The sequence below is a fragment of the Arthrobacter sp. D1-29 genome (assembly GCF_054130585.1).
On the sequence record NZ_CP096383.1, the window covers coordinates 3,148,005 to 3,263,347 of the forward strand.

101 protein-coding genes, 3 tRNA genes, 1 other RNA gene, 1 pseudogene and 1 riboswitch (2 of these 107 cut by a window edge) are annotated in these 115,343 nt (G+C 63.4%); of the genes and pseudogenes, 36 read left to right on the forward strand and 70 right to left on the reverse strand.

The window, feature by feature from the left end; translation table 11 throughout:
- Window positions 1-62 carry the 3' end of a mechanosensitive ion channel family protein gene (locus tag M1E17_RS14200; RefSeq protein ID WP_457962652.1) on the forward strand. Its footprint begins 622 nt before the window's first position, so the window shows 62 of its 684 coding nt (coding positions 623-684); its start codon lies off the left edge, out of view; it ends in the stop codon at window positions 60-62.
- 4 nt (window positions 63-66) lie between these two features.
- Window positions 67-519, forward strand: a complete 453-nt coding sequence (locus M1E17_RS14205; RefSeq protein ID WP_457962653.1) for a globin — start codon at window positions 67-69, stop codon at window positions 517-519.
- Between the two features lie 53 nt (window positions 520-572).
- On the opposite strand, the gene M1E17_RS14210 is transcribed toward M1E17_RS14205, so the two are convergent.
- Complete coding sequence (locus M1E17_RS14210; RefSeq protein ID WP_457962654.1) at window positions 573-1,247, reverse strand: hypothetical protein; 675 nt, start codon at window positions 1,245-1,247, stop codon at window positions 573-575.
- A gap of 63 nt (window positions 1,248-1,310) precedes the next feature.
- Here M1E17_RS14210 and M1E17_RS14215 point away from each other — a divergent pair, with 63 nt between their 5' ends.
- Entirely contained in the window at window positions 1,311-2,291 is a 981-nt protein-coding gene (locus tag M1E17_RS14215) for an acyl-CoA thioesterase (protein WP_267275390.1), read from the forward strand.
- A gap of 88 nt (window positions 2,292-2,379) precedes the next feature.
- On the opposite strand, the gene ettA is transcribed toward M1E17_RS14215, so the two are convergent.
- The 3 genes from ettA to M1E17_RS14230 form a co-directional block, all read right to left on the reverse strand.
- A complete protein-coding gene (gene ettA, locus M1E17_RS14220) occupies window positions 2,380-4,062 on the reverse strand; it encodes an energy-dependent translational throttle protein EttA (protein ID WP_457962655.1) in 1,683 nt (560 codons plus the stop codon).
- Between the two features lie 46 nt (window positions 4,063-4,108).
- Complete coding sequence (locus tag M1E17_RS14225; RefSeq protein ID WP_457962656.1) at window positions 4,109-4,723, reverse strand: DUF6993 domain-containing protein; 615 nt, start codon at window positions 4,721-4,723, stop codon at window positions 4,109-4,111.
- Window positions 4,724-4,820: 97 nt separating this feature from the next.
- Window positions 4,821-5,390: a single-stranded DNA-binding protein gene (locus M1E17_RS14230; protein ID WP_457962657.1), complete on the reverse strand. Its 570-nt coding sequence runs from the start codon at window positions 5,388-5,390 to the stop codon at window positions 4,821-4,823.
- Between the two features lie 216 nt (window positions 5,391-5,606).
- Here M1E17_RS14230 and M1E17_RS14235 point away from each other — a divergent pair.
- Window positions 5,607-5,679: transfer RNA gene (locus M1E17_RS14235), tRNA-Arg, on the forward strand.
- Between the two features lie 465 nt (window positions 5,680-6,144).
- On the opposite strand, the gene M1E17_RS14240 is transcribed toward M1E17_RS14235, so the two are convergent.
- The gene (locus M1E17_RS14240; protein WP_457962658.1) at window positions 6,145-7,371 is read right to left on the reverse strand and encodes an ROK family protein; all 1,227 of its coding nucleotides are present in this window, start codon (window positions 7,369-7,371) and stop codon (window positions 6,145-6,147) included.
- Between the two features lie 270 nt (window positions 7,372-7,641).
- Between M1E17_RS14240 and xylA the strand changes: the two genes are divergently transcribed.
- The gene (xylA, locus tag M1E17_RS14245; RefSeq protein WP_457962659.1) at window positions 7,642-8,829 is read left to right on the forward strand and encodes a xylose isomerase; all 1,188 of its coding nucleotides are present in this window, start codon (window positions 7,642-7,644) and stop codon (window positions 8,827-8,829) included.
- 89 nt (window positions 8,830-8,918) lie between these two features.
- A complete protein-coding gene (locus M1E17_RS14250; RefSeq protein ID WP_457962660.1) occupies window positions 8,919-10,340 on the forward strand; it encodes a xylulokinase in 1,422 nt (473 codons plus the stop codon).
- A gap of 116 nt (window positions 10,341-10,456) precedes the next feature.
- Here the strand turns inward: M1E17_RS14250 and M1E17_RS14255 are convergent, their stop codons facing one another.
- From M1E17_RS14255 to M1E17_RS14265, 3 genes are read right to left on the reverse strand one after another with little or no spacing between them, the layout of a single operon-like run.
- Entirely contained in the window at window positions 10,457-11,314 is an 858-nt protein-coding gene (locus M1E17_RS14255) for a sugar phosphate isomerase/epimerase family protein (RefSeq protein ID WP_457962661.1), read from the reverse strand.
- Window positions 11,311-12,525, reverse strand: a complete 1,215-nt coding sequence (locus M1E17_RS14260; RefSeq protein ID WP_457962662.1) for a dihydrodipicolinate synthase family protein — start codon at window positions 12,523-12,525, stop codon at window positions 11,311-11,313. The genes M1E17_RS14255 and M1E17_RS14260 overlap by 4 nt, the downstream gene beginning before the upstream one ends.
- Complete coding sequence (locus M1E17_RS14265; protein WP_457962663.1) at window positions 12,525-13,694, reverse strand: Gfo/Idh/MocA family protein; 1,170 nt, start codon at window positions 13,692-13,694, stop codon at window positions 12,525-12,527. Before M1E17_RS14265 ends, M1E17_RS14260 begins: the two co-directional genes overlap by 1 nt.
- Before the next feature lie 201 nt (window positions 13,695-13,895).
- Here M1E17_RS14265 and M1E17_RS14270 point away from each other — a divergent pair, with 201 nt between their 5' ends.
- Complete coding sequence (locus M1E17_RS14270; RefSeq protein WP_457962664.1) at window positions 13,896-14,990, forward strand: LacI family DNA-binding transcriptional regulator; 1,095 nt, start codon at window positions 13,896-13,898, stop codon at window positions 14,988-14,990.
- A 2-nt stretch (window positions 14,991-14,992) separates the two neighbouring features.
- Window positions 14,993-15,751, forward strand: a complete 759-nt coding sequence (locus tag M1E17_RS14275) for an alpha/beta hydrolase (RefSeq protein WP_457962665.1) — start codon at window positions 14,993-14,995, stop codon at window positions 15,749-15,751.
- Here M1E17_RS14275 and M1E17_RS14280 read toward each other — a convergent pair.
- A complete protein-coding gene (locus tag M1E17_RS14280; protein WP_457962666.1) occupies window positions 15,727-16,521 on the reverse strand; it encodes a sugar phosphate isomerase/epimerase family protein in 795 nt (264 codons plus the stop codon). The genes M1E17_RS14275 and M1E17_RS14280 overlap by 25 nt on opposite strands.
- 139 nt (window positions 16,522-16,660) lie before the next feature.
- On the opposite strand from M1E17_RS14280, the gene M1E17_RS14285 reads away from it, so the two are divergent.
- Window positions 16,661-17,338 (forward strand): GNAT family N-acetyltransferase, encoded by a 678-nt coding sequence (locus M1E17_RS14285; RefSeq protein ID WP_457962667.1) that lies wholly within the window; start codon window positions 16,661-16,663, stop codon window positions 17,336-17,338.
- A gap of 75 nt (window positions 17,339-17,413) precedes the next feature.
- Here M1E17_RS14285 and M1E17_RS14290 read toward each other — a convergent pair whose 3' ends face one another.
- Both M1E17_RS14290 and M1E17_RS14295 read right to left on the reverse strand, forming a co-directional pair.
- Window positions 17,414-18,316: an aldose 1-epimerase family protein gene (locus M1E17_RS14290; protein WP_457962668.1), complete on the reverse strand. Its 903-nt coding sequence runs from the start codon at window positions 18,314-18,316 to the stop codon at window positions 17,414-17,416.
- 97 nt (window positions 18,317-18,413) lie between these two features.
- Window positions 18,414-18,858, reverse strand: a pseudogene (locus tag M1E17_RS14295) (M24 family metallopeptidase).
- 204 nt (window positions 18,859-19,062) lie between these two features.
- Between M1E17_RS14295 and M1E17_RS14300 the strand changes: the two are divergent.
- Entirely contained in the window at window positions 19,063-19,770 is a 708-nt protein-coding gene (locus tag M1E17_RS14300) for a DNA alkylation repair protein (RefSeq protein ID WP_457967762.1), read from the forward strand.
- 60 nt (window positions 19,771-19,830) lie between these two features.
- On the opposite strand, the gene mptB is transcribed toward M1E17_RS14300, so the two are convergent.
- Complete coding sequence (gene mptB / locus M1E17_RS14305; RefSeq protein WP_457962669.1) at window positions 19,831-21,387, reverse strand: polyprenol phosphomannose-dependent alpha 1,6 mannosyltransferase MptB; 1,557 nt, start codon at window positions 21,385-21,387, stop codon at window positions 19,831-19,833.
- A gap of 195 nt (window positions 21,388-21,582) precedes the next feature.
- Between mptB and orn the strand changes: the two genes are divergently transcribed.
- From orn to def, 3 genes are all read left to right on the forward strand, one after another.
- A complete protein-coding gene (gene orn, locus M1E17_RS14310) occupies window positions 21,583-22,251 on the forward strand; it encodes an oligoribonuclease (RefSeq protein WP_457967764.1) in 669 nt (222 codons plus the stop codon).
- A 129-nt stretch (window positions 22,252-22,380) separates the two neighbouring features.
- A tRNA-His gene (locus M1E17_RS14315) sits at window positions 22,381-22,453 on the forward strand.
- A 113-nt stretch (window positions 22,454-22,566) separates the two neighbouring features.
- Window positions 22,567-23,139, forward strand: a complete 573-nt coding sequence (def, locus tag M1E17_RS14320; RefSeq protein WP_457962670.1) for a peptide deformylase — start codon at window positions 22,567-22,569, stop codon at window positions 23,137-23,139.
- A gap of 65 nt (window positions 23,140-23,204) precedes the next feature.
- Here the strand turns inward: def and M1E17_RS14325 are convergent, their stop codons facing one another.
- The gene (locus M1E17_RS14325) at window positions 23,205-26,591 is read right to left on the reverse strand and encodes an nSTAND1 domain-containing NTPase (RefSeq protein ID WP_457962671.1); all 3,387 of its coding nucleotides are present in this window, start codon (window positions 26,589-26,591) and stop codon (window positions 23,205-23,207) included.
- 153 nt (window positions 26,592-26,744) lie between these two features.
- Between M1E17_RS14325 and M1E17_RS14330 the strand changes: the two genes are divergently transcribed.
- Complete coding sequence (locus M1E17_RS14330; protein ID WP_457962672.1) at window positions 26,745-27,521, forward strand: hypothetical protein; 777 nt, start codon at window positions 26,745-26,747, stop codon at window positions 27,519-27,521.
- 292 nt (window positions 27,522-27,813) lie between these two features.
- Here M1E17_RS14330 and M1E17_RS14335 read toward each other — a convergent pair whose 3' ends face one another.
- From M1E17_RS14335 to rnpB, 4 genes are all read right to left on the reverse strand, one after another.
- On the reverse strand, window positions 27,814-28,614 hold the full coding sequence (locus M1E17_RS14335) for an HNH endonuclease family protein (RefSeq protein WP_457962673.1): 801 nt from the start codon (window positions 28,612-28,614) through the stop codon (window positions 27,814-27,816).
- A gap of 151 nt (window positions 28,615-28,765) precedes the next feature.
- The gene (locus M1E17_RS14340; RefSeq protein WP_457962674.1) at window positions 28,766-28,975 is read right to left on the reverse strand and encodes a hypothetical protein; all 210 of its coding nucleotides are present in this window, start codon (window positions 28,973-28,975) and stop codon (window positions 28,766-28,768) included.
- A gap of 80 nt (window positions 28,976-29,055) precedes the next feature.
- On the reverse strand, window positions 29,056-30,498 hold the full coding sequence (locus M1E17_RS14345) for a glyceraldehyde-3-phosphate dehydrogenase (protein WP_457967765.1): 1,443 nt from the start codon (window positions 30,496-30,498) through the stop codon (window positions 29,056-29,058).
- Window positions 30,499-30,848: 350 nt separating this feature from the next.
- Window positions 30,849-31,238, reverse strand: an RNA gene (gene rnpB, locus M1E17_RS14350) — RNase P RNA component class A.
- A gap of 99 nt (window positions 31,239-31,337) precedes the next feature.
- Between rnpB and M1E17_RS14355 the strand changes: the two genes are divergently transcribed.
- Window positions 31,338-32,102: a YaaA family protein gene (locus tag M1E17_RS14355; RefSeq protein ID WP_457962675.1), complete on the forward strand. Its 765-nt coding sequence runs from the start codon at window positions 31,338-31,340 to the stop codon at window positions 32,100-32,102.
- A 65-nt stretch (window positions 32,103-32,167) separates the two neighbouring features.
- Here the strand turns inward: M1E17_RS14355 and M1E17_RS14360 are convergent, their stop codons facing one another.
- A complete protein-coding gene (locus M1E17_RS14360; protein ID WP_457962676.1) occupies window positions 32,168-32,905 on the reverse strand; it encodes a zinc ribbon domain-containing protein in 738 nt (245 codons plus the stop codon).
- 61 nt (window positions 32,906-32,966) lie between these two features.
- On the reverse strand, window positions 32,967-33,896 hold the full coding sequence (locus M1E17_RS14365) for a Nif3-like dinuclear metal center hexameric protein (protein ID WP_457962677.1): 930 nt from the start codon (window positions 33,894-33,896) through the stop codon (window positions 32,967-32,969).
- A 99-nt stretch (window positions 33,897-33,995) separates the two neighbouring features.
- On the opposite strand from M1E17_RS14365, the gene msrA reads away from it, so the two are divergent.
- The 3 genes from msrA (at window position 33,996) to epsC (ending at window position 36,144) form a co-directional block, all read left to right on the forward strand.
- Window positions 33,996-34,520, forward strand: coding sequence for a peptide-methionine (S)-S-oxide reductase MsrA (gene msrA / locus M1E17_RS14370; protein WP_457962678.1), 525 nt, complete (start codon window positions 33,996-33,998; stop codon window positions 34,518-34,520).
- A 64-nt stretch (window positions 34,521-34,584) separates the two neighbouring features.
- Window positions 34,585-35,520, forward strand: a complete 936-nt coding sequence (gene cysK / locus M1E17_RS14375; RefSeq protein WP_457962679.1) for a cysteine synthase A — start codon at window positions 34,585-34,587, stop codon at window positions 35,518-35,520.
- A gap of 39 nt (window positions 35,521-35,559) precedes the next feature.
- Window positions 35,560-36,144 (forward strand): serine O-acetyltransferase EpsC, encoded by a 585-nt coding sequence (gene epsC / locus M1E17_RS14380; RefSeq protein WP_267275414.1) that lies wholly within the window; start codon window positions 35,560-35,562, stop codon window positions 36,142-36,144.
- A gap of 2 nt (window positions 36,145-36,146) precedes the next feature.
- On the opposite strand, the gene M1E17_RS14385 is transcribed toward epsC, so the two are convergent.
- Window positions 36,147-36,980: an oxidoreductase gene (locus tag M1E17_RS14385; protein WP_457962680.1), complete on the reverse strand. Its 834-nt coding sequence runs from the start codon at window positions 36,978-36,980 to the stop codon at window positions 36,147-36,149.
- Between the two features lie 125 nt (window positions 36,981-37,105).
- The gene (gndA, locus tag M1E17_RS14390) at window positions 37,106-38,542 is read right to left on the reverse strand and encodes an NADP-dependent phosphogluconate dehydrogenase (protein ID WP_267275416.1); all 1,437 of its coding nucleotides are present in this window, start codon (window positions 38,540-38,542) and stop codon (window positions 37,106-37,108) included.
- Between the two features lie 238 nt (window positions 38,543-38,780).
- On the opposite strand from gndA, the gene M1E17_RS14395 reads away from it, so the two are divergent.
- Window positions 38,781-39,512: a FadR/GntR family transcriptional regulator gene (locus M1E17_RS14395; RefSeq protein WP_457962681.1), complete on the forward strand. Its 732-nt coding sequence runs from the start codon at window positions 38,781-38,783 to the stop codon at window positions 39,510-39,512.
- A 50-nt stretch (window positions 39,513-39,562) separates the two neighbouring features.
- Window positions 39,563-40,615, forward strand: a complete 1,053-nt coding sequence (locus tag M1E17_RS14400; protein ID WP_457962682.1) for a D-2-hydroxyacid dehydrogenase — start codon at window positions 39,563-39,565, stop codon at window positions 40,613-40,615.
- A gap of 270 nt (window positions 40,616-40,885) precedes the next feature.
- Here the strand turns inward: M1E17_RS14400 and M1E17_RS14405 are convergent, their stop codons facing one another.
- The 7 genes from M1E17_RS14405 to M1E17_RS14435 form a co-directional block, all read right to left on the reverse strand.
- Window positions 40,886-42,235: an MFS transporter gene (locus M1E17_RS14405; protein WP_457962683.1), complete on the reverse strand. Its 1,350-nt coding sequence runs from the start codon at window positions 42,233-42,235 to the stop codon at window positions 40,886-40,888.
- A 157-nt stretch (window positions 42,236-42,392) separates the two neighbouring features.
- On the reverse strand, window positions 42,393-43,190 hold the full coding sequence (locus M1E17_RS14410; protein WP_457962684.1) for an IclR family transcriptional regulator: 798 nt from the start codon (window positions 43,188-43,190) through the stop codon (window positions 42,393-42,395).
- 333 nt (window positions 43,191-43,523) lie between these two features.
- Complete coding sequence (locus M1E17_RS14415; protein ID WP_457962685.1) at window positions 43,524-43,811, reverse strand: hypothetical protein; 288 nt, start codon at window positions 43,809-43,811, stop codon at window positions 43,524-43,526.
- Between the two features lie 136 nt (window positions 43,812-43,947).
- A tRNA-Val gene (locus M1E17_RS14420) sits at window positions 43,948-44,023 on the reverse strand.
- Window positions 44,024-44,139: 116 nt separating this feature from the next.
- Window positions 44,140-45,060 (reverse strand): NAD-dependent protein deacetylase, encoded by a 921-nt coding sequence (locus M1E17_RS14425; RefSeq protein ID WP_457962686.1) that lies wholly within the window; start codon window positions 45,058-45,060, stop codon window positions 44,140-44,142.
- 6 nt (window positions 45,061-45,066) lie between these two features.
- Window positions 45,067-45,570 (reverse strand): peroxiredoxin, encoded by a 504-nt coding sequence (locus M1E17_RS14430; RefSeq protein ID WP_457962687.1) that lies wholly within the window; start codon window positions 45,568-45,570, stop codon window positions 45,067-45,069.
- Window positions 45,567-45,986, reverse strand: a complete 420-nt coding sequence (locus tag M1E17_RS14435) for a DUF3052 domain-containing protein (protein WP_457962688.1) — start codon at window positions 45,984-45,986, stop codon at window positions 45,567-45,569. The genes M1E17_RS14430 and M1E17_RS14435 overlap by 4 nt, the downstream gene beginning before the upstream one ends.
- Before the next feature lie 398 nt (window positions 45,987-46,384).
- On the opposite strand from M1E17_RS14435, the gene aceE reads away from it, so the two are divergent.
- The 6 genes from aceE (at window position 46,385) to M1E17_RS14465 (ending at window position 54,376) form a co-directional block, all read left to right on the forward strand.
- Window positions 46,385-49,153: a pyruvate dehydrogenase (acetyl-transferring), homodimeric type gene (gene aceE / locus M1E17_RS14440; protein ID WP_457962689.1), complete on the forward strand. Its 2,769-nt coding sequence runs from the start codon at window positions 46,385-46,387 to the stop codon at window positions 49,151-49,153.
- A gap of 172 nt (window positions 49,154-49,325) precedes the next feature.
- A complete protein-coding gene (locus M1E17_RS14445) occupies window positions 49,326-50,570 on the forward strand; it encodes a PucR family transcriptional regulator (protein WP_457962690.1) in 1,245 nt (414 codons plus the stop codon).
- An 88-nt stretch (window positions 50,571-50,658) separates the two neighbouring features.
- Window positions 50,659-51,588, forward strand: a complete 930-nt coding sequence (locus tag M1E17_RS14450; RefSeq protein ID WP_457962691.1) for an ACP S-malonyltransferase — start codon at window positions 50,659-50,661, stop codon at window positions 51,586-51,588.
- Window positions 51,585-52,646: a beta-ketoacyl-ACP synthase III gene (locus M1E17_RS14455; protein WP_457962692.1), complete on the forward strand. Its 1,062-nt coding sequence runs from the start codon at window positions 51,585-51,587 to the stop codon at window positions 52,644-52,646. Before M1E17_RS14450 ends, M1E17_RS14455 begins: the two co-directional genes overlap by 4 nt.
- A gap of 85 nt (window positions 52,647-52,731) precedes the next feature.
- Entirely contained in the window at window positions 52,732-52,977 is a 246-nt protein-coding gene (locus M1E17_RS14460; RefSeq protein WP_056335424.1) for an acyl carrier protein, read from the forward strand.
- Between the two features lie 163 nt (window positions 52,978-53,140).
- A complete protein-coding gene (locus M1E17_RS14465; protein WP_457962693.1) occupies window positions 53,141-54,376 on the forward strand; it encodes a beta-ketoacyl-[acyl-carrier-protein] synthase family protein in 1,236 nt (411 codons plus the stop codon).
- Window positions 54,377-54,544: 168 nt separating this feature from the next.
- Here M1E17_RS14465 and M1E17_RS14470 read toward each other — a convergent pair whose 3' ends face one another.
- From M1E17_RS14470 to M1E17_RS14555, 18 genes are all read right to left on the reverse strand, one after another.
- On the reverse strand, window positions 54,545-55,048 hold the full coding sequence (locus tag M1E17_RS14470) for a DUF3145 domain-containing protein (RefSeq protein WP_267275429.1): 504 nt from the start codon (window positions 55,046-55,048) through the stop codon (window positions 54,545-54,547).
- Between the two features lie 318 nt (window positions 55,049-55,366).
- The gene (locus tag M1E17_RS14475; protein WP_457962694.1) at window positions 55,367-56,293 is read right to left on the reverse strand and encodes a tyrosine recombinase XerC; all 927 of its coding nucleotides are present in this window, start codon (window positions 56,291-56,293) and stop codon (window positions 55,367-55,369) included.
- Between the two features lie 51 nt (window positions 56,294-56,344).
- Complete coding sequence (dprA, locus tag M1E17_RS14480; protein WP_457962695.1) at window positions 56,345-57,529, reverse strand: DNA-processing protein DprA; 1,185 nt, start codon at window positions 57,527-57,529, stop codon at window positions 56,345-56,347.
- A 12-nt stretch (window positions 57,530-57,541) separates the two neighbouring features.
- Window positions 57,542-59,086: a YifB family Mg chelatase-like AAA ATPase gene (locus M1E17_RS14485; protein ID WP_457962696.1), complete on the reverse strand. Its 1,545-nt coding sequence runs from the start codon at window positions 59,084-59,086 to the stop codon at window positions 57,542-57,544.
- Window positions 59,087-59,443 carry a YraN family protein gene (locus tag M1E17_RS14490; RefSeq protein ID WP_457962697.1) on the reverse strand — a complete coding sequence of 119 codons (357 nt, stop codon included), beginning with the start codon at window positions 59,441-59,443 and terminating at the stop codon, window positions 59,087-59,089.
- 130 nt (window positions 59,444-59,573) lie between these two features.
- The gene (locus M1E17_RS14495) at window positions 59,574-59,900 is read right to left on the reverse strand and encodes a DUF2469 domain-containing protein (RefSeq protein ID WP_267275434.1); all 327 of its coding nucleotides are present in this window, start codon (window positions 59,898-59,900) and stop codon (window positions 59,574-59,576) included.
- 54 nt (window positions 59,901-59,954) lie between these two features.
- Window positions 59,955-60,701, reverse strand: coding sequence for a ribonuclease HII (locus M1E17_RS14500; RefSeq protein ID WP_457962698.1), 747 nt, complete (start codon window positions 60,699-60,701; stop codon window positions 59,955-59,957).
- 2 nt (window positions 60,702-60,703) lie between these two features.
- A complete protein-coding gene (gene lepB / locus M1E17_RS14505) occupies window positions 60,704-61,540 on the reverse strand; it encodes a signal peptidase I (protein ID WP_457962699.1) in 837 nt (278 codons plus the stop codon).
- Entirely contained in the window at window positions 61,541-62,218 is a 678-nt protein-coding gene (lepB, locus tag M1E17_RS14510; protein ID WP_457962700.1) for a signal peptidase I, read from the reverse strand.
- An 80-nt stretch (window positions 62,219-62,298) separates the two neighbouring features.
- Window positions 62,299-62,658 carry a 50S ribosomal protein L19 gene (gene rplS, locus M1E17_RS14515; protein ID WP_267275438.1) on the reverse strand — a complete coding sequence of 120 codons (360 nt, stop codon included), beginning with the start codon at window positions 62,656-62,658 and terminating at the stop codon, window positions 62,299-62,301.
- A 255-nt stretch (window positions 62,659-62,913) separates the two neighbouring features.
- Window positions 62,914-63,717, reverse strand: a complete 804-nt coding sequence (gene trmD, locus M1E17_RS14520; RefSeq protein ID WP_457962701.1) for a tRNA (guanosine(37)-N1)-methyltransferase TrmD — start codon at window positions 63,715-63,717, stop codon at window positions 62,914-62,916.
- The gene (gene rimM / locus M1E17_RS14525; RefSeq protein ID WP_457962702.1) at window positions 63,718-64,263 is read right to left on the reverse strand and encodes a ribosome maturation factor RimM; all 546 of its coding nucleotides are present in this window, start codon (window positions 64,261-64,263) and stop codon (window positions 63,718-63,720) included.
- Between the two features lie 177 nt (window positions 64,264-64,440).
- Window positions 64,441-64,683, reverse strand: coding sequence for an RNA-binding protein (locus tag M1E17_RS14530; RefSeq protein ID WP_267275441.1), 243 nt, complete (start codon window positions 64,681-64,683; stop codon window positions 64,441-64,443).
- Window position 64,684: 1 nt separating this feature from the next.
- Window positions 64,685-65,098, reverse strand: a complete 414-nt coding sequence (gene rpsP, locus M1E17_RS14535; RefSeq protein WP_267275442.1) for a 30S ribosomal protein S16 — start codon at window positions 65,096-65,098, stop codon at window positions 64,685-64,687.
- 213 nt (window positions 65,099-65,311) lie between these two features.
- Entirely contained in the window at window positions 65,312-65,761 is a 450-nt protein-coding gene (locus tag M1E17_RS14540; RefSeq protein ID WP_457967767.1) for a hypothetical protein, read from the reverse strand.
- A gap of 126 nt (window positions 65,762-65,887) precedes the next feature.
- Window positions 65,888-66,763: a VOC family protein gene (locus tag M1E17_RS14545; protein WP_457962703.1), complete on the reverse strand. Its 876-nt coding sequence runs from the start codon at window positions 66,761-66,763 to the stop codon at window positions 65,888-65,890.
- Between the two features lie 111 nt (window positions 66,764-66,874).
- Window positions 66,875-67,957: an amidohydrolase family protein gene (locus tag M1E17_RS14550; protein ID WP_457962704.1), complete on the reverse strand. Its 1,083-nt coding sequence runs from the start codon at window positions 67,955-67,957 to the stop codon at window positions 66,875-66,877.
- A 3-nt stretch (window positions 67,958-67,960) separates the two neighbouring features.
- On the reverse strand, window positions 67,961-68,461 hold the full coding sequence (locus M1E17_RS14555) for a GNAT family N-acetyltransferase (RefSeq protein WP_457962705.1): 501 nt from the start codon (window positions 68,459-68,461) through the stop codon (window positions 67,961-67,963).
- A gap of 60 nt (window positions 68,462-68,521) precedes the next feature.
- Window positions 68,522-68,629: riboswitch (TPP riboswitch) on the forward strand.
- Between M1E17_RS14555 and thiC the strand changes: the two genes are divergently transcribed.
- Window positions 68,625-70,496, forward strand: coding sequence for a phosphomethylpyrimidine synthase ThiC (gene thiC / locus M1E17_RS14560; RefSeq protein ID WP_457962706.1), 1,872 nt, complete (start codon window positions 68,625-68,627; stop codon window positions 70,494-70,496). (Overlaps the previous riboswitch by 5 nt.)
- A gap of 96 nt (window positions 70,497-70,592) precedes the next feature.
- Here thiC and M1E17_RS14565 read toward each other — a convergent pair whose 3' ends face one another.
- Both M1E17_RS14565 and ffh read right to left on the reverse strand, forming a co-directional pair.
- Complete coding sequence (locus M1E17_RS14565; RefSeq protein WP_457962707.1) at window positions 70,593-71,327, reverse strand: alpha/beta hydrolase; 735 nt, start codon at window positions 71,325-71,327, stop codon at window positions 70,593-70,595.
- A gap of 128 nt (window positions 71,328-71,455) precedes the next feature.
- Window positions 71,456-73,036 (reverse strand): signal recognition particle protein, encoded by a 1,581-nt coding sequence (ffh, locus tag M1E17_RS14570; RefSeq protein ID WP_457962708.1) that lies wholly within the window; start codon window positions 73,034-73,036, stop codon window positions 71,456-71,458.
- A gap of 84 nt (window positions 73,037-73,120) precedes the next feature.
- On the opposite strand from ffh, the gene M1E17_RS14575 reads away from it, so the two are divergent.
- The gene (locus M1E17_RS14575) at window positions 73,121-74,527 is read left to right on the forward strand and encodes a glucose-6-phosphate dehydrogenase (RefSeq protein WP_457962709.1); all 1,407 of its coding nucleotides are present in this window, start codon (window positions 73,121-73,123) and stop codon (window positions 74,525-74,527) included.
- A 119-nt stretch (window positions 74,528-74,646) separates the two neighbouring features.
- Here the strand turns inward: M1E17_RS14575 and M1E17_RS14580 are convergent, their stop codons facing one another.
- Together M1E17_RS14580 and M1E17_RS14585 are read right to left on the reverse strand one after the other, a co-directional pair.
- On the reverse strand, window positions 74,647-74,985 hold the full coding sequence (locus tag M1E17_RS14580) for a P-II family nitrogen regulator (protein WP_267275449.1): 339 nt from the start codon (window positions 74,983-74,985) through the stop codon (window positions 74,647-74,649).
- Window positions 74,982-76,346: an ammonium transporter gene (locus tag M1E17_RS14585; RefSeq protein WP_457962710.1), complete on the reverse strand. Its 1,365-nt coding sequence runs from the start codon at window positions 76,344-76,346 to the stop codon at window positions 74,982-74,984. Before M1E17_RS14585 ends, M1E17_RS14580 begins: the two co-directional genes overlap by 4 nt.
- 225 nt (window positions 76,347-76,571) lie before the next feature.
- Between M1E17_RS14585 and M1E17_RS14590 the strand changes: the two genes are divergently transcribed.
- Complete coding sequence (locus M1E17_RS14590) at window positions 76,572-77,810, forward strand: MFS transporter (RefSeq protein WP_457962711.1); 1,239 nt, start codon at window positions 76,572-76,574, stop codon at window positions 77,808-77,810.
- 3 nt (window positions 77,811-77,813) lie between these two features.
- On the opposite strand, the gene ftsY is transcribed toward M1E17_RS14590, so the two are convergent.
- The 9 genes from ftsY to coaD form a co-directional block, all read right to left on the reverse strand.
- Window positions 77,814-79,022 carry a signal recognition particle-docking protein FtsY gene (gene ftsY / locus M1E17_RS14595; protein ID WP_457962712.1) on the reverse strand — a complete coding sequence of 403 codons (1,209 nt, stop codon included), beginning with the start codon at window positions 79,020-79,022 and terminating at the stop codon, window positions 77,814-77,816.
- Between the two features lie 92 nt (window positions 79,023-79,114).
- Window positions 79,115-82,735, reverse strand: a complete 3,621-nt coding sequence (gene smc / locus M1E17_RS14600) for a chromosome segregation protein SMC (protein ID WP_457962713.1) — start codon at window positions 82,733-82,735, stop codon at window positions 79,115-79,117.
- 144 nt (window positions 82,736-82,879) lie between these two features.
- Complete coding sequence (locus M1E17_RS14605) at window positions 82,880-83,968, reverse strand: hypothetical protein (protein WP_457962714.1); 1,089 nt, start codon at window positions 83,966-83,968, stop codon at window positions 82,880-82,882.
- Window positions 83,965-85,293 (reverse strand): MFS transporter, encoded by a 1,329-nt coding sequence (locus M1E17_RS14610; RefSeq protein WP_457962715.1) that lies wholly within the window; start codon window positions 85,291-85,293, stop codon window positions 83,965-83,967. The genes M1E17_RS14605 and M1E17_RS14610 overlap by 4 nt, the downstream gene beginning before the upstream one ends.
- Before the next feature lie 159 nt (window positions 85,294-85,452).
- Window positions 85,453-86,442 carry a bifunctional DNA-formamidopyrimidine glycosylase/DNA-(apurinic or apyrimidinic site) lyase gene (gene mutM / locus M1E17_RS14615; RefSeq protein ID WP_457962716.1) on the reverse strand — a complete coding sequence of 330 codons (990 nt, stop codon included), beginning with the start codon at window positions 86,440-86,442 and terminating at the stop codon, window positions 85,453-85,455.
- A gap of 8 nt (window positions 86,443-86,450) precedes the next feature.
- Window positions 86,451-87,188 (reverse strand): ribonuclease III, encoded by a 738-nt coding sequence (gene rnc, locus M1E17_RS14620; RefSeq protein ID WP_457967769.1) that lies wholly within the window; start codon window positions 87,186-87,188, stop codon window positions 86,451-86,453.
- A gap of 21 nt (window positions 87,189-87,209) precedes the next feature.
- Window positions 87,210-87,413: a 50S ribosomal protein L32 gene (gene rpmF, locus M1E17_RS14625; protein WP_003806041.1), complete on the reverse strand. Its 204-nt coding sequence runs from the start codon at window positions 87,411-87,413 to the stop codon at window positions 87,210-87,212.
- Window positions 87,414-87,449: 36 nt separating this feature from the next.
- Window positions 87,450-87,974 carry a YceD family protein gene (locus tag M1E17_RS14630; protein WP_457962717.1) on the reverse strand — a complete coding sequence of 175 codons (525 nt, stop codon included), beginning with the start codon at window positions 87,972-87,974 and terminating at the stop codon, window positions 87,450-87,452.
- 124 nt (window positions 87,975-88,098) lie between these two features.
- Window positions 88,099-88,599, reverse strand: coding sequence for a pantetheine-phosphate adenylyltransferase (gene coaD, locus M1E17_RS14635; RefSeq protein WP_267275458.1), 501 nt, complete (start codon window positions 88,597-88,599; stop codon window positions 88,099-88,101).
- Window positions 88,600-88,642: 43 nt separating this feature from the next.
- Here coaD and M1E17_RS14640 point away from each other — a divergent pair, with 43 nt between their 5' ends.
- Together M1E17_RS14640 and M1E17_RS14645 are read left to right on the forward strand one after the other, a co-directional pair.
- Window positions 88,643-89,872: an aminotransferase class I/II-fold pyridoxal phosphate-dependent enzyme gene (locus tag M1E17_RS14640; protein ID WP_457962718.1), complete on the forward strand. Its 1,230-nt coding sequence runs from the start codon at window positions 88,643-88,645 to the stop codon at window positions 89,870-89,872.
- 11 nt (window positions 89,873-89,883) lie between these two features.
- On the forward strand, window positions 89,884-90,666 hold the full coding sequence (locus M1E17_RS14645) for a spermidine synthase (protein WP_457962719.1): 783 nt from the start codon (window positions 89,884-89,886) through the stop codon (window positions 90,664-90,666).
- A gap of 29 nt (window positions 90,667-90,695) precedes the next feature.
- Here the strand turns inward: M1E17_RS14645 and rsmD are convergent, their stop codons facing one another.
- From rsmD to thiL, 4 genes are all read right to left on the reverse strand, one after another.
- Window positions 90,696-91,325 carry a 16S rRNA (guanine(966)-N(2))-methyltransferase RsmD gene (gene rsmD / locus M1E17_RS14650; RefSeq protein ID WP_457962720.1) on the reverse strand — a complete coding sequence of 210 codons (630 nt, stop codon included), beginning with the start codon at window positions 91,323-91,325 and terminating at the stop codon, window positions 90,696-90,698.
- Window positions 91,326-91,400: 75 nt separating this feature from the next.
- A complete protein-coding gene (locus M1E17_RS14655) occupies window positions 91,401-93,680 on the reverse strand; it encodes an ATP-dependent DNA helicase RecG (protein WP_457962721.1) in 2,280 nt (759 codons plus the stop codon).
- On the reverse strand, window positions 93,670-94,710 hold the full coding sequence (locus M1E17_RS14660; RefSeq protein WP_457967770.1) for a DAK2 domain-containing protein: 1,041 nt from the start codon (window positions 94,708-94,710) through the stop codon (window positions 93,670-93,672). Before M1E17_RS14660 ends, M1E17_RS14655 begins: the two co-directional genes overlap by 11 nt.
- Window positions 94,711-94,732: 22 nt before the next feature.
- On the reverse strand, window positions 94,733-95,761 hold the full coding sequence (gene thiL / locus M1E17_RS14665; RefSeq protein ID WP_457962722.1) for a thiamine-phosphate kinase: 1,029 nt from the start codon (window positions 95,759-95,761) through the stop codon (window positions 94,733-94,735).
- Between the two features lie 61 nt (window positions 95,762-95,822).
- Between thiL and M1E17_RS14670 the strand changes: the two genes are divergently transcribed.
- From M1E17_RS14670 to M1E17_RS14685, 4 genes are all read left to right on the forward strand, one after another.
- Window positions 95,823-96,386: a YdcF family protein gene (locus M1E17_RS14670; protein ID WP_457962723.1), complete on the forward strand. Its 564-nt coding sequence runs from the start codon at window positions 95,823-95,825 to the stop codon at window positions 96,384-96,386.
- Window positions 96,387-96,486: 100 nt separating this feature from the next.
- Window positions 96,487-96,762: a hypothetical protein gene (locus tag M1E17_RS14675; protein WP_457962724.1), complete on the forward strand. Its 276-nt coding sequence runs from the start codon at window positions 96,487-96,489 to the stop codon at window positions 96,760-96,762.
- A gap of 130 nt (window positions 96,763-96,892) precedes the next feature.
- The gene (wecB, locus tag M1E17_RS14680; RefSeq protein WP_457962725.1) at window positions 96,893-98,035 is read left to right on the forward strand and encodes a non-hydrolyzing UDP-N-acetylglucosamine 2-epimerase; all 1,143 of its coding nucleotides are present in this window, start codon (window positions 96,893-96,895) and stop codon (window positions 98,033-98,035) included.
- A gap of 74 nt (window positions 98,036-98,109) precedes the next feature.
- Window positions 98,110-100,782 carry a heparinase II/III domain-containing protein gene (locus M1E17_RS14685; RefSeq protein WP_457962726.1) on the forward strand — a complete coding sequence of 891 codons (2,673 nt, stop codon included), beginning with the start codon at window positions 98,110-98,112 and terminating at the stop codon, window positions 100,780-100,782.
- Window positions 100,783-100,791: 9 nt separating this feature from the next.
- On the opposite strand, the gene M1E17_RS14690 is transcribed toward M1E17_RS14685, so the two are convergent.
- A complete protein-coding gene (locus M1E17_RS14690) occupies window positions 100,792-102,939 on the reverse strand; it encodes a heparinase II/III domain-containing protein (protein WP_457962727.1) in 2,148 nt (715 codons plus the stop codon).
- A 431-nt stretch (window positions 102,940-103,370) separates the two neighbouring features.
- Here M1E17_RS14690 and M1E17_RS14695 point away from each other — a divergent pair, with 431 nt between their 5' ends.
- On the forward strand, window positions 103,371-104,372 hold the full coding sequence (locus M1E17_RS14695) for a serine O-acetyltransferase (protein WP_457962728.1): 1,002 nt from the start codon (window positions 103,371-103,373) through the stop codon (window positions 104,370-104,372).
- A gap of 53 nt (window positions 104,373-104,425) precedes the next feature.
- Here the strand turns inward: M1E17_RS14695 and M1E17_RS14700 are convergent, their stop codons facing one another.
- The 6 genes in view from M1E17_RS14700 to M1E17_RS14725 are tightly spaced (at most 53 nt apart) and all read right to left on the reverse strand, a layout consistent with a single transcriptional unit that may run on beyond the window.
- A complete protein-coding gene (locus M1E17_RS14700; protein ID WP_457962729.1) occupies window positions 104,426-108,862 on the reverse strand; it encodes a glycosyltransferase in 4,437 nt (1,478 codons plus the stop codon).
- Between the two features lie 33 nt (window positions 108,863-108,895).
- Window positions 108,896-110,143: a UDP-N-acetyl-D-mannosamine dehydrogenase gene (gene wecC, locus M1E17_RS14705; protein WP_457962730.1), complete on the reverse strand. Its 1,248-nt coding sequence runs from the start codon at window positions 110,141-110,143 to the stop codon at window positions 108,896-108,898.
- A gap of 12 nt (window positions 110,144-110,155) precedes the next feature.
- Window positions 110,156-112,015: a glycosyltransferase family protein gene (locus M1E17_RS14710; protein ID WP_457962731.1), complete on the reverse strand. Its 1,860-nt coding sequence runs from the start codon at window positions 112,013-112,015 to the stop codon at window positions 110,156-110,158.
- A gap of 53 nt (window positions 112,016-112,068) precedes the next feature.
- Window positions 112,069-112,959, reverse strand: coding sequence for an ABC transporter ATP-binding protein (locus M1E17_RS14715; protein WP_457962732.1), 891 nt, complete (start codon window positions 112,957-112,959; stop codon window positions 112,069-112,071).
- Window positions 112,943-113,839 (reverse strand): ABC transporter permease, encoded by an 897-nt coding sequence (locus tag M1E17_RS14720; RefSeq protein WP_457962733.1) that lies wholly within the window; start codon window positions 113,837-113,839, stop codon window positions 112,943-112,945. Before M1E17_RS14720 ends, M1E17_RS14715 begins: the two co-directional genes overlap by 17 nt.
- Window positions 113,836-115,343, reverse strand: the 3' portion of a protein-coding gene (locus tag M1E17_RS14725) for a glycosyltransferase family 4 protein (RefSeq protein WP_457962734.1). It continues 235 nt past the right edge of the window; the window shows 1,508 of its 1,743 coding nt (coding positions 236-1,743); its start codon lies off the right edge, out of view — the gene reads right to left on this strand; it ends in the stop codon at window positions 113,836-113,838. The genes M1E17_RS14720 and M1E17_RS14725 overlap by 4 nt, the downstream gene beginning before the upstream one ends.

Here is a 115,343-nt window from a genome sequence, read left to right on the forward strand (position 1 = left end):
CTGACGAGGCTGGGGCCGTGCACACCGCCGACAAAAAGTCTGAACAAAAGGCCGGAGAATAGCTACATGACCACACCTGCCGAACCGCAACAGCCGCGCCAGCTGATGCAGAACGATCCGTTCAGCCAGCCCGGGTACACGGACAACTTCTACAATGCCGTGGGCGGCCACGAGACATTCGTACGGCTCATCGACGTTTTCTACGACGGCGTGGCAACGGATCCGTTGCTGCGGCCCATGTATCCGGAAGCGGACCTGGCCCCCGCAAAACGGCGGTTCCTCATGTTCCTGGAGCAGTACTGGGGCGGCCCCACCACGTACGGCGAGGAACGCGGCCACCCGCGACTGCGGATGCGCCACATGCCGTTCCAGGTCACACCGGAGGCCAAGGACCGCTGGCTGTTCCACATGCGGGCTGCCGTTGATGCACTTGAACTGCCCCCGCTGTATGAAACAACACTCTGGGACTACATGGAACGCGCCGCGCTGTCCATGGTCAACAGCGCATCGGGGGCCTGAGGCTCCGGTTTCAGGCTCGCCAGGTCAGGTTCCCGGAGGTCAGACTTCGGGGCTTAGGCTCCGGAGGTCAGGACAAGGCCGTTGCCGGTCCGCACCAGGACATGCCCGCGTGTTCCCGTCAGGCGGTACCAGCGGCCCGCCCGGTACAGCTTCTGGTCCCCGTCCGCGAGGAACCCCAGGGTCAGCGCGGCGAAGGCAGCTCCCGCCGGCACTCCCGATCCATCGAGGACCCTGCCCCAAACCGCTGCCCGCGCGTTATTGACGATTAAGGCCCCGGGTTTATCCGGCACAATCCCGGCCACCTCGGTGATGCCCGCTTCGGCGGCCCGCCGCAGATCGGCATCGGGAACGGAAGTGACCAGCTCCCAGCCCGTCCTGGGCGCGCTGACTCCCGTCCAGGATTCGCTGACGGTGGACGGCGGAACCGGAAGTTCGACGTCGGCTTCCCCCGCCCGGGCCAGCCGGTCCAGGACCGCAGAAAGCGGAACGGTGACATCCACTGCGGACCGTTCCGCCAGTCCCATGGTGCGCAGGCCCAGGATGGTGGGGGTGGCTTCACCCAGCAACCGTGGCCTCAGCACACACACGTAGGCGGCCAGTACCGAACCCGCCGCCTGGAGCCGGATGGCGCCGTCGTCGATTGCTTTGGCACGCGTGGCGAAGGTGCGCAGGTCCGCGAGATCGCGCGGATCTGAGAACCGGAAGGACTGGGTAAGGAGATCAGACACACTAAGAACACTACCGTCTGCACCTCAGTTGAGCGCGTCCGGGGTGGCGTCTAGAGTCGAACCATGACTGAAGCCGAAGCCGGATTGCTGGCGCCGCCCAGCGGCGACCCCACCTCATCGCTCATCAAACTCCTGGATCTTGGCCAGCTTGAGGGCGCCCGGACGGACGAGGACATCTTTCTGGGACCGTCACAGCAGCAGCCCCATCAGCGGGTGTTCGGCGGCCAAGTGCTGGCGCAGTCCCTCATCGCCTCGATGCGGACGGTGGATGCTGACCGGTTTGTGCATTCCATGCACGGGTACTTCCTCCGGCCCGGGGATGCCAATCAGCCCATCACGTTCGGCGTCCAGCGGCTGCGCGACGGCCGTTCCTTCTCGGCACGCCGCGTCCACGCCTACCAGGACGGCGTGCCCATCCTGTCCATGATTGCTTCCTTCCAGGGCGAGGATGAAGGCATCGAGCACGAATCCACCATGCCCAAGGGCATCCCGGACCCCGAGTCGCTTCCCAGCACCGCAGACCTGCTGGGCAAGTTCGATCATCCGGTGGCACGGCACTGGTCCTACGAACGGCCGTTTGATATCCGGCATGTCGACCCGCCCCTTTACGTCTCCGCAAAGGGCAAAAAGGACGCACGGAACGCCGTCTGGATGAAAACCTTTGGCCCCATGCCCGACAATCCCAACCTCCACCGGGCGGCCCTGGCGTACGCGAGCGATTACACCATCCTGGAATCCATCCTGCGCCGGCACGGACTGAGCTGGATTACGCCGGGCATGAACGTGGCAAGCCTGGATCATGCCATGTGGTGGCACCGTCCGGCACGAGTGGACGAGTGGCTGCTCTACGTGCAGGAGTCCCCCAGCGCCCAGGGAGCCCGCGGCCTGGCAACCGGCAAAATCTTCAACCGGGACGGGCTGCATGTGGCGTCGGTGGCCCAGGAGGGGATGGTCCGGGTCCCCACGGATCTGAAGAACAAGGTGGTAGGTGCCTTCCAGTCCAAGGTTCTTGAACACCAGATCCGAAAAGCCGAGCGCGACTGAGGGTCTGTCATCCCTTTGTGACAGGCAAGAATCCTGACAGGCAAGAAGCCGGCACCCTTGGTGGGTGCCGGCTTCTTTGTCTGCTGAATCAGTCGCGGGTCAGGCGGCGGTGCGTGACGCGGTGAGGCTTGGCCGCATCGGGTCCAAGGCGCTCTACCTTGTTTTCTTCGTAGGATTCGAAGTTGCCCTCAAACCAGTACCACTTGGACGGGTTTTCGTCGTCGCCTTCGTAGGCGAGGATGTGGGTTGCCACCCGGTCCAGGAACCACCGGTCGTGCGAGACCACCACGGCGCAGCCGGGGAATTCAAGCAGCGCGTTCTCCAGGCTGCTGAGGGTCTCGACGTCGAGGTCGTTGGTCGGTTCGTCAAGTAGCAGCAGGTTACCGCCCTGCTTAAGGGTCAATGCCAGGTTCAGCCTGTTGCGCTCACCACCGGAAAGCACGCCTGCCTTTTTCTGCTGGTCCGGACCCTTGAAGCCGAAGGCGGCAACGTAGGCGCGGGACGGCATTTCGACGTGGCCTACCTGGATGTAGTCCAGGCCGTCCGAGACGACCTCCCACAGCGACTTGTTCGGGTCGATGCCGCCACGGTTCTGGTCGGCATAGGAGATCTTGACGGAGTCGCCAATCTTCAGCTCGCCGCCGTCGAGCGGTTCCAGCCCCACGATGGTCTTGAACAGCGTGGACTTGCCCACACCGTTGGGCCCGATAACACCCACGATGCCGTTCCGCGGAAGGCTGAAGGACAGCCCGTCGATCAGGATCCTGTCGTCGAAGCCCTTCTGCAGATTTTTCGCTTCCAGGACGAGCCCGCCCAGGCGCGGTCCCGGCGGAATCTGGATCTCTTCGAAATCAAGCTTGCGGGTGCGGTCCGCTTCGGCAGCCATTTCCTCATAGCGGGCAAGGCGGGCTTTGGACTTGGTCTGGCGGCCCTTGGCGTTGGAGCGGACCCATTCCAGTTCCTCGGTGAGGCGTTTGGCCTGCTTGGCGTCCTTTTTGCCCTGGATTTCCAGGCGCGCCCGCTTCTTCTCCAGGTAGGTGGAGTAGTTGCCCTCATAGGGGTACAGGTGGCCGCGGTCCACCTCGGCAATCCATTCCGCCACGTGGTCAAGGAAGTACCGGTCGTGGGTAACGGCCAGGACTGCACCCGCGTAGCTGGAAAGGTGCTGCTCCAGCCACAACACGCTTTCGGCGTCAAGGTGGTTGGTGGGCTCATCCAGCAGGAGCAGGTCAGGCTTCTGCAAAAGGAGCTTGCAGAGCGCCACTCGGCGGCGCTCACCGCCTGAAAGCATGGTGACATCGGCATCGGCCGGCGGGCACCTGAGGGCGTCCATGGCCTGCTCCAGCTGGGAGTCCAGGTCCCAGGCATCAGCGGCGTCAATGGCCTCCTGCAGGTGTCCCATTTCTTCAAGCAGTGTGTCGTAGTCAGCGTCCGGGCTGGCCATTTCCTCGGAGATCTCGTTGAAGCGCTGGATCTTGCCGTAGATCTCGCCAACGCCTTCCTGGACGTTGCCCAGGACCGTCTTTTCCTCGTTCAGCGGCGGCTCCTGAAGCAGGATCCCCACTGAGTAGCCGGGGCTGAGCCGGGCTTCGCCGTTGGAGGGGGTGTCCAGTCCGGCCATGATTTTGAGGATGGTGGACTTACCGGCACCATTCGGGCCAACAACACCAATTTTGGCGCCGGGGAAGAAGGACATGCTTACGTCGTCAAGAATAAGTTTTTCGCCAACAGCCTTACGGGCCTTGGTCATTGTGTAGATAAATTCCGCCATGGTTCCAAATCTAGTGGGTTGGCGGGTATATCTCACATTCGGGACCTCAGACGGCTGAGCCCACAAAGCACTTGCCGGTGGACAGGACGGGAAGAACGGTCACTGCTACGCCACCGTCACGAATCTGGCCCACAACACAGTCACTCCCCTGCAGAACAGCGGCTTCTACAGCGTCAGCTTCCAACCCTGTTGGCGTGCTGCTTTCGGACACTTCCAGAGCAGCTGCCGCGATGCCGGCACCGGTCAGGGCCTCCGTCACCTGGGCACTAGCCGGCTTCGGCGTCCCGGCAGCGAGCCGGCTCAGCACATCAGTGACGGTCTGCCTGAGCGCGGCGGTGGCAGGATCCTCCGCCGAAGCGCGTCCCCCTGCTGCGGCGGAGGATCCTGCTGCGGCACCGCCGGGACTTGCAGCCTCGGAAGGGGATGATGACGGAGTTGCTGGTGACGCGGCCTGCGTTGTTGTCGCGGCAGGCGCGCCCGGCTTGTCACCGCCGGACTGGGCACCGCCTGTGCAGGCCGACAGCGACACCGCAACCGCCAATGACACCGCAACAAGGACGCATCCTGCCCATACGCTGCTGAAGGAGGATGTGGGGACTTGGCGAACTGCCAACAGGACACCGACGTGATTCTTTTTGCGGTGTTCCGTGGCGCGCTTCATGCGGCCATTCTGCCACGCGTTGAGGATACGGATGGCCAGGACCATGCCGCTGCGCGTGTACCCCCGCGTGTCAGCGAGGCAGCAGGCAGCTCCCTGGCTAGGCAGTTGCGTCCGCGAGTTCCCCCGTTTCCGGATCGACCGGGATGAGCTCTCCGTTGGTGTCCTCCAGGTAGATCGCTGTGGATCCGTCGCCGTCCGGGTCCTCCCCGGCCTCGCCATTGCCGGCGTCGCGGGCATCCTCCGAATCTGCGGGGAACGCGCCCACGGACTGGGCTTCTGCACCCTGTTCCGAAACCAAGTACGGGCCTTTGGACGCTGTGCGGATGTAGTTTGCTGAGCCCCACATCAAATCGTGGCCTACGGATTCCGCGTCAATTTCGGTGGCATAGTAAACCCGCCCCTCCTTCTCCCAGCTCCGGAGCTTCAAACGTCCCACAACGATCACGCGCTGGCCCTTCTTGATGCTGCAGCCCATGTTTCCCGCGAGCTGGCGGTAGCCCTGAACCGTGAACCAGTTGGTGTTGCCATCGACCCAGGCGCCCGAAGCGCGGTCGTAGTGCCGGTCCGTGGATCCAAGGCGGAAGGAAGCCGTGCCGACGCCGCCTGGGGTTGTGGAGCTTTTGATTTCCGTGGCGACGAAGCCACGGACCGTAATGTTGTCACTCATCTTCGTGTCCTGTCTCGAATGGTCTTGCCTTAGCGGCACAACCAGCTTTGCGCGGCCAGCGGGAGGCCGGGAGGGACGGACTGCCGTATGTGCATAAAGGGCCAGGAAAGGGCCCTGTTGAGGACAAGTGCAGACGGGCAGGGATGATGACACCGCCCGCCCGCCGGGCAATGTAAACTTCTTTTTGCGCCGGACTTCAGGCCCGGTTGCCAACGTGCCCCAGTAGCTCAGGGGATAGAGCAGCGGCCTTCTAATCCGCCGGTCGGGGGTTCGATTCCCTCCTGGGGCACACAGAAAAGCGGCTCTGGCATGGGGAATTACGTGTCAGAGCCGCTTTTGTTTTCGGAATTTACCTCCCCCGCCGGCGCGGAGCACAGGTCGCAGCGGCCGACAAACTGATGCGGGCAATCCATGGGTTCTGATTCATCGCCCGTAGGCACGGTGACATGCATGTCATCCCTCCCGCTTCGGAAGTGGCCCCGCGTCCCGGAGCCTTGTGGACAGGTAACGCGATGATGGCGCCGGCGGTGACCGAAGTGAGGGACGCTAGCCCTTAATCCCGCCGGCAGCACCAGTTAACCGATTATTCCGACAGGATGCACGAGTAGCCAGTACTCGAGTTTTTGGCGCATGACCACGGGTCTCAAACGACACGTTGATGTCCCGGGCTGACCTCCTGCACCCTCAGCAACGCAAAGCAGCCCCTCGATGGTGTGGTTCGCCTCGCCCAGCTTCCCTGCACGTGGCCCGCAGACTATGCCTGGAGCCTGTGCGGGGCCTCAACGAGGGACCGCACCACGCTGCCGGCGGTCCCGAGGAGTGCACCGGCCTCCCCCACGGCGGACAGGCTGATCTGTTCAGGCGGAACTTTTCCGGGGGCATAAGTGGTGAGGCTTGCCGCGAGCGCAGGCCGGAGCCAGTCGGCCAGGAGGGCAAAGTGGCCGCCAAGCACCACCGATGAAATGTTGAGCAGCCTTGCCGTGGAGGCGATCGCCACCCCAAGGTAGTGCCCGGCACGGGATACTGCCGTGACTGCCGCCGGGTCATCCCTGCTGAGCGCTGCCAGCAGCCGAGCCACACTCTCGGATCTTGAGAGTGCGGCCTGCCCCCAAGCGCCATCGGGCTGCTGAACCGGTCCGGGATCCGTGATGTCCGCGCCTATGCCGGCGGCCGCAAAAATTGCGTCCTGGCCGGCAATGGTTTCCAGGCATCCAGTTCCGCCGCAGGAGCAGACAGAACCTTCCGGATGGACAACCACGTGTCCGAGTTCGCCTGAATGGCCGTCCGGCCCAGTGAAAAGCTCCGAACCGATCACCAAACCTCCACCGACGCCCACTTCGCCTGAGACAAAGACAAAGTCAGTGCCGGCGGCTGACCGGTACCTGAGCTCGGCAAGGGCCGCTGCATTGGCCTCATTAAAGAGCCGGGTGCCCAAGGGCGCCCCGGGAAGAAGAGATCCAAGGTCCAGGACCTCGGAGTCCCAGCCGAGGTTGGGTGCCATGATCACTGTCCCGGTCCTGTCGTCAACAAGGCCCGGAACTGCCAGCCCCCCGCCCAGCACTGTGATGCCCTGGGCCACTGCCGCCTCCCGAAGTTCCGCGGCCAGCCCGGCCAGCGCGGCCACTACAGCACCGGCGGGAATGTTCCGGTTGTCCCGCTCACGGGTTTCATGCGCCAGCAGGGTGCCCGAAAGATCCACCACGCCGGCTGCGATGTAGTCAACGTTGATCTCCATACCCATCACGGCCCGCGCCGGATTCAGTTCCACTCCCACGCCCGGACGCCCGCGCTCACCCTGGGGGTTCAGCCCGATTTCCCGGACGATACCGGCATCCAGCAGATCCAGGACCAGGCTGGACACCGAGGCCTTGGTGAGCCCGGTGGCAGCGGCTATCTGCGCCCGTGTGAGATGGCTTCCGGAGGTAGAATGGGCAATCCGTCCCAAGACCAGGGCCAGGTTGCTTCTGCGGACGTCACTCATGCTGCCCGGACCTCCGACGTCCAGCCCTCCAGCCAATTGCCCGCGGGACGCCGCCGTCGAAGGCGCCGCCATTGAAGACCCGGTTGAAGCCGCAATTGAAGATGCCATTGAATCCGCCAAACCAGCCTCCTCGCGTGAAGTGGGCCTCTCCAGCATGCCCGTTCCTATTGACCTTAGCTCATTCCCGCTTATATAGTTCAAGCGATAAACTAACTCGCGGATTTCGGTTCTGCCCGGTACTCCCGCTCACCCACGACGCAAGGACGCATCATGACAGCTTTGCCCACACCCGAAGACAAATTCACTTTCGGCCTCTGGACTGTTGGCTGGACCGGCGCTGACCCCTTTGGCGTGGCAACCCGCCAGGCCCTGGATCCCGTAGAGGCCGTCCACAAGCTCAGCGAGCTGGGCGCCTATGGAATCACGTTCCACGACAACGACCTGGTCCCCTTCGACGCCACCGCCTCGGAGAGCGAACTGATCCTGAAGAACTTCCGCGCCGCCCTCACGGAGACCGGCCTCAAGGTCCCGATGGTCACCACCAACCTGTTCAGCCACCCCGTCTTCAAGGACGGCGGATTCACCTCCAATGACCGTTCCATCCGCCGCTTTGCCCTCAGCAAGGTGTTGCGCAACATCGACTCGGCCGCAGAATTCGGCGCCGAAACGTTTGTTATGTGGGGCGGCCGGGAAGGCAGCGAATACGACGGCTCCAAGGACCTCTCAGCCGCCCTGGACCGGATGAAGGAAGGCGTGGACACAGCCGCGGCCTACATCAAGGAAAAGGGCTACAACCTCCGCATCGCCCTGGAACCCAAACCGAACGAGCCCCGCGGCGACATCTTCCTCCCCACCGTCGGGCACGGCCTGGCCTTCATCGCCCAGCTCGAACACGGCGACATTGTGGGCCTGAACCCGGAAACGGGGCATGAGCAGATGGCCGGGCTGAACTTCACCCACGGCATCGCCCAGGCCCTGTGGGCGGGCAAGCTTTTCCACATCGACCTCAACGGCCAGCGCGGTATCAAGTACGACCAGGACCTCGTCTTCGGCCACGGCGACCTCACCAGCGCCTTCTTCACCGTGGACCTGCTCGAAAACGGCTTCCCCAACGGCGGACCGAAGTACAACGGCCCCCGCCACTTCGACTACAAGCCCTCACGCACTGACGGCTACGACGGCGTCTGGGAATCAGCCAAATCCAACATGTCCATGTACCTGCTGCTCAAGGAAAGGGCCCTCGCCTTCCGCGCCGACCCCCAGGTCCAGGAAGCACTCGCCGCCTCAGGCGTCTTCGAACTCGGCGAATCCACCCTGGCCGCCGGCGAATCCACGGCGGACCTCCTGGCGGACAGCAGCGCTTTCGAGGACTTCAACGCCGATAAGGCCGCCGAACGTTCCTTTGCCTTTGTGCGGCTGAACCAGCTGGCCATCGAGCACCTGCTTAACGCCCGCTGAGCCAGCCAAGGCCAAACCAAGAATAGGCGTACCACCACTCTCCGCCGCCGGGTCCCGGGCCCGGCGGCGGACTTCAGAAAAGGTTCCCCATGGCACTCATAGCCGGCATCGACAGCTCCACCCAGTCCTGCAAGGTGGTGATCCGGGATGCGGACACCGGCCTCCTGGTCCGGCAGGGAAGGGCGGCCCACCCTGATGGCACCGAAGTCCATCCGGACGCCTGGTGGGACGCGCTGCAGCAGGCCATCGGCCAGGCCGGCGGGCTGTCCGACGTTGCCGCCGTGTCCGTGGGCGGCCAGCAGCATGGCATGGTGTGCCTGGACCGGGACGGCACCGTCATCAGGCCCGCACTGCTATGGAATGACATCCGCTCTGCCCAGGCCGCAGTGGACATCATCACCGAAGCGGGCAAGGGAGACCCCGCTGCCGGGGCAAGGCACTGGGTTGAAGCCACAGGCACCGTCCCGGTGGCTTCACTGACGCTGACCAAGCTGCGCTGGCTGGCGGAGAACGAGCCCGGAAACGCCGCCCTGGTGGCCGCCGTCTGCCTCCCCCATGACTGGCTCTCCTGGCGTCTGGCCGGGTTCGGGCCAGGAAGCGGTGAGGCAGGACTGGCCGCTCTTCGCACCGACCGCTCCGACGCTTCGGGTACCGGATACTACTCCGCTGCTGCGGGCGAGTACCTCACAGACGTCCTCGAAAAGGCGCTGGGCCACGTTCCCCGGCTTCCCGCCGTCGTTGGCCCGCTGGACATCGCCGGGAAGACGCCGGCAGGCGCGCTCATCGGTCCCGGCGCCGGGGACAACGCCGCCGCTGCCCTGGGTGTTGGCGCCGGAGTGGGTGACGTGGTGCTGTCCCTCGGCACCTCCGGGACAGTATTTGCCGTCTCCTCAACCCCGTCGGCTGATGCCTCCGGGCTGGTGGCAGGTTTCGCCGACGCCACGGGCAACTACCTGCCGCTGGCGTGCACCCTGAACGCAACGCGGATCTTCGATGCCACCGCTGCCCTGCTGGATGTCACCCTGGATGAGTTCAATGCCCTGGCACTGGCGGCCACCCCGGGAGCGGGAGGGCTCACCCTCGTTCCCTACTTCGACGGCGAGCGCACGCCGAACCTGCCCAACGCCACGGGATCGCTGCATGGCCTGACGCGTGAAAACTTTACGCCGGAGAACTTGGCCCGTGCCGCCGTCGAGGGTGTGGTCTGCTCCCTCGCCGATGGGCTTGCGGCACTGCAGGCACAAGGAGTCCAGGCCCGGCGCATCATCCTGATCGGCGGCGGGGCACAGTCGCCGGCCGTCCAGCAGGCTGCCAGCCAGCTGCTGGGCTTGCCAGGCATTGTTCCGGCACCGGGAGAATATGTTGCCGACGGCGCCGCACGCCAGGCCGCTGCTGTGCTCACCGGGGCTTTCCCCGGCTGGGGAACTAAAGCGGTGGAATTCAGCGCCCAGGCTTCCGACGGCGGCATCCTGGCCAGGTATCGCAGGCACGCCGGCGCTTACCTGGCCTAGCTGCCACGGCAGACAGCAGACAGAAGGACCTGCCCCGCCATGCGGTGCAGGTCCTTCTGGTGGTGGGGCGCGGGCCCCGGCCGTGACGTTAGCAGGGGCCCGCGGTCTGGATCAGGTCAGGCGTACGGCAGCACCAGGTCTGCGTACCGCTGCTTGATGGTCTGCAGGACGCTGTCGCCGTCAGCATCCCAGATCTCCTGATTAAAGATTTCAACTTCAATATCGCCGGTGTACCCGGCATCGCGCACCCAGGTGCCAATTGTCGCGAAGTCGATGACGCCGTCGCCCATGAAGCCCCTGGACAGCAGCGGGTCCGCGGCGATGGGCATGTTGAAGTCGCAGACCTGATAGGAGGCCAGCCGGTTTTCCCGGCCGGCGCGTTCTATCTGCGCCTTCAGTTCCGGGTCCCACCAGACGTGGAAGGTGTCGACGGCGACGCCAACATGCTTGGCGTCATACGGCGCGGCAAGGTCCAGGGCCTGCCCCAGGGTGGAGATCAGGGCACGGTCCGCGGCGTACATGGGATGCAGCGGCTCCAGGACCAGGCGGACGCCGTTCCCTGCCGCGAAGGGCACCAGGTCAGCGAGGCGGTCGGCCACACGCTGCCGGGCGGCGACCACATCCTTCTCCCCTGGCGCGAGCCCGCCAACCACCAGGAACAGTTCCTGCGTGTCCAGCGCAACAGCCTCGAGGACGGCGGCACGGTTGTCCGCCAGCGCCGCGGCCTGGCCTTCCGCGTCGGCAGCGGTCAGGAAGCCGCCGCGGCATAGGGAAGAAACCCGCAGGCCGGCATCCTTGATGAGCTTGGCTGCCTTGTCCAGGCCTGCCTCCTCGACGCGGTCCCGCCACGGACCGATGGCGGGCAGTCCGGCGCGGACGCACCCCTCCACCGCTTCAGCGAGCGTCCACTTCTTGGTGGTGGCGGTATTGAGGGAGAGGCGTGCAAAAGGGGACGGTTCTGGGTTCGCTGTCATACGCCTACTCCGTTGATCCGCAGGTAATCGGACATCCTGAAGGCTGCGAGTGCCGGATCCTTCAGCAGCCCGGCCTGATCGGCCAATTCGAAGGTTTTGGCCAGGTGGCATACGGAACGCCCGGAGTGCAGGCCGCCCACCATCTGGAAGCCCGGCTGCTTGCCGTTGAGCCAGGACATAAAGGCGATGCCTGTTTTGTAGTAGAAAGTGGGCGCACTGAAGATGTGCTTGCCCAGTTCCCGCGTGGAATCCAGGATGGCGCGGCCCTTGGCGGCGTCACCGGCGTCGTAGGCCTGCAGTGCCACCGAGGCTGCCGGGTAGATGGCCGCAAAGATGCCCAGCAGGGCGTCTGAGTGGTGGCTGCCGTCGCCATCGATCAGTTCCGGGTAGTTGAAGTCGTCGCCTGTGTAGAGGCGGACGCCTTCGGGAAGGGCCGCGCGGAGCGCCACTTCGTGGCTGGCATCGAGAAGGGAGACCTTGACGCCGTCCACCTTGTCCGCATTGTCACGGATAAGGCCCAGGAAGGTTTCGGTGGCAGCAGCGACGTCGCCGTTCCCCCAGTAGCCGGCCAGGGCGGGATCGAACATGGTGCCCAGCCAGTGCAGGATAACGGGCTGCTCCACTTCCTGAAGCAGCGTGGAATAGACACTGAGGTAGTCTTCCGGGCCCGATGCGACCTTCGCCAAAGCCCGCGACGCCATCAGGATGACCTTCGGCCCCGCCTCCGTCACTACTTCGATCTGCTCGCGGTAGGCGTCCAGAACCGCTTTCAGGCCGGCTTCACCGGCAGGCAGCGATGCGATGTCCAGCTGATCCGTGCCCGCGCCGCAGGAAACGAGGTCACGCACGGTCTTGCCGGCCGTGGCGGCGTTCCCGGCCGAAACCACTGCTGCGGCTTCGACACCTGTCCGCTTGATGAGCTGCTGGGTGGCTGGCCAGTCCAGGCCCATCCCGCGCTGGGCGGTGTCCATGGCATCGGCCACACCCAGCCCGTAGGACCAGAGTTCATGCCGATATGCCATGGTGGCATCCCAGTCGAGGCGTGCCGGCGCACCCGGGGTGTTGTCCGCCAGGACTTCGGGAATCACATGCGCGGCGGCGTAGGCACGGCGCGAGGTGAGCGGGACCATGGGCCGTGCCCAGGACGTACCGCCCTGAAGCCGGTACTCCCGGGTTCCGCCGTCGTGGGAGGGAAGAATGAGTGAGGTCATCAGAGCGTGATCTCCGGGATGTCGATGGTGCGGCGTTCGTCGTTGGACTGCAGGCCGAGCTCGGCGAGCTGGACGCCGCGGGCGGCTGAGAGGAGGCCAAAGCGGTGTTCGCGGCCTGCCACAACGTCGCGGAGGAACTCTTCCCACTGCAGCTTGAAACCGTTGTCCAGCTCAGCATTGGCCGGGACTTCCTGCCACTGGTCGCGGAAGGATTCCGTGACGGGCAGGTCCGGATTCCAGACCGGCTTGGGCGTGTGGGCACGCTGCTGGGCCACACACTTGTTCAGGCCTGCAACGGCGGAGCCATGGGTGCCGTCGATCTGGAATTCCACAAGTTCGTCCCGGTAGACGCGAACGGCCCAAGAGGAGTTGATCTGGCCGATGACGTCGTCGCCGCCCGGGGTTTCCAGTTCGAAGATGCCGTAGGAGGCGTCGTCGGCGGTGGCCTTGTATTCCTTGCCGGCTTCGTCCCAGCGGGCCGGGATGTGCGTGGCGGTCTTGGCGTTGACGCTCTTGACCTTGCCGATAATGCCCTCGAGGACGTAGTTCCAGTGGCAGAACATGTCAGTGGTCATTCCGCCGCCGTCTTCCTTGCGGTAGTTCCAGGACGGGCGCTGGGCGGCCTGGATGTCGCCTTCAAAGACCCAGTACCCGAACTCACCGCGGATGGAGAGGATGCGGCCGAAGAAGCCTTCATCCACCAGGCGGCGGAGCTTGACCAGGCCCGGGAGGTACAGCTTGTCGTGGACAACGCCGGCCGTGACGCCGGTTTCCTTGCCGATGCGGGCCAATTCGATGGCTTCCTCAAGGGTTTCCGCCGTGGGCTTCTCGGTGAAGATGTGCTTGCCGGCCAGCATGGCCTTCTTGAGGGTGGCTGCCCGGAGGCTGGTCATGGAGGCATCGAACACGATGTCAACGGTGGGATCGTTGATGACAGCATCAAGGTCGGTACTCCACTCGGACACCTTGTGCTTTTCGGCAAGCTCGCGGATCTTGGCTTCGTTCCGGCCCACCAGAATGGGTTCGATCTGAACCCTGGTGCCGTCCTCCAGGGTGAAGCCTCCGGCGTCGCGGATGGGAAGGATGGAACGCAGCAGGTGCTGCCGGTAACCCATCCGTCCGGTGATGCCGTTCATGGCGATGCGGATCGTCTTTGTTTCGAAGCCCATGTGTCCTCCACGGTGAGTGAGCAGTAGTTACTCAAGCTGATCTGGGAAAGCGCATTCCCACTAGTTCTATGATGCACCTGGCGCAGCTGAATTGGCAAGCGCTTTCCGAAAGGTTCCTGAAACTGCCATAATGTGGTCAGCGTGAATCGCGCATCTATGGTGCGTCTACAGGACCATAACCAAGCAGGAACAGGAGTTGCCGTGGCTGCAAGTACCCTCACCGAGGTGGCCCGGCTTGCGGGCGTCTCGCCCGCCACGGCCTCCCGTGTTCTCAACGGCTCGGCACGGAAGCCGGGCAAAGACATCGCGGACCGGGTCCGGCAGGCGGCGGATTCGCTTGGCTACATTCCCAATGCCCAGGCGCAGGGCCTGGCAAAGTCAAGCTCAGGCCTGATCGGGCTCATTGTCCATGACATCGCCGATCCTTATTTTGCCGCGATTGCCCGCGGCGTGCAGGAAGCGGCGCGTGAGCAGCGAAAGATGGTGCTGCTGGCCAGCACTGAAGGCGCTCCCGCGGGTGAGAAGGAGGCGGTGGCGGCCTTCGCGGCCCGCCGGGCCGATTCCATCGTGATCGCGGGTTCGCGCTCGGCCCGGCCCGAGGACAGTGAGGGCAACGCCGAACTGGCCGCGGAACTGGACCGATACTGCCGCAACGGAGGCAGGGTGGCAGTGGTAGGCCACGCCGTGGTGGGCGCCACAGCAACCGACGGCTACCACGTGGTTCCGGTGCCGAATGAGGAACTGGCCGCCAACCTTGCCGTTGAGCTCGCCGCCTCGCAGGAAGACCACTTTGTCATCATCGGCGGCCCGGAAGGCCTTTTCACCTCCGATGACCGGGTACGCGGGTTTCAGCGAGGGCTTGCACAGGCAGGAAGGCCGGCCGCCGAAGTCCTGCGGACCGCCTTCAACCGTTCCGGGGGCTATGAAGCAGGCCTTGCACTGGCCGCCCGCATCAAGGCTGCACGGGACGGCAGCGGCACCGATCCCGGCAGCAGCCGGATGTGTATTTTCGCCGTGAACGATGTCATGGCCATCGGGGCCGCCGCGGCGCTGCGTTCCGAAGGCCTCCGCATTCCCCGCGACGCCACCATCGCCGGCTTTGACGACATCGAGACCCTGCGGGACTTCCGTCCTGCCCTTTCCACCGTGCACCTCCCCCTCGAGGAGATCGGGAGACTCGCCGCCCGCAGTGCCGCCGGCGCCCGCGCAGGCTCCGGCGCCGGAAAGGACGACGACGACGCGTGGTCCATCTCGGGCCATGTCACGCTTCGGCGCAGTACTGAAACGGCCGCCTAAGGATGCTTCCAGGTTCCCTGACGGCAGCGTGCGCCGCGGGCAGTTCCGGCAGTGGTGATGCCAGGCCCGCCATGCTCATCCTCCCCGGAGGAGGCTATGCGGGCCAGGCCGGCCATGAGGCGGAGCCTGTGGCGGAGTGGCTGGCATCCCTGGGAATCCATGCGTACGTGCTGCGGTACCGGGTGGCACCGCACCGTCATCCGGCGCCCTTGGAGGACGCCAAGGAGGCACTCCTCCAGATCCGCGAGGGGAGCCACGGGCTTGCGGTGGACAGCGCCCGGGTGGGCGTGCTGGGCTTTTCCGCCGGCGGCCATCTTGCCGCGACACTGTCGACGGCGGCGGCCACGGGAGATTCCACGCTGGATGTTCCGGGAGCCATACCCGACCTGACGGTACTTTGCTACCCGGTCATCTCGTACACAGATGCTGTCCATCAAGGCTCGGTGGACAACCTTCTCGGCGACTCTCCGTCGGCGGAACTGCTGGAGGCTGTCTCTGCAGACCGCCAGGTCACCTCCTCCACTCCCCCGGCCTTTCTGTGGCACACGGCGGATGACGCCGCCGTGCCGGCTCACCACAGCCTGGCCTACGCCACGGCACTGGTCCGGGCCGGCGTTCCGGCGGAGCTCCACGTCTTCCCGCACGGGCGCCATGGGCTGGGGCTTTCCCCTGATGACCGGGGGCCGGACCAGTGGACTTCCCTGTGCGCAAGCTGGCTGACGCGGTGGGGCTGGACTCAGTCCTCGCCCAACGTGATGTGATTCAGGAAATCGGCGTCACGGCCCACGTTCGCCGGAAGGTCCTCCGCAACGAACTCGAGCATCATGTCACAAGGCCGTCCGGCTTCGCGCAGGATGTCGGCCACTGACTGCCAGAGCTGTTTTCGGCCGCTGAGCGGCAGCCGTTCCTGCTGGGGCCACCAGGAGAAGCAGTGCACTCCCGAGACGTACGGGAGGACTGTGTGCAGGGAGGCCAGCGCCGCCTGGTCTGAGAGTCCGACGGCGGGCTGCCAATAAGTCCGCACGTTGTCCCGGTCCACCTGCTTCACCAGCTGCAGTGCGGTGCCCGGGGTGTCGGTGAGGGTTCCGCCATGGTATTCAAAAGCGATGTCCAGACCTCGTTCACCGGCAAGGTCCGCTACCCGCCGGGCGTCCTGGACCACCTGATCCCACACGTCCGCGCCGGCGTCGGCCGAACCCTGCCCACCCGCCCAGACCCTGATCCTGGGGGCACCGAGACTGACGGCGAGATCGGCGGGAAGGGAGAAATCGCCGAAGCTGCCCACGCGGTAGTACGAACCCAGCGACAAAACTTCCAGCCCGGCCGCCGCAGTTGCCTCCCGCGCCTCGGCCGCGGATCCTGCATCACGAATGTGGACATCCGTACCCCACTCGATGCCGGCCAGGCCGGCATCCGCGGCAGTTTCCACCACTTCCCGGATACTGCTCTGGCGCAGGGTCACGGAACATATCCCGGGGGTGAGGCGGGACCTGTTCCAGTCCGCCAGTCCGGTGTGCTCTTCAGGAGTCATCGACGTTCTTTCCGTTGCAGCAGGCCCCGGCCGGAGGAAGCGGGAGGGGAGGGATCGCAGTCCACATTATCGGGAACGCGCTTGCCAAGTAAACCGTGCCCCCAGGGATTAACTGCACTGCAGGGATTAACCTGTAGGCATGAAAAATCAGCCAGCCGGACCACTGGCCACCACCGCGGCTGAGTGGGAAAGCGTGGAGCGGCTCTTCGGAACGCGCGGAGAGCCGTCCCGCTGCTGGTGCCGGTACTTCACGCTGACAGGCCCGGAATACTCGGCACTTGATCCGGCCGCCCGCAAGGCACAGTTGAAGGAGAGGTTCGACGCTGGCACCCCTGCACCAGGTGTCCTTGCCTACCGTGACGGGGAACCTGTGGGCTGGTGCGCGGTGGAACCCCGCGAATGCTACCCACGAGTCCTCAACTCGCAGTTGCTGCGGCGGGCGCACGCCGCGGCGGGCGACACCGGCGCGGACGCCGACGAAGCCACCGACGAACCCGTCACCGGCGAACAGGCCGCCGGAGGCGGGGCAGCAGCCGGGGGCCGGGTGTCCATCTGGGCCGTCACCTGCTTTGTGGTGGATCCCCGGCACCGCCGCAGCGGTGTGGCCGCCGCCCTGCTGGAGGCCGCCGTCGAGCACGCCAGGACTAACGGTGCCCGCATTCTGGAGGGCTACCCCGTGGATCCCTCGCTGAGGCCAAAGGCGGGAGCCTCGGATTTGTACCACGGAACCCTGAACCTGTTCCTGGCGGCCGGGTTCAAGGCTGTCAGCAGGGCTGTCCCGGGCCGGGCAGTGGTACGCCTCCAGCTGGATCGTTGACCATCCGCAGGAACTGCGGTTGGTCCCCGGTTGGCCCGTCGGTGGCGCCTCGGTTTGCAGCCCGCAGGCCCGGCGTTAGCTGAGCGTCCGGATGGTCCAGCTGGCTTCGTGGGATTCGCCAGGCTGAAGGTGGATGACGTCGGTGCCCGAGTTGAAGGCGTCCGGCGGGCACGTCATCGGTTCAACGGCGAGGCCCAGCCTGTCCTTGCCGGACGGCTTGTCTGCGGTGTGCACCTGCACCCACGGCCATTTCCGGTCCCATTCCAGCTCCACTCCGGTTCCCGCCGGATCAAGCAGGCGGACGGCAGCGCGTTCCTGGTTGTCCCAGCTGATGCCGGTGAAGGCGTGGTCGATCTTTACTGCGCCAAGGCGCCGTGCGGTCCGGAAATCGAACTCGTGTCCTTCCACGGCCTTGATGCCTACCGGGAGGAGCCTGTCCGGCGTTACTTCCATGAATTCCTGCGCCGGCAGCTCCAGGGTCCATTCATCCAGCGGGGAGGAACCGGCCAGCAGGTAAGGGTGCGGACAAACACCGTAGGGTGCAGGAGCCAGTCCCGCGTTGAGTGTGTGGACGGTGCAACGAAGTCCGTCGTCGGAGAGCCGGTAGGTGACGGTGACCTCCAGGCCGGTGGGGTAGGCATCACTGGCGTCCACCGTGCAGCCGAGCGTGACCGAACTGGTGTCCTTCTGCCGGAGCTCCCAAGGCGCTCCGGGGACCAGGCCGTGGAGGGCCGATCCACGTTCCGGCTCATTGAGTTCTGCCTGGAAGCGCTGCCCGGCGTAGCTGTAGGAGCCATCAGCGAGGCGGTTGGGCCAGGGCGCGCAGACGACGCCGCGATAGTCCGGGATTGCCCCTTCCGGCCCGAAGGTGACCACCAGGTGGCGCCCTTCATGGCTGAGCTCTCGGAGCGCCCCGCCGCGGGTGGTGATGATGGCCGAATACGGCCCGAATGAAATGCTGTGTTCCGTATCCTGCATGGTGTGGATCCTCTGCGTTCCAGCGAGTTGTTAGCGCTAACTAGAATAGCGCAATCAGACCCTGCCGCGGGATATTTTCGGGACAACGCCGGAAGCGCTACGGGCGAGTCAGGACCACCGGGCCCCCGGCCGTAATGGCAACAGTGTGTTCACTGTGGGCCGCCCTGCGGCCGTTGGCTGAGCGCAGGGTCCATTCGTCGTCGTCGTGGTAATAATCGTCCTTGCCGCCCAGGATGAGCATGGGCTCAATGGCTATGACCAGGCCTTCGGTCAGTTTGACTGTTGGGGATACCGTGCACCACTGCATCATTGACGCTCGTGCAGATAACGCCTGGGAACGGGACGGACGCCCAGCGCGGGTGATAGCCCAGGAACGCGGGCTTCGCCCCGGCCTTGGCGATGGTTTCCGCAGCCAGCCCATCCAGGTCAACAAGTGACACGCCGACCCCGGCGGCCTCCCGGACCGCCGCAAGGGCGTTCGCGACAACGCGCCCCGCCTCACGCATCAGGGCGATCTGCTCCGGGGTTTTGATCATGGACATGGGGAAACCTCCGGTGTTGGCGGCGCGGGCCGCGGCGTTTGCCTTCCCCCACTCTAGGCTGCAGTACTCCGGGCCTACTGTGCCGGCGAGCGGCAAGGGACCCGCAACACCCGGTAACCACTCTGGCCACGGCCGGTTGTGCAGCATCCCGGTCCGTAGGGTGCTCTTGGGCCTGAGCTGCCCGCTGGCTAGAGTTGCCGCATGATGAGCACAGCGATTAACGGGAGGCTGCTGGCCACGATCCGCAAGTCACTGGTGGAGCACGCTGATCCTGTACGCGCGGCTGGAGTGCAGGCGTATATGAAGTCCGCTGTTCCGTCCTTGGGCGTCAGGGTCCCCGATGTCAGGCGGCTGACGGCGGCAGCTGCTGCCGACTGCCCTTTCGACTCCGCGGAGCAACTGCGCTCCACCGTGCTGGAACTTTGGCGCAACGCTGCCTGGCGCGAGGAGCGCTATGCGGCGATCGACCTTACGGGCCTCCGCATCGCGGCCGGAGATCCCCTGATGCTGCCTGTCTATGAGGAAATCATCCGCAGCGGCGCCTGGTGGGACTTCGTTGACGGGGTGGCCCAGCGGATCTGTGACCTGCTGCAGGCGCACCGGCCGACGATGACCGAGGTGCTGCGGAGCTGGAGCAGGGACGGGGATTTCTGGATCAGGCGGGCTTCCATCACTGCCCAGCTGAAGGCCAAGGCCGCCACCGACATCGAACTGCTGCGTGACGTCATCGAGGCGAACCTGGCGGATCCGGAGTTCTTCGTCCGGAAGGCCATTGGCTGGTCGCTGCGGGAGTATGCCAAGACCAATCCGGAGTGGGTCAGGTCCTTTGTGGCTGAACACAGCACGGAGCTCAGCCCGTTGTCCCGCCGGGAAGCGTTGCGGAACCTGGAGCCTGCCGTCCAGCCCAAGTAAGTAGCGCGAACTGTCGTTTTGGAGCCTCAATACGACAGTTAGCGCTACCCAGTTGGGCCGTCAGATGATGGGGCGCGTGGTAACGGGCTGATCCGACTTGCTGAACAGGTGCTTGGTGCGCGGGTCAAGGAAAATCAGGTACAGCGCGAACATCAGCGCGATGATAGCTGCTGCGTTCCGCGCCAGCGTCAGGGCAAGACCCAGGTCCTCTGTCTGCAGGTACGGGAAGACTTCAAGCTGGTCCGAGATGGCATAGACCATAAAGAAGGAAACGATGAAGTAGAGGGCTTTGACCTGCCAGTCATCGCGAATGCCCGTGACTGCAAACAGCGGAATGAGCCACACGACATACCAGGACTGGATCATGGGTGCCAGCAGCACGATCGCCGCGAAAGCCAGGGTCAGCCGCCGCATCAGGCGGTCGTGGTCACCCTTGAAAATCTGCCAGGCGACGATGCCCACGGCAAGCACCTTGCCGGCGTCGTATACCCATTTGGCGAGTCCCCAGCCGTCCAGGCTGAACGCATTGGCAATGGACGCGACCACCAGCCCCATCAGGCCCACGGGGGCGTACCAGATCCAGACGCTCCCCGGCGCCGAGAGTCCATTAATCCAGCCGAATCCAAAGCCGTTCACACGGCTCATCGCGAAAAGCAGCGCCAGTGACAACCCGGCCGTAAGTCCCCAGTAAAGGAACTTTCGGGGCCAACTGGCCCCCTTGCCTGCCCAGAGGAGGCCAATGAATGGCAGGAAAACGATCGTGATCGGTTTGACCGAGATGGACAGGGTGACCAGGACAATGCCAAAGACCACCCTCCTCGTGGCGCAGTAGTAAAGGCCGGCGAGGGCAAGGCCAATCATTAGTGCGTCGTTGTGGACGCTGGCGATGAAGTTGGTAAGGAACAGCGGATTTGCTGCGGTGAGCCAGAGGGCCCGGTGCGGGTTGACGCCGTGAAGGTCCGCCAGCTTGGGAACATAAATGATGCACAGCACAATGCCGACCAGCGCAGCCAGCCTGAAGAGCATAATGCTGGCTTCGGGGTGCACATTGGTGGACCAGACAACGAACTGCTCGATCCAGAGGAACAGCTGCCCGTACGGCACGGGGGCTTCGGTCCACATCTTGTCCGCACCCAGCTGGAAATAGTTGGACAGGGCCGAGACGCCGTTCTCGTACGGGTTGAAGCCTTCCACCATCAGGCGGCCCTGGCCGATGTACGCGTACACGTCCCGGCTGAACAGCGGGACGGTGAACATCATCGGCAGGCCCCAGGCCACCACAGCCTGGAGTGTTGCCCGGCGGGCTTGGAGTCCCCAGACCCTGACGCGCTGTCCTAAGCGGAGCCAGGCGCGGACCAGAAGCATGCCGCCGATGGCCAGGAGCACTATCGAGAGGGCAACCCCGACGGCCTCGGTGCGCATCCAGATAAACAGAGGCATTCGGCGCAGCTCAGAGACCGGCGCGAGCCACCCGACCCCCAGTGAGCCGATCATCATGAAGACCGAACCGATAAAACCGGCAATGAGCGGCGACAGGGCGTTGTCCACCTCGTCCGCAGCCGTCCCGGGGATCGTGGTGACGTCCATCTCCTCTGTCGCAGGCACGGGCGCCGTCATCTCAGGATCGTCCAATCTCTTGCGTTGCTCGCTTCCGCCCGGCGGGCCACGCAGACCGGCCAAGGCTCAGTTCAGCGGTGGGCTGGCCACCGCCGTGTACCCGAAATCCTAACATCGGACGGCCCTCACGGGGCGAAACGGTAGGCTGGTTCGGTGCCTATATCTAACGAACGCATCGTCTGGATCGACTGCGAAATGACCGGCTTGGACATCAAGAACGACGCCTTGATCGAGGTGGCGGCCCTGGTGACTGACTCCGAACTCAACGTCCTGGGTGAAGGAGTGGACGTGGTGATCAAGCCCGACGATGCCGCGCTGGCCCAGATGAACGACTTCGTCCGGGACATGCACACCCGCTCTGGGCTCCTGAAGGAACTGCCGTACGGCAAGACCATGGCCGAGGCCGAAGCAGCCGTGCTGGAATACATCGAAAAGTGGGTACCGGATCCCCGCAAGGCGCCGCTGGGCGGCAATTCGGTGGGAACGGACAGGGTCTTCCTCTCTCGTGACATGCCCGCGGTGGTGGAGCACCTGCACTACCGCGTGATCGATGTGAGCACCATTAAGGAGCTCTCCCGCCGCTGGTTCGCCAGGGCCTATTTCCAGTCGCCGGCCAAAAAGGGTGGCCACCGGGCGCTCGGTGACATCAAGGATTCGATCGACGAGCTGCGCTACTACCGGGAGGCAGTTTTTGTGCCTGCACCGGGTCCGGACAGCGCAACCGCCCAGCAGATTTCCAAGCGTATCGCCGCCGGCGGCGAGGCGGCCGCTCCTGTTCAAACCGCGGATGATCGCGTTGTTACAGCAGGTGAAGCAGCAGCTGAAGCCGCGTCCGGGAACATTGCAGGACTACCCGAAAGGTAATCTGCGGCACGTTTGTGGGATTTTTTGGCAAAAACCACAAAAGTGGCAAAACCTGCCCCGGCGAGCAGGTAAGCTATTTGAGTTGCCTTTCCAGAGAGCCGGTTAGCCGGAAGATCTGAACGGCACATGGTGGGCTTAGCTCAGTTGGCAGAGCGCCTGGTTGTGGTCCAGGAGGTCGCGGGTTCAACCCCCGTAGCTCACCCTTACGGAGCGGCAGCAGTAGCCGTTCGCTTGGAGGCCGTACCGGATATCCGGTACGGCCTTCTTTTTGCACAAATGCCGGCGTCACGCCGCGAGCCTGGAGGACCGCCTGACATGACAGTTCTGCCAATCACCATTTGGGGGGAACCGGTGCTGCACCGCCGGGCCGCCGAAGTGGAAGAGTTCGACGACGATCTCCGGACCCTGATTGCCGACATGTTTGAAACCAACGACGCCGCAAACGGCGTCGGCCTCGCAGCACCGCAGGTCGGAGTGGGCAAGAGGATTTTCGTGTACAAATTCGCGAACGATGACGGCGCTCCCCCCACCGGTGTCCTGGTCAACCCCGTCCTGACCCTGTCAAAAATCTCCGGCGCCCTCCCCGATCCCGACGAAGAGGAAGAGGGCTGCCTGTCATTTCCGGGCGGCCAGTACCCCCTTAAGCGCGCAGAATGGGCCCGCGTGAAGGGCTTTGACGAACACGGGAAACCTGTCGAATTCGAAGCGACGGGCTGGTTCGCTCGTGTAATCCAGCACGAATACGACCATCTGGACGGCAAGCTCTACGTCGACCGGCTTCTGGCCCGGTATCAGCGGAAGGCCCACAAACAGGCCAAGAAAAGCGGCTGGGGGGTTCCGGGGCTCACCTGGATGCCCGGAGTGGATCCGGACCCGTTCGGCCACTAGGACTGAGTCCTTCCACTGCACTGGGCCCGGCCACTGCTACTGTGCGGCACCGCGACTGAGTGCGGCTAATCGCGGCATGCCGGGGAGTACGGCCGTGCTCCCAACAGATCCCCCCACTCCTGCTCCGTCAACACTCGTCCGGCGATCCGGCAGGCACGGTCCTCCCATGCCGCCGGCTCGGCGACAACCACCTGCGTGCTCCCATCGGACTGTTCGAGCACGAGGGTACGCTCATCGTTCTCCCCTACGAACGGAACCGATCCGGAGAACGGATCGTTGCGAAACTTCGCCGACCAGTCGCCGAGGTCCCACGTGATGATAGCGCCGTCTGCTCCGGCCGTCACCAGCTCACCGGTCGACCGGAACTCGACTGCGGTGACCGAGCCGTCGTGATTGCGGAGAGTCTCCGCGATATCGCCAGTCTCGGTGTTCACCACCACGACGCGGTTACCAGAGGCGACGGCGAAATGATGGCCGTCAGGACTGAAGTCGGCCACCGATGGAAACACCGACAACGGGACCGTCATAGGCGCAGCGGTTCCGGAAGAGTCGACCATCCGGACCGCGAGCAGGCCGTCCCGAACCAGGATCCGATGGCCATCCGGGCTGACGGCCAGGAGCCCGTTGCCGGCTATCCGATCGATCTCGGTGCCCGATGAGGTGTCAAACACTACGGTCGGTCCGAGCCGGCTGGCGTACAGCCGCGAGCCGTCCTGGGCAAATTTTACTGCGCCGAACTGTCCACCCCACTCGGATGCACCGCCGGGATCAGAACCGCTCGCGTTCAAATCCAGCAGCATCGGGTCGCCCCCGCCCCGCCAAAGGGCGACGCTCCCGGACGGTTCGAACCAGAGTGTCGTCGCCAGTGCAGCAAACAAGGATCCGTCGGGCGAGTATTCAACGTCTGCCGCCGCCCCAGCCAGGCCCTGGTAGGTCTCCAAGCCGGAGCGACCCCCATTAGCCAGATCGAGCGTTCCCGTTCGTCCGCGAACACAGGGGAGGGCCTCGCAGAGTCCCAATGCCTGGCTGAATGCAACGGTGCCCGAGACAGGGTCGACGGCGGTTGCCGCCATCATTCCTCCGGTGGGTGAGTAATCGCCGAGCTGGGAGCGATTGGCGAGATCGAATAGCCGTAGATCGTCGTCACTGTCGATCACTGATGCTCGGGTTCCGTTCTTTTCGAGCGACATGCTCGCGGGCGTCACTCCGTCTTCCTGGATGCGGGTGATGCTCGTGATCCGGGGTGCCCGCGCGAACACCCGCACGAGGTTAGTACGTGTTTCGGTGCTGTCCCAGATCTGGATGGCCTCCACCGCGAGCAGCAGCGCTCGGTCGAAGTCCGGATCCTCCAGCGCGGTCGCGGCAACGCGCCGTGCCTCTGCGACCGTTGCACGCTCGCCGGCGAGATTTGCCTGGAACCCTGCCACAAGACTCGCTGTGATAGCAACGATCGCGAGACCGGCTGCGCCGGCCGACACCCAGGACAGTCGGCGCACCATGCTGCGCTCCTTACTGAGCTGTCTCTGGGTGGCCGCCAGTCCTGCGGTTTCAGCCGCTGCGCAGGCTTCGAGGAACTCCCGCTCAACCACTGTGAGCGCGGGATTGGCCGCGTCCCGCCACTGCTGAGCCGCCGTTTGACGGCCGCCGCGATAGAGCTCGCTGTTTGGGCGTCCCATCGCATCCCAGGCGGTGGCTGCGGAACCAAGATGCCGCATGATCCGTTGACCCTCGATATCATCGGCGAGCCACTCCTTCAACCGTGGCCATTCCCGTGCAACCGCTTCGTGGGATAGCTGAACCGTTTCCTTGTCGGTCGTGAGCAGGCGGGCATCGACCAGTCGATCGACGATCTTGGCATGGTCCTCGTCGATTGCGATCCGCGTGCGCTCGATCTGACGGGAAATCACCACACCGCCTGCAGATGCTTCGACGAGACGGAGAAGGATGTCGCGCAGCAGCTGCTTGCCCTCCCCTGAGAGCTCGGCGAAGACCTCTTCCGCGGTCTTCGCGACAGCACCGTCGATCTCACCGGATGCCCGATACCCGTCTACGGTCATGACGCGGCCCTCGCGGCGTGACCACACCTGGTGCAGGGCGTGGGACAACAGTGGAAGGTTTCGCCCATCGGCGTCGCGGACCAGGATCTCGACGAGGCCTGGTTCCAGGATGAGTCCAGCCTGCTGTGCAGGCTTCTCGATCACGGCACGGAGTCCGTCGAAGCCGAACGCGGTGAGCATGAGCATGTGCGATTGGATGATCCCGGCGAAGCCTTTGTGTTCAGCCAGGTCTCCGAGACGGTCCGCGCGGATGGTGACGACGAGCATCCCGCGGAAAACCTCTCGCGACAGAGCGTCGAAGAACTTCATGATCTCGGCGGGGTCGTCCGCGGCGAACGCCTGTTCGCATTGGTCGACGATGAGCAGCGAATCCCCGGGGCGTCGAACTACGTCTCGAAGGGCTTCGAGAGGACGCTCGCCGGGCGTTACTATGACGACCTGCGTGCCGCGTGCGGTGAACTGGGCGCCTATCCCGGCCCTAACGAATGAGGACTTGCCGACGCCCGATGCGCCCGCGATGAGGAGCACGCCGTGTTCTTCAAGCGCGCGCAGTGCTCCGCTCAGCTCCTGCTCGCGACCGAAGTACCGCTCGGCATCCGCCACGCCCGCGGGAGGCAGGCCAAAGTACGGACACTCGGAGCTCCCGGTCTGGAATACCTGGTCGGACAGTAACGAGGGATCCTGCCGGAGAATGGCCTGCTCCAGCTCAGCGAGCTCTGTGCACGGATCCAGTCCAAGATCGGCAACAAGGAGTCCCCGCGCCCTGCGCACGGTGGCTATCGCCTCGGCTTGCCGGCCCTGGCGGTACTGCGCCACGCTCAGCATGACCCATCGCCGCTCGCGCAACGGAGCTTCGGCTACGCGGGTGCGCGCCAAGGCGGCGACCTCCTGAACCTCGCCGGCTCGCAGCCGTGCATCGAGGAGCAACTCCTCGGCCGCGAGGCGGATCTCCTCAAGACGGCCGGACGCGATCTGAGCAGGCCCCCAGTCGATGAGTTCGACGAACGCCTCACCCCTCCACAGCGCGAGGGCCTCCGAATATGAGTGTGCGGCACGTTCCGGCTCACCAAGCTTCAGCTGTTGGGTACCCCGGCTGACGAGCCGCTCGAACTGGTCGGCGTCGACCTCGATGTGGTCCGCGGACAGCCGATACCCGAACGGGGTTGTTTCGATGCGTGCAGGCCCGATGAGCCGGCGCAAGCGCATGATGCAGCCCGGAATCACCTTCGACCACGAGGCCGGCAGATCATCGCCCCAGAGCGCCTCGGCGAGGGATTCGACCGACAGTGAAGCGCCCAAGCGGACCGTGAGCGCACCCAACACCACACGATCGCGCGGTGCCAAGGGAATCCGATCCTCATCGAGCGTCAGCGCTCCAAGAACGCGTACCTCCATGAGGCCACCTTCCGCCCTGACCCCCCATCCGTCAAGACGGCTGATATCGGGCCGATACCGGGATGGTGAGCGCCGGTATCCTGCTGATACCGGCGCCCTGTTCACTGATAAGGCAAGCAGCACACGCTGCATAGATCCAACGAAGGAACTGACATGTGGACACCGGACCAGCGCTCGCCCACGGCTCACGCATCGCGCTCGTGGATGGCGGGTATAACCGTCGCAATGCTGGCATGTTTCGGGCTCTCGGGGTGCACCCCCACCGAAACACCATCCCCTCCACCCACGTCGGAGGCCAGCGACATCCCGCCGTTCCCGGAGAGCGGCGACATCGACGCCGGCGCATACCTCGTCACCGGCTATACGGTGCCTTTCGAGATCACCGTCCCAGACGGCTGGGAGACAGCCGACTGCGATAGCCTGGCCAAGGACGACCCGGATCACCCGGATGAAGGGGCGGTCGTCCTGATTTTTTGGCCCGCGGACTATGTGCCGACGGACGCATGCGCGTGGCGGGGCGCGCTCGTCGAGGTCGGCCCGTCGGCTGAGGCCTTCGTCGACGCGATGACGGCGCAGACGTCAACGGCGAGCACCCCTCCGGTCGAGGTCGTGGTGGGCGATTACTCCGGCTTCGAGTTCGAGCACTCCGTCGAGGGCGACGTGGACATCACAGCCTGTGACGGCGGCAAGTTTTGCGTCCGCTCAGAAATGTCGCACGAATGCACCCGCTGGTACTCGAGCGCCGCTGAGCGCGAAACCTACCGGGTGGTCGACTTGAACGGCGAACGCGCTGTGATTGCGATAACCCAATTCCACGAATCGATCAATCCGGAGCTGACGAGAGAGGCACGCGCCATCTTCGACTCAATTGCGTTCGGAACCGACCACACGGCAGATACACAGGGCTCGCCAAGCCCCGACCGCGGCTAGCATTTCATCGAACTCGACGGCGGCCGCAAGCTTTGAACTCGTCACCGCCGATTCCGATGCAAGGGGCTCGCACCGGTAGAGGAATCGACTGACTTTGTGGCTGCCAGCCAAAGAGTGAAGCTCTCGGAGGCGTACCTGCTCACTGTGGGCGTGTGTCTGCTCGAAAAGGGTGCGCCTCCACAGGGAAGACTTGCCGGTAAAAGTGGGCCAGATCAGCTCTCGAGGCCAGAGGTGGTGGCACACACATGTTCTCGCGGATACGCCGATCCTCACCAACGTCTGCGGGTAATACCTAGTGTGAGGGGCGGATGGTGGCCTGGCCGGGACAGGAGCCCAGGACCTGTTTCATCGCCTCTTTCTCCGCCTGCGTCACCCAAAGACCGTAGGCGGCCTTGACCGAAATCTGCCGGGCAACGTAGTGGCAGCGGAAGGCCTTGTTCTTCGGCAGCCATGTGGCCGCGTCCCCTGCGCCCTTTTCCTGGTTGGCGGGCCCGTCAGCGGCTATGAGGTTCAGGGGATCGTTGGCGAGGCTCTGGCGCTGCTGCATTGTCAGTTGCTGCGCGCCCTTCTGCCAGGCATCCGCGAGTGCAACAACATGGTCGATCTGGACTTCCTTGCTGGACTCCGGTCCCCGCCGGAAGTCGGCCATTTTCCCCGTGTAGGGCTCATGGAAGGAGCCGGCGGCCACCCTGCACTTTGATCCTTCGGTAAAGCCCACGGACACCAGGTCCCTGCGAAGGATGTCATTGCGCGTATCGCAGCCGTTCCGGTCCACATCCAGCCAGGCCTGTCCGAACGCTTCCCGTTCGTAATTGTTCTGGGCCGCCCGCCCCTTGACGGGCAAAGCTTCCAAGGCGGCAACCGCGGGGCCGGACGGTACCAGGTGGACCGGAGCTACGGGCTTCATCCAGCTGGGGTCGAAAACCGGGGCTTCGCTGGGACCTGCAATGGCCGGTTCGGTGGCTGCGAACTGCCCCGCGGTGAAAAACCAGACGCCCGCGGCGACTGCCGAAACAGCCAGGACCAGCAGCAGCGCCCACGCCTGCCGGGAGCGGCGGCGGGCACGGCGATAGGCAGACCAGCTGACTGTCATGGGCGGGCCGCCCCTCCGGAGATGCAGGGCACCAGAAGAGCCTAGGACACCCCACTGACACCGGGCCTGTTATCCACAGTGTGGAGGGAAGGTACCCGGCGAGTGTGGAGGGAGGGTACCCGGCGCGGCGGCCCTCTTATTGTTCCCGGATCTATTGTTCCCGGATCACCCGCCGGAGATCTTCCTCGGCCAACTGCAGGAGATTTTCCAGCTGGCGCACGCGGTCCTCGCCGATATCGCCCGCACTGTAGGCTGCGCGGGCCTGTTCAAGGAGCCGGGCGGCTTCCTTGTGGTTTGCCTTTGCCACGTCCAGGGCGTGCTCGAGCGTGGTCTCGTGCTGAAGGGTTGCGTCGTTGTCCATGCCACCAGTCTGGTCCCGTTTCCCGGCTGATTCCAGTGAACCAGCCGGGAAAATGTGGGGAACCGCCGGCGTTCGCAGGGCTAGACGGCGATAGCGGCCAGGGCTGCTGCAGTTTCCTTGGCGGGGAAGGCCGGCGGGTTGACCCCTGCCATCTCTTCCATGACTCGGACTACCTGGCAGCTGTAGCCGAACTCGTTGTCGTACCAGACGTAAAGGACCAGGTTTTTGTCGTTGGAGATCGTGGCCAGGCCATCAACGATGCCGGCGCGGCGGGAACCAACGAAGTCTGTCGAGACCACCTCGGGGGAATCGATGTAGTCGATCTGCTTGCGCAGCTCCGAGTGCAGCGACATCTCCCGAAGGTAGTCGTTGATTTCGTCCTTGGTGGTGCCCTTTTCCAGGCTGAGGTTCAGGATCGCCAGGGAGACGTCCGGCGTGGGGACCCGGATGGAGCTGCCGGTGAGCTTGCCCAGGAGTTCGGGCAGGGCCTTGGCCACTGCTTTGGCGGCACCGGTTTCCGTGATGACCATGTTCAGGGCGGCGGAGCGGCCGCGGCGGTCACCCTTGTGGAAGTTGTCGATCAGGTTCTGGTCATTCGTGAAGGAGTGGACGGTCTCCACGTGGCCGTGGATCACACCGAACTTGTCGTTGATGGCCTTCAGGACCGGGGTGATGGCGTTGGTGGTGCAGGAGGCTGCGGAGACGATCGTGTCCGAGTCCTGGATGGTGCCGTGGTTGATGCCGTGAACGATGTTCTTCAGATCGCCCTTGCCCGGAGCCGTGAGGAGGACGCGGGCCACTCCCTTGCTCTGCAGGTGCTGGGACAGGCCCTCGGCGTCACGCCAGCGTCCCGTGTTGTCCACCACCAGGGCGTCCTTGATGCCGTAGGCCGTGTAATCGATCGTGGCAGGGTTGTCCGAGTAGATGACCTGTACCTGGACACCGTTGGCGGTAATGGTGTTGGCGTCCTCGTCCACGCGGATGGTTCCTTCAAAGGAGCCGTGCACAGAGTCGCGGCGCAGCAGGCTGGCGCGCTTGGAGAGGTCCTTGTCCGAACCGCGGCGGACCACGATGGCACGCAGGCGCAGGCCGTGCCCGCCGCCTGCCTTTTCGATCAGGAGGCGCGCCAGCAGGCGGCCGATGCGGCCGAAACCGTACAGGACGACGTCGGTGCTGGTGCGGTCGTCGCCGCCGCGCTTGCCAACGATCTCCGCCAGCTCAGCGCGGAGGAATTCCTCCAGCGTGGCGCCGTTGGCCTCTGCCTTGAACTTCTGGTTGAGGCGGGCGATGTCAATGGCAGCAGCGCCGAGCTCAAGCTCAGCGAGGGTGTTGAGCAGCGGCGCGGTTTCCTCCAGCAGCAGCTCATCCTTGCTCATGCGGCGGGCGAAGCGGTGCGCCTTGAGGATGTTCATGGTGGACTTGTTGATCAGGCTGCGGCCGTGGATGCTGGTCACCACGTTATTCTCGCGGTACAGCCGGCCGATCACCGGAATCATGGCCTCAGCGAGGGCCTCCCGGCCCATCCATGTATCAAGACAAGAATCTGACGTCTGGCTCACAGAACTACCTTCCTCGGTTCAGCCGCATACGTCCTCGTAGGCGGTTGTCGCCACCTGATGATGTCCAGGGGCACCGGCACCGGCGGGATTCGGTCCACCCCTGGTGCCTGGGTCGTGTGCAAAGAAAAACCGCCGGCTGCGAACGCAACTCCGGCGGAGAACTTCTACGTCCGTGTTCCATTCTAGATTGGCGCGGGATGCTCTGAACGGCTTATGTCGCGTGAAATCTCTCACACGGGGTTCATGCAGGCTTGGCGGGAGGTGGCCGGCAGGCCGAAAACCGTGCCGTAAAAGCAGGCCGGAAGCGAATTAGGTGGATGGGCTGACCGATACGCCGGGTTCTGTGCTCCCGTGCCGTTGCCAGCGCGGGAGTAGCGGCCATCCATCTACGAACGCCGTTGCCGGCGCCCTCCAGCGGCCTACCCGGGCACTCGGGCGAGCAGCCCTCGAACGTGCCCTGTATGGCCTTGCTCCGGGTGGGGTTTACCTAGCCTTCCCGGTCGCCCGGGAAGCTGGTGGTCTCTTACACCACCGTTTCACCCTTACCTGCCCTCCCCCGCCCAAAGGCGGGGAATGCAGGCGGTCTGTTCTCTGTGGCACTAGCCTGCGGGTTACCCCGAGTGGGCGTTACCCACCACCCTGCTCTGCGGAGCCCGGACGTTCCTCGAGCCACTTGCGTGACGCGCGGCCGCCTGGTCAACCCATCCGACATCCATTCTACGTTGCAACATCGAACCCCCCGGACGCAGGGCCGGGCCGGGACATCATGCAGTTCCCGCCCCGGCCGCCGGTAAGATCGTACGGTGCTGATTCTGCTTCCCCCCTCTGAAGGCAAGACCCCCGCGGCAGCCGGATCCGCCGTCGACTGGCCTTCCCTGAGCTTTCCTGCACTCAACAGTTACCGGGCGAAAGTCCTGGAAGCACTGGGAACGGTAAGCGCGCACGAGGACGCGCTCGCGCTGCTGGGCGTGGGTGCTTCGTTAAAGAACGATGTCGACCGCAACACCCGGCTGCACGCTGAACCGGCGGCGCCCGCCCACCAGATCTATTCCGGGGTCCTTTATGACGCCCTGGGTTACCGGAGCCTGACGCCCGTGCAGCGCCGCAAGGCGGATGAATCAGTCCTGGTGGTTTCCGCCCTCTGGGGGGCCATCCGTTTTGCCGACCGGGTGCCCGCCTACCGGCTGTCCATGGGAACGTCACTGCCCGACGTCGGACGCCTCGCCACTTTCTGGAAGCCGCAGCTTGCGGAGGCCCTCAAGCCGCTGACCGCGGGGCAACTGCTGGTGGACTGCCGCTCCAGCACCTATGCCGCTGCCTGGACGCCGCCGCCGGCCCAGACCGTGGCGGTCAACGTCTTTACTGAGGTTAATGGCGTGCGGAAAGTGGTGAGCCACTTCGCGAAACATACCCGCGGCGAGCTCGCCCGGCACCTCCTGGCAAGGCGTGGCAGCGCGCCGCAGACCCCGGCACAGCTGCTGAACGCGGCCAGCGAGAAGTGGGATGCCGAACTGGTGGAGGGATCAGCCAGGAAACCGCACGCCCTGAACATCATCCTGCCCAACTAGGTCGCGCTAAGTGTCGTTATGAGGGCTCAAAACGACACTTAGCGCTACTTAATTGGGGACGCGGGTCAGTTCCATTCGGCGGAGCGGACCAGGATGCAGCCGGAGTCGGGGCAGAAGACAATGTCATCCTCCGCCGCTGCCTTGATTTCCGCGAGGTCGCCGGGGCTCAGCTTCATCCCGGATGCCTCCGAGGTTCCGTGGAACAGGCGGGCGGCGCCCACGCCGCGCTTGGCCAGGGTCTTTTCGTACACCGCCAGCATTCCGGCGTCCAGGCCGGCGGCGAACTCGGCACGTTTGCCGCGGAGAACGGTGGCTTCGGCTTCCACCTCGGCCAGTTCCTGGTCCAGTTCGGCCCGGATGGCCCCGAACGAACCCTGGATGTTGTCCACGATCAGCTGCTGGGCCGCCTGCTTGGCGCGGAGGGAATCAAGGCGTTCCATCACTTCCAGTTCGAGGTCCTCGAGGTCGGAGCGCCGCTTGTTGAGCGAGACAAGGTCCTTCTGCAGCGCCACCAGGTCCTTGGACAGCCCGGTGCCGCTGTTGAGCCGGGCCTCGTCGCGTTCAATGCGGGACGCCACCTGTTCGACGTCGGCCTCTGCCCGCTTGAGCTCGGCTTCGGCGTCGTGGACGGCCATCTTTGCTGCGCCCAGTTCGCCGTTGGCTACTGAAAGCGCAGACTGCAGGTCCTCGATCCGCGGATCGGACTCAAGGGCACGGCGACGGTTGGACAAGGACTTGAGTCTGGCATCCAGGCCCTGCAGTTCGAGCAACTTCAACTGTTCTGCCGGTGCTGCCTTAGCCACTAGTACCTCCGCTTGATCCCATCCGGCCGGAACCGGGCACCCTGCGGGCGCTTTAAAGACTCTAGTCCCCGCCCGGAGTCAGAATGAAGTCCCAGGGGTCGCTGTTGGTGGTGCTTACCTGGATCTCCACGTCGTGGCCCTGGTCTGCCAGCACGTTGCCCAGCGCAGAGGCGGCTGCAGGCAACCACAGCCATTCGCTGGCGAAGTGCGAGACGTCGATAAGGTATGGCCGGTCGTTCACGGCTGCTTCCCTGGCTTCGGACGCAGGGTGGTGCCGCAGGTCCGCGGTGACGTAGACGTCCGCGTTGCTCGCGCGCACCTGGCTGAACAGCGAGTCTCCCGCCCCGCCGCATACCGCGACGCGGCGGACAAGGCCGTCTTTGTCGCCGGACACCCGCACTCCCCCGGCTACAGAAGGAAGGATGCCAAACACGCGCGCGGCGAAGTCCCCCAGAGTCATGACATCGGCAAGCACTCCCACCCGCCCGATTCCTTCTTCCGGCAACCCATTGGCGGCTGACGTCAGCGGGGCCACGTCCTCCAATCCAAGAGCGTCCGCCAGCACATCCGAGACACCTCCGACGGCGGAATCACCGTTGGTGTGGACGGTCAGGAGGGCGGTTCCAGTCTCAATGAGGCGATGGATGGCTTTGCCTTTGGCTGTGGTGGCCGCCACCGACGTGACTCCCCTGAGCAGCAGCGGATGGTGGGTGATGAGCAATTCAGCGCCCCACTCCACGGCTTCCTCGATGACCTCCAGGGTGGGGTCAACGGCGAACATCACCCGGGAGACGGGGGCGGAGGGATGCCCGGCTACGAGCCCCACTTCATCCCAGTCCTCCGCGAGCGACTCCGGCCAAAGCTCCTCCACCGCCAAGAGCAGCTGGCCCAGGGTGGGGGCCTCGGTCGTGTCTTCGGCAGAAGCATCCCCGGCCGGGGCATCGGTGTTGCGCTTCCCAGCGTCTGCAACACCGGTGTTTACAGGTTCCATAGACTCAGTTTTACCCCATCCGGCCCCCTGCCCAGCACGCGTCACAGTCTCGTAAGGTGGAGGGGGAATCATCCGGCGCCTCCAACCATTGAAGAGGTCATGAAAACTTTTGTACTTGGCGGGGGCTGCTTCTGGTGCCTCGACGCCGTTTACCAGAAAACCAAGGGCGTCAGTTCGGTGGTGTCAGGCTACACCGGCGGCCATGACCCGCACCCGGACTACTACTCCGTCTGCAACGGAACCACCGGACATGCCGAAGTGGTGGCCGTCACCTTTGACGAAACCGTCATTCCCGCCGAAGTCATCCTGGACATGTTCTTTGCGCTGCACGATCCCACCACGCTCAACCGCCAGGGATACGACGTCGGTACGCAGTACCGCTCGTCCATGTTCTACGAGACCACTGAGGAGAAGATCCTCTTCGAGGAAGCGATTGAACGGAACCAGGCGCTGTGGTCCAATCCGATCGTGACGGAGGTCAGCCGGCTCCCCCGCTTCCACGTAGCGGAGGATTTCCATCAGGACTACTACGGCAAGCACCCCGAGCAGGGCTACTGCCAGGTGATCATCAATCCCAAGCTCGCCAAGGCGAGGAAATATTACTCTGCGTGGCTTAATGCTTAGCAGCGCTTGGGTCCCCTCGTTAGGCTGACCTCAGTATTCACTCTTCAGAGATAGGCATATTTACATGGCACGGATCTATGACGATGTAACGCAGCTTGTTGGCGGCACCCCCCTGGTCCGCCTGAACCGGCTGACCGAAGGGCTGGACGCCACCGTCGCCGTCAAGCTTGAGTTCTACAACCCTGCCAACAGCGTCAAGGACCGCATCGGCGTGGCCATCATTGACGCCGCCGAAAAGTCAGGCGCACTCAAGCCGGGCGGCACCATCGTGGAGGGCACGTCCGGCAACACCGGCATCGCCCTGGCCATGGTGGGCGCGGCCCGCGGCTACAAGGTCATCCTGACCATGCCTGAGACCATGTCCACCGAACGCCGCGTTATGCTGCGCGCTTTTGGCGCCGAGATTGTCCTCACCCCTGGCTCCGAGGGCATGCGGGGCGCCGTGGAGAAGGCCCAGGAAATCGTGGCCAACACGGAGAACTCCATTTGGGCCCAGCAGTTCGCCAATGAGGCCAACCCCCGGATCCACCGCGAAACCACCGCGGAGGAAGTCTGGAAGGACACGGACGGCAAGGTGGACATCTTTGTCTCCGGTGTGGGCACCGGCGGCACCATCACCGGCGTCGGACAGTTCCTGAAGGAGCGCAACCCGGACGTCCAGATTGTGGCTGTGGAACCCAAGGACTCCCCCATCCTGAACGGCGGCGCCCCGGGCCCGCACAAGATCCAGGGCCTGGGCGCCAACTTCATCCCCGAGCTGCTGGACACCAACATTTACGACGAGGTCCTGGACGCCACCCTGGAAGACTCCGTGGCAGTCGCCCGTGACCTGGGTATCCGCGAAGGCATCCTCGGCGGCATCTCCTCAGGCGCCATCGTCTGGGGCGCACTGGAACTGGCAAAGCGCCCGGAGAACGCGGGCAAGCTGATTGTGGCGATCGTTTGCGATTTCGGTGAGCGTTACATCTCCACCGTGCTCTATGACGACATCCGCGGCTGATCAGCCCGCCTTCCGCCCGTTTCCTGTAGAAAGAACTTTGTGGGCTTTATTGCAAGACTAAAAGAAGACCTCGACGCCGCCCGGTCCCATGACCCGGCGGCTCGAGGTTCTTTTGAGAACTTTTTCGCTTACTCCGGCCTGCATGCCATCTGGATCCACCGGCTGACGCATCGCCTCTGGCAAAATCCCGGCCTGCGGTTCCCCGCCCGCCTGGTTTCCCAGCTGGGCCGCTTTTTGACGGGTATCGAGATCCACCCGGGAGCCACCATCGGGCGGCGCTTTTTTATCGACCACGGCATGGGTGTCGTCATCGGAGAAACCGCCGAAATTGGCGAAGACGTCATGATTTATCACGGCGTGACCCTGGGTGGACGTTCCCTTGCCAAGGTCAAGAGGCATCCTACGATCGAGGACCGCGTGACCATTGGTGCGGGTGCCAAGATCCTGGGTCCCATCACCATCGGCCGGGACAGCGCCGTGGGGGCCAACGCCGTTGTGGTGAAGGACGCCCCGCCCGAATCGATTGTTACCGGCGTTCCTGCCAAGTGGCGCCACCGGGACGCGCAGCGGGAGACCAAGCCCGCCGTGGACCCGGCTGAATACGAGATCGAATACCATCTCTGACGCTAGCCCGCCACCCGTTTCAGCACTGCCATAACCAGCGCATCGTAAAGCCGGTCCGGCAGGAGCCGCCTGAGGCCAAGAATGGTGCTGGCACCCCTGCCCACCGGATAACGCGTCCGCGGCCGGCTGGATTCCGCGGCACGCACCACCGCCTCCGCGATCACGTCCGGCGGCGTTGATGTGCCCGGCCTGTCGGTCGAGGCCAGGACGGCGGCCATGCGCCGGGCCTGGGCGCCGTAAGGTCCATCCGCGCTGGTGGCGAGCAGGCCTTCAGCGGAAATCCTTCCCCATTCTGTCTGGGTACTGGCCGGCTCGATGATGGACACCGTGATGCCGTGGGGCTTCAGTTCGAGCCGCAGGGCATCGCTCATCCCTTCGACTGCAAACTTGGTGGCGTGGTACCAGGAGCCAAGGGGTTCATAGAATTTACCGCCGATGGATGAGACGTTGATGATCCTTCCCCGTCCTGCTTTGCGCATGGCGGGCAGGACCAGCTGGGTCATCCTGGCGAGTCCAAAGACGTTGACGTCGAACTGGCGGCGGCCTTCGGCCAGGTCAACTTCTTCCAGCGCCCCGAAGGAGCCGTAGCCGGCATTATTAACGAGGACGTCGATGCGGCCCCGTTCTTCCAGGACCCGGCCGACGGCGGCCCTCATGGAATGCTCGTCCGTCACGTCGAGGGGAAGGACGTGGACGCCGATCGCCGTGAGCGGTTCCATCCGGTCCACCCGGCGCGCCCCGGCGTAGACCACAAATCCGCGGCTGTTGAGCTTCTTTGCCGCTTCGAACCCGATGCCGGCGGATGCTCCGGTGATGAACGCTACTGGGCCTGGCATGCTGGACTCCCTCGATGGACTGACACTACGCTGACCGGGAACACAAACGGCCGGCAGCTCCCAGAATATCTGTGAGGTGCCGGCCGCCGGTGGTGCAGCCCGATGCTAAAGGAAGCGTCCTGACGTTAGTGCGTGTCCACGGCTTCGATCTCGGACTTGTCCTCGCCCCACAGGGTGTGGAACGTGCCCTCGGCGTCAACACGGCCGTAGGTGTGGGCTCCGAAGAGGTCCCGCTGACCCTGGATCAGGGCGGCGGCGACGCGCTTGCGGCGCAGGCCGTCGTAGTACGCGAGCGAGGAGGAGAACACCGGCACCGGGATGCCCAGCTGCACTGCGGTGGCCACCACGCGGCGCCAGGCCGGCAGTGCCTCGGCAATGGCCTTGGTGAAGGCTGGCGCAAACAGCAGGTTAGCGGGCTTTTCGGCAGCGGCGTATGCCTTGGTGATGTCCTTAAGCAGTTCAGCGCGGATGATGCAGCCTGCGCGCCAAAGGGAGGCGATCTCGTCCAGCTTGAGGTCCCAGCCGTACTCCTTGGCAGAGGACGTCAGCATGTCCATGCCCTGGGCGTAGGAGACAAGCTTGGAGGCGTACAGTGCCTGGCGAACGTCTTCAACGAAGGTTTCCGGAACCTCGACGTTGATTTCCTCGCCGGCCAGCAGCTCCTGTCCGAGCCTGCGCTGTTCAGCCTGGGAAGAGAGGCCTCGGGCGAAAACGGACTCCGCGATCCCGGAGACCGGGGAACCGAGCTCCAGGGCTGAGATGACCGTCCAGCGTCCGGTACCCTTCTGGCCGGCGGCGTCAACTACGACGTCGACGAAGGGCTTGCCGGTCTTGGCGTCAACGTGGCCCAGGACCTCGGCGGAGATCTCGATCAGGAAGGAGGACAGGTCGCCCTTGTTCCACTCGGTGAAGATCTTGGCCTGTTCGGCCGGCTCGATGCCGGCGCCTGAGCGCAGGAGGTCGAATGCCTCACCGATGACCTGCATGTCGGCGTATTCGATGCCGTTGTGGACCATCTTGACGAAGTGGCCGGCGCCATCGGTGCCCACCCAGGCACAGCAGGGCTCGCCGTCCACCTTGGCGGCGATCTTTTCGAGCAGCGGGCCGAGTGCGTCGTAGGACTCCTTGGAGCCGCCGGGCATGATGGACGGTCCGTTCAGGGCGCCTTCTTCGCCACCGGAAACTCCGACGCCCACGAAGTGCAGGTCCTTCTTGGCCAGTGCTGCTTCGCGGCGACGGGTGTCCTCATAGTGCGAGTTGCCTGCGTCGATAATGATGTCGCCTGCTTCAAGGAGGGGCTCAAGCTGCTCAATCACGGAGTCAACCGGCTTGCCGGCCTTGACCATGATCAGCACGCGGCGGGGCTTCTCCAGGGAATTAACCAGTTCCTCAAGGGTTTCGGTCCGGACGAAGTCGCCGTCCGTGCCGTGCTTCTCGAGCAGTGCATCAGTCTTCTCTACCGACCTGTTGTGCAGGGCGACGGTGAAGCCGTTCCGGGCCAGGTTGCGGGCCAGGTTGGCCCCCATCACCGCAAGGCCGGTGACACCGATGTGTGCTGACATCAAAAACTCCAATTCATTTCCGTGCAATGGGATGTGCAGTTGGCCCCGCGTTGGCGGCGGAGCGGCAGTTACGAACCAAGGGATCCGAATAAAGCATATATATTCGGAGCCTTCCAGAAAAGCGGCGCCCACTTTATGGAACGCCAGTGCCAGCCAGTGTAGGCCGCCGGCCGGAACAAAAGCCCCCGCTTGCACATGCGTGAGGCTCGGGGCCCGGAGGCGCACTAGGCTTATCTTCATGTCAAGCAGCCTCCACCACCGTGCCATCGAGAACCTTGGCACCCGGATCGTCGCCGGTGACCTTCCCACCGGACACGTGATGCTGGCGGAACAGCTTGAAGACGAACTGAAGGTTTCCCGCTCGGTCATCCGCGAGGCAGTGCGCGTGCTGCAGTCCCTGGGGCTGGTTGAAACCACCAAACGCGTGGGCATCAGGGTCCTGCCGTCAAGCAGTTGGAACCCCTTTGATGCGCAGGTGATCCGCTGGCGGCTCTCGAGTGACGCAAGGGGAGCCCAGCTGCGTTCACTGGCCGAGCTCCGCTCCGCCGTCGAACCGGCTGCCGCTGAGCTGGCCGCCCTCAATGCGCCGGAGCGCCTCCGCCGGGAGCTGGTGGACATTGCCCATGACATGCGCGACGCCGGCCTCGCCGGGGATGTGCCACGCTTCCTGGAACTCGACATCGCCTTCCACTCGGTCCTCCTGTCCGGATCAGGCAACGAGATGTTTGCCAACCTGATGGGACAGGTGGCCGAGACGCTGACCGGCCGGACAGTCCATGGCCTCATGCCGGATCATCCACACGAGGCGGCGCTGCAATGGCACGTTGATCTGGCGGAGGCGGTGGCCGCCGGGGACGCCGCTGCGGCCAGGGAAGCCTCGGAGCGGATAATGCGACGGACCATGACAAGGATGTCGGGAACCTGGACAGACCAGCCCCGGGTGTTCATCCCGGTTCGTCGCCCCACTTAACGTAAACAAATGTGTTCAGTATTCTTGCCGCTATTCAGTATGATGAACACATGACGCTTACGACAACCGTCGCAGTCGCCGTCCCGCTCGAAGCAGAGCTGGTGGACCGCATCCGCGCCGTAGACCCTTCCATTACTGTTCTCTACGATTCGGAGCTCCTGCCCCCGGAACGCTTTCCGGCAGACCACTCCGGGGATCCCGACTTCAAGCGCACTCCTGAGCAGGAGGAACGCTACTGGGCCATGCTCAACCAGGCCCAGGTGCTGTATGGGCTGCCCAACGAAAGCCCTGCCGGCCTGGCACGGATTGCCCGTGAGAACCCGCAGCTGCAGTGGGTCCACGCCATGGCCGCCGGTGCCGGCGGCGCCGTCAAGGCCTCCGGCCTGGACCAGGAAACCCTGCAGAAGTTCAAGGTGACCACATCGGCCGGCGTCCATGCCCTGCCCCTTGCTGAGTTTGCCGCGCTGGGAATCCTCAATGGCTTCAAGCGCAGCGCGGAGCTGGCCCAGGATCAGTCCGCAAAAGTATGGCCGGAGCTGCGCACCCCCACGCGGCTGGTGAATGGTTCCACCCTGGTGGTGACAGGCCTCGGCGAAATCGGCCTTGAAACGGCGCGGATTGCCCGTGTACTGGGCATGAAGGTCAGCGGCACCAAACGCAGCGTGGAAGCGATCGAGGGAATTGAGCAGGTTGCCGGCAATGATGGCCTCGCCGGGCTGCTTTCCTCTGCCGACGCTGTAGTTAATACGCTGCCCGGCACGGAATTTACGGAAGGCCTCTTTAATCGGGAGGTCTTTGCTGCCATGAAGCCCGGGACGGTCTTTGTCAACGTCGGCCGCGGCACAGTGGTGGACGAAAGCGCCCTGCTGGAAGCGCTGGACAACGGCCAGGTCTCCTACGCGTGCCTGGACGTTTTCGCCATAGAGCCCCTCCCCCAGGACAGCCCGCTGTGGAACCACCCCAGGGTCATGGTCTCTCCCCACACCTCTGCCCTCAGCGCAGCCGAGAACCGCCTGATCGCAGAACGCTTCTGCGGCAACCTGAGGATTTTCCTCGACGGCGGGGACCTTCCCCACCTCGTGGATACTGTTCACTTCTACTAGCAGCCTGCGCCCCACTGGGACAGAGCGCTATAGAGCCCCTGGGCACAGAGCCCCGGCCAGGTTTCCGGAAACAGGAACCCTGGCCGGGGCTTTTGCTGTGCCCACCTTTTCTTTGCCGAGTAATCTGTGCCCCAAGGACCTGTGCTCCAAAGGACCTGTGCTGCAAAGGACCTGTGCCCCAAAGGGACCAGGCAGGCAACCAGCGGCAGTGCAGACACAAAGGCGGCCTCCCGGGATCCCGGGAGGCCGCCTTCAGGGAGGGAGCTGCGGCTATCGTGCATCCTCCACGAGGACAAGGTCGCGGCCATTGGTCTCTGGAGTAAAGAACGTGGTGGCGAAGGAAATCGACGCCAGGACCAGGGAGTACAGCGCCGGCACCAGCCACGAGTGGTTGGTGGCAGCCAGCAGGGCCACACCGATCATCGGCGCGAAGCCGCCGGCGAGAACAGCCGAGAGTTCGCGGCTCAGGGCCACGCCGGTGAACCGGTGCTGCGAGCCAAAGAGTTCAGGCAAGAGGGCACACTGCGGGCCGAGCATTGACTGCACGCCGAGTGCGATACCCACCACCATAACGGCCCACACCAGGGTGACGTTGCCCAGCGTGACCAGGTAGAACGCCGGGAGTGCAATGACGGCCTGGAAAAGTGCGCCATAGCGGTAGACAGGGACCCTGCCAAACCGGTCGGAAAGTGCACCGAACGTGACAACCATGACGGCTGCGCAGCCGGCGGCAATCAGGAGGCCCGTGGGGCCAATGAACTTGTCGCCCGGAAAGATGCCGGCCGGCAGGCTGATAAAGGAGACCAGGAGCGCGGAGTAGATCGAGGAGTTTCCGTTCTCGCCCATCCGCAGGCCGATGCCGATGAGCACGTTCTTCTTGGAGTGCTTCCAGATCTGGCCGACCGGGTTTTTGACCACGGCCTTATGCTTCTCCAGCTCCTGGAAGACGGGAGTCTCCTTGAGCCGGAGCCGGATAAAGACGGCGATGACGATCAGGATGACGCTGGCCAGGAAGGGCACCCGCCAGAGCCAGCCCTGCAGGACTTCCTTGTCGGCAAGTGCCATCAGGGCGAAGGTCCCGGCCCCGAGCAGGGTTCCGAGCTGGATGCCGACAAAAGGCAGGGCAGCAAAGAAACCACGACGGCGGCGCGGGGCCACCTCGGAGATCAGGGTGGTGGCGCCTGCCTGCTCGGCGCCGGCGCCCAGCCCCTGGAGGATGCGCAAGGCGACCAGCAGTACGGCGCCGAGCATCCCTGCCTGCTCAAAGGTGGGCAGGAGGCCGATGGCGCAACTTGCCATTCCCATGAGGCCGATGGTGAGGATCAGCACCATCTTCCGGCCGAAGCGGTCTCCGATGTAGCCGAACACCACACCACCGAACGGCCTGGCGGCAAAGCCCACACCGTAGGTGGCGAAGGACGCAATAACGGCACCGCTTTCACCCAGGGGCGAAAAGAAAAGCGGACCAAAGATGAGAGCGGACGCCAGGCCATAGATATAGAAGTCGTAGTACTCAAGCGCGGAGCCTACCGAGCTGGCAAGAGTTGCCCTTCGCAGCTGCTCCGGTTCGACGACGGCGCCGTCCAGGTCAGGCTGCGGTGATTTAGTACGAGTTGTCACAAAGAACTCCCTCAAACACTCCCAGGCCCCCGTTGGCCTGGTGGGATAGCAACGACACCTGTTGGGTGGATCACTATGTTGAACAGAGTACAGCAAGTTGAACACGGTGCAAGGAAAATCTTTGCAGTCCCCGCTTGTTACACGGCGAAGGGCAGCGTCAGCCCATGGGATTGCCCAGCGACCGGGCCAGTTCCTTGAGCTCCTTGACCATGCTGGCGCCCTGCTCGTCGGAGTAGGTTGCCTTGAGCGCAGTGACTGAGAGCCCAAGGCTTGGTCCGTGCGCCCCGTGGGTGGGCACGGCTACTGCCAAACACACCACGCCCGTCGTGGATTCCTCGTCCTCAAACGCGTAGCCCTGTTCGCGGATAGTCTGCAGCTCCGCTTTGAGTTCTGCACCTGTGCGCAGCGACTTGGGCGTCAGCACCGGCAGTTCGGCATCGTCAGGAAACAGCGCATCAATATCGTGCTCATGGAGGCGCGCGATCAGGACCTTGCCCACGGCACAGAGCGAGACCGGCATTTTGTCCCCGATGTTGGACGTCAGCCGAACGGCCGGATGGCCCTCATACCGCGCCAGGTAGATCACGTTGGTTCCGTCAAGCATGGCTATCCTGACTGTCTCTCCAGAGAGAGTGGGAGCCTGTTCACAATATCGGTAGAACTCCTGCACCTCATCGAGCCTGCTGAGATAGGCAGCGCCGAGCTCCACAAGCTTGCGGCCCAGCGTGAAGTCCGCTCCCTGGCGGTTGATCAGGCGGGCCTCTTCCAGCGCCAGGAGAAGATTTGACGTCGATGATTTAGGGATCCCCAGCTCCCTGGCAAGATCACTCAGCGTCAGGCTCCCGCTGGGAGACGCCGCAAGGGCCTCCAGCACGGCCGCGGCACGTGTGACAGCCGGCGCGGGTGAGGCGCTGCCCAATCCCTCGGAGGTGCGGGTGGTACGGGAATCGGCCATGATTCTCCTTAATCGGCATCATTGCGGGAGGCGCTTGTTCATTCAGCTGAACAATAACCATCCTAATGGCTTAGGTGACGTTCCGCTCCGGGATCAAGCGGGAAACCGGCGCAACATCGGCGCAACATCACCGACATGATCAGAAGAAGTTTTTTGTTTCCCGAAGTTCACGGTATATTCATTTCAGACCCTCCACCGCGGCATCCCCCAATAGTCGCGGTGGAGGGTTTTCCAATGCCCGGATGACCAGCCGGAGGGAACCCGGGCAGGTCCGGATAATCTGGCAGTGCCGGAGAATCTGGCAGTGCCGGAGAATCTGGCAGTGCCGGAGAATCAGGCGGCATCAGCAATGGATTCCCTCAGCATCCAGCCACCGCCCAGGCCGTCCCGTTCGAGCAGCATGGTGGTCAGGGCCGAATTCTCATTGCTTCCCAGCCGAACCTGTAACTGCAGAACCTCCACGTCCATCCGGCTGAGCCCCCTGGGCATGCGGCGCTGGCCCTCCCACCAGCTGACCCGTTCAAACCATCTGACCGGTTCGGCACCAACTGTCCACTCCCTGCCGCCGGCAACCACCGCCGTCGGCTTCCCCTTCACGTTTTTTAAGAGCACATGTTCCATGGGGAAAGAGTAGGGGCAGCCACCGACAGCCAGAGTTGCGGGCCCATAGGGGACGCCGGATAAGGCCGTACGGTCCATGCGGGACGAAAAAACCCCGCCGCTCCAGGCCAAAAACCTGGAACCGCGGGGTTTCGTTTGGTGGGTCCTACCGGGATCGAACCGATGACATCCACGGTGTAAACGTGGCGCTCTACCAGCTGAGCTAAAGACCCAAAAGAGTTGCTTTACGCGCCTGCGCGCTTCAACCAACGAACATAGACTCTACCTGACCTTCGTGGCCAAAAGCCAATCGGTGGCCGGTTGGGCAGGGTTTACAGCGGGGCAGGGTTTACAGCGGGGGCAGCTCGGCCGCAAGCCACGTCAGTGATTCGCTGACCCCGGCAACAAGTTTGATCGTGGCCAACTCATCCCCACGGGTTGGCCCCCGGTTGATAATGACCACCGGCTTCCCGCTCTTGGACGCGTGCCGGACGAACCTCAGTCCACTCATCACGGAGAGGGAAGATCCTGCCACCAAGAGGGCGCCGGCCTCGTCCACCATGGAGTAGGACCGCTCCACCCGTTCCTTGGGGACGTTCTCGCCGAAATACACAAAATCCGGTTTTAGGGTTCCGCCGCAGGCCAGGCAGACAGCTACCACAAAGCTGCTGATCAGGGCCTGGTCGTCCATCGTGGCGTCTGCATCGGGAGCCATCTCGACGAGGCCGGATTCGGTGGCCTTTTCCAGGAAGCCCGGGTTGAGCTCCTCCAACACCGCGGCCAGGAGGCGCCGCGAATACTTGCGCCCGCAGTCCAGGCACACCACCTGGTCATAGCGCCCATGCAGGTCCACGACGTTGAAGCTGCCGGCATCCTCGTGCAGCCTGTCCACATTCTGTGTAATCAAACCGGTGAGCAGTCCCCGCCGCTCCATTTCTGCAGCTGCATGGTGCCCCTGGTTGGGATCTGCATGCCGCAGGTGGGACCAGCCGATGTGGTTCCGCGCCCAATAACGCTGCCGATTGGCGGCGTCGCGGATGAACTCCTGGTAAGTCATGGGTGACCGCACCGGCGCGCCGGGGCCGCGGTAGTCCGGGATCCCCGAATCTGTACTCAGGCCCGCACCGGTCAGGAGCGCCAGCCGCCTTCCCGCCAGAAGTTCGCGGATACTGCCAAGGACCCGGACGTCTTCTGATGAGAGAGCCGTGGGCTGCAGGACCGGCATACTGGCGAAGCCTGTCAGGCCGATCCCGCGCCGCTGCTGATCCATGGGAAATCAGGCCTGGGCCAGGCCCGCCAAAGCTTCCCGGTACTCAGCCAGCTCACGGGCCTGGCCGCGTGGATTAACCACGACGTACCGGATGATTCCGGCAGGGTCGATGATGAAAGTCCCCCGCCGCGCCATTCCGCTCTGCTGGTCGAAGACGCCATAGGCATCGGCCACGGCCCCGTGCGGCCAAAAGTCTGCCAGCAGGTCGAAGCCGTATCCTTCCTTCTCCGCATAAGCCCTCAGACTGAACTTACTGTCCACCGAGATGGCGAGGACTATGGCATTGCTGTCCTCGAACGAGGCAAGGTTGTCCCGGATTTCACACAGTTCACCCGTGCAAATGCCGGAGAACGCGAAGGGGTAGAAAACCAGCACCACGTTTTTCCCACGGAACGATGACAGCCTGACAGGCTCACCGAACTGGTTGGGAAGCTCAAAGTCAGGCGCGGCCGCACCGATCGCAGGGACGGCCTCGGGGCCGGCATCCGTCCCGGCAAGGGATGCTGTCACTTGTTCTTCCGGAGCACCAACCGCGTTGCGCTCCAATCCTTGGAGACACCCGCCGACGTGGTGACGTGAAGACCGGCCGTAGGGGCTGCGTCCTGGATGTCCGCCGGCGACACGTAGCCTGGCCGTCCGGACTTTGGCGTGAGGACCCAGATGACGCCGCCCTCTCGCAGGGTGGTCAGGGGTTCCACGAGCGTATCCACGAGGTCGCCGTCGTCGGCCCGCCACCACAGGATGGCGGCGTCTACGACGTCGTGGTCGTCCTCATCAAGGAGTTCGGATCCCGTGAGGTCCTCAATATCGTCACGTAAGTCGAAATCGACGTCATCGTCGTAACCGAACTCCTGAATCAGATCCCCATTTTTGAAACCCAATTTTTCCGCCACATTTACCGAAGTGGCGGCGTCGGCCTCGCTCACGTGTTCCTCCAATGCCTAATACCTGCAGTGCGCATAGTGATGTCCATTACTCCAAGCCAACACCCTTTGTGCCTGCGCTTCAAGCTGCCCGCCCCGCGATCCGCCATATTCTGCGTCACATCCGGAACTGGCAACCCGCATCGCAGCGGCTTTTCGTCACACAACCAGTATGACGGCGAAATACAACAGGGGCGCCAAGGACGCGGCTACGCATCGCCCGGCGGTCAGAGTTAGAGTGACTCATGACGACTATGCCTGCGGGGCGACCGCCCTGGAACTTCAGGCAGACATAGACGTGATAGGACCCTGCCCGGCGCACATGACCGGGCTGTTGTAACCGATACGTCGCACACGTCGCATTTACGCCGGACAGCCACCCTGCCCGGCCTGAGGCGCCGATGCATGCGCGCAAAGAGAGGTTGGACGTGGCTGCAGGAGAAGATACCTCCCATATCCTCAGTGGGTTGACTAACCAGCTGCCTGATCGTGATCCGGAAGAGACCGCCGAATGGGTTGAGTCCCTGGATTCACTGATCAGGGAACAGGGCACCGAGCGTGCCCAATACATCATGCGGAGCCTGTTGCAGCGCGCCGGCGCGCAGAGCGTCGGGGTGCCGATGGTGACCACCACGGACTACGTGAACACCATCCCGGTGGATCAGGAAGCCGAATTCCCGGGCAATGAGGAGTTCGAGCGCCGCTACCGGGCATACATGCGCTGGAACGCGGCCGTGATGGTGCACCGGTCCCAGCGCCCGAACATCGGAGTGGGCGGGCACATCTCCACCTACGCCGGCGCCGCCACACTGTATGAAGTGGGCTTCAACCACTTCTTCCGTGGCAAGGACCACCCCGGCGGCGGCGACCAGGTCTTCTTCCAGGGCCACGCCTCCCCCGGCATGTACGCCCGTGCCTTTATGGAAGGACGCCTGTCCGAGGAGGACCTGGACGGGTTCCGGCAGGAAAAGTCCCGGGAGGGCCATGCCCTGTCCTCCTACCCGCACCCGCGGCTGATGCCGCACTTCTGGGAATTCCCCACTGTGTCCATGGGCATCGGTCCCATGAACGCCATTTACCAGGCCCAGTCCAACCGGTACCTGCATAACCGGGGCCTGAAAGATACCTCGGACCAGCAAGTCTGGGCCTTCCTGGGCGACGGCGAGATGGACGAGCCCGAATCCCGCGGCCTGCTGCAGCTCGCCGCGAACGAAAACCTCGACAACCTCAACTTCGTGATCAACTGCAACCTCCAGCGCCTTGATGGCCCGGTCCGCGGCAACGGCAAGATCATGCAGGAACTGGAGGCGTTCTTCCGCGGCGCGGGCTGGAACGTCATCAAGGTGGTCTGGGGCCGGGAGTGGGATGACCTGCTCACCAAGGACACCGACGGCTCGCTCGTGAAGATCATGAACGAAACGCCCGACGGCGACTACCAGACGTTTAAGGCCGAATCGGGCGGGTTCGTCCGCGAGCACTTCTTCGGCCGGACTCCGCGGACCAAGGACATGGTCGCAGACCTGACGGACGACCAGATCTGGAACCTCAAGCGGGGTGGCCACGATTACCGCAAGGTCTACGCGGCGTACAAGGCAGCCACCGAGTTCAAGGGCAAGCCAACCGTGATCCTGGCCAAAACGGTCAAGGGCTACGGGCTCGGTCCCCACTTCGAGGGCCGCAACGCCACGCACCAGATGAAGAAACTTACGCTGGATGACCTGAAGAAGTTCCGCGACCACCTGCGGATCCCTGTCACCGACGAGCAGCTGGAGAAGGATCCGTACCAGCCGCCGTACTACCACCCGGGTACTGATGCGCCGGAGATCCAGTACATGATGGAACGCCGCGCAGCCCTCGGCGGGGCCGTGCCGGAACGCCGTTCCAAGCACGCCGAGATCGCGTTGCCGGACGCGAGCACGTACGAGGTGGCCAAGCGCGGTTCCGGCAAGCAGCAGGCCGCCACCACCATGGCATTCGTCCGGCTGCTCAAGGACCTGATGCGGGACAAGAACTTCGGCAAGCACATCGCGCCGATCATTCCCGATGAAGCCCGGACCTTCGGCATGGACGCGTTCTTCCCCACGGCCAAGATCTACAACCCCAAGGGCCAGAACTACCTGTCCGTGGACCGGGACCTTGTCCTGGCGTACAAGGAATCCGCGCAGGGACAGCTCATCCACCCGGGCATCAACGAAGCCGGGGCTGTGGCAGCATTCACCGCCGCAGGCACAGCGTACGCAACCCATGGCGTACCGCTGGTTCCGGTGTACGTGTTCTATTCCATGTTCGGCTTCCAGCGCACCGGTGATGCCTTCTGGGCAGCCGCGGACCAGATGACCCGTGGCTTCATCATCGGCGCCACCGCAGGACGGACCACCCTCACCGGTGAAGGACTGCAGCACGCCGACGGGCACTCCCCGCTGCTTGCGTCAACGAACCCGGCCGTGGTCACCTACGACCCCGCGTACGGGTACGAAATGGGCCACATCATCCGCGACGGCATCGAACGGATGTACGGACCGGACTCGACGGACCGGAACCTGATGTATTACATCACCGTCTACAACGAGCCCATCAGCCAGCCCGCCGAACCTGACGAGCTGGACGTTGAAGGTGTCCTGAAGGGCATCTACCTGCTGGCACCGGCAAAGATCGACGGCCCGCGGACCCAGATCCTGGCTTCCGGCGTCTCCGTCCCTTGGGCTATCGAGGCCCAGCGGCTCCTCGCCGACGACTGGGGCGTCTCAGCCGACGTCTGGTCCGTCACGTCCTGGAACGAACTGCGCCGCGACGCCATGGCTGCAGAGGAAGAGGCCTTCCTCAACCCCGGACAGCCCGGACGCGTTCCGTTCGTCACCCAGCAGCTGGCCGGCGCCACCGGACCCATCGTGGCGGTTTCGGACTACATGAAGGCCATTCCGGACCAGATCCGCCAGTTCCTGCCGAACGAGTTCGCTTCGCTCGGTGCCGACGGGTTCGGGTTCTCCGATACCCGCGCCGCAGCGCGACGCTTCTTCAAGAACGACATCCACTCCATCGTGGTCCGTTCCCTCGAGATGCTCGCACGCCGTGGCGAGGTGGACGCCCAGGCTCCGATCAAGGCCATCGAAAAGTACCGGCTGCACAATGTGAATGCCGGTTCCACCGGCAACGCCGGCGGCGAGTCGTAACGACGGTCCCGGCCACGACTCCCTGATCCAAAGCAACGACGGCGGCCCTTCCGAAAGGCGGGGCCGCCGTCGTCGTTTCTTCCGCCCGTCCATCAAGTGACGCCCCCGTAAAGTCCTGTTGTAGCCTTTGCACAAAATGGAGCTTGTACAGCAGGCACCGTATGCTCGAAGAATGCCAGAGCCAACCACCCCGTCTGCGAAGCGCAAGCCGTCCTCGCGCAGCATGACACCGGAGAAATCCGAAACCCTGAAAAAGCTGCGGGCGAGTGTGGGCCAACTGTCCACCACCACCCTGCGCCAGCTGGAAAAATCACTGCCGTGGTACAGCCGGCTGAGCTCCGACGAACGCTCTGCGCTGGGCATGGTGGCTCAGAACGGCATCGCTGCCTTCGTCACCTGGTATGAGCGCCCCAGCTCGCCGTCGTGGATCCTGACAGATGTCTTCGGCACTGCTCCCACAGAGCTGACCCGGTCCATTAGCCTGCAGAAAGCCCTCCAGCTGATCCGCATTGTCGTCGAGGTGGTTGAGGACCAGGTTCCTGTCATCGCCCCTGAGGCCGACCAGCCTTCGCTCCGGGAGGCTGTACTGCGCTACTCCCGGGAAGTGGCCTTCGCCGCAGCCGATGTCTACGCGAGGGCTGCAGAATCCCGTGGGTCATGGGACACGAGGCTTGAAGCACTGATCGTCGACGCCATCCTCCGCGGGGAGAACACCGACGCGCTGCGCTCCAGGATCGCCGCCCTTGGCTGGAAAGCCCAGGAACGGTTCACCGTTATGGTGGGAAATTCGCCGTCGGAGCCCAGCGCGAGCTACGTCAGCGAGCTGCGGCGCACCGCCGGGCGTTATGCCGAGGACGCCTTGGTGGGGATTCAGGGTGACCGCTTGATCCTGATCCTCGGCGGCGTGCAGGACCGTGAAACTGCCTACCTGAAGCTCAGCGAGATGTTCGCCCCCGGTCCCGTCGTCTACGGCCCGGAGGCAGGCTCGCTACTGGAAGCCAGTGGGTCAGCCCAGTCCGCTTTTGCCGGGCTGACAGCTGCCCGGGCCTGGCCGTCGGCTCCCCGGCCGGTGGCAGCGGACGACCTTCTGCCCGAACGCGTTATCTCCGGCGACGAAGCTGCCCGCCGTTCCCTGGTTAAGAACATTTACCGCCCGCTTGTGGCGGCCTCGAACGGGCTCGTTGAAACGCTCGGCACCTACCTTGAGCTGGGGCATTCCCTCGAGGCAACTGCGCGCGAACTCTTCGTCCATGCCAACACCGTCAGGTACCGCCTGAAGCGCGTCTGTGACGTCACCGGCTGGGATCCGCTCCTTCCCCGCGAGGCGTTTGTGCTGCAGGCAGCGCTGGTTGTGGGCCGGCTTTCGGCACCCCCGAAAGCTCCCGTGGAGCGTCATCCGGCGCGGAATCAGAGCTGACTCGTTGTAGACTTCCTACAACCTGACCCCCTGAGCTTGGTGCAGAGAAACACCGCTGGATCACACAGTCATTTGGAAAGCTGGATACGTGCTTGCAATAGTCTGCCCTGGACAGGGCTCACAGACCCCCGGATTTCTGGCCCCTTGGCTGGAACTTCCTTCGGTAGCAGGCCAGTTGGCCTCCCTCAGCGAGATCGCAGGCATCGACCTGACGGCTCATGGGACCACCTCTGACGAGGAAACCATCAAGGACACCGCGGTGGCGCAGCCCCTGATTGTCGCGGCAGGCCTGGTTGCTGCCAGCTCGCTGTTCGACGTCGAGCTCAGCTCGCTGCCCGTAATCCTGGCCGGCCACTCTGTCGGTGAGATCACGGCTTCCGCACTTGCGGGGGTACTTACCGAGCAGGAAGCCATGACCTTTGTTCGTGAGCGTGCCAACAGCATGGCCGCCGCCGCTGCTGTGACGCCCACCGGCATGAGTGCTGTGGTGGGCGGGGACCCGGCGGAGGTCCTCGCGGCAATCGAGGCCTCCGGGGCCACCCCGGCCAATGTCAACGGTGCTGGGCAGACCGTCGCCGCGGGAACCTTTGAGCAGCTTCAGTCCCTGGCTGACAACCCGCCGGCGAAAGCCCGCGTCATTCCGCTCAAGGTGGCCGGAGCCTTCCACACCAGCCACATGTCCCCCGCCGTCAGCGCGCTGGAAGCCCTCAAGCCGGAGCTCAAGCCGCAGAAACCGCAGGTTCCCCTGCTCTCCAACTTTGACGGCCGCGAAGTCACCGACGGCGACGCCGCCGTGGACAGCCTGATCGCCCAGGTATCCCGCCCCGTCCGCTGGGACCTGTGCATGGAATCATTGGTGGAGCGCGGCGTCACGGGTGTCATTGAACTGGCCCCCGCCGGAACCCTGGCCGGCCTTGCCAAGCGAGGGATGCCTGGCGTCAAAACAGTCGCCGTCAAAACCCCGGACGACCTCTCTGCCGCCCTGGCACTCTTCGCAGAATTGGAGGGAAAGGCATGAGCGTTCCCACACTGAAACAGGCCCCGGTCAACGAGAACACCCGGGTCCTTGGAATTGGTGCCTACCGCCCGGACATCATCGTCACCAACGACGACGTATGCCAGTGGATCGATTCCTCCGATGAGTGGATCCGCCAGCGCACCGGCATTGTCACGCGGCACCGTGCGGCAGCCGACGTCAGCGTCATCGACATGGCAGAAGGCGCCGCGCGTGAGGCCCTGCAGCACGCCGGCATAGAGGCGTCCCAGCTGGGCGCGGTGATCGTGTCCACTGTTACGCACCCGTACGCCACGCCGTCGGCCGCCGCGAGCCTGGCCGACCGCCTGGGTGCCACCCCGGCGCCCGCCTTCGATATCTCGGCGGCATGCGCAGGGTACTGCTACGGAATCGCACAGGGCGATGCGCTGGTCCGTTCCGGGGCGGCCAACTACGTCCTGGTGGTGGGAGCCGAAAAGCTCTCCGACGTGATCGACAACCATGAGCGGACCATTTCGTTCCTGCTCGGCGACGGAGCCGGCGCAGTAGTGATCGGCCCCTCTGACACTCCCGGCATCGGTCCCTCCGTTTGGGGCTCTGACGGCAGCAAGTGGGATGCGATCGGCATGACACGCTCCATGCTGGACGTCCGCGACCTCAGCGCCTCCGCCCGCCAGGCGGACGAATCCGACGACCTCGCGATCATTTCCGCCGCGCAGGACCTCTGGCCCACGCTCCGCCAGGACGGGCAGACCGTCTTCCGCTGGGCAGTATGGGAAATGGCGAAAGTGGCCCAGCAGGCCCTGGACGCCGCCGGAATCAGGTCTGAGGACCTGGTGGCCTTCATCCCCCACCAGGCCAACATGCGCATCATCGACGAAATGGTGAAAAAGCTTCAGTTGCCCGAAACGGTCACCGTTGCCCGCGACATTGCTGACGCCGGAAACACCTCGGCCGCCTCCATCCCCCTGGCCACCCACCGCCTGCTCCAGGAGAACCCCGAGCTCAGCGGCGGACTTGCGCTCCAAATCGGCTTCGGCGCCGGTCTGGTCTTCGGCGCCCAGGTCATCGTCCTCCCCTAGGAAAGAACGCCCCACACAGGCCGCACCCGCGGTTTGCACCGTTTCCGGCAGCCCCTGCCGGCAATAACAAGAAAAGGAGCCATCAATGGCTAGCAACGAAGAGATCCTGGCCGGCTTGGCTGAAATCGTCAACGAAGAGACCGGCCTGGCCCCTGAGGCTGTGGAGCTGGACAAGTCCTTCACCGAGGACCTGGACATCGACTCCATCTCGATGATGACCATTGTGGTCAACGCTGAAGAGAAGTTCGGCGTGCGCATTCCGGACGAAGAGGTCAAGAACCTCAAGACCGTCGGTGACGCCGTGAGCTTCATCTCCGGCGCACAGGCCTAGCCACGGCTTCAGCCGATTTTCGGCTGGCTGGATTGCCGGTCCGGAGTTTCACGCGGACCGGCAATCCACCGTATTCATTCCGGCACTCAGCTGCCGCATACCTTTACGCGGGACCCCGCCGGAGAAACCGGACACGGCCTGCCCACCGACAGAGAGTGATCCCATGACACGCAAAGTAGTCATTACCGGTCTGGGTGCCACCACGCCCATCGGCGGCGACGTACCCACAATGTGGAAGAACGCGCTGAAAGGGGTCTCAGGTGCCCGCACCCTGGAGGACGACTGGGTTTCCAAGTATGAACTTCCTGTCCACTTTGCCGCGCGCTGCAGCACTCCTGCCCTGGAGGTCCTGAGCCGCGTCGAAGCGAAACGGATGGATCCTTCCACGCAGTTCGGCGTGATCGCCTCCCGCGAGGCGTGGGCGGACTCGGGCATCACCGAAGTGGACCACGACCGCCTGGCGGTGGCCTTCGCCACCGGCATCGGCGGCGTCTGGACGCTCCTGGATGCCTGGGACACCCTGAAGGAAAAGGGACCCCGCCGCGTCCTGCCCATGACCGTGCCCATGCTGATGCCTAATGGCGTCGCCGCGGCCGTCAGCCTGGACCTGGGCGCCCGCGCCGGAGCCCACACCCCTGTATCGGCCTGCGCCTCCGGCACCGAAGCCCTGCACCTTGGCCTGGACCTGATCCGTTCCGGCAAGGCCGATGTAGTCATGTGTGGAGGCGCCGAGGCAGCAATCCACCCCATGCCACTGGCAGCATTCTCATCCATGCAGGCACTCTCCCGCCGCAACGACGAGCCCGAGCGCGCCTCCCGTCCCTACGATCTTGGCCGCGACGGCTTTGTCATGGGCGAAGGCGCCGGTGCCCTGGTCCTCGAAGCCGAGGAGCATGCCCTCGCCCGCGGTGCGCGCATCTACGGCGAGCTGGCCGGCACGTCCGTCACGGCGGACGCTTACCACATCACCGCCCCGGACCCCGAGGGCCTGGGTGCCACCCGCGCCCTTAAGGCAGCTATGTTCGACGGCCGGATCCAGGCCGAAGACGTGGTCCACGTTAATGCCCACGCCACGTCCACTCCCGTGGGTGACAAGCCGGAGTACACCGCCCTGCGCGCTGCCCTCGGCAACCACATCGACCGCGTGGCGGTCTCCGCCACCAAATCGCAGATGGGGCACCTCCTGGGCGCATCCGGCGCCGTGGAGGCCGTGCTCACGGTGCTGGCTGTTTACGAACGCAAGGCGCCGGTAACCATCAACCTGGAAAACCAGGACCCGGAGATCCCTCTCGACGTCGTCACCTCTGCCCGTGACCTGCCCGCGGGCAGCATTGTGGCACTGAGCAACTCCTTCGGCTTCGGCGGGCACAACGCCGTGATCGCGGTACGCAGCGTTTAGCACCGACACCAAAAGAATCGACACCAAAAGAGGGGCCTCGTCCGCTGCGCAGTGCGCAGCTGACGGGGCCCCTCTTTTTGCTATGGAGTATTTTCGCTGTCGGGTAACAGGGCAGATCCGCGCGGGCAGAGGAACGTGACTTACGACGGCGATGATTTCAGACGGCGGTCAGCCCACCTGGTGCAGCCAGCGGACAGGAGCACCCTCGGCTGCGTGGCGGAAGGGTTCGAGCTCTTCGTCCCACGCCTCACCGAGCGCGAGGGAGAGCTCATGGTAAACGGCTGACGGGTCGCCTGCGCCGGACTCGTAGGCGTAACGGATCCTGTCCTCGGAGACCATGATGTTGCCGTGCACGTCAGTCACAGCGTGGAAGATACCCAACTCGGGAGTATGGGACCAGCGGCCGCCGTCCACCCCCTGGCTTGGTTCCTCGGTGACCTCATAGCGGAGGTGGGCCCAACCGCGGAGGGCCGAGGCAAGCTGCGCTCCCGTTCCGGGCGTTCCCGTCCAGGAGAGCTCGGCGCGGAACATTCCGGGCGCAGCGGGCTGAGGGGTCCACTCAAGGTCCGTCCGCTTATCCACGACGGATCCGATGGCCCACTCGACATGCGGGCACAGTGCAGTAGGGGCCGAGTGAACGAACAGCACACCGCGGGTCATTGCAACAGACATTCCATCCTCCATAGCTGTAGGTACGTCTTCCCCAACGACCTCTGCCTGGATGAAACTCCTGTGCCGTAGCCCTCACGGCGGCGGTATTCCCTGCCTGACTATTAAGTTTTCCGCCTGAGTGTTAAGCAGTGTCCGCCACTGACGGTGATGCCTGAAGCAAGCGAGCTTCAAGCGACACTTGAAAGTTGCCGGACGTGACTCTTATTGTGCCGTACGCCGCCTAATTACGCCAGTGCAATTCGCCACACTGGCTTGTGGCCGGATTTTTTTCAACCAAAAATGCCGCGAATTTATGCTCCTGCGTGGTAGGTCCCCCATTTACGCCCTTGGGTGTGCCTGCTGGTAACTCTTCCTCAGCCTGTCCACGGAGACGTGGGTGTAGATCTGCGTGGTGGCGAGGCTGCTGTGCCCCAGGATCTCCTGGACGGCGCGGAGATCCGCACCCCCGTCCAGCAGGTGCGTGGCGGCCGTGTGCCGCAGGGCGTGAGGCCCGGTGGCCGAGGTGTCCCCCAGCGCTTCAAAGAGCTCCTTCACGACTGCCCTGACCTGGCGCTGGTCCACCCTGTTGCCGCGTGATCCGAGGAAGAGCGCCGGCCCGCTGTGCGGCTTGGCCAGCACGGGCCTGCCCCTGCGGAGCCAGTCGTCGACGGCCACTGCGGCAGGGACGCCGTACGGGACTGTCCGTTCCTTGTTGCCTTTGCCGATCACCCGCAGCGTGCGGCGGTCCGGGTTGAGATCATCCACGTCCATGCCGGCGAGCTCCCCCACCCGAAGCCCGGTGGCATACAGGAGCTCCACCATGGCCCGGTTGCGGACAGCCAGGGGCGAACCGCCGGACGCGGCTTCCTCCAGGTTGCCCAGCAGCCTCCCCAGCTGTTGGGACTGCAGCACCCCGGGCAGGGACTTTCCGGTTTTCGGAGCCCTGAGGCGCAGCGCCGGATCTGTTTCCATCAGCTCTTCCCGCATGGCCCAGGTAGTGAAGGACCTGGCCGTGGCCGATCTCCGGGCCAGGGTGGACCGGGACATCCCGGCCTGGCTCTGGACTCCCAGCCACCGCCTGAGTGTTCCCAGTTCGAGGCCGGGGAGGTCGGTCACGCCTTCGGACGCGGCATACTGGAGCAGGCTTCGGAGATCCGAGAGGTAAGCCCGAAGGGTGTGGGCGGACCTGGCGCGCTCTCCCGCCAGATACCTGGCAAAATCATCAATTGCCTGCTCGAGCGCGGGGGGCAGTTCCTGAGTCTCCACCTTCCTACTTTCCCAGTCTTTGGCGCCAAACCAGGGTACGGACACAGGAAATTAGCCTGATTCCTTGGCCCGTTTCCAGCCTCCCCTCTCCGACAATGCAAGCCCCAGCAGGCCGAGGCGGCCAAGCCCTGCCCGCACGGAGTCCTGGCTGAGTCCGGCCACCGCACTGAGTTTGTCCACCGAACTGGTGGATCTCAGGGGAAGGGCATCCAGGAGGATGAGGTCCTCCAAGGTCAGTCCATCGTGGACGGCCGCTTGGCCTGCCCTGGGCTCAATAAGTGATTCACCGCTGGGTGCAGCCAGTTCGGCGATCTCGGCGGCGTCCGTGACACAGACTGCGCCTCCATCCCGGAGCAGCCTGTGGCACCCCGCCGAGTTGGCACTGTGCACGGACCCAGGGACAGCACCCACCGCTCGGCCCAGGGTTTCGGCATGATGGGCGGTGTTGAGTGCACCTGAACGCCAGCGCGCCTCCACCACCACGGTGACGGCTGCCATGGCGGCGATAAGCCTGTTCCGCTGCAGGAAGCGGTAACGGGTTGGTGCCGACCCCGGCGGCACCTCGGCTATGACGGCGCCCTGGTTGCAGACCGCACGCAGGAGGTCCTCGTTGCCGGACGGATAGAAGCGGTCCACGCCGCCTGCCATAACAGCGATGGTGGGCAACGGCCCTGCACCGCCGGCCAGGGCTGCCCTGTGGGCGTGGGCATCAATACCGTAGGCACCGCCGGAGACCACCGTGAAGCCGCGCTGAGCCAGCGAATAGGCGAGGTCTCCTGTCACGGAGGCACCGTAGCTGGTACTGTCCCGGGAACCCACCAGAGCCACACATTGTGCTGCGGCGGGCAACGGCTGCTCCAGGCCCCGCCACCACAGGCACAGAGGCTCGTGGATGCCAAGATCGGCAAGCTGGGCAGGCCACAGTGGGTCCGAGGGGATGATCAGCCGGCCACCCAGGCGTGCCATGGTGGCAAGGTCCCGTTCGGGTGCCAGATCGGGGATGCGCGGCGCCCACCGTTTGAGCGCTGCAGCCATGCCTCCCCAGCCGGGGCCGCCACCGTTGTCCGCCAGCAGCCCCGTAATTTCCTGTTCCAAGGCCGGCCCTGCCTTCAGCTGGCCTGTCGCGATCTTCAGCGAATCGGTGGCTCCAGCAGCCCGCACCAGCGCGAGGCCGGCCGCGTCCTGGGGCTCCATAAGCCTCGACAGCGCTGCGCGGGCGATCCGTTCGTTGTCCATGAGTCTCTTTCTTCACGCGGCTGCCGAGGCAGCCTGCCGGAGGCCCAGTGCCTGGCCGATGTCGTTGGTGTCGGGTTTGTCGCGGTGTGCCAGGTCGGCCAAGGTCCACGCCAGCCGCAGCACCCTGTCGTAGCCCCGGGCCGTCAGGACTCCCCGCTCCAGTGAGTGGTCCAGAATCCGAGTGGACGCGGCCGGGAGGCGGAGTCCGCCGCGAAGGATCCGCCCGGGAACCTGGGAATTCGTTTCCAGTCCGAGGCCTTGCAGCCTGTCGGCCTGGCGGCGGCGGGCGTCATCCACCCGCTGCGCCACGGAAGCCGTATCCTCTTCACAGCCTGCCTGGCCGAAGTCGGCCAGCGAAACCCGCTCCACCTGCAACTGGATATCCACCCGGTCCAGGAGCGGGCCGGACATCCGGGCGAGGTAGCGCCGCCGCATCATGGGAGTGCAGATGCAGTCCAGTCCTTTCCCGGAGGCCTTCCCGCAGGGACACGGGTTGGCGGCGAGAACCAGTTGGAACCGCGCCGGATAGGCCGCCGTGCCGGCTGACCGGTGAATCACCAGTTCCCCGCTCTCCAGGGGCTGGCGGAGGGCATCCAGCACCCGGCGTTCATATTCCGGCGCCTCGTCCAGGAACAGCACGCCGCGGTGTGCCCGGGACGCCGCGCCCGGACGCGGCAGCCCTGAGCCGCCGCCGATGATGGCGGCTGCTGTGGCCGAGTGATGGGGGTTTTCAAAAGGCGGCCGCCGCAGGAGCTGGACGGCCGAGGACGGCAGGCCACAGAGCGAGTGGATGGCCGTGACCTCCATGGCCTCGTTGTCGGCCAAGTCCGGGAGCAGGCCGGGCAGCCTTTCCGCCAGCATGGTCTTGCCTGCGCCCGGAGGGCCGGTGAGCAGGAGGTGGTGGGCGCCGGCCGCAGCCACCTCCAGGGCACGCCGGGCATCGCCCTGGCCGGACACGTCTGCCATATCCGGCACTGCCTGCATGCTGCCCGGGGCATCCCCCTGGCTGGCCTCGTCCTGGGGCTCGAAGTCCAGCGCGAGCTCTTGAGGGTCCGCACCAAAGTCGAGGGCAAGCCGGGCCAGCGTGCGGTAGCCCCTGACCCTTGCACCCGGAACCAGTGAAGCCTCAGCCAGATTGGCCTGTGCCACCACAATCTCTGGATATCCGGCCTGCACTGCCGCCATCACGGCAGGAAGAATGCCCCGCACCGGCCGAAGCCGGCCATCCAGCCCCAATTCGGCCATAAAGACGGTCCGCCCGGTGGGCTTAATGTCATTCGCCGCCCGCAGGACAGCCATTGTCACCGCAAGGTCGAACCCGGAACCCCGCTTGGGGAGGGAGGCCGGAATCAGGTTGGCGGTGATTTTCCGCCGGCTCAGCGGAATCCCCGAGTTCTTCGCAGCGGAGCGGATGCGTTCCTTCGCTTCATTTAGCGCCGCATCCGGGAGGCCCAGGATCACAAATGCCGGCAGCGTCTGGCCGATGTCCGCCTCAACCTCGACGATGTAGCCGTTCAGCCCCACCAGCGCCACCGAGTAGGTCCGGCCCAACGCCATCTACCCCACCCCTTTGAGGTGTTCCACCAGCGGTTCGGCAACGCCGTCGTCCAGCACCGAGATGACATCCACTCGGCGCAGCGGCATGTGGAGCTCCCGGTCCCGGCACCATGCTGAACCGAGCCGGTGCAGGCGCGCGAGTTTTTCCGGGCCCACGGCTTCAAAGGGATGGCCGTAGTCCAGGGAGCGGCGGGTTTTAACCTCCGCTATGACCAGGGCATCGGCGTCCAAGGCCACGATGTCGATTTCGCCGTCCGGGCAGCGCCAGTTGCGCTCCACCACCAGCATGCCAACTGACTCAAGATATCCGGCAGCGAGCTCTTCGCCGCGCCGGCCCAACAGGTCTTTGGATTTCATGTCTACCTCCGCAACCAGCCTGCGGGGGCAGGTCAGTGGAGGACAGAGGGCCAGGTGCCTATGTGGAAACGTGGCTACAGTAAGGCTGTTTCAGGGCAATGTGGAGGAGCAGTGATGCTCACTGCGGGCATCAGTTGCCGAGGTCAACGTCCTTGGGCATCGCAAGTTCTTCATTACGCGGAAGCTCTTCGACGTTGACGTCCTTGAAGGTGAGGACGCGGACATTCTTCACGAACCTCGCCGAGCGGTAGACGTCCCAAACCCACGCGTCCTGCAGCGTCAGGTCGAAGTAGACCTCGCCGTCGGCACTGCGGGCCTGGAGGTCAACATGGTTGGCCAGGTAAAAGCGGCGTTCTGTCTCGACAACGTAGCTAAAGAGCCCGACGACATCGCGGTATTCACGATAGAGCTGCAGCTCCATGTCGGTTTCATAGTTTTCAAGATCCTCAGCGCTCATGCTTCCATCTTGCACCATTCACCATACCGCTGGCGCCACTGCAGTGGCCCGTCCTCAGAGTTCCCCACCCAGGAGGTTCCAGCTCACGCGGTGGTACGGCGTGGGTCCGGCGGCCCTCAGCACGTCCCGGTGGAAGGGAGTGGCGTATCCCTTGTTTTCGTTCCAGCCAAAATCCGGGTATTCAGCATGCAGCCCGCACATCTGCTGGTCACGTTCCACCTTGGCGATCACGCTGGCGGCCGCAACACTCAGGCACTGCATGTCAGCCTTGATGCGGGTGTGGACCGGAGCGTCGCACCGCAGGTCCGACCCGTCGACCGTCATCTCGTCGAACAGGGAGGGCTGCTCGGCGGGCGACAGCCAGTTATGGCTCCCGTCCAGGAGCACCAGATCCGGCGTGACCCCGGCGGCGAGGACCTCAAACCAGGCCCGGGTTCCTGCCAGGCGCAGGGCAGCGATAATGCCAAGCGCGTCGATTTCGGCTGCTGAGGCATGTCCCACCGCCGACGCGAGGCTCCATTTGCGGACCAGTGGTTCCAGGCGTTCCCGCTCCGCCGGGTTGAGCAGCTTGCTGTCACGGACCCCGGGCAGTGACTTCTGCGTTTCCAAGTCCACGACGGCAATACCGACGCTCACGGGTCCTGCCAGCGCACCGCGGCCCACTTCGTCAACACCGGCGAGGTAGCGGACTCCCTGCGCTTTGAAGGACCGCTCATGACGCAGCGTGGGGGCTTTGGAGTGGATGCCCGTCGCGGGCCGGAGAGTCGCCTTGGCGGACGTCGCAGGCAGAGCACTGGACATGGCTAGCCTGCCGGCGGCACGTTCCGGAACACGTCCGGGTAGTTATCAAGGGCAGTGATCCTGTTCAGCGGCCAGGCAATGACGGCGGCTTTGCCCTCGATGTCTGTGAGATCAATGAAGCCACCGTTGGAGTCCACATGGGCACGGGAATCGGCGGAGTGGTTTCGGTTGTCTCCCATAACCCAGACCTTCCCTTCCGGAACAACAACGTCGAAGTTGCGGATCTGTGGGGTCTCGGCGCTGTTGACGTAGCGTTCGTCAATTGCTGATCCGTTGATGGCCAGTTTACCGCCGGCGTCGCAGCAGATCACGTGGTCGCCCGGGAGTCCAATGACACGCTTGACGAGGTGCTGCTGGGAATTGTCCGGCAGGAGGCCAACAAAGATCAGGCCGTCCTGGACCCAGGTGAACGGGCCATCGGTCTTCTCCGGGACCGGCGGCAGCCAGCCCTTTGTATCCCGGAACACCACGACGTCACCGCGGGAAAGCGCAAAGGGTTCCGGGACAAGGAGGTTGACGAAGATGCGGTCATCGATGTCGAGGGTGCTGACCATCGACTCTGACGGTATCCAGAAGGCCCGGAACAGGAAGGTTTTGATCAGGAAGGACAGGACCACGGCGATGACCACCACCGTGGCAACTTCTTTGAGCCAGACGAACACCGGGCTGGGACGTGGGGCCTCCGGCTGCGGGGCGGCGGAAGAACGCCTTCCGGAAACCGGGGCCTCCGGGGCTTCCTCAGGCGCCGTCGCGTCAGCTGCACGGGCAGCGCCGGCCGCACTTGCCTGGCTGGCTCCGTCAGGGCCCGGCTCAGGTGTCCGTGGGTGGTTCTCGGGCATCTACTGTCCGTCCTCTGTTGTTGGTCCTGCCGCTGGCGGCCGTGGTACTGCTGCAAATCTATCAAGCGGCCAGATGATCTGGACGGGTCTGCCAAACACCCGGTCCAGCGGAACCATTCCGCCGCCCGGTGCGCCGAGCAGGCTGCGTGAATCCGCCGACGCCGAACGGTGGTCGCCGAGCAGCCACAGCCTTCCGTCGGGCACAATCACGTTGAAGGCCTGGGTACTGGGTTTGTCGCCGTCGAAAACGTAAGGCTCAACAATGGCCTGACCGTTCACGGTGACTTTTCCTGCCGCGTCACAGCAGGCCACAGCGTCCCCGGGAAGACCGATGACCCGCTTGACGAACGTGGTGTCAGAGCCGGCCAGCCCGAGCCATTGTCCGGCAGCTGCCAGAGAATCGGCCAGCGGACCTTTTCCGCTGTTGAGCGGAGCGAACGAACCCCGGCCGTCAAAGACCACAATGTCGCCGCGACGGATTGCCTCCCTGTCAAAGGCTGTTCTGGACACCAGGATCCGGTCCCCGCCCTCCAGGACAGGTTCCATGGACTCAGACGGGATGAAGAAGACATCCAGCCACAGGGAGCGGACCAGTCCGCTGATGGCCACCGCCAGGACCAGAGCCAGGAACGCAAAACGCCAGCCCATTCTTCTGGGCTGGCGTTTTGTCTGGTCCATGATCCGTATCCTGGTGCGCTGTTGCGAATGGCTCCGGCGCTGGCCTCGTACGGCTGGGGCCTGCCGTAGGTCGAAAAGACCTACTTGGCGGTGCTGAAGTCCCGCTTTTCCTTGATCTTGGCAGCCTTACCGCGCAGTGCACGCATGTAGTAGAGCTTGGCGCGGCGGACGTCACCCTTGGTGACTACTTCGATCTTGTCGATGATCGGGGAGTGAACCGGGAAGGTACGCTCCACACCGACGCCGAAGGAGACCTTGCGGACCGTGAAGGTCTCGCGGATGCCGTCACCCTGGCGGCCCAGGACGAAGCCCTGGAAAACCTGGACACGGGAGTTCTTGCCTTCGATGATGTTCACGTGGACCTTGAGGGTGTCGCCCGCGCGGAACTCAGGAACATCGGTGCGCAGCGAGGCTGAGTCTACGGAATCGAGAATATGCATAGTGCTACTCCTGGTGAACGCCACAGGTCATTCACTTTGGGTCACGGCGGCCAAGCCCGGGTGCACAGAATGCACCGGAAATTGCCGTCGAAAATTTTGTGGGTCCGGTCCCGTCAATGATTGACGGCACCGGGTTGCCTTAGCTGTTGGCCGCGCTCCCCCTGTGGCAGGTGCGGACCCAGTAGACACAAGGACTAATTTTGCCACATCCGGAGCCCAACAGCCAACCGCTTCACCACCGCGTCAGGCGGGTGGTTAACTGCCGGAGCCAGGGCGGGGACGGAGGCGTCCGTCCACGACGTCGTAACCCAGCTCAGCGAGAAATATCCGGTCTGCGCGGGGCAGCTTTCCGGCGTCGAACGTCTCCAGGAGGTCCGGGCGGCGTTCCGCCGTCCGACGGTATTGTTCGTGGCGGCGCCATTGGGCGATTTTGCCGTGATTGCCGCTCAGCAGGATGGCCGGAACGTCCCGTTCGCGCCAGCTGGCCGGCTTCGTGTACACGGGGTATTCGAGGAGACCATCAGAATGGGATTCCTCCACCAGGGAGTCGGGGTTGCCGACAACGCCCGGCAGCAGCCTGCCGATGGCTTCGACCATGGCCAGCACCGCGACCTCGCCGCCGTTCAGGACGTAGTCACCGAGGCTCATGGGCCGGACTGTAAAATGCTCCTCGGCCCACTCGATAACCCGCTCGTCAATCCCTTCGTAACGGCCGCAGGCGAAGATCAACTGGTCCTCCCCCGCGAGCTCGTGGGCCAGCGCCTGGGTAAAACGTTCCCCGGCCGGGGACGGCACGATAAGGACAGGCTTGCCCACTCCCTCTGCCGGCCGTGCTTCCGCCACCGATGCCAGCGCCTGGGCCCACGGTTCTGCCTTCATCACCATGCCGGCGCCGCCGCCGTAGGGCGTGTCATCCACCGACCGGTGCTTGTCCGTGGTGAAGTTCCGCAGGTCATGGACATGAAGGTCCAGCAGGCCGTCCTGCCGGGCCTTTCCGATAAGGGACAGTTCCAGGGGCGCCAGATACTCCGGAAAAATGCTGACGACGTCGATGCGCATCTAGCCGTTTTCCCCCGGCGCGCGGCCTTCGGTGTCCTCGGCGTTGACGTCGAAGAGCCCTTCCGGCGGAGTCACCAGGACGAATCCTTCGGTGACGTTGACCTCGGGGACAATCTGCTCAACAAACGGGATGAGGACCTCCTTGCCGTCGGGTGTTTCGACCACCAGAAGATCCTGCACGGGCATGGTGTGCAGGCCGGAGACCTTTCCCACCACGCGGGAGCCTACACGCGCTTCCAGTCCGACAAGTTCATGCTCGTACCAGCCTTCGTCGTCGTCCTCGTCCAATTCTTCGGTCTCGATGAAGAGCTTGGCGCCGCGGAGGGTTTCCGCCTGGTTCCGGGTTTCGATCCCGTCGAATGCCAGCAGCAGGATGTCCTTGTTCCAGCGCGCGCTCTCCACCGTGAGCGTGCCCACGGAGGCGGGCTCCACGACGAACTCGGTTCCCGGCACGAACCGGTCAGCCGGGGCGTCAGTCAAGACCTGGACCGTCACTTCCCCACGGATGCCGTGGGGTTTGCCGATTCGTGCCACCTGAAGCTGCATCTGTTCCTCTTTTTCCCGTTTACTGAATGTGCGGCGCTGGTGTCCGCGTTTTATCGTGTTCGTTAGATCGTCAGAGTCCTGCTTGCCTTGAAGGCACCGCTTTTGCTGTGAAAGCACTCCGGCCCCTCCACCGTCTACTGGTGGAGGGGCCGGAGCAAAACTGGTGTTGCGGGCGCGCTAGCGGCGGCGGTCGGTATCGACGACGTCGACCCTGACCGGTTCGCCGCCTGCCAATGCCGCCACGACGGTGCGCAATGCGCGTGCCGTGCGGCCCTGGCGGCCGATCACCCGTCCGAGGTCATCCTGATGAACGCGTACCTCGAGGGTGTCCCCGCGGCGGTTGTTCTTCGAGCTGACCTTGACGTCCTCCGGGGAATCAACGATTCCGCGGACCAGGTGTTCGAGCGCTTCTGCCAGCAATCTACTCAGCCTCGGTGGTCTCTGCTTCGGCCTCGGCCGGGGCTTCGTCCTTCTTAGCCTTCTTGGTGATGGCTTCCGGGATGATCACAGAACCCTTTTCAGGGGTAACGAAGGCAGGCTTGGCGACCTTGGTCTTCAAGGTGCCCTCCTGGCCCGGCAGGCCCTTGAACTTCTGCCAGTCACCGGTGATCTTGAGGATCGCGGCAACCTGCTCGGACGGCTGTGCGCCGACGCCGAGCCAGTACTGGGCACGGTCCGTGTCGACCTCGATGTATGAGGGCTCTTCGGTGGGGTGGTACTTGCCGATTTCTTCGATGGCACGTCCATCACGCTTGGAGCGTGCGTCCATGACGACGATGCGGTAGTACGGTGCGCGCATTTTGCCAAAGCGCTTAAGGCGAATCTTTACGGCCACTTTTGTGGTCACTCCTGTTTCAGAAAGGGGGTGAACCTGCGTTCTGCACCCGTGGGGCGGGCCATACTTGAGGGTTCGAAGGACAGGATCCGGACGCGGAGAGAGGGGCCACGCAGATCGAGTACCTGTCTATTGTGCCAGATCAGCGGAAGGATTTCGACTTGACACGTGGGCCTGCCGGCGAGGGAACCCGGGCGGGGCCGGGCCGGAGTCTCAGGAGGACCAGACGTACAGTCCGGTGCGGTCCGTGTCGTCGATTCCGCTGGCCAGCTCGGCAAGCTGCTGAACGTACTTGCGGGCGTCGTCGGCCCCGAACGGCATGTCGTCCTGGGCCGCCCATTTTTCGGCGACGTCGTCCAGGACGTTGCCCTCGCCTTCGGTCTCGTAACTAAGCAGATCCGCGAGCGCCCGTACCATCGCCGGCGGAACCCCCAGCAGCGAGTCACTGGCTACGTCCACCATGGCCAGTTCGTAGTCCGCCCCTCCGGCATGCACGGCGGCTCCGGCGAGATCGCCCAGCTGTTCGATTTCGAAATCGCTGATGTCGGGAATCCGCAGGCCCTGCCCGGAGGGCGAACCCGTGGAGGCGCCCCGCTCGTCCAGGTCGCGCGCGCGCTTAAGCGCGGCGTCGTGGGTTGCCACAAACAGTTCGGTAAAGCCCATGGGAATCGCCCTCATTCCGTCGACGGTACGGCCCGGGAAGGCGGCGCTTCAGCACCGCCCCGGCCGTTCGGATTCAGCTTAACCCACAGCCGTGCCCGGACAGCTGCACCGACCCAGCGCAGTAGCTCAGCGGACGCCGACGCGGATCCTGTTGCGCCACGGGTCCTCAAAGCGCAGCTCCGCGCCCGTGTGGTGGGCGGCGACTCCGGCAACCTTGAGACGGTCGGCGAGGGCGCCGACGTCGTCACCTGCGGGGACTTCGATCAGCACTTCGCCCAGGCCCAGCGTGTCCCGCCGGGGACCGGCGCCACGGCTGTTCCACACGTTCATGGCCATGTGATGGTGGTAGCGGCCGGCGGAGACAAACAGTGCCTGGCCGTGCCAGCCCGCGGTCTTTTCAAATCCGAGGGTACCAACGTAGAAGTTGTGGGCCGTCTGGACGTCCCCCACCTGGAGGTGGACATGGCCCACGCCCGCCGCGGCGCCCAGCTGGCTGTCCACTGACTCCTGGGTCAGGTGCTCCTGCAGGTACCGCTGCGGCGGCAGGGCGAGGCTGTCCATCACCACGTCCTTGCCGTTCCAGGACCACCGCTCACGCGGGCGGTCCCAGTAAAGCTCGATGCCGTTGCCTTCGGGGTCGTTGAAGTAGAAGGCCTCACTGACCAGGTGGTCGGCGCTGCCGGTGAAGGACCGGGGGTCATACTGCGCCACCGTGGCCACGGTGGCAGCGAGCGAAGGCTGGTCATCGAAGAGCAGCGCTGTGTGGAACAGGCCGGCCTCTCCCCTGCCCGGAAGATTCAAGCCTGGTGCGGGGGCGAGGTGCACCAGCGGCTTGCCGAGCCGGCCCAGGTAAAGGCCGCCGTCCTGTTCGGCCACCACCTCAAGCCCGAGGGCACGCTGGTAGTAGTCGGTCATGAGTTTCATGTCGCCCACTTTGAGCATCACGGTGCCCATGGTGAGGCTGGCAGGAAGAAGATCCTGGCTGGCGGCTTCTGCAGTCATTGAACGCTCCCGGGTCCTTTGGCCATCGCGGGTCGAGGCCTCTTACCTATTCCAATTACTTGAAGCTTCAATTTATTCCCATGGAAGCCAGCTTTTGGTCAGCAGATAAGTTCAGCGGATAAGATGCCCGCCCAGCACCACATTCTGGAGCCTGGCAACAGTTTCCGGCATGGTCCGCGGATCCTCCCGGCAGAGCACAACGTCCGCAGGCGCGCCCTCCGAAATACCGTTCGCCCCCAGCCAGGTCCGGGCACTCCAGCAGGCGGCGTCGAGGGCGGAAGCCATGGGAAGTCCCGCTGCATGGAGCGCCAGGATCTCGTCCGCGATCCGTCCGTGCCTGATGACGCTTCCGGCGTCCGTGCCCGCATAAATCCGGACCCCGGCCTCGAACGCTTCAAGGACCCGTTCTGCCCTTCGCTCCCAGAGGGCCCGCATGTGGGCGGAATACTGCGGAAACTTTGCTTCAGCCTGGTCAGCGATCCCCGGGAAGGTGGCGATGTTGATGAGCGTCGGCACGATGGGGACGCCCTGTTCAACCAACCTGGGGAGGTGCCTTGGCAGGAGCCCGGTGGCATGCTCGATGCAGTCGATCCCTGCATCCAGCAGGTGGTCCAGGGTCTCTTCCGCGAAGCAGTGTGCTGTCACCCGGGCGCCCTCCTCGTGCGCCGCCTGAACGGCAAGTTTGACGACGGCGGGAGGGAACGACGCCGCCAGGTCACCTGCACCACGGTCGATCCAGTCCGCCACCAGCTTGACCCAGCCATCGCCGGCACGGGCCTGCTTGCGGACCGCCTCTGCAAGCCCTTCTGGCTCCACTTCGACGGCGAAGTTCCGCAGATAGCGGCCTGTCCGTGCGATGTGGCGGCCCGCCCGGACAATCCTGGGCATGCCGGGCTTTCCCTGCAGCCAGCGCGTATCACTGACGGTGCCGGCATCCCTCAGCAGGAGTGTCCCGGCGTCGCGGTCGGTGCGGGCCTGTTCTTCGGCAACTTCGTCCGCCACGGCACCGCCCCCGCCCAAGCCGATATGGCAGTGCGCGTCCACAAACCCTGGAAGCACCCAGCCTGGCCGGACCGTGTCCGGAACTCTCTGGGGACGGTGGAAGGTCAGCCTGCCATCCACCGACCACAATCCGTGGCGTTCCTGGTGCGGTCCGGTGAGAACGGTTCCACTGAATTCAATGACTCCGGCCATGGCCTAGAGTTCCCTCCTCATGGTGAGCCGCGGACCCAGGGCGTCAAGCCCGAGTCGCTTTTCGTGGGCCCGGAGAGCGGCAAGGCCGGGCCCTGGAGCAGGATATTCGATGAAGCCGCACTTGGCGTAGAACGGGGCATTGAAGGGAACGTCAGTGAAGGTACACAGCGTCATCGCCGTGAACCCCCGGCGCCGTGCTTCAGCCGCGGCGGCTTCAAGCAATGCCCTGCCGAGGCCCCGCCTGCCAGCCGCCGGGTGGACCGAAAGCTGCTCGAGATGAGCCAGGCCATCCACCATATCGATGCGGGCAAATCCAACCGGCGGACGTCCCGCTACTAGGACAAACAGCGAAACAACGGCCGGGGTTGGCTGCGGCGCCGGAAGCAGAACTCCGCCCAGCGCGTCCTGAAGCTGTGCATCGGCCGCGGCTTCCAGCTGTGGCAAGCAACCCAGATCATCTGGCTCCGCAGGCCTGATCCGGTGTGCCTCATTCGAGTCAGTCACGCCGTCAGGCTAGCACCGGCCCTGTAACAACGTCCTCCGGCGCAGGCTGTGGTAGCTTCATCTTGACCACACGGGTGCCCTTGCAAGGGCTGAGATCGGGCTGACGCAGCCTGCGACCGTTGAACCTGTCCGGGTAATGCCGGCGAAGGAAGTGAGTATTCCCGTGAATACGCAAGAAAAACTGCTGCCCCCTGCCCAAAACGAAACGGCCGGCCCCAAAACCGGCACGAAAGAGGGAGACCAATCCCGGCACGCTGACACGCAGTCGCTGAAGTCGCATTCGCTGGCTTTCATCAAGGACGAAGCCTCGGGAATCCAGGTTCCCGTGACGGAGATTGCCTTGGAGCCCTCCCCTAACGGCCAGGCGAACAGTCCGTTCAGGATCTACCGGACCGCCGGCCCGGGCAGCGATCCGGTGGTTGGCCTGGCGCCGTTCCGCTCCCCCTGGATCAGCGAACGGGGCGACACCGAGCCGTACAGCGGCCGGGAGCGGAACCTGCTCGACGACGGCCGTTCAGCCGTCCGCCGCGGAGCAGCTTCAGCGGAGTGGAAGGGAGCGCAGCCCGAGCCCCGCCGCGCCGTCGCCGGCCGGACGGTGACCCAGATGCATTATGCAAAACAGGGCACCATCACTCCGGAGATGCGGTTCATCGCCCTCCGCGAGAACTGCGATGTGGAGCTGGTGCGCAGCGAGGTTGCGGCCGGACGCGCGATTATCCCGAACAACATCAACCATCCGGAGTCCGAGCCGATGATCATCGGCAAGGCCTTCCTGGTGAAAATCAACGCCAACATCGGCAATTCCGCTGTCACCAGTTCCATCGCTGAGGAGGTGGACAAGCTGCAATGGGCCACCCAGTGGGGCGCAGACACCGTGATGGACCTGTCCACCGGGGATGACATCCACACCACCCGTGAATGGATCATCCGCAACTCTCCGGTTCCGATCGGCACGGTGCCGATTTACCAGGCGCTGGAGAAGGTCAACGGTGAAGCGAATGCACTGACGTGGGAGATCTTCCGCGACACCGTCATCGAGCAGTGCGAACAGGGGGTGGACTACATGACCATCCACGCCGGGGTTCTGCTGCGGTACGTTCCCCTGACCGCCAACCGCGTGACAGGGATTGTGTCCCGCGGCGGTGCCATCATGGCGGGCTGGTGCCTGGCACACCATCAGGAGAACTTCCTCTACACCCACTTTGACGAGCTCTGTGAGATTTTCGCGAAGTACGACGTCGCGTTCTCCCTGGGCGACGGCCTGCGGCCGGGAGCGACGGCGGACGCCAACGACGCGGCGCAGTTTGCCGAACTGGACACCCTGGCGGAGCTGACCCAGCGGGCCTGGGAGTTCGATGTGCAGGTGATGGTGGAGGGCCCCGGCCACGTGCCGTTCCACCTGGTCCGCGAGAACGTGGAACGCCAGCAGGAACTCTGCAACGGTGCGCCGTTCTATACCCTTGGCCCCTTGGTCACTGACGTTGCCCCGGGCTATGACCACATCACCTCAGCCATCGGGGCCACGGAAATTGCCCGCTACGGAACGGCAATGCTCTGCTACGTCACACCCAAGGAGCACCTGGGACTGCCGAACAAGGACGACGTCAAGACCGGCGTGATCACCTACAAGATCGCCGCCCACGCGGCAGACCTCGCCAAAGGGCACCCCGGCGCCCACGAACGGGACGATGCCCTGTCCAAAGCCAGGTTCGAGTTCCGTTGGCGTGATCAGTTTGCACTGTCGCTGGACCCCGTCACGGCGGAGGCTTTCCATGACGAGACCCTGCCGGCTGAACCGGCCAAAACGGCACACTTCTGCTCCATGTGCGGCCCCAAGTTCTGTTCCATGAGGATCAGCCAGGACATTCGGGATGAATACGGCAGCAGTGACTATGCTTCCGGCGACTCCCCGGACACCCCGCAGGCGGAGGCCGCGATTGCTGCCGGAATGCGGGAAAAGAGCCAGGAGCTCCTCGCCGCCGGAGGCAAGGTGTACCTGCCTGAGCTGCGGCTCCCCGAAAGCGCCCGCCACTAGCGGGCTTCAAGCTCCGTCCGGCAGGCATTTGGGGGCCTGCCGGACGGGACCTGCGGGAGATCCTTGGGCAGGCAGGCCAAGGCTGGGAAACGCCTATTAAGACGCCCGGGGCTGCAGGCGCCGGCTCGCCTCGGCAATGAACGAACGGATGCAGTGGTCACCCTCGGCGGAATCCTGTGGCCGGTGCCCGCCCGCGGCATGGCGGTGCAGGGCGCCGGTCTCCCTGAGGTACCTGGCGATTTCTTCGTAGAGGGGTTCCCAGCCGCCGGTCAGGACCAGCGTGGGAACACCGGGAACAATCTGCAGCGGAGCTTCCCAGGCCGGGGCCTGCAGCCGGAGCCGGCGCGCCGACCGTTTTTCCTCCACGGTGGCAGGCTCCTGCAGATCCGCCGCGTACACCCGCCGGACGAACTCCCGCTGGAAGTCCTCATCCCCAAGCTGGTGGCGGACATCAAAGAGCGGCTGCATCAGTTCGCGGTGTGCCGCAGTGGCGGGCAGTTCGGCGGTGAGGGACAGGCAGGCGGGCTCCACGAGGGTCAGCGATAACACCAGGTCCGGGCGTTCGACGGCGGCCAGCATGGCTGAAATGGCGCCCTGGGCATGCGCCACAACGTGGCCGCCGGCAGCGCCCCGGCCGTCATCAGCCAGGGAGCGCAGGACAATGGCGGCATCGGCTGTGAAGGACGATTCAACAGGTTCGGCCACGGGATCGAATCCGTGCCGGCGGAGGAACAGGGCGTCATAGGTCAGTGCCATGCCGTGCTGGCGGGGCCATGCCGCCGCGCCGAAGCTTCCGGCGCCGTGGACGAACACTACCCTCTGCTTGAACATGACCCAACCCTAATCCACGGCTCCGACATCCCGGTGGCACCACCCAAGTGGCTGGCAGTTAACGCTCCGAAACGCGCGTTTCGGAGCGTTAACTGCGACCCAGTTGGGGTGCCTAGTGGAGGCTTCGGTTACTTGCCGAGGAACTTGTCGAAGCCCTTGGGCAGGTTGAGCTGGGACGGATCGAAGTCCCCGGACTGCTGGCCGAACGCCGCACCGGTGGGAAGCGCCTTCGCCGCACCTGCCCGGCGTGCTTCAGCTTCCCGGAGTTCCTGGGCTGCCTTGGCCGGGTTTCCGGAGCGGGCTTTCTTCTTCGGTGCGTTCTTGACAGCCTTCTTGCCGCCGCCCGGACCGCCCATTCCCGGCATACCGGGCATTCCGGGCATGCCGCCGCCCTGTGCCATCTTCTTCATCATCTTCTGGGCCTGGGCGAAGCGTTCCAGGAGGCCGTTGACCTCTGAAACATGCACACCCGAACCGCGGGCGATGCGGGCGCGGCGGGAGCCGTTGATGATCTTCGGGGCGACGCGCTCGTGCGGCGTCATGGAGCGGACGATGGCCTCGACCCGGTCGATCTCGCGTTCGTCGAACTGCTCAAGCTGCTGGCGGATGTTCTGCGCACCAGGCATCATCATCAGCATCTTCTTCATGGAGCCCATGTTGCGGATCTGCTGCATCTGGGCCAGGAAGTCATCAAGGGTGAAGTCCTCCTGGTCGGCGAACTTCTTCGCCATCCGGGCGGCTTCGTCCTTGTCCCAGGACTTCTCGGCCTGCTCGATGAGCGTCAGGACGTCGCCCATGTCCAGGATGCGTGAGGCCATCCGGTCCGGGTGGAAGAGTTCGAAGTCGTCCACGCCTTCGCCGGTGGACGCAAACATCACGGGCTTGCCGGTCACGGACGCAACGGAGAGCGCGGCACCGCCGCGGGCGTCGCCGTCGAGCTTTGACAGCACAACGCCGGTGAAGTTGACGCCTTCATCGAAGGCCATCGCGGTGTTGACCGCGTCCTGGCCGATCATGGCGTCGATGACGAAGAGTACTTCGTTGGGGACGATTGCCTTGCGGATCTGGCGCGCCTGCTCCATCATCTCGGCATCCACACCGAGACGGCCGGCGGTGTCCACGATCACGACGTCGTGCAGCTTCTGGCGTGCTTCCTCAACACCTGCACGGGCGACGGCGACAGGATCGCCCGCGGGATGCTCGAGTTCGGACGTGGCGCCGGGGTGCGGGGCGAAGACCGGCACGCCGGCGCGCTTGCCCACTACCTGGAGCTGGGTGACGGCATTGGGGCGCTGGAGGTCGCAGGCCACGAGGATGGGGCTGTGTCCCTGGGACTTCAGCCACTTGGACAGCTTGCCGGCAAGGGTGGTCTTGCCGGCGCCCTGGAGGCCGGCGAGCATGATGATGGTGGGCCCGTTCTTGGCCAGCCGGATGCGGCGGGTCTCGCCGCCGAGGATCTCAACGAGTTCCTCATTAACGATCTTGACGATCTGCTGGCTGGGGTTCAGGGCCCCGGAAACCTCTGCACCCAGGGCGCGTTCCCGTACCCGGCCGGTGAATTCACGCACCACCGGAACGGCAACGTCGGCATCCAGGAGGGCGCGGCGGATCTCGCGAACTGTGGCGTCGACATCGGCCTCGGTGAGGCGGCCCTTGCCACGGAGATTCTTGAAGGTTGCTGTCAACCGGTCAGAGAGTGAATTGAACACGCGCCGTGCACTTCTTTCAGTGGATGTACGGGACTCGACTATCTAGGGTACCAAGTCAGCCCGGCATGGTGGCATGCTGGCAAGGTGACGAGCCAAACAACTGTAAAAACCCTGCTCATCCTCGGCGCTTCAGGCGACCTGACCGGAAGGCTGCTCCTGCCCGGCCTCGCCCGCCTGCTGGCGAGCGGCCGTGCCGGAGGCCTGAACCTGGTGGGGGCCGGCTCCGACCCCTGGACTCCGGAACAGTGGCGGGACCGGGTCCACAACGCCTTCGCGGAGGCAGCGGGGTCCGCGGACGAGGCGGGGCAGAGGGCCCTGGCGGCCATCGAGAAAGAAACCACCTACCACCAGGTGGACGTCACCGCGGAGGGTCCGCTGGCCTCGCTGGTGGCGGGCCTGGACGGTCCCGCCGCAGTTTACTTCGCCCTGCCGCCGCGGGTCAGCCAGCTTGCCTGCGAGGCGCTGCGGCGCGGCGGCCGGCTGCCGGCAGGCACGCGCCTGGTCATGGAGAAGCCCTTCGGATCGGGTGAGGCATCGGCCCGTTCCCTCAACGAGACCCTGGCGTCCCTGGTGCCTGAAGACCACATCCACCGGGTGGACCACTTCCTGGGCAAAGCCACGGTGCTCAACATTCTGGGCCTTCGGTTTGCCAACAACTTCCTGGAGCCGGTCTGGAACAGGGAGCACGTAGAGAAGGTGGAAATCATCTTCGACGAAGACCTGGCCCTCGAAGGACGCGCCCGTTACTACGACGGCGCCGGGGCCTTGAGGGACATGATCCAGAGCCATCTCCTGCAAATCATGGCACTGATGGCCATTGAACCGCCGGCCACCATCGGCGAGCGGGACCTGCGGGACGCCATCTCCACCGTGCTCCGCGCCAGCAGTATCAGCGCCCCCTACGCAAAATCCACCCGCCGGGCAAGGTACACGGCGGGCACTGTCTCGGGGCGGAAAATCCCCGATTACGCCGACGAAGAGGGTGTGGACGCGGCCAGGGGCACCGAGACCCTGGCCGAAGTCCAGGTGGAAATCAACAACTGGCGCTGGAAAGGCGTTTCCTTCATCCTGCGCTCCGGGAAAGCCCTGGGCCGGAAGCGCAAGGAGGCAGTGGTCACCTTCCGCCCGGTCCCCCACCTGCCGGCCGGGTTCACGGGCGTGGACTCGCCCAACCAGCTGCGAATCGGCTTCGGCCCGGACACGCTGCAGTTCGACGTCGATGTGAACGGCCCCGGCGACATTTTCAGCCTGGGCCGCACCACCCTCAATGCCGAGCTCAGCGCCTCCGATCTCCTCCCCTATGGCGAAGTGCTGGAGGGCGTGCTGAGTGGAGACCCGCTGCTGTCCGTCCGCGGTGACACCGCAGAGGACTGCTGGCGGATCGTTGAGCCCGTCCTGAAGGCCTGGTCGCGGGGCACGGTACCGCTGGAGGAGTACGACGCCGGGTCCGCGGGGCCGGCGGGCTGGTCAGGTTCAGCAGAACAGGACTGAACACAAAGAAGCAGGGTGTCAAAAGAGCAGAGCAGCAAAAAGCAGAGCGGGCAGGAAACCCTTCAAGGATTTCCTGCCCGCTCTGCTCTAGTGCTGTATGGCGTTTGGTGTGCGGCGGACTAGATGGCGGCGGTGCCGCGTTCTCCCGTACGCACCCTCACTGCTTCGAAAACATCCACGGTCCAGACCTTGCCGTCGCCGGCACGCCCGGTGTTGGAGCTGGCGATAATCACATCCAGGATGTCATCGGCCTGCTCGTCGGTGGCCAGCACCTCGACCCGGATCTTGGGCAGGAGGTCCACGTTGTATTCAGCTCCACGGTAAACCTCCGTGTAGCCGCGCTGCCTGCCGTAGCCGCTGGCCGCGCTGACCGTCAGTCCCTGGACGCCGTATGCCTCCAGGCCTTCCCGGATGGCTTCGAGCTTCTCCGGCCTGACGATTGCTGTGATCAGTTTCATGCCCCCACGCTTTCCTTGCCTGCTGCCGGCTCCGTCTTGTTGGCGTCAGTCTTGGCCTCAGACGGTGCGGCCTCTTGTGCCTTGCCGGTGATCAGTTCGTGCAGCGGCTGGAAGCTTCCGCCGTGGCCGCCAACACCAAACTCGTAGGCGGTCTCTGCGTGCAGGCTAAGGTCAACGCCAACCGCTTCCTGCTCCTGCGAAACGCGGAAGCCCATGGTCTTGTGGATGGCGTAGGCGATCAGGGCCGTCAGGATCGCAGAGTACGCGATGGCGATGCCGGCTGCTGCGAGCTGGGCCCAGAGCTGGGTGAAGCCGCCGCCGTAGAAGAGGCCGCCGCCGACGCCTTCCTCAGGCAGTGCGATGAAGCCAAGGGCTACGGTGCCGATGATGCCGGACACAAGGTGGACACCCACAACGTCCAGGGAGTCATCGAAGCCCCAGCGGAACTTGAGTCCGACTGCGAGGGCCGATGCTGCACCGGCGATGAGGCCCAGACCGAGGGCACCCAGGGGGCTGACGTTTGCACAGGCGGGGGTGATGGCAACCAAACCGGCGACCACACCTGAGGCTGCGCCCAGGGACGTCGGGTGGCCGTCGCGGATTCGTTCGGTAATGAGCCAGCCGATCATGGCTGCGGCAGGTGCTGCGAGGGTGTTGACCCAGATCAGGCCACCCTGCTCAGCGGTAGCGGCCAGGCCGCCGTTGAAGCCGAACCAGCCGAACCAGAGGATGGCCGCGCCGAGCATGACGAACGGGATGTTGTGCGGGCGGTGGTTCGGGTCCTTGCCGAAGCCCTTACGGTTGCCAATGATCAGGACGAGGATCAGCGCGGCCACACCAGCGTTGATGTGGACCACGGTACCGCCGGCGAAGTCGATGGCCGGGCCGAGGGCCTGGCCGATAGCGCCTTCCGCACCGAAGAGGCCGCCGCCCCAGACCATGTAGGCCAGCGGGCAGTAGACAAGTGTTACCCATACCGGCACGAACACGGTCCAGGCGCCGAACTTGGCGCGGTCCGCGATGGCACCGCTGATGAGGGCCACGGTGATGATGGCGAAGGTTGCGCCGTAGCCCACAAGGATGAGGCCTTCCGGCGACTCTGCCGTGTTGACGCCCTCAAGGCCGAAGCTCGCGAAGGGGTTCCCGACCATCTGCAGGAAGCCTTCACCGCCAGTCATGGAGTAACCCCAGAGCACCCAGACAACACTCACGATGCCGATGGAGATGAAGCTCATCATCATCATGTTCAGTGCCGCTTTGGCGCGCGTCATGCCGCCGTAGAAAAATGCCAGACCCGGTGTCATGAACAGCACGAGTGCCGCCGCCACCATGAGCCATACGTGACCTGCGGTAAGTTCCATGGTGCACGTCCTCCCTATGATCGATACTGCGGAATCATCCGCCTGCCAACGCCGTTTGCGTTCTGTAAAGATTTTGTCCGCGCCGTGTTTCGCGTGCGGAGGATTTAGATTGCTGGCTTGTTACAAGAACCTCTAGGAAGTAAATGGTGCATATCTGGCTTGTTACGGTTATGTTTCAGCGCTCCCCCGGCACCCAATGACCACAACTGCAAGGACACCTGCACCATGACTGCCACAGCCCGTGTGAGCGGCGCCACAGCGCGGATTTTCGCCATCCTGCGCCCGCAGCGGGCAAAGCTGCCGCGCGACATCAAGGTGATGCTGGTTGCAGCGTTCCTGATTGCCCTTGGATTCGGGCTTGTTGCACCCGTGTTGCCGCAATTCGCCACAACCTTTGATGTGGGTGCCACCGCAGCGGCGGTCATCGTGAGCATCTTTGCCATGATGCGCCTGGTGTTCGCGCCGGCCGGCGGGGCCCTGATCGGCCGGCTTGGCGAAAGGCCGGTCTACGTGGGCGGGCTGCTGATTGTGGCGGCTTCAACCGCGGCGTGCGCCTTTGCCCAGGACTACTGGCAGCTGCTGGTCTTCCGTGGCCTTGGCGGAGTGGGCTCGGTGATGTTTACCGTGGCCTCCATGGCGCTGGTGGTCCGGCTGGCTCCGCCTGAAAGCCGCGGCAGGGTGTCCGGGGCGTATGCGAGCGCCTTCCTGATCGGCAACGTGTGCGGTCCTATCGTGGGCGGCATGCTGGCAGGATTCGGCCTGCGCGTGCCTTTCCTGGCTTACGCGGCGGCCCTGGTGCTGGCGGCAGCCGTGGTCCAGACCCAGCTCAGCCACCGGCCCGCAGGTACCGGGGCTTCCGGGACCGGGGCGCCGGAGATGCGGTTCGGCGAGGCCCTGAGGGTGGGCGCCTACCGCTCGTCGCTGATCTCCAGCTTCGCCAACGGCTGGGCCACTTTTGGCGTGCGGATGGCCACGGTTCCGCTGTTTGCCGTTGCGGCGCTGGGGTCCGGCCCTGAAGCCGCCGGCCTGGCGCTGGCTGTGTTCGCGGCCGGCAACGCGGTAGCCCTGACGTTCTCCGGACGCCTGGCGGACAGCATGGGCCGCCGCCCCATGATGGTGTCAGGGCTGCTGGTCACCGGAATCTCCACAGCAGCCATCGGATTCACCTCTGACCTGGCGTACTTCCTGGCGGCCTCGGCTGTGGCCGGAATTGGCGCCGGCATCCTGGGTCCGGCGCAGCAGGCTGCCGTGGCCGACATCATCGGCTCCGAACGCTCGGGCGGGCGGGTGCTCGCTGCCTACCAGATGACTTCCGACATCGGCGCTATTGCCGGCCCTGTCCTGGCCGGCATTCTCGCGGACCAGTTGGGATACGGCTGGGCGTTCGGGGTGACCGGCGGCGTGCTGGTCCTTGCCGCTGCGGCGTGGACCGCCACACCGGAGACGCTGAAGCCCAAGCGCTGAGCATCAGTTCAGCAGCGCGTCCACAAAGCTTTCCGCCTCGAAGGGAGCGAGGTCGTCGGCGCCCTCGCCCAGGCCAATCAGCTTCACCGGAACGCCCAGCGAGTTCTGGATGGCAACAACGATTCCGCCCTTGGCCGTGCCATCCAGCTTGGTCAGCACAATGCCAGTGATGTTGACCACCTCGGAGAACACACGCGCCTGGTTCAGTCCGTTCTGGCCTGTGGTGGCGTCCAGAACGAGCAGCACCTCGTCCACTTCGGCGAGCTTTTCGATGACCCGCTTGACCTTGCCAAGCTCGTCCATCAGGCCCACCTTGTTCTGCAGGCGGCCGGCGGTGTCGATCATCACCACGTCGACTTCCTGCTCGATGCCTGCCTTAACAGCCTCATAGGCGACAGAGGCCGGATCGGCGCCATCGACGTCGGACTTCACCGTCGGGACCCCGACGCGCTGGCCCCACGTTGCCAACTGTTCGGCGGCGGCGGCGCGGAAGGTGTCCGCCGCGCCCAGGAGGACGTCCTTGTCCTCAGCCACCAGGACGCGGGCGAGCTTGCCTACGGTGGTTGTTTTGCCAACCCCGTTAACACCCACCACCATCATGACTGCGGGCGTCGCGGCGTGCCGGTCAATGTGCAGCCGGCGGTCCATGGTGGGATCCACGAGCTTGATCAGCTCTTCTCGAAGCAGCGCCTTGACCTGCTCGGGGGTCCGGGTGCCCAGCACCTTCACGCGCTCCCGCAGGGCGTCGACCAGCTGCATGGTGGGTTCGGTTCCCAGATCCGCCAGCAGCAGCGTCTCCTCCACCTCGTCCCAGACGTCTTCATCAATTTTGTCGCTCGACAGCAGGGCCAGGAGTCCCTTGCCCAGGATGTTGTTGGAGCGGACCAGCCGCTCGCGCAGGCGGGTGAGCCGGCCGGCCACCGGAAGGGGGGTTTCAACCTGGATGGTTTCCAGGCCCGCTGCATCATCCGGTACGTCAGCAGTCTCCAGGTCCTCAATGTCGACGCCGGCAGGCGCCTTGCGCTCGACAGTCGCCGGCGGCGCGTCCTCCAGCAGCGTGCCGCCGCCCTGCTGGGTCGCGGGATCATTGGCGTCGCGCGTGCCGGGGTACTGGGTGATGTTCTTCCGTGTCTTCATCAGGACAGGAATCAGCCCGCCAAGAACCGCCAGGGCAGCAACAATGGACAGAATAATAGGGAGGATGTCATTCACTCCCCTAGCTTCTCACAAAGGCGGCAGGCGTTTTCCGGCCTTCCACGGCAGCTGGCACACCCTAACGGTTAACGGAGCTGCTACCGAGGGAGCTACACGTCCGCGCCCAGCCGCTGGCTGATGACCGTGGAGACACCGTCTCCGCGCATGGTGACGCCGTACAGCGCGTCAGCGACTTCCATGGTCCGCTTCTGATGGGTAATGACAATCAGCTGGCTTGATTCCCTGAGTTCCTCGAAGATGGTGATCAGCCGGCCAAGATTGGTGTCGTCAAGGGCAGCCTCTACCTCGTCCATGACGTAGAAAGGCGAGGGTCTCGCCTTGAAAATGGCAACCAGCAGCGCGACGGCGGTGAGGGAGCGTTCCCCGCCGGACAGCAGTGAAAGCCGCTTGATCTTCTTGCCGGCGGGCCGCGCCTCCACCTCGATGCCGGTGGTGAGCATATCCGACGGGTCAGTCAGGACAAGGCGGCCCTCCCCGCCGGGGAAGAGCCTCGCGAAGACCCGGACGAACTGCGTCTGGGTGTCCTCGAACGCCTCGGCGAAGACCCGTTGGACGCGGTCATCAACTTCCCTGATGATGTCCAGCAGGTCCTTGCGGCTGGCCTTCAGGTCTTCCAGCTGGGTGCTGAGGAACTGGTGCCTCTCCTCGAGGGCGGCAAATTCTTCCAGAGCCAGGGGATTCACGCGGCCAAGGCTGGCGAGGTCACGCTCGGCCTTCCGGAGCCGCTTCTCCTGCTCCTCACGGACGAAGGGCCTGCCCTCAACCACGGGCGCGCCGCTGTCGTCAACCGGCGCCCGGAGGGCCGCCCACTTGTCTGCGTTTTCTTCCGCCGGAACAGGCACGGGTACGTCTGGTCCGTAGTCGGCCACCAACATGTCCGGGGTGATGCCCAGTTCCTCGACGGAGCGGGTTTCCAGGGCTTCGATCCGGGCCCGCTGTTGGGCACGGGCAAGTTCATCGCGGTGGACCGAGTCGGTCAGCTCCGCGAGTTCGCCGGCGAGGGCGTCATTGGCTGTCCGTGTTTCCACCAGCCCGCGGTCCCGCTCTTCCCGGTTCTCTTCTGCCAGGTCGCGTTCATGCCGGGCCAGCTCCACAGACACGTCGATGAACCGGAGGCTTCGCCCGACAGCAGCCGACACTGCCGCTGCCCGCCGCGCCTGGACCTGGCGGCGGCGCGCCCGCTCTGCTGCCTCCTCCCGGGCGCGGCGTTCGGTGGCAGCCGCGCGTTCCAGGGAGGCGGCCCGGTTCCTGGTGGCCGTCAGCTGCTCCTCCGCGCTCCGCAGCGCCAGCCGTTCCTCCATCTCGGCCGAGCGGGCCAGGGCGGCAGCTGCAGCCAGGGCATCCCTGTGCCCGGTGGAGGGTTCCTCCTCCAGGGGAGCCTCCTGCGCGGCTGCGAGCCGCGCTGCGATGGCCGCGAGCGCCTCTTCCTCGGTGGCCACGTTGGCCTCCGCCTTGGCCAGGGAGGCGGCCAGCCTGTCACTTTCGCCCACGGCGCTGCGCAGGACGGAATTCAGATGACCGAGCCGTTCAGCGACCGCAGCGAGCCGGGCATCTGATTCGTGCAGCCTGTCCAGCGCGGCGTCCGTCCGCTCCTGCGCTGCGGCCTTCCTGGCCTCGGCACCGGCCAGGGCGAACCTGTTCCGTTCAATCCGGGCCGTCACGTCGGCCAGCCGGGTCTCGGCGTCGTCGACGGCGGCCTGCACCTCCAGGAGCGAGGGCGCCTTCGCGGAACCACCAGTGACGGTGAGGGCGGTGAAAATATCACCGGCCATGGTGACTGCGGTCAGTGCCGGCCTGGCTTCAATCAGCGCCCCGGCCGCCTGGAGGTCCTCGACGACGGCAACGCCGGTGAGCAGGGCAGCGATGGGGTTGCCGCCGCCCCCGGAGATTGAGACGAGGTCGAGGGCCCACTGGGCTCCAGCGGGCAACGGTCCGTTCTCCGCGCCGTTCTCCTGCTCAGCGCGCTGTCCTGCCGCACTCTGTCCTGGGGACGAAACTGCCGATTCCAGCAGCAGCGAGGCGCGTCCGGCGTCGTCGTCCTTCAGGAGCTGAACGACGGCGGCGGCGGCCGCCGGGTCCCTCACCACTATCGCCTCGGAGGCGTCGCCGAGTGCGGCAGCAATGGCAGTTTCGAATCCCGGCTCAACGCTGAGCCGTGAGGCGAGCGTTCCGGCGACACCCGACAGCCCGGAGTTCAACGCATGCTCCGCACCATCCTTCCGGCTTAGTCCAAGCTGCAGTGCGTCCCTGCGTGCCACCAAGGCATCGCGTTCGCGGACGTCCTCAGCCGTGGCGGAGGCAGCGTCCTTCATCTCCTGGAGCACGGCGTCGAGTTCCTCACTGGCGTCCTCGTAGTCGGCGTCGAGGGTTTCCTCGCCTTCCTCGACCCCTGCGACCTGGCTCTCCAGTGCCGTGAACTCCTCCTGCGCCCGCCGGCGGCGCTCGGTTCCGGCCGCCAGGGATTCCCTCAACCTGCCAAGCTCGGCCTGCGCGGATTCCACCCGTGACCTTGCCGCACCGACCTGCCCTGCGAGCCGGGCGAGCCCTTCCCTGCGGTCGGCCGCTGCGCGCAGGACCGCAGTGAGGCGTTTCTCCTCCGCGACGGCGGCCTGCTCCGCCTCCATTTTTGCTGCCGTTGCCGTATCAAGGGCGCTGCGTTTGTCCAGGATGTGGCGTTCGAGTTCCGCCAATTCTGCCCGCACCTGGGCAGCCTGCCGTTCAAGCTGCTCCGGATCCCGGCCCGAGTAGGGTTCGGAGTTGACGGAGCCGAGCAATCTGCTCCGCTCCTGGGCAAGGGAACCCAGGGATCGGAGCCGTTCACGGCCTGCAGACAACCGGTACCAGGTGTCCCGCGCAGCGTTGAGTCTCGGCGTCGCCTCAGCTGCCAGCTGTTCCAGGACCGCTTGCCGCCTGCGCCCTGCCTCAAGTTCCTGCTCCACCACACCCCGGCGCGCCTTTAGCGCAGCCTCATCCGCCACGTCCTGGTCAAGGGCACCCTGCAGCTGGACAAGGTCATCGGCCAAAAGCCGGGCCCGGGCATCCCGCACGTCGAACTGCACCCGCTGGGCGCGGCGCGCCACCTCCGCCTGTTTTCCCAGTGGAGTGAGCTGGCGCCTGATTTCCCCGGTGAGATCGCTGAGCCGCTGCAGGTTGGCCTGCATCGCCTCCAGTTTCCGGACGGTCTTTTCCTTGCGCCGCCGGTGCTTGAGGATCCCGGCGGCTTCCTCGATGAATCCGCGGCGGTCCTCCGGAGTGGCATGGAGCACCTTGTCCAGCTGGCCCTGGCCAACAATGACGTGCATCTCCCGGCCCAGCCCCGAATCGGACAACAGTTCCTGGATATCCAGCAGCCGGCAGCTGGCCCCGTTGATGGCGTATTCCGAGCCGCCGGTGCGGAAGAGGGTGCGCGAGATGGTGACCTCGCTGTATTCGATGGGAAGCGCGCCGTCGGTGTTGTCGATGGTCAGCGAGACATGGGCCCGGCCAAGGGGCGGGCGTCCGGACGTCCCGGCGAAAATGACGTCTTCCATCTTGCCGCCGCGGAGAGTCTTTGCCCCCTGCTCCCCCATCACCCAGGACAGGGCGTCCACTACATTGGACTTCCCTGAGCCGTTGGGTCCCACCACAGCGGTGACGCCGGGTTCGAAGTCGAAGGTCGTGGCGGACGCAAACGACTTGAACCCCCGGACAGTCAGGCTTTTGAGGTGCAAGGTGTTTCGGATCTCCTGAATGGCTGAAGCGGCTGCTCTGCTGCCCCAAATCTACTGTGTTGCAGCGCGATTGGTGGGTATTTCCGCCGTACCAGCGTACCCGTCCTGCAGGGGCGTCCGAACAGGTCTACTGGCGGATACGGCCTATTGGCGGACCACGGCCGGTGACCAAGCGTGTTCGATGAACACTGCTGGCTGCCCCCCTGGTTCGATGGCAAGGGACCAGATATCGCTGTCCTGGCCTGTGCCATCGCGCGGAACCCCGTAGGCAACAGTATTTTCATCGAGCCATTCCAGCTGGTCGTCGATGTCCCGTTGTTCTGCGAGGACCGTTTCCGCGCCCGTGGCAATGTCCAGAATGGCTATGTTGCGGTGGCCCATGAGGGTTCCGGTCTCGCTTTTTTTGTAAGCGATCCGCGTACCGTCCGGCGAGACAGAAGGACATTCGATGCCTGAGGCGGTGACCATCAGCGTCCTGTCCTTCAGGCTTCCCCGCACGAGCCAGATCTTGCCCTGTGAGGAGGCTGTGGCATAGAAGGCGTCAGGCTGAAGAGGGACAAAGGTGACGCCCCAAATGTTGCGGTCCGATGCCTTGATTTGCGTGCCACCGGAAATGAGTGCGAATTCTTCAAGGTTTCCATGGAGAGTGCCGTCGTCCATCCCATGGATCACGGTTTCGGTTGAAAACCCTGCCGAAGCGTAGGAATGCCCGGTGACGAAAACGGTGGAAGCGAGCAGGGAGCCATCCGGGCTGATCCTTGTCCTGCTGGGGATGCCGGGCAGTGCCCAGGAGTCCATGGAGTCCAACGAGGTGTCGTACGTGGTGGCTTCAAAGTTTGTGGGCACTTCGTTCCTGGTGCGCAGGCAGCTCACCAGGTCCCGGGTGGCGTACACCCTGTCGCAACTGTGTCCGCTGAGGGCCCGGCGGCCTGACGGGTCTGACAGCAGGACAGTTGCAGCCTGCCCGTAGCCCTGGCCCGCAGCCGTGTTGCGGAACATCACAAACGGCTCAGCCGGAAGGGCGTCGGCGGCGACCACTTCCACGGCCGGCGCCGCGTCCTGGCTGGTCCTCGCTTCCTGGAGCGCCGACACAGCGTAGACACCGGCACCTCCAAGTGCCAGCAGCACCACAGCCAGGAGAATCAGCCATTGCCGCCGCATGCCGGCAGGGGCGACGGCGGGCTCACCCGGTGGGGCCGCTGTTGCCTGAGGCGGCGCTGCACTGCGGCTCATGATGCTGGAGCCTGCCTGACCATCCCGCGCATCAGCACCGCAGCCGCGCCCAAGGCCGCCACCAGCAGGACGGCCACGCACACCACGGCGGTCACCGGTCCAACGGCAAACCACAGCACACCGAAACCTGCAGCTGCTGCCATTCGGCTCAATGCCACCACTGTTTGTGCCGCACCCAGGGCAGTGCCTACCTTTTCAGGCGGAGAAAGCTGGCTGACCAGTGCGGCCAGGACCCCGTCCGTCGCTGCGTAAAAGACACCAAGCAGAATCAGGCAGCCCACGGTGGCCCCCAGTCCGCCGAAAGGCACCGCCGCCAGCAGGTAGCAGGCCAGGAGGGCCAGATGGCCGGCCAGGAACACTGGTACGCGGCCCCAGCGGTCAGCCAGCCTGCCCAGCGGCACGGCAAACAGCAGGAAGGCTGCGTTGGTCCCCACATAGAGGAGCGGAAACCACTGCACCGCGAAAGACTCCCTGTCCTGCAGGATCAGGTAGATGAAGCCGTCCCCGATGGTCAGGATGCCCAGCAGTCCCGCAGTGACCAGGAGCCGGGCCAGCCCCTGCTCCTTCAGCCGTGACCACCGAAGCCCTGACCAGTGGAGCGCCGGCCAACGGAGTCCTGACCTGTGGAAAGAGTGCGGCGGGCGTCCGGCGCCGGCCTGGGCGCGTCGCCGGTCCCGCCGCTCCCGGCCTGGAACCATCAGCACCAGGATGGCAACGCCGATCACGGAAAAAGCCAGGGAAACGACAAAAACGGTGCTGAAGCCGTTGGGAATGGCCAAAAGCACCAGAAAAGCAATCAGGGGCCCGGCGGCCGCGCCGATGTTGTCCAGCATTCGATGGACGCCAAAGGACCGTGCCAGGTAGTCCGATTGTGCGGCTTCGGAGATCATGGCGTCACGTGGTGCCGTCCTGATGCCCTTGCCGATCCTGTCCCCTGTGACAATCCCGGCGATCGCCCAGAACCCGCCCGCGAAGAGGAACCCGATACGGGCAAGCATGGACAGTCCGTAGCCGGCCACGGCAACACGTTTGGGATGCCCTGTCCGGTCCGATACCCACCCCGCCCCGATCCGGACAATGGCGCTGGCTCCTTGGTTGATGCCATCGATAATGCCAAAGGCGATGGTGGACAGTCCCAGGAAACCGGTGATGTAGAGGGGCAGGATGGCTGAGACAGACTCGGAGGAAATGTCCGTCACCATGCTGACGATGCCCAGCCAGATGATTACCGGGGACAGCCGGAACATGGCGTTCGGCCCGGCGGGCGGCGCACTGTCCTGCCGGTCCTTCTGGCCGCCGGTGCGGTCCGACATCGAAATGTACAAGGGCTGCCTGGTTCCTGCTGATGGACTGGAAGTTCTAACGGCTGCAGCGTCTGCCCTCCGGCAGGGCGCCTGGCCGCGTTTATGGCCTCAGTCTGTCAGCGGATTCCACATTGGGAAACCGCAGAATCCGCAGACTTGCCCTGCTCCGGCGGGCGGTTCCTACCAGCGGCCGTTCCGCGGGCGCGGCTGGCACACGGGACATGTATAGGAGGAGCGGTTCATGAACTGTTCGCGGCGGATGGTCGACCTGATTCCCGAAGCCGCACAGCGGGGACAGGGCTGCCCTTCCCTGCCATAGGCATTCAGCGAACGTTCGAAGTATCCCGACGCGCCGTTGACGTTGACGTACAGCGAATCGAAGCTCGTCCCGCCGGCGGCCAGGGCGTCCAGCATGACCTCCCGGGCGCAGGCGAGAACTCTTTCGGCTTCGGCCCGCCGCAGGGTGTCAGTGGGCCGGGCATAATGCAGTTTTGCCCGCCACAGCGCTTCATCGGCGTAGATGTTCCCAATGCCTGACACCAGGCCCTGATCCAGCATGGCACGTTTGAGCCCGGTCTTCCGCTTCCTGAGCCTGCTGTAGAACAGGTCGAAGGAGAACGCCGGATCCAGCGGGTCCCGGGCGATATGGGCGGCTTCCTCCGCAATCAGCGGAAGAGGGGATTCCGCGAGGCCTCCGGGGCCGCCGTCATCCGTGGGAATCATGGACGTGACAAACAGGCCGCCAAAAATGCGCTGGTCCACGAACCGGAGCTGGTCCGGCATGCCATCCCGCGGGCTGAGGTGCAGCCTGACCTTAAGGTGCTTCTCGTCAGGAACCGTGCTGTCCTGCATCAGGAGCTGGCCGCTCATGCCCAGGTGTGCCATCAGGGCGACGGCGGGACGCGGGCCGGAAGGTGCGCTCTCCGCATGCGGGGAAGCCGCAGCGGCGGGAGCCGATTCAGGGTCGATGAGCGGCATCCACAGGAATTTCCCGCGGCGCACTACGTCCAGGACAGTGGCCCCCGCCAGATTGCCGGCAAAGTCTTCCGGGCCGAGGGCGTGCCGCCGGATGGACCGCTGGTCCACAACGTCCACTGCGGTGATGGTCCGGCCGCTGACCCAGTTCACGAGTCCGCGGCGGACAACTTCCACCTCCGGCAGTTCGGGCACTGCGGCGCCTAGACGCTGGCGGCGGAATCGGCGGAATCGGCGGAATCGCCTGAAACCACGGCACCGGGAGCCCCGGTAAGGGTCTGCCACGCGTCGGCGGCAGCCACCTGTTCGGCTTCCTTCTTGGAATGGCCGGATCCCCTGCCGTACGCCGTGCCCCCAATGGACAGCACTGCCGTGAAGATGCGGGCGTGGTCCGGCCCGGATCCCTCCACTCCATAGTGGATGCTGCCAAGCTGCCGGCTGGCTGCCAGCTCCTGGATGCTGGTCTTCCAGTCCGTCCCGGCGCCGAGGGCTCCGGCATCCTTCAGGAGCGGGCCGATCAGGCGCATCACCAGCTGGCGTGCGGTTTCGATGTCATTGGAGACATAGGTGGCGCCGATGAGCGCCTCCATGGTGTCTGCCAGGATCGAGGCCTTGTTCTTGCCTTCAGTGAGCTTTTCGCCCTGCCCGAGGTAGATGTAGTCGCCGATGCCGAGGCTGCGGCCAATGCCGGCCAGGGCGCGGGTGCTGACCACGGCGGAACGACGCTTTGCCAGGTCACCTTCGGGCAGCGTTGGATTATCCCGGTACAGGGCATCCGTGACGGAGAACCCCAGGATGGAGTCGCCCAGGAATTCGAGGCGCTCATTGGTGGGGATGCCGCCGTTTTCGTAGGCGTAGGAACGGTGTGTGAGCGCAAGACGAAGCGTCCCGGCGTCAATGGAGACACCGAGACGCTTCAGAAGCTCTTCAGTTGAAGACATCATGTCAGCCTGAATGGCCGATTAGACGTCCGCGACCTTGCGGCCCTTGTACTCAAGGAACAGCGCAGTGCCAGCCGAGTCGGTAACGACCTTTGCCTGGTGCGGCAGGCTGTAGGTAACCTGGCCGTTCTCAATGGTCTTCACCAGGTGGGGGGCAGTTGCCTTCCACTGGGAGCGGCGGGCGCGGGTATTCGAGCGAGACATTTTCCGCTTGGGAACAGCCACGGCTAACTCATTTCTCTCTAGACAAACACGTACAAATCAATTTTGCCGGTCAGGCTTAGCCATATCAGCTAGGGCAGCCCAGCGAGGATCCAAGACCTCGTGGTGGTGCCCCGGCTCGTCTTCCAGGCGAACTCCACATTCGGAGCAAAGGCCCTGGCAGTCTTCCCGGCACACCGGCTGGAACGGCAGCATGGTTATGACTGCGTCCCGCAACACCGGTTCAAGATCGATTACATCGTGCTCGACTCGACGTTGCTCTTCATCATCTTCTTCATCCGAAAGCAGGACGCCTTCATAGAAGAAAAGTTCTTGCACATTGACCTCAAGGTCATACGCAAGGGGATCCAGGCATCGTCCGCATTCGCCGGTTACATGGGCAATCACGGTTCCTGATACCAGAATTCCTTCGTGTACGGCCTCAAGCCGCAGATCCAGCCCGATGTCCGAGCCTTCCTGCACGCCAATGAGTGCCACACCAAGGTCACTTGGTGCGGGTACATGTTCCGTCAGTGTCCGCATACTTCCCGGGCTACGCCCAAGGTCCTTGACGTCGAACGCCAAGGGCGAACTAGCATCTCGTTTAATGAGAACTCCTGTTGAACATATGACCGACGTATTATCTTAGCCTGAAGAACCGCGAGGACTCAAACCAGGCCGGCGATACGCGCCGAAGTACCGGACAAGCCTACCCTCTCGCCCGCTGATCGGGCGCCGACTCGCCACCCAGCAGCCTCTTTTGTACGGAGCGGGGCACGTAATCGGACACGCTGCCGCCCAGGCCCGCCACTTCCTTGATCAGCGTTGATGACAGATGCAGGTAGTGGGATTCGGCCGGCAGGAAGACAGTTTCCACTCCGCTGAGCTGGCGGTTCATGGTGGCCATGGGAAGTTCATAATCGAAATCCGAAGATGACCGCAGTCCCTTTACGATGGCGGAAACACCCCGCTGCCGGCAGTATTCCGCCAGGAGCCCCTCCCCTACGGGCTCCACCACGATGCCCTTCAGCGACGCCAGCGTTTCGCGTGCCATGTCGATCCGGTCCTCCAGGCTGAACCTGTATTTCTTCGCAATATTGGTGGACACGGCAACGATGACTTCATCGAAAAGGCCTGCGGCACGCGCAATAACCTCGAGATGGCCGTTGTGGATGGGGTCAAAGGATCCGGGGCAGACAGCACGTCTCATGCTCCGAACCTACCGTATCCGGAGGCCGGGATACCATGACTGGATGCACGCACCAAGGGAAGTGTTCACCGCGACAGCCATGGCCCCCTGGCGGCGTGCTGCCGTGGGCGCCAACCTGCTGGGGCCGGACGGCGGGCTGGGCGTCACCATCTTTGAAGAGATGACCACGCTGGCCGTGCAGACGGGAGCCATCAACCTGGGCCAGGGCTTTCCGGACGAGGACGGCCCTGCGGAAATCAAGGCGGCGGTGCAGGCTGCCGTGGCCGCCGGCGCCAACCAGTACGCGCCCGGCAAGGGCCTGCTGGAACTCCGGGAGGCTGTGTCCGCGCATCAGCAGCGTTTCTACGGGCTGTCCCCGGACCCGCAGTCCGAGGTCATCATCACCACCGGCGCCACCGAAGGCATTGCGGCGTCCCTGCTGGCCTTTGCCGGGCCCGGCGACGAAGTACTGACCTTCGAACCCTTTTACGATTCGTACGGTGCCGTCATCGGGCTAACGGGCGCCACCCATGTCACCGCGCCGTTGCTGGCTCCGGAGTTCTTTCCCGACATGGACGCCCTTGAGGCGGCCTTCAGTGACCGCACCAAGGTGGTTTTGCTGAACAATCCACATAACCCCACCGGCGCGGTGTTCCCGCGCGAGGTCCTGCAGCGGGTGGTCGACCTTGCCCGGAAGCATGACTGCCTCATCGTCACCGATGAAGTGTATGAGCATCTCACTTTCGGCGTCAGCCATATACCGGTGGCAGGCCTGCCCGGCGCTGCGGACCGGACGGTGACCATTTCCTCGGCAGGGAAAACCTTCTCCTTCACCGGATGGAAGATCGGCTGGCTCAGCGGCCCTGAAGAGCTCGTCTCGGCGATCCGCACCGTAAAGCAATTCCTCACCTACAGCTCCGGGACGCCCTTCCAGGCAGCCATCGCCACCGGCCTGAACCTGCCTGACGAGTTCTATCACGGCATCTGGACCACACTCCGGCACAAGCGCGACATCCTCAGCGAAGGCCTGCGCGCCGCCGGTTTTGACGTATTTACACCGCAAGGGACGTACTTCGTCAACGTGGACACAGCACCCCTGGGCATCCATGACTCCGTTGACCTGGCCCGCAGGCTGCCGTCGCTGGTGGGGGTGGCCGCCATCCCGGTGCCCGTGTTCTGCCACCCGCAAGGCGCTGAACGCACCCGCAGCCTGCTCAGGTTCGCCTTCTGCAAAAAAGTGGAGGTGCTGGAGGAGGCAGCCGCCCGGCTGTCTACCCTGAGCGGAAAACTGTGATGGCGGGCATCTTGGGACAGTCCAGACGGTCCACACGGTTCCTGCGGACCACGGGCCAGCACGCCACTATTGAGCCTGATGCCCTGGTGGAGGGTGCGTACATCCTCAGCATCGGAGGCGCAGAGCAGTCCCACGTGAACGTTGCCCGTCCCGAAGAAATTTTTTACGAGTACCTGCGCCGGATCGGCCATCTGGTGGACTTGGCAGCTCCGGAGGGGCAGCCAATCACCGCCCTGCACCTCGGGGCGGGCGCATTGACCCTGGCCCGCTACATCCAGGCCACCCGGCCCGGATCGCTCCAGTATGCGGTGGAGCTTGAGCGGGAACTGCTGGATTTTGTCCTGCAGCAGCTCCCCCTGCCGGAGGGAACGGTCCTGCACACCATCATCGGAGACGCCCGCGATGCCTTGACGGAACTGGAGCCGGGACTGCTCTTCGACGTCGTCATCCTGGATATCTTCTCTGGGCCGGAGGCGCCGGAACATATCGCCTGCATGGAATTTTACCTGGAGGCCCGTGCGCGGCTTGCTCCGCACGGACTGCTCATCGTGAACGTAGGCGACGAACCGGGGCTCACCCTGGTGCGGAGCCAGGTGGCCGCACTGCGCCTCGCCATGGCCGATGTTGCGGCCTTCGCCGAAGCCGGCATGTTTGCCGGCCGCCATCCCGGCAGCATCATCCTTGCCGGAACCCAGGAATCCTGGCCCGGCGCTTGGACCTCCGAACTGGCAGCCCGTGGCCCGCACCCGGGACGGGTCCTTGCCGGGGTGGACCTGGACGTTTTAGCCGGTTGAGTTGCCGTGCGCTTCCGGGCGCCCCTGCTTCAACCTTCCCCGTCTGCTGACCTCAGCTCGTCAAAGGGCTCGTCCAGCTCAATAACGTCAGGCACGGAGGGCTCGGCATACCAAAGCCTGGTCTCCCCGTACTTCTTCTCGGCAAAGCGTTCCATGCCGTCCGGCCAGCCTGGTTCCGGCGAACGGGAGGACCGCTCCACCACCACCACGGCGGACGGCGCCAGGTGGACGGAGAGCTTGTCAAGGACTCCTGAGAGGGCAGCTTCGTCCAGCGGGTAGGGGGGATCCAGGAACACGAGGTCCCAATGCATGTCAGGTGTGGCGCGTTCGAGGAAGGACTCAACCCGGGACCGGTGTACCGTCACAGCCTTCCGCCCGAGCACACCGTTGATCAGGTCAGCATTGCGCTGGCAGACGGAACTGGCCTTGGCATCGAACTCCACCAGGTCAACCGCGGCGGCACCCCTGCTGCCGCTTTCCACGCCGAGTGACCCGGACCCCGCGTAAAGGTCCAGGACGCGGGAACCGGCAATGATTCCGAAAGCGTCAAGCCGGGAAAACAGCGCCTCCTTCACACGGTCCGTGGTGGGACGTGTGAGCGAACCTGGAACATTCACCAGCGGTGTTCCGCCGGCCGCGCCTGCGATGATCCGGCTCACGGCTGTGCCCCTGCAGTCCGGTCACACTGGCTGGCTGTTCCTGATGTCCCAGCTGTTCCCTGCGGTGCTGCCGCGCTAACCACGTTCAAGGAACGCCTCCTTCTCGGGGTTCAAATACTCGTCGATGGCCTGGGCCAGCCGCAGGTGAAGTGACAGTGCCGGATCGTAGCGCACAATCTCCTGGGCGTCCTCCCTGGCGCGGGCAATGATGTCCTCATGTTCGAGCACCCGGAGCAGTTTCAGCGTGGAACGGCCACCTGACTGCGACGCGCCGAGGATGTCGCCCTCGCGCCGGAGTTTCAGGTCTTCCTGCGAGAGCTCGAACCCGTCGGTGGTGGCCGCTACGGCGTCCAGCCTGCGCCGGCTCGGGTGGCCGGGTTCAAGTGTTGTGACCAGGAGGCACGTTCCAGGCAGGCCGCCGCGGCCAACCCGGCCACGCAGCTGGTGCAGCTGGGAGATGCCAAAGCGGTCGGCGTCGAGAATGACCATCAAGGTGGCGTTGTGGACGTCAACTCCCACTTCGATCACTGTGGTGGACACCAGCAGTTTGGTCCGATCCGCCGCGAAATCGGCCATGGCAGCCGATTTGACCGCCGGGTCCTGCCGGCCGTGAAGCGCTGCCACCGGCACCCCTGCAAGGGACGGTTCCTGGAGGAGATGCTCGACGACGGACGTCACCGACGCGAGTTCACGCCCGGCTCCGTCGCCGGCCAGGTCAGCGGCGGAAGGTTCGGCCTCCCCCGGGCTGAAGTCGCCGTCGTCGTCCGTTCCGATCTTGGGGCACACCACATAAACCTGGTGCCCGGCGTCTATCTCTTCACGGGAGCGGGACCAGATACGGCCCGCCCAGCCGGGATTTTCGGCGAGCCCCACCACATGGGTGGAAATGGGCGCCCGGCCGGCCGGAAGCTCATCCAGCACCGACGTTTCGAGGTCGCCGAAGACCGTCATGGCCACCGTCCGCGGAATAGGGGTGGCTGTCATGACCAGAAGGTGCGGCGGTTTGCTGGCCTTGGACCGCAGGACGTCGCGCTGCTCCACGCCGAAACGGTGCTGCTCGTCCACCACAATCAGGCCCAGGTCATAGAAGGAGACGTTGTCGCTGAGCAGCGCGTGGGTTCCGATCACAATCCCGGCCGTGCCCGAGGCGGCGTCCAGCAAGGCCTGCTTGCGGGGTGCGGTGGGGAGGGACCCGGTGAGCAGTGTGACCTGCACGGCCTCACCGGCTGAACCTGTACCGGAGCCACCCAGCAGACCGTCCCGGGACAGGGGGCCCAGGATGCGGCGGATCGATTCGAAGTGCTGGGCCGCGAGCACCTCAGTGGGTGCAAGCAGGGCTGTTTGCCCGCCGGCATCCACCACCTGCAGCATGCCCCGGAGCGCCACGATGGTTTTTCCCGAACCCACTTCGCCCTGCAGCAGGCGGTTCATGGGATGGTCCTGCGCCAGTTCAGCTGAGAGGGTTTTTCCCACGGCTGCCTGCCCTGCTGTCAGGGTAAAGGGCAGCTGGGCATCGAACGCCGTGAGCAACCCGTTGGGAACGGGACGCCTCGCTGTGGCTTCCTCGGCTGCCCATTGCGCGCGCCGCCGGGCCAGGGCAGACTGCAGGACCAGGGCTTCCTGGTACCGGAAGCGGTCCCGGGCCCGCTGCCAGTCGTTGTCCGTCTCTGGTGCGTGGATGAGCCGATAGGCCTCGGCCACCGGCAGGAATTTCTCCCGGGCCGAAACAGCGGAGGGGATGGGATCAGGGAGGGTGCCCAGGTCCACTGTTTCGAGCAGGGTGGAAATGACCTTTTGGATGGACCAGCTGGTTAGCTTTGCCGTGGCCGGGTAGATCGGGATGGGCATGGCCGCCAGTTGCTCCGGATTCTTTCCCTGAGTGAAAGGGTCCTCGTCCAGGAGGAGGAAATCGGGGTTGGTCAGCCCCAGGGAGCCCCCAAACCGGGTGACCTTGCCGGAGAACAAGGCCCGGCGTCCCTGCAGGAGCTCAGCCTTGGCACGGTATCCGTTGAAGAAGCTGACCTTAAGGGTTCCGGGGACTTTGCCGCGGTAGTCACTGCCTCCCACCAGCCGGAGGCCTCCCTTACCGTCGTCGTCGGAAATAACGACGTCGGTAATTGTTCCCCGCCGTGCCCGCATGGAGCGGGTGGTGTTGGAGAGCACGCGGGCGATCAGCGTGACCTCCTCGTCCAGCGGAACCTCGTTGATGGGTGTCAGTTCACCCCGGCTCAGGTAGCGGCGCGGGAAGTAGTTCAGGAGCTCGCCCACAGTGGTCAGGCCAAGATGCTTCTCTATGACGGCAGCGGACCGCTTCCCGATCCGGCGTTCAAGGCCCAGGTCAAGTTCAGCGCTCATGCCCATTGATGTCCACCGGGTCTGCTTGGGAGTCGCGGGGCAGGGCGAGTTCGCTGACCGTGATGTGGCTGGGGTCCCCGAGGGAGCGGATGAGCCGGACCGCAGGGTCGGGGTCCGGAACGTGGACATGGACCCGCCAGCGGTAGTTGCCCTCGGCATCAGCGGCAGTGCCAACCTGGCTCATGATGACGGACTCGCCGATCTCGTCCAGGCGCTGCCGGAGTGTGGCCGCATTGAGGGGCGAGAGGCTGATGGTGCACATGACTTCCACGCCGTCGTCGTCCGGCATGTCATTGTGGATGTGCGGATCCTGGACGTCGTAGCCGTGCAGGCCGTCCAGGAGTTCGCTTTGCAGCTCCTCCCCCAGCACAGCCGACCGGAGGCAGTCCAGGATCAGGAGCATGCCCACCCCGCCGGCGTCCACAACGTGCGCGGCCTGCAGGGCGTCCAGCTGCCCTTCAGTGCGGATTACCGCGGCCAGGGCCCCTTCAACCGCGGCATCGAGCGCCAGGCCAAGGGCGTGGTTGCTGTCGTCGCCGTTCTGACCGGCATCGACGGAGGCTGCGGCGCGGGCCGCCGCCTCCATCACGGAGAGCATGGTGCCGGGAACGGGATCGCTGAGGGCGGACCAGGCGCGGATCTGTGCGCGGTTCAGGGCTGCGGCGAGCAGGGTGGACGTGAGCCGGGTATGGCCTGCCAACGGCTCAGCCGCGGCGCACAGGAAAACCGAGAACAGCGTGCCGGAGTTTCCCCGGGCCTGCTCCATGGCAGCCTGCCCGGCCGCTGCAAGGACAGCCCCGACGTCGGCCTGCCCGGCGGCAGCTTGCCCGGCACTGGCGTGCCCGGCGGCGGATTGTCCGGCACTGGCGTGCCCAGCGCCAGACGCATGGACGGCCTGGGCTGCTGCCCGAACGGTGAGGTAGAGATTGGTACCGGTATCGCCGTCGGCAACAGGGAAAATATTGATGGCATTCAGGCGGTCGCTGTGGTTGCCGATGGCTGTTTCGGACTTTCCCAACCACCGCTTCATCGCTTGGGCGTTGGCTGCAACCTTAGTCTGCAAAGTGATCCCATCCCCCGGTGTCAGCGGTGTGGCCTGAAATTTTGACGCCCGGGCTTTCGTTCATCCCCAAGGCTTGTACTGAGCCTATCGCAGTGAATACGGGAGGCAGCTGTATGTCCGGCGGAAATGTGGCCAGGAGTCCGTGGTCCTCTCCGCCACCCAGGACCCAGGCCAGCGGGTCCGTGCCCAGAAGGTCCGACGCCGGCACCAGGCACTCCGCCAGCCGCTTCAGCTCCTGCGGATCCAGGTCCAGGACAACGCCGCTGGCGCTGGCCAGGCGTGCGCCATCTCGGACGAGCCCGTCCGAAACGTCCAGCATGGCGGTGGCGCCGGCCAGCCGGGCCGTCGGTCCGGCCGACAACGGCGGCAGGGGCCTGCACTGGACATCCAGGAGTACCCGCTGTTCCGGGCTGATGGTGCTGACGTCCCGGCCGGATTCCAGCAGCGCCAATCCAGCGGCTGCCCGGCCAGCTGTGCCGGCAAATGCCAGGACATCTCCCGGGCGTGCACCGGAACGCAGCACCGCGTCTCCACCTGCGAGTGTGCCAAGGACGGCGACGGAGACGGAGATTTCCCGGCCGCGGCCCAGGTCGCCGCCGGCCACGGAGCAGTCCACCGCACCCAGCTCGCGGATTCCCGCCGTCAGGCCGTCTGCCAGGTCCTCCACCCAGCCGACCGGGGTTTCCGGAGGCAGGGTCAGGCTGACCACCATGGACGTGGCAGTGGCTCCCATGGCGTTGATGTCGCTGAGGTTCTGCGCCGCAGCCTTCCAGCCGACGTCGTAGCCTGTTGTGCGGTACCCGTTGGGCCAGAGCAGCCGGAAATCCTGGTCCTGTACCTGCGTGTCTATGCTGATGACCGTCCTGCCGTCCGGAGAAGCGATGATGGCGGCGTCATCACCTGGTCCCAAAAGCATCATGGCTTTGGAATGGCCGCCCTCGACTTTTAGACGTGGGAAGATCCGGGCAAGGAGTTCGGACTCGGAGAGCGCGGCGACTGTCAAATGTTCTGCGGGCACAGCCCTACGCTATCTGCTCGAGCCGACAACCAGGCACCGCACGGGCACCTAGACTTGCAGAGTGAATCAGAAGGGGACCATGGCTGCGAAGATCGCTACCTTCACCCTTCTCGTAGTCTTCGGTCTGTGGTTCACCGCATGTCTGCTGCTGTTCTGCCTCAACTCGCCGGCTTCGCCGACATCTCCCGTGGATGCTGTGATCGTTCTGGGCGGCAGCAGCGAAGAACGGTTGCCTGTTGCCCAGCGTTTTGCGGACGAAGGGGCCGCAGTACTGGTGGTGTCCTGGACGGACACGCCGGGAAACGCAACCGCGGACGCGCTCTGCCGTGGAGCTTCCCGCCCCAGTCCGTCGTTGATCTGTTTCCGGCCTACGGGCCTGGATACGCGTAGCGAGGCAGAGGTTATCGGTGATTTAGTCAAGACCAACGGCTGGACCTCCATAGCCGTGGTCACGTCCTCCTATCATGTGCCCAGGTCAGAAACCCTGATCCAGCAGTGCACGGACGCCACAGTGAACATGGTGGCGTCCAAACCCGACCTCGATTCAGTGGAGTGGCTGCGGCGGTTTGTCATCGAGACGGGCGGCCTGATTGACGTGAATCTGCACCCGGAATGTGGCTCATAGTGGGCTGGATGTAACATTTGACGCTGTTGATTGAGTCTTCAGCAGTTAGGTTGGGGCATCGGCAGCAGCCGAAGCGCCATCACGTGACGAGGAGCAAACTATGGAGGAATCAGAGGACACTCCGCAGCTGATCGCCGCTCCGCGCCACCTGAGACGACGGGTCTTTCACCCCGAAATACCTGACAACCTCCTGGTCAGCGGTCTGGATCCACTGCCGCAACAAGCACCACGCGCCCTCCAACCCGAGCGACAGGGCGGAGTCGCGTCGGCTCGAGTCCGGGCATTCGGACGCAAACGGGCCGTCGCATTGTTAGTAGTGATATTTGTCACGATCAGCATTCCTGTGCTGGTTCTTGCTTTGATTTTTGCGGGCTAAAGGAAAACAAGCGGAATATTGCCGGGTGATTTCACTGGCCACCTTGGTAATGCAGGAGCTCCGATTCAGCGATCTATCGGCTGTCCCGTAGCATTATCGCCGAGTCGTCCACAATTTTGGGGGAATACCTATGCCCAGCATCATGCCTATCTTTGGCACACGACCGGAGGCCATCAAGATGGCTCCTATCGTCGCCGCGCTCCACGAGTCAGAGCTCTTTGACTGCGTTGTGACCGTCACCGGCCAGCACCGCGAAATGCTGGACCAGGTCAACGAACTCTTCGGTATTGTGCCGGATCATGACCTCAACATCCTTCAGCAGCGTCAAACACTCTCGGCGATCATGACGCGGACCATCGACGGCTTGGACAAGCTGTTCAGCAATAAGAAGCCTGACGCCGTCATTGTGCAAGGCGATACGACGACGTCGACAGCGGGTGCCATCGCGGCCTTCTATCACGGTATCCCGGTTGTGCACGTCGAAGCAGGGCTTCGCAGTGGCGATCTTTTCTCTCCATTCCCGGAGGAGGCCAACCGCAAGATAACGAGCCAAATTGCAAGCCTGCATCTTGCTCCTACAAGTGTCAGCCGTGCAAACCTCCTCGCCGAGGGCATCAACGCCAGCGACATAGTAGTCACCGGCAATTCGGTCATTGATGCACTCCTCACGACCGTCGGCAAGCAGATTCCCTTTACGGACCCTCAGCTCGAAGAACTCGCCGCCAGCGGCCGCAAGATTCTACTTGTGACCACTCACCGGCGTGAGAATCAAGGGGATGCGATGCGTGGGGTGGGCCGGGCCCTGGCACGAATTGCGGACGCCGAACCTGACATGATGATCGTTTTGCCGGCGCACAAGAATCCCGTTGTCCGTGAAGCCGTGCTGCCCGCGCTAGAAGGCAAGCCGAATGTTATTGTCACCGAGCCTCTGGCTTATGGAGAATTTACCCGTATGCTCTCTCTGGCACACATCGTCCTTACAGATTCGGGCGGAGTGCAGGAAGAGGCACCGAGCCTGGGCAAGCCTGTTCTTGTGATGCGCGATAACACTGAACGTCCAGAGGCGGTCGACGCCGGAACGGTGACTCTGATCGGAACCGACGAAGAGCGTATCTTTAAGGAGGTTGACCGGCTCCTGCATGACCAGGCGCACTTCGATTCCATGGCGAACGCTGTCAATCCCTATGGGGACGGCAAGGCCTCCGAACGCACCATAGCGGCGGTGGCGCACCTGCTGAAGGTCGGAGACAGAATCGCCGAATTCGGGCTGTGACCCACGAGAAGTCGCGCGCAGCTGATGCCGGGCTTTACGCCTACGGACCACGGTAGAGTCTGGAGAACTTTTTGGTGCCGATTGATTTTGACCTCATGCGGGAGGCTGTAGCACGCCAGCTCCCCGTCGCAGCAGATGAAACTGCCCGATCGCGCGCGGAAACGTTCCTTATAGACGGAAAAATCGTCAGCCCCAGATTTGGGAACCTAGCCTTCAATGGCGGCGAGATCTGGGCAGATACAACCCAACGTTCACAGGCGCGATTTGTTCACGGCTTCCTATTCTTTTCTGACTGGCACGGGACTGTACTCAATGACCCGCACTCGTCGCCGGAGTACGCCGCTTTCGCGATAGGGGTGGCCCGCAACTGGGCTGCAAACTACGCAGACGGCACACGGATCCCCGAAGTCTCGCACCATGACGAGACCACCGCCCAGCGACTTATCCAGCTGACGGCGCTGCTCGTGCGGCTGAAAGACGTCGTATCCTCCGACGATTACAATTGGCTGGCTGGCTTGGCACTGGACACAGCTCGGCTGTTGGCGACAAACGAATTTCATGCCACGGGCAACAACCACGGAATGTTCCAGGACATCTCCCTTGTCTATTTTTCGGTTATGTGTGACTTCGTCTCGCCGCACGAGCGCGAAGGGTTCTTTGAGACAGCCACGGCACGGCTGTATTCATACTTTTCGACATCGTTCACTTCCGACGGTGTTCATATCGAAAATACTCCGACATATCACCTCATGGTGTCCAAGTACGTCCACGGGGTATTGGAAATCCTGTCTCAGACAGGGCACGGCCATGCTGATTATTACAGGTCGCTGCTTCGGAATGCAGCCATGTATGCAACACATGCCGTCATGCCGAATGGAATGTACCCACCCATTAGCGACACGACCCAACAATTGGAAACTCGCGCCGCCCGCCAAAACATCTTTGGCAGTGCGGAATTTGCTTATGCTGCGTCCGCTGGACGCATGGGCTCAAAGCCCTTACAGAGAACATTGGTTTTGCCCGAATCGGGATATGCAATCTATCGAAGCGAATGGGGAAATCCCAAAGCAACCTTCGCCTTCTTCAGCGCGGCCTACAACGCGAACTACCACAAACATTCCGATGACCTGAGTCTGTTTTTGCGCAGCGGTGGCATCGATTTGCTGTCTGAGGCCGGCCCCTATGGATACGACTATAATGATCCACTGACGAAGTACGGCTATTCGTCCTATGCGCACAACTGCATCGTTGTCGACGGCATCTCCCTGCCGCGTACCGACGGATCGGCTCATTTGACCACCCTCGAGGCGCATGAGGTGCGCGAGGACGGCTACAGCGTGACTGGCCGCACTCAGCGCTGGAAGGATACATCTCACTCCAGAACCGTAAGCATTCAGGAGAGAGCAGGAATTCCCTACATTGATGTTTCGGACACCGTCGAAAGCCAGGAAGAACACACCTACGAATTGCTGTGGAACCTCGGCACGGATGTTGAAGCCGTTGTCCACGGGCAGGGCTTCGAGCTGTTCCATGGTGGCCGGAAGGTCATGGATTTGCACTTTGATGCGAATGTCGCCACCAAAGTCTCACTCCACAAAGGAGAGGAACGGCCTAAGCCCCTCGGCTGGCGCTTTCCTCGCTTCGGCGAAGCAATGCCTGCTCCGGTCGTAAAAATCTCATTTCAAGGAAGCCACGCTCAGCTTCGCACGCGCATCCGATTGGCAGAGTTCAACTATCTCGACCGCGGACTGAACGATAAATCGAATGGCTGGCTTCGCAGCAGTGGAAGCGTCAGTTTGAACTACCTCCAGGTACCGGCCAGCTCAGCGATGGGACAAAGCAAGCTTGCCGTCGTTTTTACTGCCATCCACCAGCCGGGCGACTTCACGTTCAACTACAAGAAGTCCGTTGATACAACCGGTGTTCATGCCCTGTATATCCTTGATGACTTCGGGGACCAGGGATCCTACTACTTGAGCGACCATGGCGACCTGTCCATTTTTGACGCTACACAAGCGCTCATTGCACGCGAGTTGGACCGCCTCGGCCTCACTGCCAGCGACCTCATTACGGCAGGTTCCTCGAAAGGCGGGACCGCAGCCATACTCCACGGCATCGCCGCCGGGGCCGGACACATTATCGTCGGAGCACCACAGGTCAAAATCGGTTCATTCCTGCAGGTCCCGCACCCCAACATGCTCGAATTCATGATGGGCGACACCAGCGACAGATCGGTGAACGTCCTCGATGCGGTCGTTTTCGAAGCCATCGACGATATGCTCGACAGCACCCGGCTATCGATATTGGTGGGCGAGGCAGACCACCACTACAAGAACCACGTCCTCCCGTTGAAATCCCACGCTGAGAACTGCCAAAAACAACTCGACCTCACAGTTCTGCCTGGGCTTCCCCACGCCGAGATCGGAGCTGTATATCGACAATTCCTCACCTCGAAGATTGAGCAAGAGATCTCTGAATCAGGCGAAGAGACAGTCCCGTTCACATTCCAAAAATCAGGCGGAGATCCGGCGGCAATAAGTCTTGACGTCTTTATGCCGGCCGGCTGGCAACTTGCATCGCGTCTGTACTGTGGCACGGAGTCCGTCGCCAGAAAGCCGTATAGCTCGGACAGCACCGCCCTATGGAGGGAGATGCCCGCAGGACGCTACCGGGCAAGGGTATTCGTGAGAAACCCCGAGGACGATGATGTCCGAGCTTTCACCACGCCCTGGGTGACGCTTCCGTGATCACGCCGGCTAATATGCCGAGGTGGTAAGGGCCAGGTTCTGTACCTGCGGCATGGTTAGCTTGACGATGGTCAATGGTTGACCGCCCGGTCCGTTCTCCGGGGCAGGTACCGCAGTGAGTGAGGCGCCAGCAGGAATACCAGCAAATCGGAGGACCAGAGTCTGTCCGCTGCGCCGAAGAACTGCGCGATCAGAGCCCAAACTTACCGAGGCATCAGTCACCCACTGCCAAACAAGGTCCACAGGTTTGTCCGATCGAATGGTGTCTTTGATCACCATCGCGGACTGTCCGTGGTCAACTGAGCGGGTTGCCAGGGTCGATCCCGGGAACGCCTTCCGCAGGTCCACTAGAGCGCTGGACGTAGTGGGCATAGTCACGGGCGCAGTTGCAGTTGTTGGCTGGTTTGTGCCTTGTACCATCAAGGTCGAGTGGGCGGATGTACCTGGCTTCCAATAGGTCCAGCGCGTCGGGTCCGAGTAGTAGCCCGGCGCAGCTCCTTCCGGAGTGCCAGGATCCACCGACCACTGAACCCCGCGGCGATAGAAGGAAACTGTTCCCAGATCAAGATGAGCATGGTTGGCGCTGTTCACACCACCCTTGAGCGTCGCTGTGCTTGCCGGCAGATGGAGGGCAGCCAGTCCCGTCTGCGGGTAGACCGACGACTTCTTTGCAGGCAGCACACCTGCCGGCGAACTCCACCACATAAGATAGGCATCAGGCTTCTGCTTAAACCTTTCGGCAACCCACGCCGCAACCGCAGGGTCCTTCCGAACATGGGCATCCCAGGCGGGCATCAGCGGACTCAGTTCGGCTGGACTAGCGTCGGCGAATGGCGTTGGCCGGTTGTCAGGATCCGTGCTGTTCATCGCGTAGCCTGAAACCCTGGCGAGTGTTGGCATCGAGACTGGAATTGCTGAATATGCATTGGGCAATGTGGAGTACAGCACGGATATTGCCCGACTTTGGTAAGTCCAATACCCCGGGCCTTCCTGGGTACCACCGTCCGTGGTAATCATTCCAAGGGCCGGCTGGATTGAACTAAGGGACTCCTTAGCCAGCGCAGCAGCTCGTGCCGGAGACTTCTTGAGAAAAACCGCCGCGGCTACAAAATTAGCAGCGTTATGGATCGCGGCGATGTTAGTTGCGGCATCCACGAAGTTTTCACCGTCGGCCTGCAGACAAGTCTGCGGCCCGAGCCATCGGACGAGTACATTCTCCTCCATGCCGCTCGCCTTGGCCCAATCCGTCGCTGTCGCCGCAGCGAGCAGCAAATGGGAAGACGACAGAGTGTCCATGTCCTCGGGGCCGGCTGCGAGTATTTGGTTGGCTTCCGCGGCAAGGACGCTTCGGGATACGCTGTCGGCGCCGGACAGCCAGCCATATCCCAACCGGGCCACGCGGGGAACGTAGGCCTCACGAAGTTCCGCCAATGGCATGGTCCGGGCCGATTCCGCGGACGCGGACCGAAGCATCTGGGCATGGACCGACGCCAGTGCGGTGTCTGCCCCCTGGCGGGATTTCGCATCGGCTACCAGTTGCTTCGACGTGCCAACGCCAGGACCATCTGTCGGAAGAACGGGGACGAATGTGCTGCTGGCAGAAGGCAAAGCGCACCCGCCCGGGAATCCAACCCAGCCTGGAACGGCCGGGATTGGGCCTGTCCCATTCTGTAGCGTCGAGAGCCAGGCCCCGGATTTCAGGTCCGGTGCCGGGACGGGTTTGCCGATAACACCTAACTGGATGGTGAGATCCGCCGCGAGTTGCGTGGTGAAGGCGCTGGTTCTGTCCTTTGATCCCCCATAGGTGCTGAGCGTTATTCGGGCGGCCGATAAGTCGTTTAGGGCCTTTGTGGCAACGGCTTGTTGGGCACTTCGAAGATCAACCAAAATGGAGAGCTGTTCAGCAACCTTCCGAACTGTCCCCGCCCTCGTTGCCTCTTCCCTGATCCGTGAGGCCACTGCATCCATCGCCTCTTGAGTCTTCGCCAACGTCAGCTCATCACCAGCAGCCTTAAGGGATGCAGTGCCTGCTGCTATTGCATCCTTGACCGTCAGTGCATTCCTCCTGGCCAGCTCCGCCACAAACGGGCGGGCGTTCGCGTAGTCCGTGCCCGCAGCGTAAGTGATCTGGCGCAGGGCAGCACGCTGCTCGCTCAAAGTAGCAGCCGCTGCAGGGCCTGCAACTAACGTACTTGCCAGGATAGCTAGCGCCGTGCCCGTCGCAGCGGGGCTTAGCGCAGCCCTCAACCACCCCTTCGGAGCACGACGGAGCATACGGAACAAGAACGGCTTGTTCGGAGATTCCATTGGCTTTCCTCCACTGCGGATAGGCACTTGCAGAATAAGGATTTTCGGACTGCGGCCCGTATCTTCCCCCACGCAGACGAGAGTCACCGTCCAGCGCCACCACCAGTCTAATTCTTGACTGGACCCTCCGGCTTAGGTACTGCGCAGGTTTGGCACAGGATTCGCCCCACAAACTGCTGTCGGCGCAGGATTCGCCCGAAGGCAGACATCGGCACAAAGTAGAATGGGATTAAGTACTATCGTTGCCGGGTTTCATCCGTCACTCACCGAAAATGAGAACATTGCAAAATACAGAAATTGAACTCAAAAATTTTTTTCAATTACAGGTAAAAGTAAATTTCAACGCGAGACTGTATGCTTTCTATCTATTCCGGAACGATGAAGTGATTGAGCGAACACCTTACACCGTTCAGCCCACTCATACTTTCCCGCTGGACAAAGCAGGAGTCTATCGCGTAAAGTCCTATGCCAAATCTGATTCCGGTGAGATCATCTCCGAGATATCAGAGCGCTTTCGTTTTGAAGGCTTCAGCGATGTTCCCCGGTTACCGGATACAAAAAATGTTGCAGTCTTCGGCGTAAACCGAACTTCCGGATTTGCTGCCCATGTTTTTGCAGCAAGAAATAACGTCCTCTGTTTCGTCGACCCAGTCGGGGAATACATCGGAGCAGATTTTTTTGGTCGCACAGTCGTCGGGATCGATGAGATGCCGGCGGAGGCCATCGCAGTCGGCCATGAGATGTATGAGCCTGAATACGCCGGACTGCACGATTTCACACTCGCCAATGGCGCTGTTGATATTCTATCCAAAGAGCTTCATCGGTTCAGCGTCATGGATTTATACCGATTGTCTCGCTCGGCTTATCTCGAAGGATTTAAGGAGGGTGCAATGCATATTCAGACGTTTATCTTCAATAAGTTCAATTGCCGCGTACCCTTTCTGGCCACCATTGGGGAAGGAACTCGGCTGGGGATAGGTGGTATCGGGACCGTAATCCACCCAGATTCAGTGATAGGCCGGGACTGCGTCATTGCGCAGAATGTGACGTTGGGTGGCCGAGTCCGAGGGAATGGGACGCCCATCATTGGCAACAATGTATTTATTGCCCCTGGCGCCAAGTGCTTCGGAGGGAAAATCGGTAATAACGTGGTTATCGGAGCCAATGCCGTAGTGCTGGATGAGGTTCCGGATAACTGCGTGGTCGCCGGCGTTCCTGCCCGGATAATCAGCAGGGACATGTCGCGCTACACGGATTACACCGCACGCCCCAGCCGGGCATGAAGCCCTTGGCACCCTGTTCTGCGCAAATCGTGTGCGCAGAACAGGGTGAACTCTTACCCCTGCGGTCGGCCGGGCACTGACGAGTTTTCACCGAGGATGACGCCAGTCATCGCAGCAAGCACATCTTTGGAGTCGAATCGGGAGACAACGTAGTCCTGTGCCATTGCCGAAGCATGGGCCCACGAACTGTCGTCCAACGATCCGAGGAACTCAGCGAGTTCGCCCGCATCTGCATGAAGCCAGCTTGTCGGGTAAATCTGGTCAGCGCCCGGCCATGCCAGGCTTGCAGGCAGCGCGCCGGAGGCAGCGCCATCGGGAAGGGTGAGGTGGAATGATTCGAAGTCGCTCAGGGACAGAACCACTCCGATCTTGCGGTACCAGGCTGCCATGTCGTCGCCCTGGCCATCAAATGTGACAGCGCCCACAAGAAGCGGATCGGTTTCGATACGCCGGTACTGCTCATCGTAAAACGACATCTCCTCCGGTCGATTCGCCATCCAATCGAACTCTTCCGGCCGCTTACCCTTGATGAAAAGCTGGTAACGATCGTCCTGCATGCGGAGAAGCCGTAGAACGTCCAAGGCCTTATCCAGCCGTTTGCGGGCAGGAACAATTCCAACAAAGCCGAGATTGAACCTGGCGTCGGCCACTTTATCCTGGCGAAGCCCCACCGTGTCTACTGCGTTCGGAATCACACGACTGATACTTCGCGGAACACCGTGGTCCCTGACGGCCACCTCGAGGAGATGCTTTCCAACAAAGACCACGTCATCCACACTCGCGTAGGAAACATCCTTAACAAAGGGCCGAAAGATCTCTTGAAGATGAAGCCTAGTGACCAGACGCTGATTCGAAGACTTATTCTTTGAATACCAAACGGCATTCCCGAGTGTCCATTCACAAAAAATAACATCAGCCTGGGCCAGCATGCGCTGGCTTTCACTTTCATCGTGTTTGTTATGATCCGACCATTTGTCGATCATGACGCTATGCCCCAACGCCTCAAGCTCCGAAACGATGCCCGCGGCGAATTTTAGGTCGTGCCCTGCAATCAGTACGCTTCTTGGTTTGCTAACCAAACGCACCGAGGACAAGTGCTCCTGGGGTACGAGTTCACGCCGGAGACAGAGAGGGCCGTCATTTTGCCGGTCCACGAGGGCCGTGAGCACCGGCCCGCCCGATGCCGCTGAACCATGACGGGCCAGCCCAAGACCTGGCGTGTCCAGGTTGTCTCTCTCAATCCCGACCGCACTCCACGTACCAAACGTGGTGGCGGTGAGCATGTCCTCGAATACCGTTCGATCGCCATGTCCTGTTCCAGGTGAACCTATAAATTGGACCCCCTCAGCCATCGCCATGTCGGCGGCCTCGGCGAAACTAGCCACGATCTCTATGGCTAATTCCGGGACCATTCTGTTTTCGATGCAGTAGATCCGGACTGGTTGCACGGTCTGCATAGCGATCACCGAGGCAATTTCCGGGGTATAGGTATCAACGAATACCGAATAACTGGGGATCTCTGGTGCTTCAATGACCAGCCCGGCAGTTCGAAGTATGTACGCCAACCGATGAGCCGCGGTATGCCCCCGGTGGACATGCCTGTATGCGAGCCAAGCGTCCCTTATCCGCGCTGACTCATTATTCATCCATTCGCCAATAAGCAGCTCCAAGTCTTCTGCGCCGTCGATGACCGGCACAAGTCCATTCATGACCTGGTTAACACCAATGCCTTTCCCGCTCAAGACCGCCGAGCCGGACGCCGCTACCTCCATGACGCGCCTCGAGAACATGGTCGGTGAACCGTCGACAGAGTTCACATTCACGTGCACAGGATGCGTTTTATACGCATCAACCATTTCGGCGTAGGTCAGACCGCCACGCACGTATCGGGCGAGATGTTCAGGGAACCGGTAGGGACTGTCCGGGTTTAGGTGCTGCCTGTCGTAAATCGACAACCCGTGGTTTTTGGCAACGTCAAGGATCATGGCTAGTTCTTCTGACCGTGCCTTATACCTCTCGCCATAGAACGAACCGGCGTAGGCGACGGAGTGATCATATGGCCGGCCAGATGGCACGATATTATGTAGCCGGGACTGGGCATAGAAGGAAAGCGAGGCCACCGTTCGCTGTCGGGGACCGCCATGAGCCATGTACCGACGGATGCAGTCCGAATCTGTCGTGAACACGTGGTCAAAATGGTACGCGGTATGGCTGAATCTGTTGAAGTGGACAGGATCTTCCTTATTCCAGAAGATCGTAGGGACTCCCGCGGCATTGCAGTGTTCCAGGATAGCTCTCAGGGCGGAGAATCGCTCGTCGTCATAGTAGCCGACCTTTTGCTTCCACTCGCCGTCGATGCCCTCCCACGCGGACTCTACCAGCAGAGCATCCAGCGGCTGCGCATCCACCTGCTGGCGCCAAGAGTCCGGACGGAGCTCCACCATTTTGGATTCGCCTCGCATCCCCTCCAGAGTGAATTCATCGGCAATGATGCCGACGGTCAGCTCCGACAAGCGCCGTCCTTTGGGCGGTGCCGTGCGCTTGCCGGCACGCACGTGGGCTTCAACTGCCTTGCTGCCGGTAAACCTCCATGTTCGTTCGTCGATAGCCCATAGGCGCGCCCGTCTGCCCATGACAGCCCGACGTTCGGGATCCCGGGCCAAAACTTGGATGGCCTCAGCGAGAGAGCTCGGATTCCCGGCTTCGGAGAGCAAAGCTCGATCCTGCCCGGGTCCGGCCAGATCGCGCAAAGGTGCGAGGTCGCTGAGAATCAAAGCCTTGGCGCTTGCCATGGCCTCGAGGGGTTTTAGCGGTGAAACCATTTCGGTAACCGGCAACCTCCTCCGGGGGCAAGGCATGATGTCAAAAAGACTGACATAATTCGGAATTTCTCCGGCCGGCACTCTACCGGTGAACTTGACGCTTTCAGCGATTCCGAGTTCAACGGCCAACCGTTTCAGTTCACGCAACTGAACGCCGTCTCCCACGATCACAAACGTGACATCAAGCCCGCCAGCCAGGACTATCCGGGCCGCCTCCAGGAGATCCTCGAGGCCCTCATAGGCGACGAGGCTCCCGGCGTAGCCGACGACAGTTGTCGTCTCCGCAAGTCCAAGTTCTCGACGAAGCGACTTAAGAGCAGGCATCGGAGCAAACGTGTCCGTGTCGACCGAATTAGGCATCAAGCTGATAGCGGTTGAATCAACCCCGCGCACCACCAGTTCATCCCGCACCTGGCTGGTTATTGCCAGGACGAGATCGGCTTCCCTGGCCACGAGGGTTTCAAGTTTGAGGGCAAGCTTGTAGCGGTCTGTTTCAGCCCAGAGGGGGTTGTTTGATAGCTGTGTGATCTCCCAAAGACCGCGCACTTCATAGGCGAATGGGATGCCAAGCCTTCGAGCCGCCATAAGAGCCGGGAGGGCCGTCACATAGTTAGATGCAGATTGGATAAGCGAGACCCGATTGCGCTGGGCTTCGCGAACGTAGACGTCGACGGACTCAGCCAGATAATAGTCGAGACGGTCGGCGGTCCAACTTGGTCCAGGATTAAAGATATGCGCGACACCACTGATCTCACGTTCAAAGCGTTCCTTGGATGAAACCTCAACATCGACTTTCGAATCCCAGGGGTACCCGGGACGCGCCACGACCAACACGTCTTCGCCATTTGCTTTGAGCCCGGCGACGACACCCCCGGTTCGTGTCGCATAGCCGTTGCTGTTGTAGTGGCCGGTGCTGTGAGCGCAGTACATGATCCGGTTGCGCTCCGCCAAGTATCCTGCATTGGGTTGCCGAGGGGAGAGAAACTGCTCCCGGGTCAGCAGTTCGCGCTGCCCAAGAACATTTTGTACAAGCGCGAGGTCGGAACCAGTCAGGTCTGTCAGCAGTGCGGAGTTCTCCAGAATGAACTCCGCGGGTTCCAGGATCGCTCCCCTGGTGAAGTAGTCGTGTGAAATCAGCTTCAGAGCGGCCGCCTTAGACGGATTCGCCTCAACCTCACTGATGAGGTCTTCGCGCCTGACAGGGGTAGGTGCCGCGGTCTTGACGGGTCTGGAAACGGCTTGCGGCGCCTTAGAGCCGCCTGGCTGCTTCGCAGGCTGGACGGGCCCTCCTGCTGTCGAGCGCACCGGCAAATTTGGACTAATCTGAGCCGACGTTCCTTTGTCACTTAAGACGCGCGAGAGACTCCGTGCGGGGGCAAGGATTGCCTGCCCCAATCGAAGGCTCTTGGAAGAGCGAAGGGCTTTTAGCGTTGATTTGAGTTTGTTTCGGTCATCGTTCGCCGATTTCAGCTCAGCCATGGCGTTGTCCCGGGCCCGTCGCATGGCCCGAAGGTCCTTTTCAAGGACTTCAACCCGTCGTCGACTTTTTGCTTCATGGGCCAAGAGTCGCTCATAGTCCTGGATGACGGCGTCAATATCCCGCAGATACCTCTTACGTTTGGCCAATTTCACCGTTGCCAGCTGGGCAACTTCATCTGCATACTTCAAGACGTCACTCCGTGTCCGCGGTTGGCTTGGGAATTACTGCCAGATTCCCCGCGTGTCCAAGAATGGCTTTCCGCGCATGACCTGCCGGTCCATTTCTCTAAATGCGTCGTGATCCACGAGGAGCACGACTGCGTCGGCCGCACCAACGGCCATGTCCAAGTCCTGCAGCATTACATTGTTCAGACCGGAAAGCTGCTTCGGCAGGCGGTCCACATGAGGTTCCACAACCAGGAGTTCAGCGCCATCGAGCTTCAGGCTGAGCTTTTCGACGATGGCAACGGCCGGCGACTCGCGGAGGTCATCGATGTTGGCTTTGAACGCCAGTCCGAGGACAGCAATCTTTGGCGAGACGACACCGCCTACTGCCTCTTGCACTTTTCGTACGACCCAATCGGGCTTCGAGTCGTTTGTCTCCCGTGCCTGCCGGATGAGCTGCGCCTCCTCCGGGGCCGCAGCGACAATGAACCAGGGGTCCACGGCGATGCAGTGACCGCCAACACCCGGCCCTGGCTGCAGGATATTGACGCGAGGATGGTGGTTGGCAAGCCTAATGAGTTCCCAAACGTTAATACCAAGTTTGTCGCTGATCACCGAGAGCTCGTTCGCAAAGGCGATATTGACGTCCCGATATGAATTCTCCACCAGCTTTGCCATTTCCGCGGTGGCCGCATCGGTTACCAGGATTTCTCCCTGGCAGAAGACTGCGTAGAGTGCTTTGGCAAGTTGGGCAGCTTCGGGGGTGAGGCCACCCACGATTCGGTCGTTCGTGACAAGCTCAATCATGATTCGGCCAGGCAGGACGCGCTCTGGACAATGGGCCACATGGATGGACGGCCTGCCGTCAGCTCCGTCGAGGCTGAGGTCCGGCCGGAGACTGATGAGGTAATCACCCAGAAGCTGGGTGGTTCCCGGAGGCGAAGTGGACTCCAGTATGACTAGTTCCCCGCCCACAAGCTGCGGCGCGATACCACGTGCGGCCGCCTTGATGTAGGTCACGTCTGCCGTGTGGTCCGGGTTGAATGGCGTGGGCACCGCAACGATGTACGCTTGGGCAACCGGCGTTTCAGTGGACGCGCTCAGCTTGTGCTGGCTCACCGCGCCGGCGACATAGGAAGCCAAGTCTGGCTCTACAAAAGGAACTTCGCCTCGGTTGACGGACTCGACCGTGTTGGCGTTGACGTCCACCCCGATAACGTGGATGCCGTTGCCGGCAAGGATCGCCGCCGTCGGCAGACCGATATAGCCCAAACCAATGACAGCTACTGTTTCAATCGTATTCAAGGGAACCCCCAGTCAGACAGAGACTTGATCTCTGTAATTTCCAAAAAACTTCAAAGCACTGCTGGCCAGCAGCTCGTTCTCGCCGACCTTCCAGGTGTGCCCTGTTGACGACCGCTGCTGGCAGTAATTAAACCTGTCAGATGCATAGACCACGCCACCGTCGCCAACCACACGGCGGAGGAAACGTGTATCTTCTCCGCTGCCCACCGCGGCAAAAGGGCTGCTGCGGAAAACGTCCGCGGCGCCCATGATTGTGGGACCCATGACCGTCCGAGTATATCGGTGTTCCCACTCGGGAAAGCGAAGCAGCGTTGCATTCCGGTCCACAAGAAACATGTAGTGCGCCTGTTTACCGACCACATCCGAACCGGAAAAGGCGAGCGAATAGAGCTGGTCACTGAGATATTCCGGGGCGTAAAAGTCGTCGTCATCCATCTTCGTCAGGACCTCTCCGGAGGCCGCCGATACACACATATTGAGGCACTCCCCCAAGGGAACCTGAGCGTCCGCTGCAAGCAGTGTTATAGCTGAAACTCCGTATTGATCTTTCAGATTACGGATCGTCAGTGCGTCGGCCGTGAATCCGTGCGTCAACAACACCAGCTCTGCGTCGACGCCGCGCTGGCTTCCAACGGTTTGGAAAACGTGTTCAAGCTGCCAAGGACGAATGGTCGATACAAGAACGGATACGGTCGGGCGCCGGGCCTCAACCAACAGCTTCGGTGCCACGGCTGCCAGTATTTGGTTGCTCCTCGCCTGGTAAGTGTGTTCCCGCCAGATCCTCCGCTGACCCTTGTGCAGTTGGCGCTCACCCAATTCCGGATTTCGATGCAAGGCCCGCAGGAGGTGTTCGGCTTCAGCCTCGGTGTCAACAGTGAAGATTTCATCCGGGGAGAAGTGAGTGTTTATGGCAGCGCTGGGGGTCGTCAACAGGTTTGATCCTGAGGCAATGATCTCAAAAACCCGGCGGGAACACATGGTGGGAGAGTCCACCACCGAGTTCACGTTGAGGAAAGTTTTGTAGGCCTTGTAGGCCGTAACCATCTCCAAGTAGTCCAGCTTGCCCACAACCCTGGCATCGAACGGAGCCGGGAACTGGTATCTAGGGTCTCCGCCCAGCTGCCGCGAGAAGATCTCCAACCCGGTTTCCATCGCAGGTGAGGCTGCATCAGCTGCACTTAGCAAGGTATCCAACTGCCGGCGGCGGTCTGGGTACTTCGCCGTGAAATACATCCCTCCGAAGGCCACATCTCGTTCGTGCCAGCCGTGTTTGGGGCGAACGGGATTGTGAATGACAGGCTGGGCTGCGAAGGACAACACGTCCACCCGGTCGTGCCCCAGATCCCGAATGTACGCTTCAACCCTGTTGGTGTCGCTCGTGAACACGAAGTCGAACAATTTTGCCGACGCGAGAAAGTCGTCGTAGTGCGGAGGATCCTCCTTGTTCCAGAATGCTGTGGGAATAGATCGCTCCCGGCACCAATCGGTCAACTCCCGCAATGGTGATTGTCCCATATGGTCCTGACGGGCAATCTTTCCTGCCCACAGCCCTTGTAGCCCCTTCCAAGCCGACTCAATGAACACCATGTCCACATCTTGCTCGGAGAGTTGCTCGCGCCAAGTCTTTGGGGAGAGATGCACGCAATCCCACTCGAGGCCGAAGCCGAGTGCAGAAAAATCATCGAAAACCACACCTACACGAGCCATCTTCGGGGAACTCAGGCGGGCGGGCGGCACCACAGACGGCCGGAATTTCAGCTGCTTTTTTCTGCCGCGGCCAACCCATACACCCTCAGCGCCGCGAACGGTCGCCAGTTTACGGTGGCCGGCCTCGAAGGCTTCACGCTCCCGCCACGTCCGGACCTGCCGCAACCCGCCTGTCCTGAAATGCCACAAAAGTCTACGAAGGGTTCTGACGTCGGCTCTCAAGATCTGGACCGCCTCAATGAATTGCGGTCGCTTACGTCAGCTACTTGGAGGTCGTTAATCATCCGTCGGCGGAGTTTGAGGGCGCCAACCCGGTCGCCGTCGGCCATTCGCTGGGTAAACAGGCGGTACGACTTGACCACGTCCGCCGGTGTGCCGTCAGCAAGCAACTCTCCCTGATCGATCCAAATGGCTCTATTGCACAAGTCGAGCACAGTGGACATGCTGTGGCTGACCAGGAAGACCGTGCCAGCCTGGCCAAGCAGTTCCAACATACGTTTGCGCGTTCGGTCCTTGAATTGTGCATCGCCCGTGTTCAGTGCTTCATCAATTATCAGAATTTCCGGATCGATTGCCGCAGCAATTGCAAAGCGGAGCCGGGAAGCCATGCCAGCGGAATAGGATTTCATCGGCATATGGATTGCTTCGTCCAACCCGGATAACTCGACAATCGCTGAGTACTTGTCATCGATCTGATGCCGGGACATGCCCATAGCCAGACAGCCCAGAACTATGTTCTGGTCGCCTGACAATCCGGGTATCAGTGCTGCGTTGACGCCCAGCATAACTGGCGTGGATGTGGCGTAAACCGCACCGGATGTCGGAGGAATCTGCCCGCCCACCACTTTGAGCAAGGTACTTTTGCCCGAACCATTACGGCCAATAATCCCGACAGACTCCCCGTGCTCGACGACAAGGGACAACTCCTTTAGTGCCGTGACACTGACAGCCGTAGTCTTCCCCACGTTCTGTTTGATCATCTGCCAGGTAGAGCCGGCAGAAGAGGCCTCAACGCGGGACCGGGAAGTGGTTTTGTAGGTCATGCTGACCTTGTCGATGACGACGGACGGCGTCCCTTCGACAAAATTCAGCTCAGAGTTCTCGCCCATACGTCTCCTCCCCCCGCCAGAAGACCACGGTTCCAATAGCCAGCGCCGAAATGGACCAAAGCGCAAGGATTGCCCAAGACCGCCATTCCCCGATATTTCCGTACAGCAACGTTTCCCTAGCCAAGTCGAGGACGTTGTACAGAGGGTTGTACTCCATGATCGTCTTCACGACGGGCATATCGTCGAACCTTTCAATCGAGTAAAACATGCAGGAGCCGTACATCCACAGGCGCATTGCATAGGAGATCAGCTGGCTCGCATCGTTGAACACTGCCACCACCCGGGCAAGGATCAGGCCGACGCCGAGGTTGAAAACGAACTGCAGGGCCACCACCGGTATGATCAGCAGCCAGCGCCAAGTAATCTCTTCTGCGGGCGGCAGAACAATGATCAGAATGAGCATCGTGATCAGGACCGGAACATTGGAGAGAAGCTCCCGCAAGTTGGCCGCAAGGACCAGGCTGGCTCGCGGAAACTGAAATGCATGGATTACGTTCTTGTTCGCAGTTATGACGCGCGACGACGACGTGATGGCACGGGTCGACATCTGAAAGAGGAAAACGCCGATGATCAAAAAAGAAACGAAGTTCTCGATCCCGCTTCCTGACTTCAATATGACGCCCATGATCAGGTAGAACATCAGACCGTTCAAGAGGGGACCCAACACCAGCCAAGCCCTGCCAAGATGGTCCTGTTCGTTTCCGGTCTGAACACGAGCCTGAGCATCGAAAAAGATGAAGTGCCTGTAGTCCCAGAGCGACACAAGATAATCGAGGAAGGGGGGCCGGGCACCCACGCGGCGGAGTCCGCGCAGGTTGACGGAAGTTGTTATCGGAGTTGGCTGAGGCCCCCGGGAGGCCTGCGTGGTATTCGAGCTCAACAAGGAGCCTCCATCAGTTGCTTGTATGCCGTGTTGAGAGTAGCCGCGTTCGCTCGCCAAGTACGAGAGTCAAGCACTTCCCGTCGTCCCGCGTTCCCCAAACGGATCCTGAGATCCTGGGAGTTGAGTAACCGTTCGAGTTTAGCCGCGAAGTCATGTCGATCCTCGGGAACCGCGAGGAGACCGTTTTTGCCGTCGGTGACTATCTCTTCGAGTGCGGCGAGTCGGCTGGCGACGACAGGTCTGCCGCAGGCCAGAGCCTCCACCGGCTTCAAAGGTGTTACGGATCGAGTGACCGCAAGATCCTTACGGGGAACAACGAAGACATCCAGGGCCTGGTGGTACAAAGCTGCCTGGTCTCTGGACACACGGCCTGTAAAGATTATGCGATCAATAAAGCCAGTGCGTTCGGCTTGTCCCTTTAGCGATGGCAGCGACTGACCGTCGCCGACTACCAGGAGCCGCAGGTCAGGATGCTTGGGGGCCAGGAGTTCGAAGGCTCCGATCAGGTCGTCTAGTCCTTCATACGGAACGAGACTACTGACAGTGCCGATGTATTGACCATTGGTCGGCAGCCCTAACTTATGCCGGGCCGCAGCAGAATCCACAGGCTCGTTCAGGAACACCCCGCCGACGGCGTTTGGGGCGATAATCACCTTTTCCGGCGGGACACCGCCGCAAACAATGTTCGCCTTCATGGCTGAACCTAGCGTGACGACTAGATCCGCGTCCCGCATCATTTGGGTTTCACGCTTGTGAAACAAATGATACCGCTCGCTGTCGCGGGCAGCTGGACCTCGCGCCGACGCCCATGTGTCTGCGAGTTGTCCACGGACTTCATAAACCCAAGGGATTCCCAAGGCCTCGGCGACGGCACGAACTACGATTCCGTTGACGTAGTGCGTAGTGGTGTGGAGTACCGCGGGCTTAAACTCCAGAGCGACTCGGAGAAGCTCATTTGCCTGCTGCTGCAAGCGTGCGTCCATTGACGGAGCCAAGATGGCCGGAAGCAGCCGGCGATATCGAACGCCATCAACAATATCGCTGGTCCGCGCCAGCAATTTCCCCACTTGGACGGGATAACCCAGCCTTGTGACCGCTAAGACGTCCCAGCCAACTTCTTGCTGGGCCAGCAGCATCGAATGTGAACGCTGGGCATAACCGCTACTCGTATGAGGGAGGGAATTGGTGAGGAGGTGGAGCACTCGACCAGGGGTCGGCACGTAGCCGGGTTGGTTGGGCAGTGCTGGCGCAAAGCCCTGGAACACCCTGAGTTCCCCGGAGAGCCGTTCACGGTGCATCCGCGACGCCCCAGCCGTGTCCAAGGCCGCAACTGCATCAGTCATCAGGCCCCGGTGCCAAAGCCGTCGAGCTTGTGTGGAGTAGACGCCCGATGCATTTTTTGCTGCATCCAGCAAGCGGTCTGACAGGTCACTCTGGCTGGCGGCGATGGCAATGTCGGCCAGTCGTCGCGCTCTGACTCCCGAAACCTTGCCATCCAAAG

Excerpts from the sequence above, each read along its gene's own strand:
- M1E17_RS14415 (WP_457962685.1), bottom strand. The coding sequence starts at position 43,811 with ATGGAACATGTGCTCTTAAAAAACGTGAAGGGGAAGCCGACGGCGGTG.
- M1E17_RS14260 (WP_457962662.1), bottom strand. The coding sequence starts at position 12,525 with ATGACCTCACTCATTCTTCCCTCCCACGACGGCGGAACCCGGGAGTAC.
- lepB (WP_457962699.1), bottom strand. The coding sequence starts at position 61,540 with ATGCCCGAGAACCACCCACGGACACCTGAGCCGGGCCCTGACGGAGCC.
- M1E17_RS14325 (WP_457962671.1), bottom strand. The coding sequence starts at position 26,591 with ATGGAGGTACGCGTTCTTGGAGCGCTGACGCTCGATGAGGATCGGATT.
- M1E17_RS14255 (WP_457962661.1), bottom strand. The coding sequence starts at position 11,314 with ATGACAGCGAACCCAGAACCGTCCCCTTTTGCACGCCTCTCCCTCAAT.
- lepB (WP_457962700.1), bottom strand. The coding sequence starts at position 62,218 with ATGGACCAGACAAAACGCCAGCCCAGAAGAATGGGCTGGCGTTTTGCG.
- M1E17_RS14445 (WP_457962690.1), top strand. The coding sequence starts at position 49,326 with ATGCCAGAGCCAACCACCCCGTCTGCGAAGCGCAAGCCGTCCTCGCGC.
- M1E17_RS14395 (WP_457962681.1), top strand. The coding sequence starts at position 38,781 with ATGTCAAGCAGCCTCCACCACCGTGCCATCGAGAACCTTGGCACCCGG.
- M1E17_RS14250 (WP_457962660.1), top strand. The coding sequence starts at position 8,919 with ATGGCACTCATAGCCGGCATCGACAGCTCCACCCAGTCCTGCAAGGTG.
- wecB (WP_457962725.1), top strand. The coding sequence starts at position 96,893 with ATGCCCAGCATCATGCCTATCTTTGGCACACGACCGGAGGCCATCAAG.
- M1E17_RS14230 (WP_457962657.1), bottom strand. The coding sequence starts at position 5,390 with ATGAGTGACAACATTACGGTCCGTGGCTTCGTCGCCACGGAAATCAAA.
- M1E17_RS14285 (WP_457962667.1), top strand. The coding sequence starts at position 16,661 with ATGAAAAATCAGCCAGCCGGACCACTGGCCACCACCGCGGCTGAGTGG.
- M1E17_RS14280 (WP_457962666.1), bottom strand. The coding sequence starts at position 16,521 with ATGACTCCTGAAGAGCACACCGGACTGGCGGACTGGAACAGGTCCCGC.
- M1E17_RS14495 (WP_267275434.1), bottom strand. The coding sequence starts at position 59,900 with ATGAGCGCTGAGGATCTTGAAAACTATGAAACCGACATGGAGCTGCAG.
- M1E17_RS14580 (WP_267275449.1), bottom strand. The coding sequence starts at position 74,985 with ATGAAACTGATCACAGCAATCGTCAGGCCGGAGAAGCTCGAAGCCATC.
- M1E17_RS14540 (WP_457967767.1), bottom strand. The coding sequence starts at position 65,761 with ATGGGCTTTACCGAACTGTTTGTGGCAACCCACGACGCCGCGCTTAAG.
- M1E17_RS14565 (WP_457962707.1), bottom strand. The coding sequence starts at position 71,327 with ATGTTCAAGCAGAGGGTAGTGTTCGTCCACGGCGCCGGAAGCTTCGGC.
- M1E17_RS14330 (WP_457962672.1), top strand. The coding sequence starts at position 26,745 with ATGTGGACACCGGACCAGCGCTCGCCCACGGCTCACGCATCGCGCTCG.
- orn (WP_457967764.1), top strand. The coding sequence starts at position 21,583 with ATGACCGGCTTGGACATCAAGAACGACGCCTTGATCGAGGTGGCGGCC.
- M1E17_RS14715 (WP_457962732.1), bottom strand. The coding sequence starts at position 112,959 with ATGGGCGAGAACTCTGAGCTGAATTTTGTCGAAGGGACGCCGTCCGTC.
- M1E17_RS14290 (WP_457962668.1), bottom strand. The coding sequence starts at position 18,316 with ATGCAGGATACGGAACACAGCATTTCATTCGGGCCGTATTCGGCCATC.
- def (WP_457962670.1), top strand. The coding sequence starts at position 22,567 with ATGACAGTTCTGCCAATCACCATTTGGGGGGAACCGGTGCTGCACCGC.
- M1E17_RS14465 (WP_457962693.1), top strand. The coding sequence starts at position 53,141 with ATGACACGCAAAGTAGTCATTACCGGTCTGGGTGCCACCACGCCCATC.
- M1E17_RS14640 (WP_457962718.1), top strand. The coding sequence starts at position 88,643 with ATGCACGCACCAAGGGAAGTGTTCACCGCGACAGCCATGGCCCCCTGG.
- coaD (WP_267275458.1), bottom strand. The coding sequence starts at position 88,599 with ATGAGACGTGCTGTCTGCCCCGGATCCTTTGACCCCATCCACAACGGC.
- ettA (WP_457962655.1), bottom strand. The coding sequence starts at position 4,062 with ATGGCGGAATTTATCTACACAATGACCAAGGCCCGTAAGGCTGTTGGC.
- cysK (WP_457962679.1), top strand. The coding sequence starts at position 34,585 with ATGGCACGGATCTATGACGATGTAACGCAGCTTGTTGGCGGCACCCCC.
- M1E17_RS14205 (WP_457962653.1), top strand. The coding sequence starts at position 67 with ATGACCACACCTGCCGAACCGCAACAGCCGCGCCAGCTGATGCAGAAC.
- M1E17_RS14240 (WP_457962658.1), bottom strand. The coding sequence starts at position 7,371 with ATGAGTGACGTCCGCAGAAGCAACCTGGCCCTGGTCTTGGGACGGATT.
- M1E17_RS14345 (WP_457967765.1), bottom strand. The coding sequence starts at position 30,498 with ATGGGCCGGGAGGCCCTCGCTGAGGCCATGATTCCGGTGATCGGCCGG.
- M1E17_RS14490 (WP_457962697.1), bottom strand. The coding sequence starts at position 59,443 with ATGAAATCCAAAGACCTGTTGGGCCGGCGCGGCGAAGAGCTCGCTGCC.
- M1E17_RS14385 (WP_457962680.1), bottom strand. The coding sequence starts at position 36,980 with ATGCCAGGCCCAGTAGCGTTCATCACCGGAGCATCCGCCGGCATCGGG.
- M1E17_RS14455 (WP_457962692.1), top strand. The coding sequence starts at position 51,585 with ATGAGCGTTCCCACACTGAAACAGGCCCCGGTCAACGAGAACACCCGG.
- M1E17_RS14655 (WP_457962721.1), bottom strand. The coding sequence starts at position 93,680 with ATGAGCGCTGAACTTGACCTGGGCCTTGAACGCCGGATCGGGAAGCGG.
- M1E17_RS14265 (WP_457962663.1), bottom strand. The coding sequence starts at position 13,694 with ATGGGCTTCGAAACAAAGACGATCCGCATCGCCATGAACGGCATCACC.
- M1E17_RS14545 (WP_457962703.1), bottom strand. The coding sequence starts at position 66,763 with ATGACTGCAGAAGCCGCCAGCCAGGATCTTCTTCCTGCCAGCCTCACC.
- aceE (WP_457962689.1), top strand. The coding sequence starts at position 46,385 with ATGCATGCGCGCAAAGAGAGGTTGGACGTGGCTGCAGGAGAAGATACC.
- M1E17_RS14300 (WP_457967762.1), top strand. The coding sequence starts at position 19,063 with ATGAGCACAGCGATTAACGGGAGGCTGCTGGCCACGATCCGCAAGTCA.
- trmD (WP_457962701.1), bottom strand. The coding sequence starts at position 63,717 with ATGCGCATCGACGTCGTCAGCATTTTTCCGGAGTATCTGGCGCCCCTG.
- M1E17_RS14275 (WP_457962665.1), top strand. The coding sequence starts at position 14,993 with ATGCTTCCAGGTTCCCTGACGGCAGCGTGCGCCGCGGGCAGTTCCGGC.
- rimM (WP_457962702.1), bottom strand. The coding sequence starts at position 64,263 with ATGCAGCTTCAGGTGGCACGAATCGGCAAACCCCACGGCATCCGTGGG.
- M1E17_RS14470 (WP_267275429.1), bottom strand. The coding sequence starts at position 55,048 with ATGTCTGTTGCAATGACCCGCGGTGTGCTGTTCGTTCACTCGGCCCCT.
- msrA (WP_457962678.1), top strand. The coding sequence starts at position 33,996 with ATGAAAACTTTTGTACTTGGCGGGGGCTGCTTCTGGTGCCTCGACGCC.
- gndA (WP_267275416.1), bottom strand. The coding sequence starts at position 38,542 with ATGTCAGCACACATCGGTGTCACCGGCCTTGCGGTGATGGGGGCCAAC.
- dprA (WP_457962695.1), bottom strand. The coding sequence starts at position 57,529 with ATGGACAACGAACGGATCGCCCGCGCAGCGCTGTCGAGGCTTATGGAG.
- M1E17_RS14675 (WP_457962724.1), top strand. The coding sequence starts at position 96,487 with ATGGAGGAATCAGAGGACACTCCGCAGCTGATCGCCGCTCCGCGCCAC.
- M1E17_RS14605 (WP_457962714.1), bottom strand. The coding sequence starts at position 83,968 with ATGAGCCGCAGTGCAGCGCCGCCTCAGGCAACAGCGGCCCCACCGGGT.
- M1E17_RS14335 (WP_457962673.1), bottom strand. The coding sequence starts at position 28,614 with ATGACAGTCAGCTGGTCTGCCTATCGCCGTGCCCGCCGCCGCTCCCGG.
- M1E17_RS14400 (WP_457962682.1), top strand. The coding sequence starts at position 39,563 with ATGACGCTTACGACAACCGTCGCAGTCGCCGTCCCGCTCGAAGCAGAG.
- rplS (WP_267275438.1), bottom strand. The coding sequence starts at position 62,658 with ATGCATATTCTCGATTCCGTAGACTCAGCCTCGCTGCGCACCGATGTT.
- M1E17_RS14485 (WP_457962696.1), bottom strand. The coding sequence starts at position 59,086 with ATGGCGTTGGGCCGGACCTACTCGGTGGCGCTGGTGGGGCTGAACGGC.
- xylA (WP_457962659.1), top strand. The coding sequence starts at position 7,642 with ATGACAGCTTTGCCCACACCCGAAGACAAATTCACTTTCGGCCTCTGG.
- rnc (WP_457967769.1), bottom strand. The coding sequence starts at position 87,188 with ATGTCTTCAACTGAAGAGCTTCTGAAGCGTCTCGGTGTCTCCATTGAC.
- mptB (WP_457962669.1), bottom strand. The coding sequence starts at position 21,387 with ATGACGGCGCCCGTGCCTGCGACAGAGGAGATGGACGTCACCACGATC.
- M1E17_RS14460 (WP_056335424.1), top strand. The coding sequence starts at position 52,732 with ATGGCTAGCAACGAAGAGATCCTGGCCGGCTTGGCTGAAATCGTCAAC.
- M1E17_RS14410 (WP_457962684.1), bottom strand. The coding sequence starts at position 43,190 with ATGGCCGATTCCCGTACCACCCGCACCTCCGAGGGATTGGGCAGCGCC.
- M1E17_RS14225 (WP_457962656.1), bottom strand. The coding sequence starts at position 4,723 with ATGAAGCGCGCCACGGAACACCGCAAAAAGAATCACGTCGGTGTCCTG.
- M1E17_RS14425 (WP_457962686.1), bottom strand. The coding sequence starts at position 45,060 with ATGGATCAGCAGCGGCGCGGGATCGGCCTGACAGGCTTCGCCAGTATG.
- M1E17_RS14365 (WP_457962677.1), bottom strand. The coding sequence starts at position 33,896 with ATGGAACCTGTAAACACCGGTGTTGCAGACGCTGGGAAGCGCAACACC.
- M1E17_RS14340 (WP_457962674.1), bottom strand. The coding sequence starts at position 28,975 with ATGGACAACGACGCAACCCTTCAGCACGAGACCACGCTCGAGCACGCC.
- M1E17_RS14590 (WP_457962711.1), top strand. The coding sequence starts at position 76,572 with ATGACTGCCACAGCCCGTGTGAGCGGCGCCACAGCGCGGATTTTCGCC.
- M1E17_RS14585 (WP_457962710.1), bottom strand. The coding sequence starts at position 76,346 with ATGGAACTTACCGCAGGTCACGTATGGCTCATGGTGGCGGCGGCACTC.
- M1E17_RS14215 (WP_267275390.1), top strand. The coding sequence starts at position 1,311 with ATGACTGAAGCCGAAGCCGGATTGCTGGCGCCGCCCAGCGGCGACCCC.
- M1E17_RS14500 (WP_457962698.1), bottom strand. The coding sequence starts at position 60,701 with ATGTCCAGTGCTCTGCCTGCGACGTCCGCCAAGGCGACTCTCCGGCCC.
- M1E17_RS14660 (WP_457967770.1), bottom strand. The coding sequence starts at position 94,710 with ATGAAGCGGTGGTTGGGAAAGTCCGAAACAGCCATCGGCAACCACAGC.
- M1E17_RS14550 (WP_457962704.1), bottom strand. The coding sequence starts at position 67,957 with ATGGCCGGAGTCATTGAATTCAGTGGAACCGTTCTCACCGGACCGCAC.